Genomic DNA, 115343 nt, shown 5'->3' with positions numbered 1-115343 from the left:
TCCCTCCTGGCCGAGGACGGGCACTACAGCGCGCAGCTGGCTGCCTACCGGCACGGCACCAAGGTTGTTGACCTGACCGGCGGTCCCCTGATCGCCGCAGATTCCATCACCGGCGCCTACTCCTGTTCCAAGGGCGTGGCCGCGATGGTGATCGCCCTCTTGGTCCAGGACGGACTGTTGGACCTCGACCAGACTGTGGCGCACTACTGGCCGGACTTCGGTCAGCACGGCAAGGACCGGCTCCTCGTCCGTGAGGCCTTGTCCCACCAGGCCGGGGTGCTCGGAGTCGAGGGCGGCTTCGCTCTGGAGGAGTTCACCACGCCGGGGGCCGCCGCCCGGCTCGCGGCCACAGCGCCGGCGTGGCGTCCAGGCAGCTGCTTCGGTTACCACGCGATTACCATCGGCATCGTGATGGAGGAACTCTGCCGGCGCGTGGCCGGACAGACGCTGCAGTCCCTGTACGAGAACCGCATCCGGCGGCCCTTCGGCGTCGACTTCTTCCTGGGGCTGCCGGAAGCGCTTGATGGCCGCTACCGCGATGTCCTCTACGACGCCGACCCGCAGCAGCCATGGCTGGATCCCCTGAGCCTTGAAGGACTTAACGGCAATGCAGCCGTGAGCACCATCATGGAACTGCCCAACCGGCGGCCGGTGCGCGCGGCCGGCATGAGCGCGGCCGGCGGTGTCGGTTCGGCGGAAGGGCTTGCACGCCTGTACGCGGCGGCAACAACCGGCATCGGCGGCGGCCCGGCGCTGCTTTCGCCGGAGACGGTGGACGTGATGTCCCAGGAGCAGGTTTGGGGCCTGGACCGTTCCTCCGGGCTCGACAACGCCTTTGCCGTGGTGTTCATGAAGCCCCATCCGTCGCGGAATTTCGGCAGCCACCGCGCCTTCGGCCATGAAGGCGCCAACGCTGCGCTCGGCTTCGCGGACCCGTCCTACGGACTTGGTTTTGGCTACATTCCCCAGCGCGCCGAGGACGGCCGCACCCCGGGCAAAGCCCACCGGCTGGCCGCTGCGGTCCGGTGCGCCGCCGCCACCTTGTCGTAGCGGAACCCTGCCCCTAAGGTGGGGCGGATGGGTGATACTCAAAAGCCGCGTGCGGCCCGGCTGGCAAGGGGCACACAGTTCCTGCGCCAGGCGATCAAGGGCCTTGCGGTGGCGTTTACGCTGCAGCGCCTCCAGCTGGCTGCCAAGGCTGCGCTTGCCGCCGGGCTGGCCTTTTTCATTGCCCCCTACATGCCGGGAACTGCTGCGGAGTACCCGTATTACGCACCCCTGGGCGCCCTGGTATCGATGTACCACAACGTTGCCGGTTCCGTCCGGCAGGGCCTTCAGACACTCGTGGGCCTGGCCATAGGAATCGGACTCGCATTCCTGCTCGTCAACGTCACGGACCCGTCACCAGTGAGCGTCGCCGTCTTTATGGGCATTGGCGTCCTGCTCGCCGGGCTCCCCCGCCTGGGTTCCGGGCGGGACTGGATTCCGACGGCGGCCCTGCTGGTCCTTCTGGTGGGCGGCAGCAATCCGGACGGTTTTTCGTTCGGCTACCTGATCCAGATGGGTGTGGGTGTGGCTGTGGGAATTGCCGTGAATTTCCTGGTGTTTCCTCCGCTGCACTTCAACGCCGCGGCCGCCAGCCTGGACGAGCTCCGGCTGGCCCTTGGCACGCAGTTGGCCGACATGGGTGCGGCCCTCAAGGAAAAGTGGCCGCCGGAGCATGATGACTGGTCCCGCCGCTCGGATGAGCTCGCCACGGCGGCGCGTACTGTCCGGCACCTGGTCCAGGAAGCGGATGCCAGCCGCCGCGCCAACCCGCGGCGGCGGCTGCACCCCAGGGACGTGGATCTGGACTACCGCAACCTGCGAGAGCTCGAGCGGGTGACGTTCCACATCCAGGACATGACCGAGGTCCTCTCCGATGTCATCTGGCAGGACGAAGCCCCCTACACGGTTCCGTTCCAGGACAGCGGGCCGCTGGCGGACGCCATGAGCGCCACTGGAGAGCTGCTGCGTTCATTCCACACTGAAGACCCGGAATCCGAGCACAGGAAGTTCACCGCCGCGGAAACGGCCGTGGAAGCCTGTATGGCCGCCACGGCCGAACGCGACCCGGACGAAGGCACCGTGACCGCTTCCGAATCGATCCTGCTGAGCCTGCACCGGATCCTGCGCGCCGTGCGTCCGGCACCCTAGAGTGCGGCCACCGCACCGGCAAAATGCCGGCGCCCGGACCGGGGGTTCCAGGCCACAAATTCCGACTTTTGCCATGTTCCACCGGGAAGCTGCACCGTGCTGATGTCCAGGGCGACGCGTCCCGGCAGGAACACCGGTGCCTCGAAATCAACATGCCAGCTGAACGAATCGCCCTTTACCGCTCCGACGTCGGCCAGCGCCCTCGACGCCAGGTACATGCCATGGGCGATGGACCGCCGCATGCCCAGCGCTTTGGCGGACAGGACACTGAGGTGGATCGGGTTGAAGTCGCCGGATACGGCAGCGTAAGCCCGTCCGGTGTCAACGCCGAGCTGCCACAGCGCCGTCGGATCGGGAACTTTGAAGTCACTCCTGCTGGCCACTGGCGAGGGTTTGTCGATGCCCGGCAGGAATACGCCCTTGGCCAGGTAAGTGGAGACTCCGCGCCACCGGATCCTGGGCGATCCCGTGACCCGCACCTCGGCCACCACGTCCAGTTGCGTCCCTGAACGGTGGCCCCGCAGGTTCTCCACACGCGCCGTGATGTCCAGCCGTTCCGAGAACAGGACCGGCGACCGTTGTTCAACATGGTTGCTGAGGTGGATCATTCCCAGCAGGGGCAAGGGGAAATCGTCCCGGTTCATCACGCTGATGGCAAGCGGGAACGCGAGGGCGTGGATAAAGCCCGCCGGCAGGACATCGCTGGCCGTCTCGCCGATGAGGTGCTGGAATGCGGTGAGGTTGCCGACGTCGGGAGTCACTCCCCTGACTTCGTGGCTCGCCTCCGGAAGGTCGGATCCGTCGTGGGATCCCAGTACCCGGCGGCGGGCTGCCTGTGCCGCTGCGTTGACATAGAGCTTGGAGAGGGACGGCATCTCGCCGAGGATGACTGGCTGGACCGTGGTCATGCCCCCACCATGTTCTGTCCGCAGACCCGCAGCACTCCGCCGTTGATGCCGCCGGCGGCACCGCTCGCCAGGAAGGCGATGGCCTCGGCGACGTCGGTGGGCTGGCCGCCCTGCCGCAGCGAGTTGAGCCGGCGGCCGGCTTCCCTCAGCGCCACCGGGATCCTGGCCGTCATGTCGGTTTCGATGAACCCCGGTGCCACGGCATTAATGGTTCCGCCGCGTTCAGCGAGCAGGGGCGCCGAGGCGCGCACCATGCCCATCACCCCGCCCTTGGATGCGGCGTAATTTGTCTGGCCGCGGTTGCCGGCAATGCCGCTGGTGGAGGCCACCGAGACGATGCGCGGTGCGTTGCGGAAGTGCTCGGAGGCGAGGAGGGCCTCGTTGATGCGGAGCTGGGCGGCAATATTGACGTTGATGACGGAGGACCAGCGGGCGTGATCCATGTTGGCCAGGAGTTTATCCCTGGTGATGCCGGCGTTGTGGACCACGATGTCCAGGTGGCCGTGCCGCTGCAGTGCGTGTTCGATGATCCGTTGGCCCGCGTCCTCGCGGCCAATGTCCAGCTGGAGCGCTGTTCCATGGACCTCGTTGGCCACCGCTGCCAGGTGGTCTCCTGCTGCGGGGATGTCCACAAGCACCAGGGTGGCACCGTCGCGGTGGAGGGTCCTGGCGATCGCTGCGCCGATGCCACGGGCTGCGCCGGTGACAACAGCAACCTTGCCTGCCAGGGGTTTTGCGAAATCTGCCGGCAGGCGGCCTTCAGCGGAGCTGACCGTCAGGAACTGACCGTCCACGAAGGCTGAACGGCCCGAGAGCAGGAAACGCACTGCCGCCAGCGCGCTGGGGCTTGTTGCCGTAACCCCGTCGGCGAGCAGGATTCCGTTGCCCGTTGCGCCCGCGCGGAGCTCCTGGGCCAGCGACCTCAGGAAGCCGTCCACGCCCTGCCTGGCAGCGGCCTGCGAGGGGTTCTTACTGCTGCCGGCCGGTCGGGACACGGTAATGACACGGGCGCTGGGGGCAAGGTCCCGCAGGGAGGAGGCTGCCGCGAGCACCGGTCCCTCCAAGTCTCGGGGCCCGTCCAGTTCATCCAGGACCAGGACAATGGCGCCAAGCTTTTCGCGCGGCACGGCGTGCCGCCGGACATCCAGGTCCCAGGAAAGGAGGCTGGCCGCCAGTGCGTCCGCGCCGGCGGTGTTGCCCTGGACAAGGATTGGGCCGGTGATCAGTGGCTGGCCCGGCTGGTAGCGCCGAAGGATCGCCGGCTGCGGAAGGCCCAGCTTCTTTGCGACGTTCTTCCCCAGGCCCCGGTTCACGAACTGGGTGTATTTGTCGGTCATCCGGTCCCCCTACAGTGCTTCGAGAATTGCGACGACGCCCTGGCCGCCTGCGGCGCAGATGGAGACGAGGCCACGTGCCGGCCGTCCGTCCACGCTGCCCTTGGCGTGGAGCATCTTGGCCAGCGAGGCAACAATGCGGCCTCCAGTCGCGGCAAAGGGATGGCCTGCTGCCAGGGACGAGCCGTTGACGTTCAGCTTGGTGCGGTCGATCGTGCCGAAAGCTCCGTCGAGGCCCAGCCGGGTGCGGCCAAACTCCTCGTCCTCCCAGGCGGCGAGGGTGCTGAGGACTGTTCCCGCGAAGGCTTCGTGGATCTCGTAGAAGTCAAAGTCCGCCAGGGTGAGTCCGTTGCGGGCGAGGAGCCGCGGCACGGCGAATGCCGGAGCCATCAGGAGCCCGTCCTTGCCGTGGACGAAGTCGACGGCGGCCGCCTCACCATCCACAACGGCCGCAAGTTTGGGGAGGTCGTGGGCGTCAGCCCATTCCTCGGCGGCCAACAGGACGGTGGAGGCCCCATCTGTCAGCGGCGTGGAGTTGCCGGCGGTCATTGTGGCCTCTGCGCCAAGGCTCTTGCCGAAGACAGGCTTCAGCGTGGCCAATTTCTCCAGGGTGGTGTCGGCCCGCAGATTGGAATCCCGCGTCAGCCCCCGGTAAGGCGTCATCAGGTCGTCAAAGAACCCGGCGTCATAGGCAGCGGCGAGATTGCGGTGGCTGGCGAACGCCAGCTGGTCCTGCGCCTCGCGGGAAACATTCCACTGGGCGGTAGTCAGCGCCTGGTGCTCACCCATGGACAGACCTGTACGCGGCTCGCCCGTGTTGGGGGCATCGGGAGAAAGATCCTTGGGCCGCAACCGGCTCAGTACCTGTAGCCGCTGTGGAAGGGTCTTGGCCCGGTTGAGGTCCAGCAGCACCTGCCGCAGGCCTTCGCTCACGGCGATCGGGGCGTCGGATGCGGAGTCCACTCCCCCGGCAATGGCGGAGTCGATCTGGCCGAGCTTGATCTTGTTGGCAAGGCCGAGGACGGTTTCCAGCCCTGTGGCGCATGCCTGCTGCAGGTCGTAGGCCGGCGTCTCGGCGGACAGTGCCGATCCCAGGACTGCTTCACGCGTCAGGTTGAAATCGCGGGAGTGCTTGAGGACGGCGCCGGCAGCGACCTCGCCGATCCGTTCCTCCTGGAGACCGAACCTGGCAATGAGGCCGTCCAGTGCGGCGGTCAGCATGTCCTGGTTCGACGACTTGGTGTAGGCGCCGCCGGACCGTGCAAACGGGATCCTGTTTCCGCCCACAACCACGGCCCTGCGGGGCGTCGGAACGGCTGCGGTGGCAACCGGGGTGCTGGATTCCTGGGGTCCTGTGACGGACTGTCCCTCGACGGACATCGGTGTCTCCTCTGATTCTGGTCTGTTACCGATACCCAGCGTACCTGATACGCTGGGTATCGTGAACAATCCCCAGACACAGGCAAATGAGCGTGCGGTCAGTGCAGGTGCGGACGGCCGCTCCGCCCGCTGGCAAAGCCACCGCGAGGAACGCCGCCGGGAACTGATCAAGTCCGCGCGCCGGGCCGTACATGCCCTCGGCAGCGACGCTTCCATGGAAGAGATTGCCACCGCAGCCGCCACCTCAAAGTCGGTTTTCTACCGCTACTTTGGAGATAAGGCGGGTCTCCAGCAGGCCGTGGGCGAAGTGGTCCTCAGCCAGATGCAGCGCCGTATCCGGGAAGCCGCCCAGAGTGCCCAGACTCCCCGCGAGGGGCTGCTTGCGATGGTGTCCGCATACCTGCAGATGGCCGAAACCAGTCCCAGCGTCTACAGCTTCGTGACGCGGCACGCTGCCGGCGAGGCGGACGGCCCCCAAGGTTCAGCAGCCATCTCGGGGGCCCTCGGTCATTTTTTCGACTCCATCGCGGAGATGATCGCCACGCCAATGCGCGCGCATCTTGGCGACGGCAAGGAATCGGTGATTGGCTACTGGCCCACGGCCGCGATCGGCCTGGTCCGCAACGCCGGGGAGCAGTGGCTCAGCACACCGGACTCGCCGGCAAAGCCCGATCAGGAAACCATGGCACGCCAGATCACGGCCTGGCTGTGCGTGGGAATAGCCCCTGAGCTTTCCCCCGCAGAATCGCCGTAGCTCCGGCGAAACCATCTTCGAGAATTCCCCAACCCCACCTGTCAGAACCAACGAAGGACATTGACATGACTGAAGTAGTGGACCGCCCCGCCGGCCAGGCAAACCCAGCGACGCCCTTCCGCACCCGGCCCGCCCACGCCGATCCCGCCGTCGACGTCGCCGCCCTGGGTGAGCAGCTCCTGGGCAAATGGGCCGGCATCCGCAGGCAGGCACGCCGGCTTGCCGAGAGCCCTGTGCTGCACAAAACGGAAGGCCTGACGCACACTGACCACCGGGCGCGCACTTTCGGCCAGCTGAAGTACCTCGTGGACAACGAAGCCGTCCACCGCGCCTTCCCCGCCGCCCTGGGCGGCGCGGACGACCATGGCGGCAACATCGCCGGTTTTGAGGAACTGGTCACGGCGGACCCTTCGCTGCAGATCAAGGCGGGTGTCCAATGGGGACTGTTCGGGTCGGCCGTGATGCACCTCGGCACCGAAGAGCACCACGCCAAGTGGCTCCCGGGCATCATGAACCTGGACATACCCGGCTGCTTTGCGATGACCGAGACGGGCCACGGCTCGGATGTTGCCAGCATCGCCACCACCGCAACGTACGACGCGGAAACCCAGGAATTTGTGGTGCACACCCCGTTCCGTGCTGCGTGGAAGGACTACATCGGCAACGCCGCCATAGACGGGCTGGGCGCCGTGGTCTTCGCCCAGCTCGTGACTGGGGGCGTCAACCACGGTGTCCACGCCTTTTACGTCGACCTGCGTGATCCGGCCAGCAAAGAGTTCCTGCCGGGAATCGGCGGCGAGGACGACGGCGTCAAGGGCGGCCTGAACGGAATCGACAACGGACGCCTGCACTTCACGAACGTGCGCATCCCCCGCACGAACCTGCTGAACCGCTACGGCAACGTGGACGCCGATGGCACGTACACCTCATCGATCGCCAGCCCGGGGCGCCGGTTCTTCACCATGCTCGGCACCCTGGTCCAGGGAAGGGTTTCACTCGACGGGGCCGCCGTCGCTGCTTCGAAGATCGCGCTTAAGGCAGCCATCCAGTACGCCACCGAGCGCCGCCAGTTCAATGCCTCGTCCCACACCGACGAGGAAGTCCTCCTCGACTACCAGCGCCACCAGCGCCGTCTGTTCACCCGGCTGGCCACCACCTACGCGGCCGGCTTTGCCCACGAGCAGCTGCTGCAAAAGTTCGACGACGTCTTTTCCGGTGCCCACGACACAGACGAGGACCGCCAGGACCTGGAGACGCTCGCCGCCGCCCTCAAGCCGCTCAGCACCTGGCATGCGCTGGACACGCTGCAGGAATGCCGCGAGGCCTGCGGCGGCGCCGGCTTCCTGATCGAAAACCGTTTCGCGTCGCTCCGTGCCGATCTTGATGTCTACGCCACGTTTGAAGGCGATAACACGGTGCTGCTCCAGCTCGTGGCAAAACGGCTGCTGGCTGACTACGCCAAGGAGTTCCGGAACGTCGATTTTGGCGTGCTTGCCCGCTATGTCGTGGGCCAGGCGACGGGCGTGGCCATTCACCGCACGGGCCTGCGGCAGGTTGCCCAGTTCATGGCCGACACCGGATCCGTGCAGAAGGCGGCGATTGCCCTGCGGGACGAGGAGGGCCAGCGCGCGCTCCTGACCGACAGGGTGCAGACCATGGTGGCGGACGTGGGATCGGCGCTGAAGGGCGCCGGCCGGCTGCCCCAGGACAAGGGCGCCGCGCTGTTCAACCAGCACCAGAACGAATTGATCGAGGCCGCCCAGGCGCATGCCGAACTGCTGCAGTGGGAAGCGTTCACTGAAGCGCTCCGGGACGTCGCCGATCCCGGCACCAAGACCGTCCTGACGTGGCTGCGGGACCTCTTCGGCCTGTCGCTGATCGAGAAGAACCTGGCCTGGTACCTCATGAACGGCAGGCTCTCCATGCAGCGCGGACGAACCGTGGGCGAGTACATTAACCGCCTGCTGGTCAAGATCCGCCCGCACGCGGTGGACCTCGTAGACGCGTTCGGCTACGGCCCGGACCACATCCGGGCCGCGATCGCGACGGGCGCGGAAAAGGCGCGGCAGGACGAGGCCCGGGAATACCTTCGGGCCCAGCGCGCAAGCGGCCAGTCCCCCGTGGAAGAAAAAGTACTCCTCGCGCGCACCGCCGCGTCGGCACGTAAAGCCGGCGGCTGAGCCGGCTTCGCTGCCCTGTCCTGAAATAGCGACGGCGCCGCTCCCCTCACGTGGGGAGCGGCGCCGTCGTTATTTATCACCAGCCTCAGGCGAGGACTGAGCGGTAAACCTCGAGGGTTGTTTCGGTAATGGATTCCCAGGAGAAGTGCTCCTCGGCGCGGCGGCGGCCGGCCTGGCCCATGGCGCGGGCGCGCTCCGGGTCCGAGACGACTTCGGTCAGGGCTGCGGCGAATTCGGTGACGAACTTCTCCGGATCCAGCGGGGTTCCCGTGCCGTCGGTGACCTGTTCAAGATCCACCAGCAGGCCGGTTTCGCCGTGCTGGACAACTTCCGGTATGCCGCCGGTGGCACTGGCCACCACGGCAGCGCCGCACGCCATGGCTTCCAGGTTCACAATGCCGAGCGGTTCGTAGATTGAGGGGCAGGCGAACGCGGTTGCGTGGCTGAGGACCTGGATGAGTTCGTTCCGGGGCAGCATCCGTTCAATCAGGACCACACCCGTCCGCTGGCCCTGGAGTTGCTCGATGAGGCGGGCCGTCTCGGCGGCGAGCTCCGGGGTGTCCGCCGCTCCGAGGCAGAGGACCAGCTGGACGTCGGCCGGCAGTTTCGCTGCGGCGCGCAACAGGTACGGAACGCCCTTCTGGCGCGTGTTGCGTCCTACGAAGACCACGCTGGGCTTGTCCGGGTCAATCCCGAGCGCGCGGATGGCGTCGTCGCCTTCGTCGCGGTGCCACATCTCGACGTCAATGCCGTTGTGGACCACGCGGACCTTGGCCGGGTCCACGTCCGGGTAGCTGCGCAGGATGTCCTGGCGCATGCCTTCCGAAACGGCGATGATGGCGGCTGCGGCTTCGTAGGCGGTCTTTTCCACCCACGAGGACAGGGCGTAGCCGCCGCCGAGCTGCTCGGCCTTCCACGGCCGCAGCGGTTCAAGGCTGTGCGCGCTGAGCACGTGCGGGATGCCGTGCAGCAGGGACGCCAAGTGTCCGGCCATGTTGGCATACCAGGTGTGCGAGTGGACAAGGTCGGCGCCCTCGATGTCCGGCACGATCCGAAGATCCACCCCCAGCGTCTGGACAGCCGCATTCGCCGAGCCCAAGTCCTCGGGCACGGAATACGACGTCACCCCGGCACCGTGGTAGTCGGCGTCGCGGGGTGCCCCGAAAGCACGAACCTGCAGGTCAACGTGCTTACTAAGCACCCTGCTCAATTCGGCCACGTGGACTCCGGCGCCTCCATAGATCTCCGGCGGGAACTCTTTAGTCACAATGTCTATTCGCACGCTACCCAAGGTAGTCCTTCCGGCGTATCTGTTCTAGTGTGAAGGGGTCCGGGCATGCCGGACTGTTTTGGGGAGTTACGAAGGCGTACAGGAGCGACTAAATATGCCGTTGAACAAAAAAGTCCTGGCCATTGTCCTCGCAGGCGGCGAGGGAAACAGGCTGATGCCACTGACGGCAGATCGCGCTAAACCGGGTGTGCCCTTTGCCGGCAGTTACCGCCTCATCGACTTTGCGCTGTCCAACCTGGTGAATTCGCGTTACCTGCAGATCGTTGTACTGACCCAGTACAAGTCACACAGCCTTGACCGCCACATTTCCGAAACGTGGCGCATGTCCACCCAGCTCGGCAACTACGTGGCATCAGTCCCGGCGCAGCAGCGTGTGGGCAAGAGCTGGTTCCTGGGCAGCGCCAACGCCATCTACCAGTCCCTGAACCTGATCCACGACGCCAACCCGGACATCGTGGTGGTGGTCGGCGCCGACCACGTTTACCGCATGGACTTTGCCCAGATGGTGGAGCAGCACATCCTGAGCGGCGCCAAGGCCACTGTGGCAGCCGTACGCCAGCCCCTGAGCATGGCCAACCAGTTCGGCGTGATTGAAGTGGACCAGAACGACGCGCAGAAGATTGCCGCGTTTGTGGAGAAACCGGCAACTACGCCGGGACTGGCCGCTGACCCCACCCAGTTCCTCGCATCGATGGGCAACTACGTCTTCGACGCTGACGCCCTGGTAGAGGCACTCCACGTGGACGCGGAGCGCCTCGACACCAAGCACGACATGGGCGGCGACATCATTCCCTACTTCGTCAACCAGGGCCAGGCGGGCGTTTACGACTTCACCCTCAATGACATCCCCGGTTCCACCGAGCGTGACCGCACGTACTGGCGCGATGTCGGCACCATCGACTCGTTCTACGACGCGCACATGGACCTCATTTCGCCGTTGCCCGTGTTCAACCTGTACAACTCCGAGTGGCCCATGTACACCCGCCAGAGCATCTCCCCGCCGGCCAAGTTCGTCCGCGGCGAGAAGGACACGGTGGGTACCGCCCTGGACTCGATCGTCGCCAACGGCGTCGTGATCTCCGGCGGCGTGGTGGAGGGTTCGGTCCTGTCCAACGACGTTTTCGTGGGGACCGGCAGCAGGGTCATCGATTCGGTCCTGATGGACAAGGTCAACATCGGTGCAGGCGCGGTCGTGAAGCGGGCCATCATCGACAAGAACGTCAAGGTACCCGCAGGGGCAGCCATCGGGCTCGATGCGGACCTGGACCGCGCCCGCGGCTTCAAAGTCACCGAGTCCGGGATTACTGTCCTGTCCAAGGGACAGAACGTACCTGAGCCGGGCGAGGAGGAACGTGCCCTCGCCGCCAGGAACCTGCACTTGGTTCCCAACGCCGTCAAGGCGGCCACCGCCAACTACCCTGACCTCCGTGAATCGGTGGAGCAGGTGGCTGAGGTGCACGCGGGCGTGGCCAAGGCCTCTGAGGCAAGCCGCACCTAGAAGTACGCACTATTCCGTCCGGGCAGGCCGGATCTCCACAGGCTGTAAAATCGGTACAATGAGCTCCCCCGATCTGACGCCTGAGGAAATCCAGGCCTGCCTCAAGGTTTTAAACACCATCCACGCCTATGACGAGGAACACCCGGACTACGTCTCGGTCCGGCGCGCTACCGGGAAAATGTTCAAAGCCGTCAAACGGCACCGGCGTGTCACCAAGCGGGACCTCATCTCAGAAGCCGACCGCGCCGTCCTCGCCCAGACGGCCACAGCGGCGCCGGACCGCATCGATGACGAAACCCGGGGCAATAAGCTGGCGACATCGGCCACGGGAGACATCGCCGGGCACCTCATCCGTTCCCGCCCGTGCTATATCTGCAAGCAGCACTACACCCAGGTGGACGCCTTTTACCACCAGCTGTGCCCCGAATGTGCCGCCTTTAACCACGGCAAACGGGATGCCCGCACGGACCTCACCGGCCGCCGGGCGCTGCTCACCGGCGGGCGGGCGAAAATCGGCATGTACATTGCCCTGCGCCTCCTGCGCGATGGGGCGCACACCACCATCACCACCCGATTCCCCAAGGATGCGGCGCGCCGCTTCGCGGCCATGGAGGACAGCGGTGAGTGGCTGCACCGGCTCCAGATTGTGGGCATCGACCTCCGCGACCCGTCCCAGGTCATGGCATTGACGGATTCGCTGAGCGCAGCCGGTCCGCTCGACATCATCATCAATAACGCTGCGCAGACAGTCCGCCGCTCGGGCAATGCCTACAAGCCGCTGGTGGACGCAGAGGATGAACCGTTGCCCGCCGCGCTGGAGGCAGCCAACGGGGGTCCGGTGCTGCTGACGTTCGGCCATGCACACGACAAGCACCCGCTCGCCCTGGCGAGCAGCGTCACCGACCATCCCGTCCTTGCCGGGGATGCGATCACGTCGCTGGCGCTGTCCACAGGCTCTGCCTCGCTGGAGCGCATCGCCTCCGGGACAGCGATCGACGCCGGCGGGCTGGTCCCCGACCTGGCCACCATCAACAGCTGGACCCAGGTGGTGGACGAAGTGGATCCCCTGGAAATGCTTGAAGTGCAGCTCTGCAACGTGACGGCCCCGTTCCTGCTGGTGAGCCGGCTGCGCGATGCCATGAAGCGGTCCACGGCGCACCGGAAGTACATCGTCAACGTCTCCGCCATGGAAGGCCAGTTCTCCCGGGCCTACAAGGGCCCGGGGCACCCGCACACCAACATGGCCAAAGCGGCCCTGAACATGATGACCCGGACCAGTGCCCAGGAAATGCTGGACACGGACGGCATCCTGATGACCGCAGTGGACACCGGCTGGATCACCGATGAACGCCCGCACTTCACGAAGGTCCGGCTCATGGAGGAAGGCTTCCACGCTCCGCTGGACCTGGTGGATGGTGCCGCACGCGTGTACGACCCCATTGTGATGGGCGAGAAGGGCGAGGACCAGTACGGCGTCTTCCTGAAGGATTACAAGCCCAGCCCCTGGTAGTCCCTGTCCCGGGCCCCGGCACGGGCGTAAGCTCAGCGGCATGAGCAACGAACCATCTTCTTCAGAAGTCCAGAACCTGGAAAACCACGAATGCTGGGCACTGCTGCGGACCGTGTCCGTGGGCCGGCTGGCTGTCCTGGCGGACGGCCATCCGGACATCTTCCCGATCAACTACACCGTGGACGGCGGGACGCTGGTGTTCCGCACGGGCGAGGGAACCAAGCTTGCCGGTGCCACGGGCGGCGAACAGGTGGCACTCGAAGCGGACGGTGTGGACGCCGCGACAGGACTCGCCTGGAGCGTGGTGGTGAAGGGCGCCGCGGCCGCTGTGACAGGAACCGAGCAGATCCTGGATACGGCGGCGCTCTACCTGTTCCCGTGGCAGGCCGGCAGGAAAGACACGTTTGTCCGGGTGACGCCCGGGACCATCACCGGCCGGCGGTTCAAGGTGACCGCCCCGATGACCTGGTGGACCCAGCTGAGCGGCGCGGTCAAGGCGTCGCCGGAATAGGGCGGAAAGCAATCAGGCCGGGCCTGCCGGCCCGGCCTGATGCCAGTTATGCAAGCCGCGTGATCTCCACGCTGACGCTCAGCGCCGATCCGCCGCCGCCGGACAGGATGCCCTTCAGCGGCGGTACGTCGCGGTAGTCCCTGCCCCTGGCCACGGTGACGTGATAGTCGCCGGCCGGTTTGTGGTTGGTGGGATCCCAGCTCCGCCATTGGCCGTCCCACCACTCCAGCCACGCGTGGGACTGGCCGGCCACCGTCTCGCCGATGTCCGCCGTCGAACGCGGGTGAAGGTAACCGGACACGTAGCGGGCAGGGATTCCGCAGCTGCGGAGGGCCCCGATGGCCAGGTGCGCCAGGTCCTGGCAGACGCCCTGCCGCTGCCCCCACGCTTCTTCGGCGTTGGTGGTCACCGCGGTGGAGCCTGACATGTAGGTCATTTCGCCGCGCATCCATTCAAAGATGGCCATGGCCGCCTCATGCGGGTTCTTGCCCTCCACAACACCTGGAATGATTCCCAACACCTCGTCGCCCGGACCGCTGAGCAGGGACTGCGGCAGCCAATCACTGTAGGTGTTCAGGGTTTCGGCTGACGCCAGAACGTCCCAGCCGGCGATGTCGGTTTCCGCGGGGATTCTTTCCGCCCGGTGGACCTCCACGGTGATGTTGGAGATGACTTCGAGGTGGTCGTGGGGCATCTGCATGTCGAAGGCCGTCACGCGGGTGCCCCAGTAGTCGCGGTAGCTGCTCACGGCCGCCTGCGACGGCGAGACCTTGAGTACCGACTCGAGGACCACCTGCTGGGGGTCGGTGAGCGGGGTCATGCGGGCCTCGTTGTAGGACAGGGTGACGCGCTTGTTGTACTTGTAGGCGGTCTTGTGGATGATGCTCAGCCGGGTCATGAAACTTCTCCCACCCAGGCCAGTTCGTCCGCCTGATTGAAGTACTTACGGGAAATGGCGTCCGACGCCTGCGAAACGGCCTTCTGCACGCGCTCCATGTGCTCCGGGAGTTCGGACATGAGGTCGTCCGTCCGGTGGAACTCCAGGAAGGTGCGTGCCTGCCCCACGATCCTGCGGGCGTCGTTGATGAAGCCCACCCGCTGGGCGGAAGGATCAAGCTTGGCGAGGCACTCGTCGGCGTCACGCAGGGCGTACACGATGGAGCGCGGGAACAGCCTGTCCAGCAGCAAGAACTCGGCTGCGTGCTGGTCGCCGAAGGCCGCCCGCCGGGTCCGCAGGAAGGATTCGTAGGCTCCGGCACACCGGAGCATGTTCACCCAGGACATGCCTGCGGAGAGGACATCCCGGGTGGAGAGCATGCGGGCGGTCATGTCGGCGCGTTCGAGGGAACGGCCCAGCACCAGGAACAGCCAGCTTTCGTCATGGCTCACGGTGGTGTCGGCGAGGCCGCTGACCATGGCTGTACGTTCCAGCGTCCAGTTGCAGAAACGGTAGGTGCCCACCACGTCCTTGCGGTGCTGGCTCAGCCCATAATAGGTGGTGTTGAGGCTCTCCCAGAGGCCGGAGGACACGGTCTCCCGCGCTCGGCGGGCATTCTCCCGGGCGGCGCCCAATGATCCGGCAATCGAGGTGGCACTGGTTTTGTCGTACGCCAGGGCGTGGAGCAGTTCGGGCAGGCCGAAGTCCTCGCTCTGCGGCCGGGCGCCCATCACTGCCAGGAGTTCCTGTGCGACGCTGCGCCGCTCCTCCATGGGCAGGTGGTTCAGGCGCTCCAGGTGCACGTCCAGGATGCGGGCCGTGCCGTCTGCACGCTCCACATACCTGCCGATCCAAAAAAGGGACTCAGCAATACGGCTAAGCATTCGTGGCTACCTCCTGCGCGTCCGGAATCTGGTGGGTAATTACTGCCGGGAGAGATGCCCGGGTCACTGCTGCTGCTCCGACTGGCGGTCGCGCCAGTTGCTTTCCACTGGCCAGACCGAGACGCGTTCCCGGATGGCAATCGACGGCCGTGGAATGGTTTCCACCGGAACCTGGGGCGAGTCCGCGAGCACCCAGGTGTCCTTGGATCCGCCGCCCTGGCTGGAGTTCACGATCAGTGAACCCTCCTTGAGCGCCACCCTGGTGAGCCCGCCGGGGAGGACCCAGACGTCGTCGCCGTCGTTGACCGCGAACGGGCGCAGGTCCACGTGGCGCGGGCCGAACTTGTCGCCGCTCAGAGTTGGGACGGTCGACAGTTGCAGCACCGGCTGTGCGATCCAGCCGCGCGGATCCGCGATGACCCGCTTGCGGAGGGCATCGAGTTCGTCGTTGGACGCATCGGGCCCGATGACCAGGCCCTTGCCGCCGGAACCGTCCACGGGCTTCACCACGAGTTCGGCCAGGTTGTCCAGGACATACTCCCTGGCGTCCTTTTCCTCAAGCCGGAACGTATCCACGTTCGCAATGATCGGCTCCTCGCTGAGGTAGTAGCGGATCAGGTCCGGAACGTAGCTGTACACGAGCTTGTCGTCGGCGACGCCGTTGCCCACCGCGTTGGCGATGGTGACGCCGCCGGCCCGTGCCGCGTTGACCAGGCCCGGGCAGCCCAGCATGGAGTCTGCGCGGAACTGCAGCGGGTCCAGGAATTCGTCGTCGATGCGCTTGTAGATCACGTCCACGCGCTGCTCGCCGGCGGTGGTGCGCATGTACACGCGGTTGCCGCGGCAGATGAGGTCGCGGCCCTCCACCAGTTCAACACCCATCAGGCCGGCCAGCAGGGTGTGTTCGAAGTAGGCACTGTTGAAGACGCCGGGGGTCAGGACCACCACGGTGGGGTCGTCGACGCCGGACGGTGCGGTTTTGCGCAGCGCGGACAGCAGCCGCCGCGGGTACTCCTCGACGGGACGGATGAGCTGCTGGCCGAATGCCTCGGGCAGGCCCTTGGCCATGGCGCGGCGGTTCTCCAGGACGTAGCTCACGCCGGAGGGCACACGGACGTTGTCTTCCAAAACGCGGAAAGTGCCGGCCGCATCGCGGACAACATCGATGCCGGAGATGTGGACGCGGACGCCGCCTGCAGGCTCGAAGCCCTGCACCTGCCGGTGGAAGTGGGCGCTGGTGGTGACGAGCTGGCGCGGGATGACGCCATCGGTTACGACAGCCATTTTGTCGTAGACATCGTTGAGGAAGGCCTCCAGGGCCTTGACCCGCTGGGCCACGCCCCGTTCCAGCACCGTCCACTCATCCGCTGGGATGACGCGCGGAACGATGTCCAGGGGGAAGGGCCGCTCCTCCCCCGCGAAGTCAAACGTCACACCGCGGTCAAGGAACGTCCGCGCCATCGAGTCAGCCCGGGCGCTGACATCGGCCAGCGAGAGCTTGCGGAGGGCATCGGCCACCTGGCCGTACGACTCGCGTGCTTCCTGGCCGGGGGCGAACATCTCGTCGTAGGCGCCGGTACGCCCGGCGGCCTCGGAGTAATCCTGGAATAGGTCTGACATGTCCTTTAGCCAACCATCTTTTTGTTTCGAAATCATTACTGCCATCCATTGTGGCGTGTTGGACTGCTGCTGCCGGTTCGTGGAATCCGTGTCCTATCCGGCAAAGTAGGTGAGTGCCACTTGGAAAGGACCGACTCCTGCCGGGCCTGCTGACTGCCGCCCTGGCGCTGGCCGCTGCCTTCGGCATCCACCGCCTGGTGCCCGTCCTGCCCGCCATGACACTGGCCGTGGTCCTTGGCCTGCTCGCGGCGAACCTTCCCGGCACTGCTGTCTGGGTGGCCGGGCGTGCCAGGCCGGGACTCGATTTCGCCGGAAAGCACCTGATGCGGGGCGGGATTGTGCTTCTGGGGCTCAAGGTCAGCATCATGGACGTGCTGGGCCTGGGCTGGCTGGCCCTGCTGCTGATCGCCGGCGTGGTGGCGGCCAGTTTCGCCGGCACCTACGTGATCTCGCGGCTCTTCCGGCTGCCGGCGCAGACGTCCCTCCTGATTGCGACCGGCTTTTCCATCTGCGGCGCGTCGGCCATCGGCGCCATGGCCGCCGTCCGCCGGATCCGGCATGTGGACACGGTGCTGCCTGTGGCACTCGTGACGCTGTGCGGAACCCTGGCCATCGGGGTCCTGCCGTTGCTGGTCCAGCCGCTGCAGCTCACTCCCCTGGCATTCGGGGCCTGGACCGGGGCCTCCGTGCACGACGTCGGACAGGTAGTCGCCACAGCACAGACCGCCGGGACGGCGGCACTGGGGATCGCCGTCGTCGTCAAACTCACCCGGGTGCTGCTGCTGGCACCCGTCGTTGCTGCGGCGGGCCTCCACCAGCGCTTCAGCGCGGCGCGTGCAGCCGGGAAGGCGGCAGCCGCCGCCGCACCTGGGTCGCTGGCAACACCGGAACCGGGGCGCCTGCCTCCCGTGGTTCCGCTCTTTGTGCTCGGCTTTGTGGCCATGGTTGTCCTGCGGTCCAGCGGCTGGCTGGCGCCCGGGATCCTCGACGCCGGCGCCGCACTCCAGGACATCCTGCTGGGGGCCGCGCTGTTCGGGCTGGGGTCAGCCGTCCGGATCCGCACGCTCCTGCACACCGGAAGCCGTGCCCTGCTCGCTGCCTTGGCGGCCTGGCTGCTGATAGCACTGCTGGGCCTGGCGGCCGCGCTGCTCATGACCGCTTAGGCCAGCTGCAGGCCGCCGGCAGGGCGGCTTTCCTGCGGTGAACGGCAGGCAATTCCCGTGATTAGATAGCGGAGTGTCACATGAGAATCTGCAGCGCAAAGAAGCCGCGCAACGTTCAGCCCTGATCACCACCCACAGCTACGACGTCTCCCTGGACGTGCGGGAGGCAGCGGATCCGGACGTGGCAGGCTACACGAGCCGCAGTGTTATCAACTTCTCAGCCGCGGAGCCGGGCCAGTCAACGTTCCTGGATTTCATTGCCGCCGAAGTCCACAGCGTCTTCCTCAACGGAAAAGGCCTGCCCGTGGCCGACGTGGTGGAGGGTTCCCGGATCCGGCTGGACAACCTGCAGGCAGAAAACCAGGTGACGGTTACCGGCATCGCCCTCTACAGCCGTTCCGGCGAAGGCATGCACCGGTTTGTGGATCCGGCCGACGGCCAGTGCTACCTCTACACGCAGTACGAGCCCGCCGATGCCCGGCGTGTGTTTGCCAACTTTGAACAGCCGGACCTCAAGGCTGAATTCACGTTCCACGTTATGGCGCCGTCGGGGTGGGAAGTGGCTTCCAACGGGATTGAGGCCGCCCGGACCCGGCTGACCAGTGATCCGGACACCAGCCGCTGGGACTTCGCGCCGACCCGCCCCATGTCCACGTACATCACCACGGTGCTCGCCGGGCCCTACTTCAAGGCACAGGACCACTGGAGCGCCACCCTCGACGACGGCACGTCCTTGGAGGTGCCGCTGGCACTGTACTGCCGGGCTTCGATGGCGGAATCCTTCGATGCCGCTGAACTGTTCCGCCTCACCAAGAGTGGCCTGGACTTCTTCAACCGGCTGTTCGACTACCCCTACCCGTGGGGGAAATACGACCAGGCCTTTGTCCCGGAATACAACCTGGGCGCGATGGAGAACCCGGGCCTGGTCACCTTCACCGAAAGCTACGTGTTTACGTCCCGCGCCACCGACGCGCAGTACCAGGGACGTGCGAACACGCTGATGCACGAAATGGCGCACATGTGGTTCGGCGACCTCGTCACCATGCAGTGGTGGGACGACCTCTGGCTCAAGGAGTCGTTCGCGGACTACATGGGAACCCTCGGCGTGGACCAGGCCACCCACTGGGATACGGCCTGGGTGAATTTCGCGAACAAACGCAAGGCATGGGCATACGTCCAGGACCAGCTTCCCACCACGCACCCTGTCGTCGCCGACATTCCCGACCTCGAGGCCGCGAAGCAGAACTTCGACGGCATCACCTACGCCAAGGGCGCGTCCGTGCTCAAGCAGCTGGTGGCGTACGTGGGGTTCGACGCCTTCACCGCCGGCTCGAGGCAGTATTTCCGCGACCACGCCTACGGAAACACCACGCTCGCCGACCTCCTGAAGGCCCTCAGTGCTGCCTCCGGCCGGGACCTGGCCGGCTGGGCCGCGCACTGGCTGCAGACCTCCGGCATCTCCACCCTGTCCGTTGAAACCGGGACGCACGACGGCGGACTGGGCGCCGTGACCATCGTCCAGGACGCACTGGACCCCGTCACCGGACGCGAGGTACTGCGGCCGCACCGCCTGCGGGTGGGCTCCTACAACTTCGACGCTGCCGGCGCACTGGTCCGCACCGGGAGTGTCGAAACGGACGTCGCCGGGGCGCGGACGGAGGTCCCGGAACTCACCGGCCAGCAGCGGCCGGCGCTGCTGCTGGTGAACGACGACGATCTTACCTATGCCAAGGTCCGTCTGGACCCTGTTTCGGAAGCCACGGTGCTGGCCTCCCTGGACCGGATCTCCGACCCCATGGCCCGGGCCCTCTGCTGGACCGCGCTCTGGAACTCTGCACGCGACGGGGAAAGCCCGGCCGCCCGCTACGTGGACGCCGTGAAGGCGTTCGGGCCGTCCGAAACCGGGATAGGCGTGCTGTTGAACATCCTCGACAACGCCCAGGCCGCCGTCGAACGCTATACCCCTGCAGCCGTGCGCGACGCCGTGCGCCGGGACTTCCTGGCGGCTGCGGACAGCCAGCTGGGGCTGGCCGCCCCGGGTTCCGACCAGCAGCTTGCATGGGCACGCACCGTGGCCGCCGTCAGCCGCCACGATTTAACGGTTCTCCCCCGGGTCCGCGGGCTGCTGGACGGCACTGTCGAGGTGCATGGCCTCGCCGTGGACGCCGAGCTGCGCTGGAACATCTGGCACGCCCTGGCAGCCAACGGCCAGGCAGCCGTCGATGAGCTGGACGCCGAGCTGGCCAGGGACACCACGGCGTCAGGCCGGGCGGGCCACGCGACGGCCCTCGCCGCGCGTCCGGATCCTGAGGTCAAAGCGGCTGCCTGGAAGGCCGCCGTGGAGGGGACCGGACTCTCAAACCAGCTGCTGAGCGCCACCATCGCAGGCTTCACCACGGCGCCCGCTCCGCTCCTGGAGCAGTACGTGGAACCATACTTCGCAAGCCTCCGCGGCGTCTGGGAGAACCGGAGCATCGAAATCGCCACCCGGATTGTCCGCGGGCTGTACCCGCTGGCGCAGGACCTCCCGGCCGGGACCGTTCCGGAGCAGCACCCTGTGGTGCTCCGGACGGATGCCTGGCTGGAAGCCAATGCGGACGCGCCCCGCGCCCTGCGCAGGATCATCGTGGAGCAGCGCAGCCACCTGCTCCGGGCGCTCACCGCCCAGTCACGGACGTAAAAACGCCTTAGGGGACGCGGTTCAGCCACTCCTCGGTGCCGAACTTTGACGCCACCCGTTCCCGGGCGGCGCTGAGTTCGGCGTCCGTGAGTGCCGACGGGGTGGCGGCATAGCGTTCAGTGAAGACTTCGATCATTGCTGCGATGATTTCCGTGCGTGCCAGGCCCGTCTGCCGCCGGAGCGGGTCAACACGCTTCTTGGCGCTGCGCGTTCCCTTGTCCGAGAGCTTTTCCTTGCCGATGCGCAGCACGTCCACCATCTTGTCGGCGTCGATGTCGTAGCTCATGGTGACGTGGTGCAGCATCCCGCCGTTGGCCAGTCGTTTCTGCGCGGCGCCGCCGATCTTGCCCTGGTCCGTGGCGATGTCGTTCAGGGGCACGTAGAACGCCGTGACCCCGATCTTTTCCAGCGCGGCCATCACCCAGGCGTCCAGGAACGCATATGAGTCCGCAAAGCTGATCCCGTCCACGAGCGTCTGCGGCAAGTACAGGGAGTAAGTGATGCAGTTGCCGGCTTCCATGAACATCGCTCCCCCGCCGCTGATGCGGCGGACCACGCTGATTCCGTGCCGGGCCACGCCGTCGGGATCCAGTTCGTTGCGGACGGACTGGAAGCTGCCGATCACCACGGACGGCTCTTCCCAATCCCAGAACCGCAGGGTGGGATTGCGCCGGCCGGCGCCGACTTCCTCGGTCAGCACCTCGTCCAGGGCGACGTTGACGTGGGTGGGCAGCACTGTGGGCGCAATGACGTTCCAGTGATGATCCGACCAGGAGGTCGCTTTGGCAAGGGCACGGCGTACGGTGACCGCCACGGCGTCGGCCGAAAAGCCGAACAGGACTGCGCCGGGCGGCAGGGAGGCGGTCACGGCAGCGGAGAGCTCAGCCGCCGTCGTGGTTTCCGGAAGTCCGGTGATGGCACGGTTGATGTCCAGCAGCGTTTCGTCGGGTTCCAGGAAGAAGTCCCCGCTGACTGACACGCCGGTGAGGAGACCGTCCGCCACGTCGAGGTCCACCACCACGAGCTTCCCGTTGGGGACCTTGTACTCACCATGGAAGCGGGGGCGGTCTTCGGCAGGGAGCGCTGTGTCAGTCATGCCTTCCATCCTGCCCCACCCGGGGTGCCCGAAACGCAAAAAAAGCCCGCACCGTTGCCGGTGCGGGCTTTTCCAAAGAACGTTGGGGCGAAGTGAATTACTTCTTGCCGCCGAAGCCCTTGAAGCGAGCGTTGAAGCGCTCGACGCGGCCTGCAGAGTCCATGATGCGCTGCTTGCCCGTGTAGAACGGGTGGGACTCGGAGGAGATTTCGACGTCGATGACCGGGTAGGTGTTTCCGTCTTCCCACTCGATGGTCTTCTTGGAAGACACGGTGGACTTGGTCAGGAACTTGACGCCGGAAGCCAGGTCGTTGAAAACAACAGCTTCGTACTTCGGGTGGATATCAGACTTCATAATGGGACCTTTGTTCGCACAACTGGATTTGGCCAGTTGCCAGGTATGAATGGGATGGCCGCGCCCTGCACCAGCGAAAAGCAGTACAGCATTGCGGCCAGCTACCAATAATAGCGGATCGGCGCGGTCCCCGCGAACCGCTTGCCGGGCCTTAGGCCCGGGGCCTGAGCTCCCAGAACGCCACTGCCGACGCCGCGGCCACATTCAGTGAGTCCACGCCCGCCCGCATGGGGATTTTCACGGCAAGGTCGACGGCGGCGAGTGTCTCTGCGCTCATACCTGCCCCTTCCGTGCCCAGCACCAAAGCCAGCCGGTCCGGATTCCGGGCAGCGAGTTGATCGACGTCCACCGCGTCCTCGGTCAGCTCCAGGGCCGCCACCGTGAAGCCATGCCGCCTGAGCAGCGAAAGGTCCTGCGGCCAGGACTCAAGCCGGGCCCACGGAACCTGGAAAACAGTGCCCATGCTGACGCGGACGCTTCGCCGGTAAAGCGGGTCGCCGCACCGCGGCGACACCAGGACGGCATCGATGTCCAGGGCGGCCGCGGACCTGAAAATCGCCCCTACATTGGTGTGGTCCACAATGTCCTCCAGGACCGCAACGCGCCGGGCGCCGGCGAGCAGTTCGTCAAGGGGAACGGGCGCGGGCCGCTGCATGGCAGCCATCGCCCCGCGGTGCAGGTGGAAGCCGGTGATCTCCTCCAGCAACGAGGCATGGCCAATGAATGCCGGGACGTCCGGGTGGGCGTCCAGGACATCCTGCAGGTCCGCCAGCCATTTCTCGGCCAGGAAGAACGAACGGGGCTGGTGGCCGGCGGCCAGGGCACGGCGCAGTACGCGCGAGGATTCAGCGATGTACATGCCTTCCGCGGGTTCGCGGAGCTTGCGCAGGTGGACGTCTGTGAGTTGGGTGTAGTCGGATACCCGGGGATCCCGGGCCGACTCGAGGTAGTGGATTGGCACTGGCTGATTATTTCAGCAGATTGGCAATCATAAAGCCCAGGGCAACCAGCCCGAGGGCAAAGATCACACCACGGAGGACGGTGGGTGAGAGCCTTCGGCCCACTTTGGAGCCAAGGAGTCCGCCGATGGTGGAGCTGACAGCGATCAGGAGCACCACCAGCCAGTTGATGCGGTCAAAGGCGAAGACCAGGTAGGAGACGGCAGCCACCAGGTTCACGCCGAGCACCAGGATGTTCTTCATGGCGTTGGCGTTCTGGATGGTGCCGGTCAGGAAAACGCCCAGGATGCCTACGAGCAGGATGCCCTGGGCGGCCACGAAGTAGCCGCCGTAGACCCCCGCGAGATAGACGAGCACCACCAGCAGGACGCCGTGCCGTTTGTCCCGCACGGCGTGTTCCGGGTTCTCCTCGCGGTTGCGCACCCATGCCTGAAGGCGTGGCTGGAAGACCACCATCAGCAAGGCGAGCACCAGGAGGACCGGCGCCACGTAGTGGAATACCTTCTCCGGGAGGTGGAGGAGGAGCCAGGCTCCTGTGATGCCTCCAAGGAGCGACGCCGGCAGGAGCTTGAGGAGCTGAAGTCCCCTCCCCTTGAGCTCACGGCGGTAGCCCCACGCGCCGGCGGCTGTGCCGGCCACCAGGCCCATGGCGTTGCTCATGGATGCCACCACCGGGGTCACCCCGAGTGCGATCAGGACGGGAAAGGTGACGAGGGTGCCGGAGCCGACGACGGCGTTGATGGTGCCGGCCCACAGGCCGGCAATGAACACAAAAGTACTGCTAAGAAGATCCACGGTGGGCGGCGCCCTGGCCTAGCGGCGGGCTGTGGCGGTGTAGCGGCCGGCGTTCTCCGTCACGTCCAGGGCCAGGCCAAAGGTTGTGGTGAGGTGCTCGTCGGTGAGGACATCTCCGATCGGGCCTGCAGCGACGACCCCGCCGTCACGCAGCAGCATGGCGTGCGTGAAGCCGGGCGGGACTTCTTCAAGGTGGTGGGTGACCAGGACCATGGCCGGGGCCGCTTCGTCCCGCGCAAGTTCACTGAGCTTGTGCACGAGTTCCTCGCGGCCGCCCAGGTCCAGTCCGGCAGCGGGCTCATCCAGCAGGAGCAGCTCCGGATCCGTCATGAGGGCGCGGGCGATCTGGACGCGCTTGCGCTCACCTTCCGAAAGTGTGGCGAAGGTCCTGTTAAGGAGCGGCCCCATCCCCCACGCGTTAAGCAGACGGAAGGCGCGGCGCTCGTCGTCGCGCTCGTAACCCTCGCGCCAACGGCCGGTCACGCCATAGGCGGCGGTGACCACCACGTTCAGGACGATCTCGTGTTCCGGGATCTGCGCGGCGAGGGCGGCGGAGGAAAGGCCGATGCGGGGACGGAGCTCGAAAACGTCAACGCGGCCCAGGGTTTCGTCGAGGATCCCGGCCTTGCCGCTGCTCGGGTGCAGGCGGGCTGCGGCGATCTGGAGAAGCGTCGTTTTGCCTGCACCGTTGGGGCCAAGGATGACCCAGCGTTCGCCTTCGTTGACCTGCCAGTCAACCTTGTCCAGCAGGGTCTTCTTGCCTCGGACAACGCTGACGGAAGCCAATTCCAGAACATCACTCATAGGAGTAGACACTAGGACAAAACGGGGACCGACTGATAACTGATACAGGCCATGCGACATGCGTCACGGCCGGTGGCGTTGAACCTCCGCAATGAATTCGGGCCGTACCCCCGCGCTGGCTAAGATTGCAGCCATGACTCCGAACGTGACTGCGGTCAGCTATGGCCCGAAACTGACTGCCTCCGAGCTTGACCAGCTGCGCACCGTCCTGGCCGGCAGCGGCGCGACTTTCCAGTCCGAAACGCGGGGTGGGGACAGTCGGTTTGAGGTCCACACGGCCGAACTGGCCGTCGCTGACGGTACGGACTCGGGCATCGCCGCCCTCCGCCACGCAGTAGCCGAGGCGGCGCAGGACGGCCTGGACACTGCCATCGTTCCCTCCGGACTCCGCGCAGCCCAGCGGAAATTCCTGATCATGGACGTCGACTCGACGCTGATCCAGCAGGAAGTCATTGAACTCCTGGCCGCCTATGCCGGCAAACGCGAGGAAGTTGCCGCTGTCACCGAAGCCGCCATGCGCGGCGAACTGGACTTCGCGCAGAGCCTGCACGCACGCGTGGCCGTGCTCGCGGGACTGCCGGCCGCCGTCGTCGAATCCGTCCGCGCAGAAGTGAAACTGAGTGAAGGTGCCGCCGAGCTGGTGGCCGCGTTCAAGGCTGCCGGACACGTAGTGGCGGTGGTCTCCGGCGGTTTCAACCAGATCCTGCGTCCGATCGCTGAGGACCTCGGCCTGGACTACTGGATCGCCAACGAGCTCGAAATCGTGGACGGCGCCCTGACCGGCAAGGTTCTCGGTGCCGTGATTGACCGTGCTGCGAAGGAGAAATACCTGCGCGAGTGGTCGGCCGCCGAAGGAATCGCAATGGAACACACCATTGCCGTGGGCGACGGGGCCAACGATCTGGACATGCTGGGAGCCGCCGGGATCGGAGTGGCGTTCAACGCAAAGCCTGCCGTCCGTGCTGTGGCCGACTCCGCCGTCAATATGCCCTACCTGGATGCCGTGCGTCACATCGCCGGCGTCTGAGCCTCCGGCTCCCTCCGCGGGCCGGGTGGGATCAGCCTGGACCACTTAGCCCGACGGCGGCGTGAACTGGCTTGCGGTGAATTCAGCACCGCCGGGATCCCTGATCAGGACGGTGCGCGTCCAGGCGGTATCGTCCTGCCCGAGGATCACGGCGCCGAGGCGCTGTGCATCCCTGGCCGTCCGGTCGCGGTCCGCGACAGTAAACGTCACGTGCCACTGCGGCTGCTCACCGGGCGCCGCGGAGGCAAGCCAGGCGACGGCGTCCTCGAACCCGCGGGGCACGAGGTCACCGGACTGGCGGATCCTGATGTTGGGGTCGACGGTGGCTTCGAGGTGGTCCCCGTATCCGGGGCGGCGGATCATCGTGCCGAAGCCGATGTTGTCGAACTGCCAGCCGAAGGCATTCATGTAGAAGGCGGCTGCTGCCTCGGTGTCTGTGGTGTAGAGGTCACTGAAGTTCCAACCACCGGGGCCGTTGACCGCTTGGGCGCCGGGTCGCCGCCGGGCCTGCCAGATACGGAACTCGACTCCTTCGGAATCTGCCAGCACCGCCTGCACGCCGCCCCAGCCCGTATCGGCAGGAGCCGATTTCAGTGTTGCGCCGACGGCGAGCAGGTGGCGAACGGCAGCATCCGCGTCGTCGACGGAGACGTAGGTGTTCCACGCGGCCATAGCGGAGCCGGGGCCCGTGATCGCGGCGGCCTCCTGGCCGTTGAGCGTGGCTACGACGTACCTGCCACCGCCGGCCGGGGCAGTGTCCTCGAACTCCCACCCGAAGACTCCGCTGTAGAAGTGCATGGCGGCCTCCACGTCGGGCTGCTGGGTGTCCACCCAGCAGGGAACACCGGCCGGATAGGTACGGTGTGTCACCTCTGGTTGCTGTGCCATGCATAAAACCCTAGGCGGCCTTGCACTCCCGGACAACGACTCCCGGCAACGCCCCCGACAGAGGCGATGCCGCCGACAGGCAGGGTGGGCACAGTGACAGACAAAAGCTCCGGGCAGGAGTGCTGCCCGGAGCCTTTGGTGTGGTGGGGTTGCCGCGGAGACAAGCCGCAGGGGAGCCCGGAAATGCTAGTTGGCGCCCTTGCCGAAGTAATCGGCACCGCCGGCGTACTCCGTGTGGCCGGATTCGACGTCGGCGGTAGCCATGCCGGCCACCACTTCGGCGAACTCCTCCACTGAGTAGAGCTTGCCGGCCTCTGCACGGCGGGCCTCGATGGCACCGGGAGTGGAACGGTCAAGCAGAGTGGCCGTAACGGTGCCTTCGATCATGTCGCCCGAAACGACCACCAGCGAGATGCCCTTCTCGGCAAGGTTCGGGATCAGGGCACGGAGCGCGTCCTCACCGGCACGCTTGCTGCGGGCCACCGGCTCGTACGTCGGCATGGTGGGGACCGTGTTGATGAAGTGGGCCTGGTGGCTGGTCACGAAGACCACGCGGGAGCCCTCCTTCATCAGCGGCACTGCGGCGTTGAGCATGTTGACCTGCGCGTCCCGGTTCAGCTTCAGGGCGTAGTCGTCCTCCATGCCGGACTCCATGCCACCGGAAGCGTTGAGCACCAGGACGTCCAGCGAACCAAAGTTTTCCATGGCTGCACTGGCGAGGGCCTGTACGCCTTCCAGCGTGGTCAGGTCCGCACCGACGGCCGTTGCACGGCCGCCAGCGGCTTCGATTCCTGCGACCACCTTGTTGGCGCGGGGCGCCTTCTGGCGGTAGTTAACCACGACGGCGGCGCCCTCGCCGGCCAGGATCTTTGCCACTTCGGCGCCGATTCCGCGTGAGGATCCGGTTACGATGGCGGTCTTGTTGTCCAGCAGTCCCATATGGGCTCCTTTGTTCGAAACGTCTAAATCGCTAGAGGTCTGCAGTCCATCATGCCAGCGCAGGCCCCGTATTTGCTTGTTTGACCCCCACAAAGAAGCCTGCCCCGGCTAGTGGCGGGTGCCTGCTGCAGCCATGCCGCCCCGGCGTAAGCTCCCCCCATGAAGAAACCGCCGGAAACCGGAAAGGGACTGGCCATGACGGGCGCCGCAGGCACACCGTCGACGCCGGAAGGCGTCTTCGCCAAATCACCGGAAGGGCTGCGTCTCTGCCACTTTGTCCGTGACGCCATTCTCGGCGCGGTTCCGGCCACAATGCGCACCACCGCCAGCCAGGTGGCCTTTAGGAACCGGCGCGGGTTCGCCTATGTCTGGAATCCCCGGCAGCACCTCAAGACCGAGGTGCCTGCTGTTCTCTCCATTGCCCTGCCCCGTCGGGTGGAGTCATCGCGGTTCAAGGAGGTGGTCCACCCGTCCCCCGGCGTGTGGATGCACCACCTTGAAGTCAACGCCGCTGTCGACGTCGACGAAGAGGTAACCGCGTGGCTGATTGAAGCGTTCGGCGCCGCTGCCTGAGGAAGGGTTTCCCCGTTAGTGGCCCATCCCGAGTCCTCCGTCAACAGGGATGACTGCACCGGAAATGTAGGCTGCCTCGTCGCTGGAAATCCAGCGGACCACGTTCGCCACTTCCGACGCCTCGGCGAAACGGCCGGCAGGAATGCTGGAGAGATAGTCCTTCTGGGTGGCTTCGGGCAGTTCGGCCGTCATATCCGTGTTGATGAACCCCGGTGCCACAACGTTGGCCGTGATTCCGCGTGACCCCAGTTCCCGGGTCAGCGAACGGGCGATGCCCACCAGGCCGGCCTTGGAAGCGGAGTAGTTGATCTGGCCCGGCGCGCCGTAGAGGCCGGAAACGGAGGAGATCAGCACCACGCGGCCCTTGCGCATCCGGATCATGCCCTTCGAGGCGCGCTTGATGACCCGGAAGGCGCCGGTGAGGTTGGTGTCGATCACGGAGGTGAAATCGTCTTCGCTCATCCGCATCAGCAGCGTGTCCTTGGTGATGCCGGCGTTGGCCACCAGGACCTCCACCGGGCCGTGCGCAGCTTCCACCTCTGCGAATGCCGCATCCACTGAGGCTTCATCCGTCACGTCGGCCTTGACACCCAGGATCCCGGCAGGCAGCTCCGACTGGCTCCGGTAGGTCACTGCCACCTTGTCGCCGTTGGCCAGGAACGCCTCGGCGATGGCCAGGCCAATGCCCCGGTTTCCACCGGTGATGAGGACGCTGCGGGCCGCAGTAGCTGCTTCAGACATAAAACGCTCCGGGATTCTGCGGCACGCTGGGCCGCGGTAGGAAGGGGTGTGATTTTGCTGCCTCCGATCTTAGCCCGCGTTTGGGCGCCACTGCCGATGGTGAGAGAATTGAGGCAAGCCTTTGGAGCGTGATCAATCAGCCGTGACCCTTGAAAACCATGCCGGACAGCCCGTGTCCGGAGACCCTGAGCGGTTCTCCGGCGATTCCGGGGTCCACAGCATCACGGACGCTGCATCCGCCCATTCCGAGGACATGCGCCAGCGGATGATCAAGTACGCGCTGGCCATGGGAATCCGCATGGTCTGCCTCATCCTCATTTTTGTGGTGGACGGGTGGCTGAAGCTTGTGATGGTTGCGGGTGCCGTCTTCCTCCCCTGGATCGCGGTGGTCATCGCGAACGGAAGCGACAAAGCGGAGATCCACAGCGATTCCCTGCTTGACTCTGCGCCGCTGGCCGAACTCGAGGGACCCAGCTGGTCACCGGCTGAAGCCGGACCGGACAATGACGTCCTGCAGGGTGAGCTCATAGATGACGACGACGAACCAGACCACGGCGAGGAACGGCGCGCTTCATGAACATTTTTGACCTGGCCGCAGGGACCCCCGGTCCCCCGCCGGCCGCAGCTGCCATGTGCTCCCGGAAAGCCTGCCGCTCTGAGGCTTCATGGCAGCTCCTCTGGAACAACCCGAAAATCCACACGCCCGACCGGCGCAAGATCTGGCTGGCCTGCGGCGACCACCGCGACTGGCTGGAGGACTACCTCCAGACCCGCGGGCTCTGGAAGGAAACGGTGCCGCTGGAAACAGTTTCAGGGACCGGTTCCGCACAGCAGGGACAGGAAGGCTGAATGTACCGCTTCCTCTTTTCCAGCAAATGGCTGGGATATCTGCTGCTGGCCGCAATCTTTGCCACGGCATGTGTTTTCCTGGGCCGCTGGCAGATGGACCGCCGCGCCGAAACGCTCGCGGAAATCAACCGGGTCGTCACCAACTACTCGGCCACCCCGGTCCCGTTCGCTTTGGTCAAGGATGAGTTCAACAACCTTGAGCCTGAAAAGGAATGGACCCAGGTTGAACTCAAGGGCTCCTACGACGCCGCCGGCCAGCGGATTGTCCGCAACAGGCCGTTGAACGGGCAGCCCGGCTACGAAGTGGTGGTGCCATTCAAGCTGGAGTCCGGCGAGACGGTGGTGATCGACCGCGGATGGTTGCCCATCGGCAACAACAATCCGGGGCGCCCCGACTCGATCCCGGCCCCGCCCGTAGGTGACGTCACCGCCGTCGTCCGACTGAAGGCCGGCGAACCGACGCTGCAGCGCGGCGCCCCTGACGGCCAGCTGGCATCCATCGACCTGCCCGTCTACGCAGAGGAGCTCGGCTACCCCGTGCTGACGGGAGCATACGGCCAGCTCGCGTCAGAAACTCCTGGCGCAGCCGAGAAGCCCTTCCCGTTCCCCATGCCAGCCACGGAGGAAGGCACGCACCTGTCGTACTCCTTGCAGTGGTTTGCCTTCGGCGTGCTCATGTTCGTGGGCTTCGGCTACGCCGCCCGCCAGCAGGCCCGGAATGCCGCGATCGACGCCGAGGACGCAGCAGAGGGCGAAGGAGGCAGCGATTCGGGCAGCCCGGTTCACTCAGCGGCTGCGGCCGCCCGCCGTCGAACGCCGGCCCCGCGTAAACGCAAGCATCCGACCGCCGAAGAAGAAGAAGACGCCCTCCTCGACGCCCAGGGCTACTGACTGAGTCCGGTGGGTGCACACCTCGGTTGCGTCCCATTGTCGGTCGGTGGCCTTCGCTCCGCGACGTGGGTGATTTCCCGCGTGCTGGCTCGTTCCTCGCCTTTGACGCACGCTACATAAATCACCCACGCTGCTCCGCTGGTGCCTGGGTGCGGTCCGTGAGGAGACGACGGCGGGCCCGGCCACCACGGGCAGCTCGGCTTTCGCTCGCGGAGGGTTAGGAACAGGGATGACCCCCGAGCAGCTCCCGGTTGCGCGCAAAGGATTACGAACGCAAGGGAGCTGACGGTCTGCTGGCGACGGAACCGAGCTGGCCGGTGACCAACGCACGAGCGCAGCAGTGCGGGTGATTTATGTAGCGTGCGTCAAAGGCGAGGAACGAGCCAGCACGCGGGAAATCACGCGCGCTGCGGAGCGTATGCAACCACGGAACGAGCCAGCAAGCGGGAAATCACGCGCGCTGCGGAGCGTACGCAACCACGGAACGAGCCAGCAAGCGGGAAATCACGCGCGCTGCGGAGCGTACGCAACCACGGAACGAGCCAGCAAGCGGGAAATCACGCGCGCTGCGGAGCGTACGCAACCACAGCGCGCGGACCCGGAGCGACTAAGCCAGCGTAATAAGGTCCAGGTAGTCTTCGTTCCAGTGGTCTTCGATGCCGTCGGGCAGCAGCACAACCCGCTCAGGATTCAGTGCTTCGACTGCCCCTTCGTCGTGGCTGACCAGGACGACAGCGCCAGAGTAGTTCCGCAGGGCACCGAGGATTTCGGCGCGGCTGGCGGGGTCCAGGTTGTTGGTGGGCTCGTCGAGGAGAAGGACGTTGGCGCTGGAGGCGACGATGGTGGCCAGGGCAAGGCGGGTCTTTTCACCGCCGGAGAGCACACCGGCGGGCTTGTCGACGTCGTCGCCCGAGAAGAGGAACGAGCCGAGGATGCCGCGGACTTCGGCGTCCTTCATGTCCGGCGCGGAGGAGCGCATGTTCTCGAGGACGGTGCGGTCGACGTCGAGCGTTTCGTGTTCCTGGGCGTAGTAGCCAACCTTCAGGCCGTGCCCGGCAATGACGTCTCCGGTATCCGGCTTGTCCACGCCGGCGAGCATCCGCAGGAGCGTGGTCTTGCCGGCGCCGTTGAGCCCCAGGATGACCACCTTGGAGCCGCGGTCGATGGCCAGGTCCACGTCGGTGAAGATCTCCAGCGAGCCGTAGGACTTGCTGAGGCCTTCGGCGGTGAGCGGGGTCCTGCCGCAGGGCGACGGGTCGGGGAACCGGAGGGCTGCCACGCGGTCGTTTTCGCGGACGGCCTCCAGCCCGCTGAGCAGGCGTTCGGCGCGCTTGGCCATGTTCTGTGCGGCAACGGCCTTGGTAGCCTTGGCGCGCATCTTGTTGGCCTGGTCGAACAGGACCTGGGCCTTCTTTTCGGCGTTGGCGCGTTCGCGTTTGCGGGCGCGTTCGTCCGTCTCGCGCTGGGTGAGGTAGCGCTTCCAGTCCATGTTGTAGAAGTCGATCTGGGCGCGGTTGGCGTCCAGCAGGAAGACTTTGTTAACCGTGGCCTCGAGCAGTTCCGTGTCGTGGCTGATCACGATCAGGCCGCCCTGGTGGTTTTTCAGGAAGTCACGCAGCCAGGCGATGGAATCGGCGTCGAGGTGGTTGGTGGGCTCATCGAGGAGCATGGTCTCGGCATCCGAGTACAGGATGCGCGCCAACTCCACACGGCGGCGCTGGCCACCGGAGAGTGTCTTGAGCGGCTGGTTCAGCAGCCGGTCCGGCAGTGCGAGGTTGGAGCAGATCGCAGCGGCCTCGGCCTCTGCAGCGTAGCCGCCTGCGGCCAGGAATTCCGATTCCAGCCGGTCGTAGCGGTTCATTGCCTTGCGCTGGATGTTGGCGTCCTCGCTGGCCATCTCCTCGTGGGCCACGCGGAGCTTGCCGACGGCGATGTCCAGGCCACGGACGGACAGGATCCGGTCGCGCGCGAGCTGCTCCATGTCCGGGGTGCGCGGGTCCTGGGGCAGGTAACCGATCTCGCCGGTGCGGGTCACCTTGCCCGCGGCCGGCAGTCCCTCGCCGGCCAGGACACGTGTCAGGGTAGTCTTGCCTGCACCGTTCCGACCGACCAGGCCGATCTTGTCTCCCTTGTCGATGCGGAAGCTCACCTGGTCCATAAGGAGCCGGGCGCCGGCGCGCAGTTCAAGATCCTGGACAGTAATCACAGCAGGTAAGGCCTTTCACAACAGGGAACGCCACAGCCAACCGAATGAAGTCTGGCAGGAACCGGGCAGAGAGGCCGGAGAACGGCCTATACAAGTCTACCGGCCGCAGCTTCAGCCCATAACCGCGGCGATCGGCAGCTCTGCGGGCGCGCTGTGGCGGGCCCGGCGCGGACCGTTGTGCCCTGCCACCACAAACGCGGGCCTCCGTTTAGTGGATCCCCTACAAAATGGAGTCCGACGGCGGGCGGTAACGTCAGGGTTACCCCCATGCTTTGCTTGTACAACCCCGACAGGATTTTCCATGAGCCAACACGACATCGCCGTCAACGGCACCGACTCCCCCGCCCGCAACCGCTGGAACGCGACCGACCTTGGCCTGATTGCCGTCTTCGCCGCGCTCGTTGCCGGTTCCGCCCTTGTGCCCGGGATCGCGGCGAACGTCTTCGGCATCCCCATCACCTTCCAGACCCTTGCGGTGATGCTCACCGGACTGATGCTGGGCCCCGCGCGGGGCTTCGCCGCCGTCGGGCTTTACACCCTTCTGGGGCTGGCTGGCCTGCCGATCTTCAGCCAGGGCCGCAGCGGCCTGGGCATCCTGGCCGGACCGTCAGCTGGCTACATCATCGCCTTCCCCATCGCCGCGGCACTGGTCGGCTGGCTCGCCACCGTGGTCATCCGCCGCACCACACGTGCCCGGGCGCTGTGGTTCTTCGTTGCCGCCATGGTGACCAGCGTCCTGGTGGTCCACGGCCTCGGCATTGCCGGCATCGCCATCAACACCAAGACCGGGCTGGGCCAGGCCTTCATGGCCGACCTGATCTTCTACCCCGGAGACGTGATCAAGAACATCCTGGCCGCCGGGATTGCAGTGGCCCTGCACCGGGCCTTCCCCGACGTACTGGTCCGCCGCGTGAAGCGGATCAACCGCTAACCGCCATGGCAATTTCCTTCCGCAAGGCCACCGTCGCAGTCGACGTTGACAACCATCCGGAGCCCAAGACGCTGCTCCACGGCGTCACCCTGGAGCTGACGGAACGGCGCATCGGCGTGATCGGGGCCAACGGATCCGGCAAGTCAACGCTGCTGCGCCTGGTCAACGGCCTGGTCCAGCCCAGCGCCGGCGCCGTGGCGGTGGACGGCGACGACACCGTCCGGGCCGTTCGGGCGGTCCGGCGGAACGTCGGCTTTGTGTTCACCGACCCGCTGTCCCAGCTTGTCATGCCAACAGGACGCGAAGATGTTGAACTCTCGCTCCGCCGCTCCATCCGCAATGGAGCGGAGCGGCGGCGCCTGGCGGAAGCCGCGCTGGAGCGGTTCGGGCTGCTGGGCCTCGCTGACCAGAGCATCTATGAACTCTCGGGCGGGGAACGTCAGCTGATGGCGCTGGCCGCGGTCCTGGCCGTGAACCCCTCCGTGCTGGTGCTCGACGAACCGTCCACCCTGCTGGACCTGCGGAACCGCGAACTCCTGCGCCGCACACTGGCTGGCCTGGAACAGCAGATCCTGATGTCCACCCACGACCTTGAACTGGCGCTCGACATGGACCGTGTCCTGGTGATTGAGGCCGGACGCGTGGTCTTCGACGGCGGCCCTGCCGCAGCTGTGGACAGGTACCGGACTCTCTGCGCCGAAGGCCTGGCGGCACCGTGAGGGGGCACGGCTTCCTCCTGGCGAACTATGTCCCCGGCGATTCGCTCATCCACCGCTGCCCGCTGGTCCTGAAGTTCCTGCTGGTGTTTGGCTGCGGACTGGCGTCCTTCCTGATCGTGGACTGGCTGGTGTCCGCCGCGGTTCTCGCCGTGATGTGCGGGCTGTACCTCCTCACCGGGGCCGGACCGCGCAGGCTTTTCGGTGCCATCCGTCCGCTGCTGCTCGTCCTGCCCGTGATCGGGCTGTTCCAGTGGTGGCAGCTCGGAGGGCCCACCGCGGCCCGGATCGTCCTGAACATCCTCGTCTGCATCGTGGCGGCGTCCCTGTTGACGGCAACCACGCCCATGCAGCGGCTGCTGGACGGCGTGGTGTCTTTGGCCACGCCTTTCCGGCGTTTCGGCGCCGATCCGGAGCGCTTCGCACTGACCATCGCCGTGATGCTGCGCAGCATCCCGTACATTGCCGGCGCCTTCTCGGACGTCCGCGATTCGGCCCGGGCACGGGGACTGGAACGGAACCCGCGCGCGCTGGTGCTGCCGGTTTTCATCACCACTGTGGCATTTGCCCGCCAGACCGGTGAGGCACTGGCCGCCCGCGGACTCGGCGACGCCGACGACTGACCGTACGTATACGGCTGTTCAGTTGCTGATGGTTTCGTACCGCAGCAGCGCCGCGGTTCCCATCCCGCCCGCGATGCTGATCAGGGCCAGCGCCAGCTGGCCCTCTTCGCCTGAGGCGCGGGCCTGGGCCAGCAGGCGTGCCACCAGAACGGCCCCGGACGCCCCGTAGGCGTGGCCCAATGCCAGGGCGCCGCCGTCGGCATTCGCCCGGAACGGGTCTATGCCCAGGTGGTCCAGGCACGCCAGGGCCTGGGCTGCGAAGGCCTCGTTGAATTCCACGAGCCCCACGCTGCCCGCAGTGATGCCCGCGCCGGCCAGCAGTCTCTCAGCCGCTACGGCAGCGCCGATCCCCAGCAGTTCCGGATCCACGCCGGCGGTGTCAGTCGCCAGGACCAGGAGCCCGTCGGCTGCCCCCAGTTCGCGGGCGCGCTGCAGGGAAGTCATCACGACGGCGGACGCTGCGTCGGCGTCGAAGCATGAGTTACCGGCGGTGACCGTTCCCCCTTGAACAAAGGCAGGCGGGAAGCGCTTCAGGACGGCTGTGTTGAGTCCCGGGCGCGGGCCGTCATCTTTGCTGACGGTTCCGGCGGCTGTCTCCAGCGCAGTGATTTCGCCTTCGAAGCGTCCGGCCCGGGCAGCCGCGACGGCGCGCTGGTGGCTGGCCAAGGCAAAGGCATCCTGCCGGTCCCGGCCGACGGCGAACCGCGCGGCAACGTTTTCGGCGGCCACCCCCATGTCCGGGTCCCCGAAGCTGGGCGGCACAAACCGGGCCCGCGAGAAGAAGTCCGGTTCGCCGTCGTCGTTCCGGTAGGCCCGGAGCGGCGCGGTGCTGATGCTCTCCACACCCCCGGCCAGATAGACAGGATTCCCGCCGGCAGCCACCAGCCTGGCGGCCAGGACAATGGCGTCCAGGCCGGAACCGCATTGGCGGTCCACTGTCAGGCCTGGCACGCTGACCGGGAGGCCGGCCTCCAGCAGGGCAAAACGGGCCACGTTGCCGCCTCCGCCCACGGCGTTGCCGATCACCACATCTGCCACGTCGTCCGCGGGCACGTTGCTCTCGGCGAGAAGCTGCTTCAGGACGGGGGCGAGCAGCTGGTGGGAACGCAGGTCCTTCAGCGCCCCGTTGGAGCGGCACACCGGGGTCCGCCGGGCGGCGATGATCACGGGCTGCCGGTCGGCCGGGAGCAGCCCCTGGGTGGGGGTCTCAGTATCCACGGGTTTCAGTGTCCCAGGGGGCGGACCCGCTGGTCATGGGAACTGATCCATTCAAGGAGCATGTTCCGGCTCACCTTGCCGCGGTCGGTGGTGGGCAGTTCGGACAGGGCGAAGTACTGCAGCGGGCGTTTGTCGCGCGCCAGGATGTTTTCGAGGCCGGCTTTGAGCTGGTTGGCCGAAATTCCGCCGTGCGCCGGGACCACGCCTGCAACGACGCGCTGGCCCCGGAGATCGTCAGGCATCCCGGCTGCGATGGCCGCCGCGACGCCCGGAACGGACGCCAGCGCGAGTTCCACTTCATGCGGATAGACGTTCTTCCCGGACGTGAGGATCATGTCAGCCCGCCGGCCCAGGATGTGCAGCCCATCCTCTGCCAGGTAGCCCTGGTCCCCCACCGTGAACCAGCCGTCGAACGAACGAAGTGCCTCTCCGTCGTCGCCCCACAGGTAGCCGTTGCTGACCATGCCGCTGCGGACGCAGATATTTCCGGCCTCGCCGTCCGGAAGGCGGGTTCCGCCGTCGTCCAGGATCCTGACCTCCACGCCTGGAAAGGCGCGGCCGATGCCGGTGCCGCCGGCGTCGAGTTCCCCGGCCGGGAGGCCGGCGCCCGAGACGAAGCTCAGTTCGGAGGCGCCGTAGTACTCGAAAATCGTGGCGTTGGGCGCCCAGCGGCGGGCGGCTTCAAGAGTGCGGGCATCGAGTTTTGAGCCGGCGCAGATGATCGTCCGCACCCCGGCCGCGTCCACGCAGCCGGTGAGGCCGCGCTCACTGAGCAGCCGCAACATGGTGGGCACCAGGACCAGGCGCGTCACGCCGTCGTGCGTGATGGCAGCGTGGACGTCGCCGACGTCGAACATTTCCAGCGTCTGGAACTCGGAACCTGCGTAGAGGCACTCCGCCAGGGCATAGAGGTTCAGGCTCGCAGCGAGGGGGCCAGGTGCCAGGGTCACGTCGTCCTGCCGGAGCCCAAAGAATTCGATGGACGCGTCAAAGGACTTCCGCCACGACTGCCTCGAGCGGGTGAACGCCTTGGGTACCGATGTGGTGCCGGAGGTCAGGCCGACGAGGAACGTGGCTTCGGGCGGACCGTCGGCGAGGGCGTCGTCCGGGGCCACGTCCCCGGGTCGGGCCGACCCGTCCAGCCGCTGGCGGATTTCCTGCTGCAGCTGTGCCGGCCACGTCGGGTCCAGGACGGCGCACTGCCGCTCACCGGCCACTGCCGCGGCAAACCGGACAGCGAAGTCAACGGAGTTGCTTTCCGCCAGGACAGTGACAGCTTTGGCGCCGGACACGGCGGCAGTTGCGGAGTCGCGGAGTTCAGCCCAGCTCAGGCGCCGGCCGGCCACAACGACAGCGGTGTCGTGCGGGCGGTCATCGGCCCAGCGCTGGATTCGATCGAGAAAAGGCATCGACCCAACTTTACCGGCAGGCACTCGTTGCCCCTGCGTGCGGGGTCTATTGTGACTCTATGAGCTTCAATGACAACGTCCAGCTGGATCCCTCCCAGGTTCAGGACCGCCGTGGCGGAGGCCGCGGCGGCCTTATTGGGGGTGGGATTGGCGGCGCCGTGATCCTGCTGATTGCCACCTTGCTGGGCGTCAACCCCCAGCTGCTCGAGGGCCTCACCGGCGCGGGTCAGGAGCCGCAAAGCCAGGGCACCGCGCCTGCCTGCGAGACAGGCGCCGACGCGGACGCGAGGCTGGACTGCCGGATTACCGGCACGGTGAACAGCCTCAACGCGTTCTGGCCGGCGTACCTGAAGGACTACAGCGTCCAGTATCCCCAGCCGGAGACAGTTATCTTCAGTGACGCCGTCAGCACCGGTTGCGGGAATGCCTCCAGCGCGGTGGGCCCCTTCTACTGCCCCACCGACACCACTGCCTACTTCGATCCCGGCTTCTTCCAGGAGCTCGTGGACCGGTTCGGATCCTCCGGCGGTCCGCTGGCGCAGGAATACGTGGTGGCGCACGAATTCGGTCACCACATCCAGAACGTGCTGGGGTATCTGGACCGTGCCCAGCAGGATCCGCAGGGACCGGAGTCCGGTGCCGTCCGCGTGGAGCTGCAGGCTGACTGCTACGCCGGCCTCTGGGTAAAGCACGCCTCAACCCAGCCTGGCCCCGACGGCCAGCCCTTCCTTGAACCGATCACCCAGCAGGACCTGAACGACGCGCTCTCCGCCGCCTCGGCGGTGGGAGATGACCGGATCCAGGAAGCCGCCACCGGCCAGGTCTCGCCGGAAGCGTGGACGCACGGGTCCAGCGAACAGCGGCAGAAGTGGTTCTACACCGGCTACCAGACCGGCGACATCAACCAGTGCGACACGTTCGCGGCAGCCACCCTCTAACCCAATCGATTGCTCCGTACCGGCCGTTTTGAGGCCCAGAAGGGCCGTTGCGGAGCAATCGATGAGTGGGCCCACGTCGGCAGGGTTCCCTGGCCGAGCTTGCGAGGCTAGGGGGCCGGCGGGGAACGACGACGGCCGGTTACCTTCGCGATGAAGGTAACCGGCCGTCGTCGTACTTTTAACTGCTAGATGTTGAAGCCGAGGGCCCGCATCTGGTCCTTGCCGTCGTCGGTGATCCGCTCCGGACCCCATGGCGGCATCCAGACCCAGTTCAGGCGCCAGTCATCAACGATGCCGTCCAGGGCCTTGCCCACCTGCTCCTCGATGACATCGGTGAGCGGGCAGGCGGCCGTGGTGAGCGTCATGTCGATCAGCAGCGCGCCGTCGTCGTCGGAGTACTTCAGGCCATACAGCAGCCCGAGGTCAACGATGTTCACGCCGAGCTCCGGGTCGATGACGTCCTTGAGTGCCTCTTCGACATCCTCAAGGGCCGTGCGGGCCGTATTGGTTTCGGTCATGGCAAGTCCTTACTAGGCCTGTGCTGCGGCGGCGATGGTGGCTGCCCCGGCGCCCGTGGCGTAGCGGTCGTAGCCTTCTTCTTCGAGGCGGTCGGCCAGCTCCGGGCCGCCCTCTTCAACAACCTGGCCGTCAACGAACACGTGGACGAAGTCAGGCTTGATGTAGCGCAGGATGCGGGTGTAGTGCGTGATGAGCAGCGTGCCCATGTTGCCTTCGGCGTGGGCGCGGTTGACGCCCTCGGAGACAACCTTCAGGGCGTCGACGTCCAGGCCGGAGTCTGTCTCGTCCAGGATGGCGAACTTCGGCTTGAAGAGTTCCAGCTGGAGGATCTCCACGCGCTTCTTCTCGCCGCCCGAGAAGCCTTCGTTGACGTTGCGCTGGGCGAAGTCGGCGTCGATGCGCAGCTTCTGCATGGCGTCCTTGACTTCCTTGGTCCAGGTGCGCAGCTTGGGCGCTTCGCCGTCGATGGCGGTCTTGGCGGTCCGCAGGAAGTTGGTCATGGAGACACCGGGGACCTCCACGGGGTACTGCATGGCCAGGAAAACGCCGGCGCGGGCGCGCTGGTCAACGCTCATGGCCAGGACATCTTCGCCGTCGAGCGTGATGGAGCCGGACGTGACGTTGTAGCGCGGGTGCCCGGCGATGGTGGAAGCAAGGGTGGACTTGCCGGATCCGTTGGGGCCCATGATGGCGTGGGTCTGGCCAGTCTTGATGGTCAGGCTGACGCCCTTCAGGATCTCCTTGGTGCCCTGCTCCGTGTCAATGCTGACGTGCAGGTCCTTGATCTCAAGAGTAGACATAGGTCTTGTTCTCCTCTGCACCGTGCCCTCCGGCGGCGGTGCGGTCTTTGTCTGGAAGTTTTTAGGTTCTGTTGATTGGTCCGGCCGGCGCCGGGGCGATGCTGCTAGCTGAAGTTCGGGGCTTCCGCGCCGTTGAGGACGTTTGTGAAGTCCACGTAGACCTCGTCACCGAGGATCTCGACGGCGAACACCGGAACAGGATCGTAGGCGGGCAGCTGGAGCGGCTCGCCGCTGCGCAGGTCGAACTGGGAGCCGTGGCCCCAGCATTCGATCATGCACCCCTCCACTTCACCCTCGGACAGTGAGATGTCCGCGTGTGAGCAGGTGTCGCCGATGGCGTGGATTTCGCCCATGGAATCCTTCACGATGGCTACCGGGTAGTCATCGATCAGGATCCGGAGCGCCTGCTTGAGCTGGATTTCATCCGTCTTGCAGACAAGCTCGCCCTTTGGCTGTTCAGTCATCTGTGCTTTTCCCGTGCAGTCTCAGTTGTCCGTCAGCGCGAGTTCGCGCTCAACAGCGTCGGTGAGGCGCTCTTCGATTGCCGGGACGTTGATCTGCTGGATGATCTCGTGCAGGAAGCCGCGGACCACCAGGCGGCGGGCAACGTTCTCGGGGATGCCGCGGGCCATCAGGTAGAACAGGTGCTCGTCGTCCAGGCGGCCGGTGGCGCTGGCGTGGCCGGCACCCTCGATCAGTCCGGTTTCGATTTCCAGGTTCGGCACCGAGTCGGCGCGGGCGCCGTCCGTGAGGAGCAGGTTGCGGTTGGCTTCGTAGGTGTCGGTGCCTTCTGCTTCCTTGCGGATCAGGACGTCACCAACCCAGACAGCGTGGGCATTGCGGCCCTGCAGCGCACCCTTGTACAGCACGTTGGACTTGCAGTTGGCCACAGCGTGGTCAACGAACAGGCGCTGTTCCAGGTGCTGGCCGGCGTCGGCGAAGTACAGCCCAAACAGCTCGGCCTCGCCACCGGGAGCGGTGAAGCGTGCAGACGGGGTAACGCGCACCAGGTCACCGCCGAGGCTGACCATCACGTGCTTGAACTTTGCGTCGCGGCCGATCTTTGCCTGCTGGGAGGAGGCGTGCACGGCGTCGTCGTTCCATTCCTGGAGCGTGACAACAGTGAGGTTGGCGCCGTCTTCGACGACGATCTCGACGTTCTCAGACACCACGGCGGAACCCTGGTGGTCCAGGACCACAACGGCCTTGGAGAACTTCTCCGCGACGATCACGATGTGCTGGGCCGCGGCCTCGGTCGACGTGCCTTCGATCAGGACGGCGATCTCGGTGTCGGCTTCGAACTCAGCCGGAACCGTGATGACGGTGGCTTCGCTGAAGTTCTCCCAGGCATTGGCCGACACGCGGTCCTCCGGGATGCCGGCAGAACCGATGCGCACGTCGCCGCGGGCCACGGTTTCCACCGTGACCCGTTCCGGGCCGCTGACGGTGACGGTGGGAGCCGCACCGGAGAGGACCTCGCTGTGCAGGCCGCGCAGGCGCTTGAGCGGCGTGAACCGCCAGTCTTCCTCCAGGCCGGTCAGCGGCTTGAAGTCCGCCAGCGTGTAGGAGGTCAGGCGTCCCGCGCGTGAGCTGTCCGGGATGCCCACGCCGCCGCCGTGCGAGTGGCGCTTGACCGCTTCGCCGGCCAGCGGAGCCTTCGACGCGTTGGCATTGATCGGAGACAGGCTTTCGCCCTCTTCCGTGAAACCGTCAATAAACGGCTGGGCTGAGGGCGCGCCGATGCGGGCCTTTTCAGTAGTGATTTCAGTCATCGTTATCCGACGGACCCTTCCATCTGCAGTTCAATCAGGCGGTTCAGCTCAAGTGCGTACTCCATCGGGAGTTCGCGGGCGATGGGCTCGATGAAGCCGCGGACGATCATCGCCATGGCCTCGTCTTCGCGCATGCCGCGGGACATCAGGTAGAAGAGCTGCTCTTCGCTGACCCTGGAAACAGTTGCCTCATGGCCCATCACCACGTCATCCTCGCGGATGTCGATGTACGGGTAGGTGTCCGAACGGCTGATGGTGTCCACCAGCAGCGCGTCGCAGCGGACGGTGTTGGCCGAGTGCTTGGCACCTTCACGGACCTGGACCAGGCCACGGTAGGCAGCACGGCCGCCGCCGCGGGCCACGGACTTGGAGATGATGGAGCTCTTGGTGTTCGGCGCGATGTGCACCATCTTCGAACCGGTGTCCTGGTGCTGGCCGGCGCCGGCGAAGGCGATGGACAGGGTCTCGCCCTTGGCGTACTCGCCCACGAGGTAGACGGCCGGGTACTTCATGGTGACCTTGGAGCCGATGTTGCCGTCAACCCATTCCATGGTGGCGCCTTCTTCGCAGATGGCACGCTTGGTCACCAGGTTGTACACGTTGGTGGACCAGTTCTGGATGGTGGTGTAGCGGACGCGGGCGCCCTTCTTGACGATGATTTCCACCACGGCGGAGTGCAGCGAGTCCGAGGTGTAGATCGGCGCGGTGCAGCCTTCGATGTAGTGGACGTAGGAGTCCTCGTCGGCGATGATCAGGGTCCGCTCGAACTGGCCCATGTTTTCCGTGTTGATGCGGAAGTATGCCTGCAGCGGGATATCCACGTGGACGCCCTTGGGGACGTACACGAAGGATCCGCCGGACCAGACGGCAGTGTTCAGCGACGCGAACTTGTTGTCGCCCACGGGAATGACGGTGCCGAAGTACTCCTGGAAGATCTCCGGGTGCTCGCGCAGCGCCGTGTCGGTGTCCAGGAAGATGACGCCCTGGGCTTCGAGGTCCTCGCGGATCTGGTGGTACACCACCTCGGACTCGTACTGTGCGGCCACGCCGGAGACGAGGCGGCTGCGCTCAGCTTCCGGGATGCCCAGTTTCTCGTACGTGTTCCGGATGTCCTCGGGCAGGTCTTCCCAGGTGGCGGCCTGCTTCTCGGTGGAGCGGACAAAGTACTTGATGTTGTCGAAGTCGATGCCGGAGAGGTCTGCACCCCAGGTGGGCATGGGCTTGCGGTCGAAGTACTTCAGGCCCTTCAGGCGAAGGTCCAGCATCCACTGCGGTTCGCTCTTTTTGTCCGAAATATCACGGACTACTTCGTCGTTGATACCGCGACGGGCGTTGGCGCCGACATCGTTCTTGTCGGACCAGCCGTACTCGTACGTGCCGATGCCGTGGAGCTCGGGATTCTTTTCCAGAATCTCCGAGATCACAGTGTCTTCGGCTACCGCTTTCTCTGATAGTTGGTCCGTCATCACGGCCTTTCTTGCTGATGGTTGGTTACTTCATCCAGGCTGGCGGGGGCTGTGTGAGGGACGTTCGGTCCCCCGGCAGCCAGCCGGCCTGTGGGTATGTGGGTGGTGCAGACGTGTCCGCCGCGTGCGAGCGTGGACAGGCGGCGCACGTCAACGCCTACCAGCCGGGAGAACAATTCCGTCTCCACGTCGCAGAACACGGGGAACTCGGCGGCGAGCTGCTGGATGGGGCAATGGCCCTGGCACAGCTGGACGCTGGACAGCGCTGCCGGCAGCGGGGCCTTGGCCTCGATCGACGCGGCAGAGGCCACAAAGCCGTCGCGGCTGAGCGCTTCGGCGAGGACGCGCGCACGCGCAGTGATATCCGGTCCGGCCTGCTCGATCTCCGGTGCGTAGCGGCGTTCCATCTCGGCGAAGCGTTCGACGGCGAATTGGCGCACTGCTTCTTCGCCCGCCACGGCCTGGAGCTGCTTGAGCGCGAGGGTGGCGATGTCGAGGTAATCGTTGCCCAGCGACGACTGGCCCTGGGAGCTCAGGACGTAGCGGCGGGCGGGCCGGCCTGCGCCGGCTCCGGCCTTCGCAACGCGTTTGACCTCAATGACGCCGCTGCGGGAGAGATGGTCCAGGTGGCGGCGGACCGCCGCGGGCGTAAAGCCGAGCAGGTCACCGAGTTCGGCGGCGCTGACCGGACCGTGCTCCAGAACTGCGCCGAGGACCCGGTCCCGGGTACGCTCGTCTGCATCAGCCACCGGAACGGCGGCGATGTGGCCGCGCTCAGCGGAGGCGCGCGGCGCCCCGTGCCCGGCGAAAGGCACAGCAGTAGCATTGGTCATGGAATACACAACACAATCATGTCGTAATTTACTCCCCTGTTCCAGTAAGGCGAGGCTGACCTTCGCCGGCATCAGGATCATCGGGCCAAGTACTACATCGCGTAGAATGCTGGGGTGCGTTCCCCCGAATCCCCGGTTCTGTCCATCAGCGGGTTAATTAAGGATGTTGGTCCGCTGGCCACCCTGGACGGAAAGATGCTCCGGGTGGTGAGCGGCGTCTCCCTCGTCGCCGAACGCGGCCAGGTCACCGCCCTCCTCGGCGCCAACGGGGCCGGCAAAACCACCACCATCGAGTGCGCCCAAGGCCTGCAGACCCGCAGCGGCGGAACGATCTCCCTGCTGGGCCAGGATCCCGCCACGGCAGGCGCTGACCTTCGCGCCCGCGTCGGTGTGATGCTGCAGGACGGCGGCCTCCCGCCGTCGGCCCGTCCCATCCCGCTGCTGCGGCACATCGCAGGGATGTACGCGAGCCCCCGGCCGGTGGACGAGCTCGTGGGGCGGCTGGGCATTGACACGTTCAGCAGGACCTCGGTCCGCCGGCTCTCAGGCGGGCAAAAGCAGCGGCTGGCGCTGGCCGCAGCGCTGATCGGCAACCCCGAGGTGCTTTTCCTCGACGAGCCCAGCGCAGGCCTCGATCCGCAGTCGCGGCAGCTGGTCTTTGAACTGATCGGCGAACTCCGGGACTCGGGGATGGGCATCATCCTCACCACGCACCTCATGGACGACGCACAGCGGCTGGCGGACTACGTGTACATCATCGACGCCGGGCGGAACGTCGCCGAAGGGACCGTCGCCCAGCTGCTGCAGCGGGACCCCGCCGTCGAGTCCGGCACCGAGCACATCCGGACCCTGTTCTTTGAGGCTCCCGCCGGGCTGGACCTCACCGGCGTCCTCCCCGAAGCGATCGCCGTCAGTGAAACACGCGCCGGCAGTTACGTTGCCACGGGCCCGCTGACGCCACAGGACCTCGCGTCGCTCGCCGCATGGTGGGCCGCCCACGGCGTGATGCCCGGCTCGCTGAGCCTGGAAGCGCGCAGCCTCGAAGACGTCTTCCTGGACATTTCAGGAAAGGACATCCGATGACAGTTCCCCCCATTTCCCCTCCGGGCCAGGCTCCCGCACCCCTGCTGCGGCGCATCCTGCTGCAGGGCAGGTACGAATCGCTCACGATGCTCCGCAACGGCGAGCAGCTCATCCTGGCGGTGGTCCTTCCGCTGCTGGCCCTGGTGGGCCTGACGGTGACTCCCCTCCTGGACGGACTCGGCGGAAGCCGCGTCAACGTCGCCGTCCCCGGGATCCTGGCGCTGTGTGCGATGTCCACGGCCTTCACCGGACAAGGCATCGCGACCGGCTTCGACCGACGTTATGGGGTGCTGCGTTTCCTCTCCACCACGCCGCTGGGCCGCACCGGACTCATTGCCGGCAAGGTGCTGGCAGTGCTGGCGGTGCTCGCCCTCCAGGTAGTGGTGATCACGGCCGTGGCCCTGCCCCTTGGCTGGAACCCGCCCGCCGCAGGCTGGCTGCCCGGCCTTGGACTGCTGGTCCTGGGCGCCGCAGCGTTCACCGCATTGGGGCTCCTGGTGGCAGGAACCGTGCGGCCCGAGGCGACGCTCGCCATCACCAACCTGCTGTGGATCCTGCTCGGCGCGCTGGGCGGAATCGTCATTCCAGCCGAGCGGTTGCCCGCCGCCGCGCAGGGAATCGTTCACTACCTGCCTTCGGGCGCACTCGGGGAGGCCCTCCGCGAGGCCTTCCTGCTCGGCACCATTGACGTTGGTGCCGCCTTTATCCTGCTGGTCTGGACGGCACTTGCCGGAGCAGCAGCCATCCGTTGGTTCAAGTGGAATTGAGATATCCGTGAGCACGGCTTCACGCCTCCCCCAGCTCGCCGGACGCCTGGCGGCCCGGCTTCCCCATACTGTTGATGCCCGCGTCCGGCGCCTGGCAGTGGCGTCCCTCATCGGACAGACGCTGCTGGTTGTCACCGGCGGCGCCGTCCGGCTGACGGCCTCAGGCCTGGGCTGCCCGACCTGGCCGCGCTGCACGGATACGTCCCTCGTGAACACCCCGGAGATGGGGATCCACGGTTTCATCGAATTCGGCAACCGGCTCCTGACCTTCGCCCTTGCCGCCGTCGCCGTCCTGATGCTGGTCTACTTGTGGAACCTGCGCAAGGAACGCCGGGACCTCTTCCTCCTGGCGCTGGGCCTGCTTGCCAGCATCCCCGCCCAGGCCGTCATCGGCGGCATCACGGTGCTGACCAACCTCAACCCGTGGGTGGTGGGACTGCACTTCCTGGTGTCCATGGCACTGGTGGTTATTGCCACCCTGCTGGTTAACCGGGCCTATGGGCGGACCGGCCGCGTTGCCTCTCTCGCACTCCCCGCGTTGCCGGGCGTGCTGCGCCCGGTGAGTGCCGCCGTCGCGCTTTTCTCCGCTGTGGCAGTGATGCTCGGCGTGGTGGTCACGGGAGCCGGCCCGCACGCCGGCGATGCCGATGCGCCCCGCAACGGCCTCGACTGGGACCTGTTCTCCCACATCCATGCCGTGCCCGCGTACCTGATCACTGCCGGAACGCTGTTCGCGCTGGTGCTGGTGTTTGCCCGCCGGATTCCCGGACCGTACCGGACCTCCGTGATCCTGCTCCTGGTGGTGACGCTGCTGCAGGCTGTCATTGGCTTCACCCAGTACTACAACGGCATCCCGGCTCTGCTGGTGGGGGCGCACATGCTGGGGGCGGCCCTGCTGATGAGCGCGGCTACCAATGCCGCCGACGTCGCCCGTTCCAGCCCTCTGAAGTAGCGGCGGGGCGCGGGCCGGCCACGCAAGAGGGCCGCACAAACCCCGCGACACCCAGCAAGGCGCCCCGGTTCCCCCGAACCGGGGCGCCTCCCGTTGACAGGACGCTCTATCAGATCCTGTCGGTTTTCCGTCGTTGCTCTATCAGCTGTGGTCCCTAAAAGGCAGTAATGGCAGCCAGAGGTGACAGAGCATCGTTGGATCTAATGGCGGATGCTCTGTCAGTTCCTGCATCAACGCAAAACCCTCCTCCACCGGGGCGGTGGAAGAGGGTTTGGGAACTTCCCGCACGTTAAGTGGGAGAGCGTCCGGGGTTAGCTGCCCATGACTGCCGGGCCCACGAACGGGTCGACCGCGAGGGCGATGAAAAGCAGGGTCAGGTAGCTGATCGAGCCGTGGAAGACCTTCATGGCGCGCTTGTCCGAGATGTCCTCGCGCTGCGCCCGGTTGTACAGCGCGTGCGACTCGTACAGGAACCAGGCGCCGGCAAGGACAGCCGTGGCCGTGTAGACCCAGCCCGCGCCGCCGGCCGGAACCATCAGCAATGAGCAGACCACCATGGCCCACGCGTAGAGCACCACCTGGACGGAGACCACCTTGGCACCGGCGATGGCGCCGAGCATGGGCACGTTGGCGTTGCGGTAGTCCTCGCCGTAGCGCATGGACAGCGGCCAGTAGTGCGGCGGGGTCCAGAGGAAGATCACCATAAACAGGATGACGGCCGGCCACTCCACGGAGTTGGTCACCGCGGCCCAGGCAATCAGCACCGGGAAGCAGCCCGCAGCGCCGCCCCACACAATGTTCTGTGCCGTGCGGCGCTTGAGGATGATGGTGTAGATGACCACGTAGAAGAAGATGGCGCCCAGGCCCAGCCAGGCGGACAGCGGGTTGGCGCCGAACCAGAGGATCGCGATGGCGGCGGCGCCGAGGACCCAGGAGAAAATGAGGGCTTCACGCGGCGTGACCTCGCCGGTGACGAGCGGCCGGTTTTCCGTCCGGTGCATCAGTTTGTCGATGTCGCGGTCGATGTAGCAGTTAAAGGCTCCGGCGCTGCCGGCCGCGAACGCACCGCCGACGAGCGTGGCCAGGATCAGGCCGATGGAGGGGAACCCGCGTTCGGCATAGATCATGGTGGGCAGCGTGCTGACCAGCAGCAGCTCGATGACGCGGGGTTTGGTGAGGGCGAGATACGCCTTGGCTTTGCGGGCCAGCCCGGCTCCCCCTCGGGCGCGGGAAGCGTTCAGCGGCGTATCGGTTGTGCTCACGGTGGCGGTCACCCGTTCTGTTTGGCAAGTCTGTCTGTCGGTGCAGCTGTCAGTAGCGGCCGTTACCCGGGCAGCCCGCCGATGGTCATCAGAAGTAGGTCCCGGCAACACCCGTTGGTCCCCCGTGAACCCCTTGAGGAGCACGGCTACCCGGCGTCAGCCTCCAAATATCATACCGTGCGCATTTGTAACAGAAGCCCCGCCAATAGGCCCTGGTGATCGCTCGCGGGCCGATTCGAGCAGATTAACTCAACCTCACGGAATGCCCATTCACATAAGGGGAAATTGCGTCCAAAACGTGAGATTTGGGCCTCCCAAGGGATGTAATGGAGCTAAGCTGTCACCAGATCAGCACGCAGCGAAGAAGCGGTGGAAACCGCATTCCCACTTTCGGCTTGTGGCTGAGTGATAGATCAACGTTTCGATGGTGAACGGCTGGTACACACCAAAGCGGGCACCCCAGCGTGCCTCCATGCGGATCCCGTGTACCGCCTGCCGTCAGCACAGAGAGGGGCCCGGTTTTCGTGCCACATTTGGAAGAGCAAGAACTGTCATGGACCAGCTTGGACCAGCGCGCGGTGGACACCGTCCGCGTTTTGGCCGCAGACGCCGTGGAGAAGGTTGGCAACGGCCACCCCGGCACCGCCATGAGCCTCGCGCCCGCCGCATACCTTCTCTTTCAGAAGCTCATGCGCCACGACCCGCGGAATCCTGACTGGATCGGCCGCGACCGTTTCATCCTGTCCCCGGGCCACACGTCCCTGACGCTGTACATCCAGCTGTTCCTCTCCGGCTACGGCCTGGAGCTGAAGGACCTTGAGGCACTGCGCACGTGGGGCTCCCTGACCCCGGGCCACCCCGAGTACAAGCACACCGCCGGCGTCGAAATCACCACCGGCCCGCTGGGCCAGGGCCTGGCGTCCTCGGTCGGCTTCGCCTACTCGCAGCGCCGGATGCGCGGCCTGTTCGACGCCGATGCTGCCGCCGGCGAGAGCCCGTTTGACCACACCATCTGGGTGATCGCGTCCGACGGCGACCTCCAGGAAGGCGTCACGGCTGAGGCTTCCTCGCTGGCCGGCCACCAGGAACTTGGCAACCTCGTCGTTGTCTACGATGAGAACCACATCTCCATCGAGGACGACACCGACATTTCCTTCACCGAGGATGTCCTCAAGCGCTACGAAGCCTACGGCTGGCACACCCAGCGCGTCGACTGGACCAAGACCGGCGAATACGTCGAAGACGTGCAGGAGCTTTACTCCGCACTGCTCGCCGCCAAGGCGGAGACGAACAAGCCGTCCATCATTTCGCTGCGCACCATCATCGGCTACCCGGCGCCCAAGAAGCAGAACACGGGCAAAATCCACGGTTCCGCACTGGGCGCCGAGGAAGTCGCAGGCCTCAAGGAGGTCCTGGGCTTCGATCCCGCCAAGTCCTTCGAGGTCGACCAGGAAGTCCTGGCCCACGCCCGCTCGGTCGTGGACCGCGGTGCCGCTGCCAAGAAGGAATGGGAAGAGTCCTTCAACGCCTGGCAGGCAGCCAACCCGGAAGCCGCAGCACTCCTGCAGCGCGTCGAAGCCCGCGAACTGCCCGAAGGCCTGGACGCTGCGCTGCCGGTCTTCCCGGCCGGCAAGGACGTCTCCACCCGCGCCGCCTCAGGCAAGGTGCTGAACGCACTGGGCCCGGTCATGCCGGAACTCTGGGGCGGCTCCGCCGACCTCGCCGAGTCCAACAACACCACCATCGAGGGTTCGCCGTCGTTCGTGCCTGCCTCCAAGCAGACCGACGCCTGGTCCGGAAACCCGTACGGCCGGGTGCTGCACTTCGGTATCCGTGAGCACGCCGCGGCCTCCATCGTGAACGGCATCGCCCTGCACGGCAACACCCGTGCGTTCTCCGGCACGTTCCTGATCTTCTCCGACTACCAGCGCCCAGCGATCCGGCTCGGTGCCCTCATGGGTGTCCCGTCGCTGTACGTGTGGACGCACGACTCCATCGGCCTGGGCGAAGACGGCCCCACCCACCAGCCGGTGGAACAGCTGGCCTCCCTGCGCGCCATCGTGGGACTGGACGTAGTCCGCCCCGGCGACGCCAACGAGGTCGCTGCGGCATGGAAGACCATGCTGGAGAACCACGAAAACCCGGCCGGCATTGTGCTGACCCGCCAGAACATCCCCACCTACGCCCGCGGCGAAGGAGCAGCCGACGGCGACACGTTCGGTTCCGTTGCCGGCGTCGCGAAGGGCGGCTACGTCCTGGCCGAAGCGTCCAAGGACGGCGTCACCGTGCCCGCCGACGTGATCCTCATCGGCACCGGCTCCGAGGTCCAGCTGGCCGTCCAGGCCCGCGAAGCCCTCCAGGCTGAAGGCATCGCCGCCCGCGTTGTCTCCATTCCGTGCGTCGAGTGGTTCAACAAGCAGGACGCCGCCTACCGCGAGTCCGTGCTCCCCGCCGCCGTCAAGGCCCGGGTATCCGTCGAAGCCGGTCTGGCCCTGGGCTGGAGGGAATTCGTCGGCGACGCCGGCCGTTCCATCAGCCTTGAGCACTACGGCGCTTCCGCTGACTACAAGCGCCTTTTCCAGGAGTTCGGCATCACCGCGGAGGCTGTCGCCGCCGCCGCCAAGGACTCCCTCGCTGGCCTGCAGGCCTGAAACAAGATTCCAGGAGATATCACCATGACTACCCCCACTCAGCAGCTCTCCGACGCCGGAGTTTCCATCTGGCTCGATGACCTTTCCCGCAGCCGCCTCGAAACCGGCACCCTGCGCAAGCTCATCGAAGAGAAGAACGTTGTTGGTGTCACCACCAACCCGTCCATCTTCCACGCCGCCATCACCTCCGGCACGGACTACGACGCCACCATCGCGGCCCAGGCCGCGGCAGGCGCCAGCGTTGAAGACACCATCTTCGAAATCACCACCACCGACGTCGCCGACGCCTGCGACCTGTTCGCACCGGTCGCCGCCGCGACCAAGGGTGTTGACGGCCGCGTGTCCATCGAAGTTGACCCGCGCCTTGCCTGGGACACCGCCGGCACCATCGCCGAAGCGAAGCACCTGTACAAGAAGGTCAACAAGGACAACGTCCACATCAAGATCCCGGCAACCCTTGAAGGCCTGGAAGCGATCACCGCAACCCTGGCCGAGGGCATCAGCGTCAACGTGACCCTGATCTTCTCCCTGGAGCGCTACCGTGCGGTCATCAACGCGTTCCAGTCCGGCCTGGAGCAGGCCAAGGAAAACGGCCACGACCTGTCCAAGATCCACTCGGTCGCCTCGTTCTTCGTTTCCCGCGTGGACTCCGAAATCGACAAGCGCCTTGACGGCATCGGCACCGACGAGGCCAAGGCACTCAAGGGCAAGGCCGGCGTCGCCAACGCCCGCCTGGCCTACCAGGTCTACGAAGAGCTCTTCGCCACCGAGCGCTGGGCCCTGCTGGCCGAAGCCGGCGCCCTGCCGCAGCGCCCGCTGTGGGCCTCCACCGGCGTGAAGGACCCGGCCTACCCGGACACCCTCTACGTCACCGAACTCGTCGCCCCCGGCGTGGTCAACACCATGCCGGAGAAGACCCTCGACGCCACGTTCGACCACGGCGTCGTTACCGGCGACACCGTTTCCGGCACCTACGCCGAGGCCAACGCCACGCTGGACGCACTGGACGGGCTGGGCATCTCCTACAACGAGGTCGTCGCGATCCTCGAATCCGAAGGCCTGGACAAGTTCGTGGCCAGCTGGAAGGAACTGCTGGCCGACGTCGAAGGCGCCCTCGCTTCTGCACGGAAGGCTTCCTAACCCACATGAGCACACTCAGCTACGACGCCACCGGTGCCGCACAGCAGGCACTCGAGCAGCACATCCCCACCCTCGTGGAGGACCGTATTGCCACCCGGATCTTCGCCAAGGACCACACACTGTGGGGTCCCGACGCCGAAGCCGAGTCGGCTGTCCGCCTCGGCTGGGTTGAGGCGGCCACCGTCTCCCAGCCCCTGGTTGCGGACATTCTGGAACTCCGCGATGCCCTGAGGGCCGAAGGCGTGACCCGGATCGTGCTTTGCGGCATGGGCGGCTCCTCGCTCGCTCCCGAGGTCATCGCCGGCACCGCTGGCGTCGAGCTGACTGTGCTGGACAGCACGGACCCGGACCAGGTCCGTGTTGCCCTGGCGGACCGGCTGGCCGAGACCGCGATTGTGGTTTCGTCCAAGTCCGGTTCCACCCTGGAAACCGATTCGCAGCGCCGGATCTTCGAGCACGCCTTCACCGAGGCCGGGCTTGACGCCAAGAGCAGGATCATCATCGTCACCGATCCCGGTTCGCCGCTGGACAAGGCCTCCCGCGAAGCCGGCTACCGTGCCGTCTTCAACGCGGACCCCAACGTCGGCGGACGCTACTCGGCCCTCACCGCGTTCGGCCTGGTCCCCTCGGGCCTGGCCGGCGTGGACATCCAGGCCTTCCTGGATGAGGCTGAGGAAGCCGCCGAAATCCTCAACGACGACGCCGCCGAGAACATCGGACTGGCCCTCGCAACCGCCCTCGGCGGAACCAGCCCGCTGCGGAACAAGATTGTCATCGCGGAGGACGGCTCCGGCATCGTGGGCTTCGCTGACTGGGCCGAACAGCTCATCGCGGAATCCACCGGCAAGCTCGGCACCGGCGTCCTGCCGGTCGTCGCCGGACCTGCCTCACCGGAGGTCACCTCCGGTGCGGCTGACGTCCTGGTGGTGCGGCTGGTAGCTGCCGATGCCGACGTCGAGCTCGGTGAAAACGAAGTTGCCATCGCCGGTGGCCTGGCCACCCAGATGATGGTGTGGGAGTTCGCCACCGCTGTGGCCGGACGCCTGCTGGGCATCAACCCGTTCGACCAGCCGGATGTGGAGGCCGCCAAGGTCGCCGCCCGCGGCCTGCTCGACGCGCAGCCCGAGCCGACGCCGGCTGCTTTTGTGGACGGCGCCATCGAGGTCCGCGGCGGAGACTGGCTCGGCGAAGCGGCCACGGCTGAAGAAGCCATCCGTGCGCTGCTGGGTACGCTCGAGGCCGACAGCTACCTCAGCGTCCAGGCATACTTCGACCGCCTCGCGTTTGCGCAGCTCGAGGGCATCCGGGACGAGCTCGCGGGAGTGAGCGGCCGTCCGGTCACCTTCGGCTGGGGTCCGCGCTTCCTGCACTCCACCGGCCAGTTCCACAAGGGTGGCCCCGCGATCGGAGTGTTCCTCCAGGTCACGGCGGCTCCCGCGGAAGACCTGTCCATCCCGGACCGTCCGTTCACCTTCGGGGAACTGATTTCCGCCCAGGCCGCCGGCGATGCCCAGGTCCTGGCCGGGCACGGACGGCCCGTCCTGCGTCTGCACCTGACCGAGCGCGCCACCGGCGTGGCACAGCTGCAGGAGATCATTGCAGCGCTTGCCGCCCGGTCAGCGTCCGTCACTGAAAGCTAAGGCACAACAGCAACCATGCCAGAAACCGAATACGGCAGGGCCTCCGGGACGCGTTCCGGAAAATCAGGGCGCAATCCGCTCCGTGACCCGCGTGACCGCCGTTTGAACCGGATTGCCGGTCCGTCGTCGCTGGTGCTCTTCGGAGTGACCGGGGATCTTGCCCGTAAGAAGCTCATGCCGGCTGTGTATGACCTTGCCAACCGAGGCCTGCTGCCGCCGAGTTTCGCGCTGGTGGGCTTCGGGCGGCGGGCCTGGAGCGATGAGGACTTCGCCGCTGAGGTGAAGTCCTCGGTGCAGGCCTACGCACGCACGCCTTTTGATGAGGCGGTGTGGAACCAGTTGTCCGAGGGCGTCCGGTTTGTTCAGGGCGAGTTCGACGACGATGACGCTTTTGAGCGTCTGGGTGACACGATTGCGGCCCTGGATGAGGAGCGCGGAACGCGGGGTAATCACGCGTTCTACCTCTCGATTCCGCCGAAGGCGTTTGAGCAGGTCTGCCGGCAGCTGTCCAAGCACGGCCTGGCGCAGGCTGACGGGGAGAAGTGGCGGCGGGTGGTGATCGAGAAGCCGTTCGGGCATGACCTGGAGTCGGCCCGGGCGTTGAATGACATTGTGGAGTCGGTGTTCCCGCCGGACGCTGTGTTCCGGATTGATCATTACCTGGGCAAGGAGACGGTGCAGAACATCCTGGCGCTGCGTTTCGCGAACCAGCTGTTCGAGCCGTTGTGGAACGCGAACTATGTGGACCATGTCCAGATCACCATGGCCGAGGACATCGGCACCGGCGGCCGGGCGGGGTATTACGACGGTGTGGGTGCTGCGCGCGACGTCATCCAGAACCACCTGCTGCAGCTGCTGGCGCTGACCGCGATGGAGGAACCCATTTCCTTCAACGCCGATGACCTGCGCGCCGAGAAGGAAAAGGTCCTGGCCGCGGTCAAGCTCCCGGATGATCTGTCCACGCATTCAGCGCGCGGGCAGTTCGCCGGCGGCTGGCAGGGCGGGGAACAGGTCCAGGGCTACCTGGAGGAAGACGGCATCCCGGCCGATTCGACCACGGAGACGTTCGCCGCGATCCGGGTGGACATCCACACCCGGCGCTGGGCCGGGGTTCCGTTCTACCTGCGCGCGGGCAAGCGGCTGGGCCGCCGTGTGACCGAAATCGCCGTGGTGTTCAAGCGCGCACCAAACCTGCTGTTCCGTGATCACGGCGAGGATGACTTCGGCCAGAACGCTGTGGTGATCCGGGTCCAGCCTGATGAGGGCGCGACGATCCGGTTCGGGTCCAAGGTCCCGGGCACGCAGATGGAAGTCCGCGACGTGACCATGGACTTCGGCTACGGGCACTCCTTCACCGAGTCCAGCCCCGAAGCCTACGAGCGGCTGATCCTGGACGTCCTGCTCGGCGAGCCGCCGTTGTTCCCGCGGCACGAGGAAGTGGAACTGTCCTGGAAGATCCTGGACCCGTTCGAGGACTACTGGGCCGAACTGAACGAACAGCCCGAACCCTACGCGCCGGGGTCCTGGGGCCCCGCCAGCGCGGATGAGCTGCTGGCCCGTGACGGACGAACCTGGAGAAGGCCATGATTGTAGACCTGCCGGACACCACCACCTCGAAGATCTCCAAGAAGATCATGTCGCTGCGCGAACAGGGCGGCGTGATCGCGCTGGGCCGGGTCCTGACCCTGGTGGTCGTGACCAAGTCCGGGCTGGAGGAAGAAGCGATCGAGGCCGCGAACGAGGCCAGCCGCGAACACCCGTGCCGGATCATCGTCCTCGCCGACGCCGGGGCGCAGGCCCCGGACCGGCTCGACGCGCAGATCCGGGTGGGCGGTGACGCAGGCGCCTCGGAGGTCATCGTGCTCCGCGGCTACGGCGAGCTCGCGCACGAGTCCGAGTCGCTCGTCGCGGCGCTGCTGCTGCCGGACGCCCCGATCGTGGCCTGGTGGCCGCACGGGGCACCGGAGAACGCGTGCGAAACTTCCATCGGCCGGATCGCGCACCGCCGGATCACGGATTCGGCGAACGAGTCCGACCCGCAGGCCGCGCTGGAGAACATCCGGTCCACGTACAAGGCCGGCGACACCGACCTCGCCTGGACCCGGCTGACGAACTGGCGGATCCAGCTCGCAGCGGTCCTGGACCAGGTCGATTCCTCCCCGGTGACCGCGGTCGCCGTCGAGGGCGCCTCCGACTCCCCCTCCACGATCCTGCTCGCGGCCTGGCTCACGCTGTCCCTGGACGCGCCCGTCACGATCGTGGCGGACCCCGCCGGGACCGGCATCCGCCGCGTCCGGCTGTCCCGCCCCGGCGGCGACGTGCAGCTCTTCCGCCCGGGACTGTCCGTCGCGGAACTGACCCAGCCGGGCCAGCCCGCCCAGCGCATCTCCCTGCCCCGGCGCAGCCTCAAAGACTGCCTCGCCGAAGAACTCCGCCGGCTCGACCCCGACGAGGTTTTCGGAGAAGTGATTACTATTGGACTGCCACGAACCAATCTAAGGAGCGTCCGACCCAGTGAGCGTTGAGCCAAGAGTAAGCATTCATCCTGATTCGTCCGTCCTGATGGCTGCCATCGCGGCCCGCCTGATCACCAAACTGGTGGATGTGCAGGACAAGTACGGTGAGGCCACGGTGGTGCTGACCGGCGGCACGGTAGGCATCGGTACGCTGAAGGCTGTTGCTGACTCTCCGGCTGCACCGGCGGTCAACTGGTCGAAGGTGAACTTCTGGTGGGGTGACGAACGCTTCATCGGCGCCAACGACGCCGATAGGAACACCAAGCAGGCGTTTGATGCCCTGCTCTCGCACATTCCCGTTGATCCGGCCAGGATCAACCAGCCGGGGTCCTCGGACGACTTCGAGACCCCGGAGGAGGCCGCAGAGGACTATGCGCGCCGTCTCCGGGAAGCAGCCGAGGCCGAACACGCCGCCGACATGTCGGACGACCGCCCGGACGAAGCGGGCATCCTTCCGCGGCTCGATGTTGTCCTGCTGGGGGTTGGCCCCGATGCCCATGTGGCGTCGCTGTTTCCGGAGCAGGGCGGCATCCGGGAGAAGTCACTGACCGTCGTTGGTGTGCACAACTCCCCCAAGCCTCCGCCGCTGCGTGTCTCGCTGACGCTGCCGGCCATCAACACCGCGGCCGAAGTCTGGATGGTGGTGGCAGGTGAGGACAAGGCCGGCGCCGTGGGCCTTGCGCTTGCGGGCGCCAACCCGGTCCAGGTTCCTGCAGCCGGTCCGCGGGGCACCTCCCGCACGTTGTGGCTTATCGACGAGAACGCGGCCTCACGGGTCCCGCAGCAGCTCGTCCGCAAGGACGCCGCGGGCGCGTAGCTTTTCCAGCGCTCCGGCCAGGACGTCTTCAGCGTCCTGGTCGGAGCGCCTCTCTTTAACGTATTCCAGATGGCTTTTGTAGCCCTCGTCCGGGGCGTCGAGTCCCGCCGCTTCCCTGCCGTCCCTGGACGCCGGGGCGCCGCACCTGCGGCAATCCCACAGCACCGGGATCTGGTCCTCCGGCAGCTTGATGAACACCGGGCTTGTCTCGTGTCCTTTGGCGCACCAGTAGGTGACGCGGATGCGCGGCAGACTCTCGCCGTGAAGGTCTTCGGACTGGTGCCTGGGGCCGGCTCCCTCCGTGACACCCACACGGGTGCCGCGGAAGCCTGACGCACTATGTACCATCGGGGACTCCTGACCGGTTAAAAAGGAAACTGTGGCTGTTGGGAGCCAACAGCCACAGTTTAGTTCGGAGTTTCCCCTGGCGGCAGTGCCGGGCGGGGATCAGTTCTGCAGGGTCAGGAGTCGCCCGAACCGCTGAACCGCATGATGAGGCCCAGGGCGATGATCACAACGCCCCACGTCACGCCCAGGATCACCGTGAACCTGTTCAGGTTGCGCTCAGCAACGCCGGAGGAGCTCAGTCCGGAGCTCATGCCGCCACCGAACATGTCCGACAGGCCGCCGCCCCGTCCCTTGTGCAGGAGGATAAGCAGCGTCAGCAGAAGGCTGGTGATGCCCAGGAGGATCTGCAGAATGACATGAAGAACGTCCACGACGGCCTTTCAGAAGATTGGAATGCGGGAGCCTTGCGCTGCGTGGCGGACTAGTCCGTCAGCAGGTGACTCTCGAACCTGACAATATTAGCAAACTCCGCGGGGTCGAGGCTTGCGCCGCCGACCAACACGCCGTCGACGTCACGTTCCTTGAGGATGGCGGCCACGTTGCTGGCCTTGACGGAGCCGCCGTAGAGCAGCCGGGTCTTGGCTGCGACGTCGTCACCGAAGATGGTGGCCAGTTCGGTCCGGATGGCAGCGCACAGTTCCTGGGCGTCTTCCGGACCCGCGACCTCGCCGGTGCCGATGGCCCAGACGGGCTCGTACGCCACAACAAGCTCACCGGCCTGCTCGGGTGTCAGGCCGGCAACGCCCGCGCGGAGCTGCACCAGGGTGTGCTCGACGTGGGTCCCGGCCTGGCGGATTTCGAGGCCTTCTCCGACGCAGAGCACGGGAACGATACCGTGCTTGTAGGCCGCCTTGACCTTGGCGTTGAGGACCTCGTCGGACTCGTTGTGGATGGTCCGGCGTTCGCTGTGGCCCACCAGCACGTACTTGCAGCCCAGCTTGCCGAGGAACTGGCCCGAGATGTCGCCCGTGTAGGCGCCGGAATCGAACTGGGACAGGTCCTGGCCGCCGTAGGCAACGTCGAGCTCATCGCCCTGCACGAGCGTCTGCACGCCGCGGAGGTCCGTGAACGGAGGGAAGACAGCAACCTCGACCCGGCTGTAGTCGTGCTTGGCGTCAGACAGGGTCCAGGCCAGTTTCTGCAGGAGGGTGATGCCCTGGACATGGTCCATGTTCATCTTCCAGTTGCCTGCGATGAAGGGCGTACGGTCAAAAGTGCCGTTCGTTGACGTAGTCACGTATTCTCCAAAAGTTCTGAGGATGTATTCGGCCGGCAGGGAGCCCGCGGGCTCCCTGCCGGCCGGAGGACTTGGCAGTCCAGGTGCTTGGCTGTCGGTGTGCCTAGCGGTCCAGGACAGTCAGTCCGGGAAGGTCCTTGCCTTCGAGGTATTCCAGGCTGGCGCCGCCGCCGGTGGAAATGTGACCGAACTGGTCGTCGGAGAAACCGAGCGTCCGCACGGCGGCAGCTGAGTCCCCGCCGCCCACCACGGTGAACGCGTCGGCTTCGGTCAGGGCCTGTGCAACTGCCCGGGTACCGCCGGAGAAAGCCTCGAATTCGAAAACGCCCATGGGGCCGTTCCAGAACACGGTTTTGGCGCCCTTGATCCGGTCCGCAAATGCTGCGGCTGAATCGGGCCCGATGTCGAGGCCGATGCCCTGGGCGCCGAAGCTGCTGCCCTCGATGCCGTCCGCGGGGACGGTTTCGGCGTCAGCGTCAGCGGCGAACTTGCTGGCCACCACGATGTCGGTGGGCACCACGAACTCGGTACCGGCGTCGGCAGCGCGCTTCAGGTAATCCTGGACAACGGGGATCTGGTCGTCCTCGAGGAGGCTGCCGGCCACTTTGTGGCCAACCGCCGCGAGGAACGTGAACAGCATGCCGCCGCCCACCAGGATGGTGTCTGCCTTGCCGATGAGGTTGTCGATGACAGCCAGTTTGTCGGAGACCTTGGATCCGCCGAGCACCACAACGTAGGGACGCTGGGTGTCAGCCGTCAGCTTGCGCAGCACCTCAACCTCTGTGTGCACGAGGTCGCCCTGGTAGGACGGCAGCCGGGTGGCGACGTCGTACACGCTGGCGTGCTTGCGGTGCACGGCACCGAAGGCATCGTCAACAAAGGCGCCGTTGTCCCCGGTGAGGGCCACCAGCTCGTCGGCGAAGGCGCCGCGTTCGGCGTCGTCCTTGCTGGTCTCGCGGGCGTCAAAGCGGACGTTCTCCAGGACAAGTGCCTGGCCGTCCTGCAGCGAGGCAGCGAGTTCCTTGGCGGAACTGCCCACAGTGTCCCCGGCAAGGGTGACACTGAACGGGGCGAGCTCCGCCAGCCGGCCAGCGGCAGGCTTGAGGGAGTATTTCTCCTCCGGAGCGCCCTTGGGCCGTCCGAGGTGGGCTGTTACCAGCACGCGGGCACCGGCGTCCGTGAGCTTCGTCAGGACTGGAAGTGAGGCCTTGATCCGGCCGTCGTCAGTCACTGTAGAGCCGTCGAGCGGCACATTCAGGTCACTTCTGACAAGAATGTACCGCCCGCGGACACCTTCAGCGATCAGTTCGTTGAGGGTGTGAAATGTCATGTGTCTAACCCTAGCCCAGCTTGGATGCGACGAGCTCCGTCAGGTCCACAAGGCGGTTGGAGTAGCCCCACTCGTTGTCATACCAGGAAACAACCTTGACCTGGTTGCCGATGACCTTGGTCAGGCCGGAGTCGAAGATGGACGACGCGGGGTCGCCAACGATGTCCGAGGAAACGATCGGGGCGTCCGTGTAGGTGAGGATGCCCTGGAAGGCGTCGGAGTCGGCAGCCTTCTTCAGTGCTGCGTTGACTTCCTCGACGGTGGTTTCGCGGCCGACGGTGACGGTGAGGTCGGTGGCGGAGCCGGTGGGGACCGGTACGCGGATGGCGTAGCCGTCAAGCTTGCCCTTGAGCTCCGGCAGGACCAGGCCAATTGCCTTGGCCGCACCGGTGGAGGTGGGGACCATGTTGATGGCTGCGGCGCGTGCACGGCGGAGGTCGTTGTGCGGGCCGTCCTGCAGGTTCTGGTCAGCAGTGTAAGCGTGGACCGTGGTCATCAGTCCGCGTTCGATGCCGAACTCGTCGTTGATGACCTTGGCCAGCGGGCCGAGGCAGTTGGTGGTGCAGGACGCGTTGGAAATGATGTGGTGCGCTGCGGAGTCGTAGAGCTCGTGGTTGACACCCATGACGATGGTGATGTCCTCGTCGGATGCCGGTGCGGAGATCAGGACTTTCTTGGCGCCGGCGTCGATGTGCTTCTGCGCGGCTGCAGCCTTGGTGAAGAAGCCAGTGGACTCGATGACGATGTCCACGCCCAGCTCGCCCCACGGCAGGTTGGCCGGATCGCGCTCGGCGAGGACCTTGATGACGTTGCCGTTGACAACGATGTTTCCGTCCTTGACCTCAACGGTTTCCTTCAGGCGGCCGCCGACGGAGTCGTACTTGAGCAGGTGGGCGAGGGCCTCCGGGCTGGTGAGGTCGTTGACTGCAACGATCTCAAGGTCCGCACCCTGTGCGAGTGCTGCGCGGAAGTAGTTGCGGCCGATACGGCCAAAGCCGTTGATACCAATACGGGTCGTCACTTTTTCAGTCTCCTTGGTGCTTGCTTAAGCACAACTAGTTGAGCGGGCGTTCAAGCCAACTAACAGATCCCGCACGCCATTGGGCAGAGATGATTAACAGATTGGAGGGCGACCAGCCACGTTGCTGAAGGCTAACCGCCTTCCGTGACCCATCTTACGTTTAAGTAGGTCCGCCCCCGCAAGTGCGGGGGCGGACCTTCCACATTCCGGCCCTAAAGCGCCGAAATGTGAAGTTTGTTACAGGCACATGTTGCGCCGGTCACTACGGGAGGGTGATGAGTCCCGTGGCGTTGGTGCGTGCTGCTTCGAACCGCTTGGCGACGTCGGCCCAGTTGACGATGTTCCAGAACGCCTTGACGTAGTCGGCCTTGACGTTGACGTAGTCCAGGTAGAAGGCGTGCTCCCACATGTCCAGCATCAGCAGCGGGGTGGTGCCCAGCGCGACGTTGCCCTGCTGGTCGTAGAGCTGCTCGATGACCAGGTTCCCGCCGATGGGCTCGTAGGCCAGGAAACCCCAGCCGGAGCCCTGCAGGCCGAGGGCAGCGGCGCTGAACTGTGCACGGAAAGCGTCAAACGAACCGAAGGCGTCGTCGATGGCCGCGGCCAGCTCGCCCTCGGGCTTGTCGCCGCCGTCCGGAGAAAGGTTGTTCCAGAACACCGAGTGGTTGACGTGGCCCCCGGTGTGGAACGCGAGGTCCTTGGAAAGGCGGTTGATGTTGGCGAAGTCGCCCTTGTCGCGCGCCTCGGCCAGCTGGGCCAGGGCGTTGTTGGCACCTGCAACATAGGCAGCGTGGTGCTTGCTGTGGTGCAGCTCCATGATCCGCGCAGAAATGTGCGGCTCAAGGGCGGCGTAGTCGTAGCTGAGTTCAGGCAATACGTACTCGGTCACAAAATCCTCCATTGTCGTGGACTGTCTGTCCGGTTGGTAACTCTGTCGATTGCGCATCCGGATGGCTGGCACCCGGAAGATTGCTGCGGCGGAGATGGAGCATTTCCGTCACATGGTCTTGATTCTAGGGGGCTGTTACTCGTCCAGCATTTCCGGCGTCACATTGGCGTCGGTACCGGGGATGCCCAGGTCAAGGGCGCGTTTGTCGGCCATGGCCAGCAGCCGGCGGATCCGGCCGGCGATGGCGTCCTTGGTCATGACCGGGTCAGCCAGCCGGCCAAGTTCATCCAGGCTGGCCTGCTTGTGCGCGACGCGGAGTTCGCCCGCGTATTTGAGGTGGTCCGGGACGTCGTCCCCGAGGATCTCCAGGGCACGGTCCACCCGTGCGCCGGCGGCCACGGCGGCCTGCGCGGAGCGCCTGAGGTTGGCGTCATCGAAGTTGGCCAGCCGGTTGGCGGTGGCCCGGACTTCCTTGCGCATCCGGCGTTCCTCCCACACCATCAAGGCGTCGTGGGCACCCATCCGGGTGAGGAGGGCGGCGATGGTGTCGCCGTCGCGGATCACCACGCGGTCGACTCCCCGGACTTCGCGGGCCTTGGCCTGGATGCCGAGCCGCCGGGCCGCCCCAACCAGCGCCAGCGCCGATTCGGGCCCGGGGCACGTCACTTCCAGGGAGGAGGACCTGCCGGGCTCGGTCAGGGATCCGTGCGAGAGGAAGGCGCCCCGCCACACAGCTTCGGCGTCCGCTGCGGAGCCGTTCACGACGGCGGATGGCAGCCCCCGGACGGGACGGCCGCGGCCGTCCAGGAGCCCGGTCTGCCGGGCCAGGGCTTCGCCGTCGCGCACCACGCGGACTACGTAGCGGCTGCCCTTGCGGAGCCCGCCGCCGGAGACAACGATGATTTCGCTCTGGTGTCCGTAGACTTCCGCGATGGCAGCCCGGAGGCGCCGCGCGGTGGACGCCAGGTCCACTTCGGCTTCGATCACGATCCGGCCGGAGATGATGTGCAGGCCGCCGGCGAACCGGAGCATCGCAGAGACTTCGGCCTTGCGGACCGATGATTTCTTGATGTCCAGACGGGACAGTTCTTCCTTGACTGATGCTGTCAGTGCCATGGCACCTTCCTAACTGTTCCCAAAAATGTCGTGGTACGCCGTTGCCAGACGCAAGGGGTCATGGACGGGTCGGCGGCCCGACGCCCCTACTTTACCCAAGACAACCTCGGCCCCGAGCATCCCCGCGGCCTTTTCGAATTCTTGCCGGTCGGGGACGGAGGCCGGATCGGCGAGCACAACGTCGACGCTGAAGTCCGGAGCGTATTTTCGCAGTGCATGGAGGTGGTCGGCGGCGCTCATGCCGGACGTCTCCTTGGTGTCAGTTGCCAGGTTCATGGTCAGGCAGCGTTTGGCGGCCGTATCGCACAGGGCCTGCCTCATTTCGGGCAGCAGCAGGTGCGGCAGCACTGAGGTGTACCAGGATCCGGGCCCGAGGATGACCCAGTCGGCCAGTTCTATGGCGGTGAGGGCTTCAATGCAGGCGGGCGCAGCTTCGGGCAGCAGCCGGACGTGTTCCAGCGAGCCGGCCACGGCACAGCGGGCCTGGCCGCGGATGGTCTGCAGGGCAGAGGTGCCGTCCGGGGCGGTGACGCGGATGTCGCCTTCAATGGTGAGGGGCACGGTGGACATCGGCAGGACCTGGCCGCGTGCACCCAGCAGCGCACCGGCCCATTTCAGGCCGGCGACGGCGTCGCCCAGCAGTTCCCACAGCGTGACGATGAGCAGGTTCCCCATGGCGTGTTCGTCCAGTGACCCGCCGCGGCCCTTGCCGGGCTGGAAGCGGTGCTGCATCACGTCGCGCCACGTGCGGCCCCAGTCGGTGTCGTCGCACAGGGCTGACAGTGCCATGCGCAAATCCCCCGGCGGCAACACGCCGTACTCCTCGCGCAGGCGCCCGGAAGAGCCGCCGTCGTCCGCCACTGTGACGATGGCGGTGAGTTCAGAGGTCAGCAGCCGCAGGGCAGACAGCGAAGCGGACAGGCCGTGGCCGCCCCCGAGAGCCACGACGGACGGGCCCTTGTCCTGCTGGCCGGCTCCCGTTCCGGCCGACGGCGGAACCAGCGGCAGCGGGCCGGTAAGCAATCCCATTACTCGCGGCCCAGGTCCCGGTGGGTGGTTGTCACAGTGACCCTGGGATATTGGGCCAGTTTCTTGGAAAGCTCGACGGCGACGGCCACCGACCGGTGTTTCCCGCCGGTGCAGCCCACGGCGATCGTGGCGTAGTGCTTGTTTTCGCGGCGGTAGCCGTCAAGGACAGGTTCCAGGGCCAGGACGTAGCGGTCCACGAAATTCTTGACTCCTTCGGCCTCCAGCACGTAGTCGCTGACGTCCTTGTCCAGGCCGGTATGCGGGCGCAGCTGGGGCACCCAGTGCGGGTTCGGGATGAAGCGGACGTCGGCCACGTAGTTGGAATCGACGGGAAGGCCGTATTTGAAGCCGAAGCTCATGACATTGAGCCGCAGCGCCACCGGGCCGGTTTCGCTGAAGAGTTCGGTGATGGCCGTCGCCAGGCCATGGACGTTGTAGGTGGACGTGTCCAGGACGACGTCGGCGCTTTCCCGCAGTTCCTTCAGCAGTTCACGCTCGGCTGCTATGCCGTCAAGGATCCGGCCGCCCTCCTGCAGGGGGTGCGGCCGGCGGCCCTGCTCGAAGCGGCGGACCAGGACGTCGTCGTTTGCATCCAGGAACAGCACCCGGAACGTCACTCCGCTGGCGGCCAGCGCGCCCAGGGCGGCGCGGATGTCGGCGAAGAGCCCCTTGCTGCGGACGTCCATCACCACGGCCAGCCGGGGAATGGACTGCGGCGCGTGCGACACCAGTTCCGCGAGCGTGCCCAGCATCTGCGGCGGGAGGTTCTCCACGACGTACCAGCCGTGGTCCTCCAGTGCGTCCGAAGCCGTGCTGCGCCCCGCCCCGGACATTCCGGTGACCACCAGCAGCTCCGCTTCGAGGGGCTTGACCGGCGTCAGCCCGTCCTGCTCCGTCCCGGATCCCGCCGTCGAGTCTGCCATTGATTCCGCCCCGTTCCTGTCCTCAAGTTGGCGGGGAGCCGCAACCGCGGAATCCCCGACCTTTACCCTAGCTAAGTTTCGAGGATTTCGCCGGTAGTCATGTTCACCGCGGGGACCAGTTCCGCGGTCTCGGCGTCGGAGCTGAAGTGGGCCACGATGGCGGCGGCCAGCGCGGGACCGATGCCCTTGGCTTCCGCGAGCTGCTCCACCGAGGCCGCCCTGATCCCCTTGAGGGTTCCGAAATGGTCCAGCAGGGCCTTGCGCTTGGACTCCCCCAGCCCGGGCACGCCGTCCAGGACGGAGACGGTCATGGCTTTCCCGCGCTTCTGGCGGTGGAAGGTGATGGCAAAGCGGTGCGCCTCATCGCGGATGCGCTGCAGCAGGTAGAGTCCCGCGGATGTCCTGGGCAGGATCACCGGGAAATCGCTGTCCGGCAGCCAGACCTCCTCCAGGCGTTTGGCGAGGCCCACAACGTAGACGTCGTCGATGCCGAGGTCGGCGAGGGCGCGGGCGGCCGCATTGACCTGGGGCTTGCCGCCGTCGACCACCACCAGGTTGGGCGGATACGCGAACTTAGCCCGCGGAGCGGGGGTGGTGGTGTCAAGTACTGCCGCTTCAGCCGCCGCGTTCAGGGCAGCCTGGTGCCCGGCAAGGGCGGATGCTTCCACCTGGGCTGTTTTGTCCGTCAGGTAGTGCCGGAAGCGCCTGGTCAGGACGTCGTGCATGGCCGCTGTGTCGTCGGTGGCTGCGGCGCCGGTGACGGAAAACTTGCGGTAGTCGGACTTCTTGGGCAGGCCGTCCTCCACCACCACCATGGAAGCCACGACGTTGGTGCCCTGCACGTGGGAGACGTCGTAGCATTCGATGCGCATGAGCGCCACGGGCAGATCCAGTGCTTCCTGGAGTTCCTGGAGGGCTTGGGAGCGGACGGTGAGGTCACCGGCGCGGCGGGTCTTGTGCAGTTTGAGTGCCTGCTCGGCGTTTTCGCGGACGGTTGACATCAGTGCCGCCTTGTCGCCGCGCTGCGGGACCCTGATGTCGACTTTCGCGCCCCGCAGGCCGCCCAGCCATTGCGTCAGTTCGGTGTGGTTGCTGGGGACGACGGGGACCAGCACTTCCCGCGGGAGCCGGCCGTGGCTGTCGCCGTCCTCGCCATAGACCTGCTGGAGCAGGTGTTCCACGAGGTCCGGAGGGGTGGAATCCTCGACCTTTTCGACCACCCAGCCACGCTGGCCGCGGACCCGTCCGCCCCTGACGTGGAAGACCTGGACGGCGGCTTCGAGTTCGTCCTCGTGGAGGGCGAAGACGTCGGCGTCCGTGTCCTCGGCAAGCACCACGGCGTTCCGTTCGAAGACCTTGCGCAGGGCGGCGATGTCATCACGCAGGCGTGCGGCGCGCTCGTAGTCGAGCTCGGCCACTGCCCCCGACATTTCCTTTTCCAGCCGGGAGATGAAGCGTTTGGCTTCGCCGCCCATAAAGGCGCAGAAATCCTCGGCCAGGGCGCGGTGGTCCTCCGGGGAGATCCGGCCCACGCAAGGCGCCGAGCATTTGTCGATGTATCCCAGGAGGCAGGGCCGGCCGCTGGCCTGGGCCCTCTTGAGGACACCGGACGAGCAGCTGCGCACGGGAAAAACGCGCAGCAGCGTATCCATCGTTTCCCGGATCGCGCCGGCGGTATAGGGGCCGAAGTAGCGTGTGCCCTTGCGCCTGTCGCCGCGCATCACCTGGACCCTGGGCAGCTTTTCGCTCATGGTGAGGGCCAGGTACGGGTACGTCTTGTCGTCACGGAAGACCACGTTGAAGCGCGGCTTGAATTCCTTGATCCAGGTGTATTCAAGCTGCAGCGACTCCAGCTCGCTGCCCACCACGGTCCACTCGACGCTGGAGGCCGCGTGCACCATGGCGTAGGTCTTGGGCAGCAGGCCGGCCGGGTTCGCGAAATACGAGTTCAGCCGGGAACGGAGGCTCTTGGCCTTGCCGACGTAGATGACCCGGCCGTGGGGGTCTCGGAACCTGTAGACCCCGGGGTTGGTGGGAATTTCTCCCGTTTGGGGCCGGTAACTTGCTGGATTTGCCACCTATCCATTCTACTGAGGCGGCGCGGCGGCTTGTGCCACCCGCCGCCTGTGACTGGCTACTCGGTTGCTTTGCTCTGGTTGTAGCTGGTGGAGCGTTCCTGCCCGCTGAGTTCGGCGATGGCATCCATGATGCGGTCTGTCACCTGGCGGCGGGCAGGCAGGGAGTGATCCGGCCCGGTCTTGTCGAAGTAGAGCGGCTCGCCCACCTTCATGGTGAAGTGATGGGGCTTGAAGCCCTTCTCCCCCGCCGGCTGCAGGTTTTCCGTACCGATCAGGCCGACAGGGACCACGGGGGCTCCGGTTGCCAGGGCAAGCCAGCCCACGCCGGTGCGGCCGCGGTAGAGGATGCCGTCCCGCGACCGTGTGCCTTCAGGGTAAATGCCGATGCCCTTGCCGGCCTCCAGGATGTCCATGAGGGTTTTGAGCGCCTGGACGCTTGCTGCCTGCTCGCCGCGCTCCACCGGAATGGAGCCCACGGACTCGAAGAAGGATTTCATGACCTTTCCCTTGACGCCGCCCGTGGTGAAGTACTCGGCTTTGGCGAAGAAGGCCACGGGCCGCGGCATCAGTGCCTGGACAATGACGCTGTCGAAGAAGGAGAGGTGGTTTGGCGCCACAATGAAGGGCCCCTCTTTGGGGACGTTTTCAAGGCCGACGACGGTGGGCCGGCAGGAGCCCGCGACGAGCCCGCGAAAGGTCCAGCGGACTGCCTCAAACAGTGCCATCGTTGTGCACCTCGCTCATTGCCGCGGCGTGGATGGCTTCCAGCCGTTCGATCGCCGCCACCAGGTCCGGGGCGGTGTCCACGACGGCGACTGCCCCCGCATCGTCAAGCTCGCCGTCGGGAGCGAATCCCCAGCTCACGCCGATGCAGTCGAGGCCGTTGGCGATGGCACCTGCCACGTCCTGGGCCCGGTCTCCCACCATAACGGCGTGCTGGGTTGCCAGGTCGCCGAGCGCGGCAGCGATGATTCCGGTTTTTCCCACGGGACCCGCAGCGGCCGCCGACTCGTCGTCGGCCGAACCCCTGATGAAGCTGAACTTGCCGGCAATGCCATGGTGCTCAAGGACAATCCGGGCCAGGCCCTGCGGCTTCTGGGTGGCTACAGCCACGGGCCGGCCTGCGGCGGCGAAGCTGTCCAGCACATCCAGGATTCCCGGGTAGAGCCGGCCCTGGGCGATGCCCTGGGCCAGGTAGTACCGCCGGTAGATGGCGATGACCTCGTCGATCCGCCCGGCCGGAACCTGCGCAACGGTCAGGAGCGCATCGCTCAGCTTCGGACCGATCATCGCGTCCAGGAGCTCCTGGCTGGGAACCGGGAGCTCCAGCTCCCGGAGGGCCGAAGCGATTCCGTCTGTTATCCCACCGGCCGGATCGACAAGAGTGCCGTCCAGGTCGAAGATCACGGGCACTGTTGTTTGAGTCACCGGCTTAGTTTCTCACGACACCTGTCCAGCCCGAAACTCGCATGCCTGTCAGGGAATACTTCAGGAAGACTTCCGGAATGCTTCGGGCCGGTGCCGCCGCCGCTAGCTGAGAATTTCAGCCAGGAAGGCCGCCGTGTGGCTTTCGGTCGATTTTGCCACCTGTTCCGGCGTTCCGGTGGCCACGATCTGGCCGCCGCCCGAGCCGCCGTTCGGTCCCAGGTCCACGATCCAGTCGGCACTCTTGATGACGTCCAGGTTGTGCTCAATGGTGATGACTGTGTTGCCTTTGTCCACGAGGCCCTGCAGCACCATCAGGAGCTTGCGGATGTCCTCGAAGTGCAGGCCGGTGGTGGGCTCGTCCAGGACGTAGACGCTGCGGCCGTTTGAGCGCTTCTGCAGTTCCGCCGCCAGCTTGACGCGCTGGGCCTCGCCGCCGGACAGCGTGGTTGCCGGCTGCCCCAGCCGGACATAGCCCAGGCCGACGTCCACGAGGGTGTTCAGGTGCCGTGCGATGGGTGAGAAGGCGGCAAAGAACTCCGCGCCCTCCTCGATGGGCATGTTCAGGACATCGGCGATGGTCTTGCCCTTGTAGTGGACCTCCAGCGTTTCCCGGTTATACCGGGCACCGTGGCACACCTCGCAGGGCACGTAGACGTCCGGCAGGAAGTTCATTTCGATCTTCAGCGTGCCGTCGCCGGAGCAGGCTTCGCAGCGTCCGCCCTTGACGTTGAAGGAGAACCTGCCCGGGAGGTAACCGCGGACCTTCGCTTCGGTTGTCTCCGCGAAGAGCTTGCGGATGTTGTCGAAGACGCCGGTGTAGGTGGCCGGGTTGGACCGCGGTGTGCGGCCGATGGGGCTCTGGTCCACGTGGACCACCTTGTCCAGGTGCTCGAGTCCCTGGACGAGCTTGTGCCGGCCGGCTACCTGCTTGGCGCCGTTGAGCTTGTTGGCCAGCACCTTGTAGAGGATTTCGTTGACCAGGGTGGACTTTCCTGATCCGCTGACGCCGGTGACCGCCGTGAACAGTCCCAGCGGGAAGGCGGCATCCACGTTTACCAGGTTGTTTTCGCGGGCGCCCACGACCTTCAGCTCGCGCTTCTTGTCGTACTTGCGCCGCTTCTTGGGGATCTCGATCTGCTTGCGGCCTGAGAGGTAGTCTCCGGTCAGGGATGCGGTGTTCTTGAGCAGGTCCTGGTAGGAACCGGAGTGCACCACCTGGCCACCGTGCTCGCCGGCGCCGGGACCAATGTCAACGATCCAGTCCGCCACGTGGATGGTGTCCTCGTCGTGTTCAACCACGATGAGGGTGTTGCCCATGTCCCGCAGCCGGGTGAGGGTATCGATCAGGCGGCGGTTGTCCCGCTGGTGCAGCCCGATGGAGGGCTCGTCAAGCACGTACAGGACACCGACGAGGCCGGACCCGATCTGGGTGGCCAGCCGGATGCGCTGCGCTTCGCCGCCGGACAGGGTGGCGGACGGGCGCTCCAGGTTGAGGTACTCCAGGCCGACGTCCAGCAGGAAGGTCAGCCGGGCCTGGATTTCCTTGAGAACCTGGTGGGCGATCTGTGCCTCACGGCCAGTCAGCACGAGGTTGTTCAGGAAGTCGGCGCAGTCGCGCATCGGCAGGGCGGCGACGTCGGCGATGGACTTGCCGTTGATGAGGACGGAGAGGGAGGCAGGGTTGAGCCGGGCTCCGTTGCAGGCGGGGCAGGGGATCTGCCGCATGTACTCTTCGTAGCGGTCGCGGGCCCAGTCGGAGTCTGTTTCGCCGTGCTTCCGGTGGACGTACTGGATGGCGCCTTCGAAGCCGGTGCTGTATTTGCGTTCCCGCCCGAAGCGGTTCTTGTACTGGACCACCACTTTGTGGTCCTTGCCGTGCAGGACCGTCTGGCGGACGTCGTTGCCCAGCTTCTCCCATGGCGTTGTCATGGAGAAGCCGAGTTCCTTGGCGAGGCCTTCCAGCAGCCTGTTCCAGTACTCGGTAGTGGCCGTACCCAGAGACCACGGGGCAATGGCACCTTCGGAAAGGGAAAGCTCCGGGTTGGGGACGATCAGTTCCTCGTCCACTTCCAGCCGGGTGCCGATGCCGCTGCAGGCCGCGCAGGCCCCAAAGGGATTGTTGAAGGAGAAGGAACGGGGTTCGATCTCGTCGATGGCGAGCGGGTGCTCGTTGGGGCAGGCGAGGTTTTCGGAGAAGGCCCGCAGCCGGCCGGGATCGTCGGCGTCGAGGTCCACCAACTCTGCGAGCACGCGGCCTTCGGCGAGTCCCAGGGCTGTTTCGATCGAATCGGTCAGGCGCTGGCTGATGCCTTCCTTGACCACCAGCCGGTCCACCACCACCTCGATGGTGTGCTTGTACTGCTTGCCCAGCTTGGGGGCTTCGCTGAGCTGGACCAGCTCACCGTCCACCCGCGCCCGCGAGTAGCCCTTGGCCGTCAGTTCCTTGAAGAGGTCCACGAATTCGCCCTTGCGGCCGCGGACCACCGGGGCGAGCACCTGGAACCGGGTGCCTTCGTCGAGTTCCAGCAACTGGTCCACGATCTGCTGTGGTGTCTGCTTGGCTACCGGCTCGCCGCAGACCGGGCAGTGGGGACGCCCGACCCTGGCCCACAGGAGGCGCATGTAGTCATAGATTTCGGTGATGGTGCCCACGGTGGACCGCGGGTTCTTGCTGGTGGATTTCTGGTCGATGGAGACAGCCGGTGACAGTCCCTCGATGAAGTCCACATCGGGTTTGTCCACCTGCCCCAGGAACTGCCGGGCGTAGGCAGACAGCGATTCAACATAGCGGCGCTGGCCTTCGGCGAAGATGGTGTCAAAGGCGAGGGATGACTTGCCCGATCCTGACAGGCCCGTGAACACGATCATGGCGTCGCGGGGAAGATCGAGGTCCACGTTGCGCAGGTTGTGTTCGCGGGCGCCCTTCACCACCAGCCGGGAGAGGTCCGGACGCGCAGGCTTTGCGGGGGACTTTTCGGGAGCGGCGGGAACGGACACGACTGCTGATTCTTCAGCTACGGCTTTAGGCACCCACTAATGCTAATCGAAAACTTCTTCGAATATCCACGCGCAGCGGCTACTCGGCGTCGTAGGCTGCCGCGAGGAGCTGCACGGCCTCGGCAAAGGTGGCCCCCTGCGCCCGGGCGGCCGACGCGTAGCTGGCCGCTGCGGCGGACAGCGTTCCCCAGCGTTCGTCGCGGGCGCAGACCACAGTCCCGTTCCTCCCCCGGGTTGAGACCACCCCGGCGGCCTCGAGTTCCTTGTAGGCGCGTGCGACAGTATGCGGGGCCACGTCCAGCTGCCCGGCGAGGTTCCTGACGGCCGGAAGCCTGGTGCCGGGCAGCAAAGCCCCGCTGTCTGCGAGCTGGATGACCTGGAGGCGAAGCTGCTCGAAGAGCGCCACCGTGCTGGCCTGGTTCGGTTTCCATGTCCCGGGAAAAGGCGGTGCCGTGCTCAAATGCCCGCCTCCAACGCTGCCCCCATGGCGTCGGCCTCCAGTGCGCCTGCTTCCTTGGGCCTGGCTTCCAAGGGCCGGCGGCCCCCGGCCTGGTCCGGGACCTCACCGGGTATCCGGGCCTCCGGGTGACCGGCAAACTGGGCCGCGTACAGCCGGGCGTAGTAGCTGTTGGCGGCCAGCAGGCTGCCGTGGGTGCCTTGTTCGGCAATGCGTCCGTGGTCCATGACAAGAATTAGATCAGCGTCGCGGACAGTGGACAAACGGTGGGCGATCACAAAGCTGGTCTTTCCGCGCCGGAGCCGCCGCATGGCCTGCCGAATCAGTACCTCGGTGCGCGAATCCACTGAACTTGTGGCTTCGTCCAGGATCAGCACGCTGCTGCCGGCCAGCTGGGCGCGGGCAATGGTGATCAGTTGGCGCTGGCCCTGGCTGAGGGGGTCGCCGCCATTGTGCAGCAGGGTGTCGTAGCCTGCAGGCAGGGACCGGACGAAGTGGTCCACGTGGCCCGCCTCCGCGGCGGCAACGATTTCCGGGTCCGTGGCTTCCGGCCGCCCGTAGGCGATGTTCTCCCGGATGGTCCCGCCGAAGAGCCACGCGTCCTGAAGCACCACGCCGAAGCCGGACCGCAGGGCATCCCGTGGCATTTCCGCGATGTCGGTTCCGCCAATGGTGATGCGACCGGACCCTACCTCGTAGAACCGCATCAGGAGGTTCACCACCGTGGTCTTTCCCGCTCCGGTGTGGCCGACGATCGCTACGGTCTGGCCCGGTTCGACCGTGAAGGACAGGCCGCGCACGGCGGGGATCCGCTCGTTGTAGCCGAATGTGACATCGTCGAAGACAATGCGGCCTGAAGGTTCAGCGGCGGACGTCGCGCCGCGGGGTTCCGGGGGGAGCTCCGCGGCGTCGAGGAGGTCAAATACACGCCCTGACGAAGCCACGCAGGACTGGATGACGTTCAGCAGGCCGCCGATCTGGCCAACAGGCTGGGTGAAGAGCCGGCTGAACTGGATGAAGGCCTGGATCCCGCCGATGGTCATGGCTCCGGCTGTGACCTGCAGGGCTCCCACCACCGCCACGGCGATGTAGTTGATGTTGGCTATCAGGATCATCAGGGGCTGGACCAGGCCGGACGAGTACTGGGCCCTGGTTGCGGCCCTGGCCAGGCGGTCGTTGCTGGCAGCGAATACGGCCGCTGCCTGTTCCTGGTAGCCAAATGCCTTGATGACCTCATGTCCGGTGATGAACTCCTCGACGTGGGCGTTCAGCTCTCCGGTCTCGGTCCATTGCCGGGCAAAATGGGCCTGCGACCGGCGCGTCACCAGCACCGTGATGAGCGTGGACAGCGGCACGGACAGCAGGGCGATGCATGCGAGCAGCGGCGAGATCCAGAGCATCATGGCCAATGCTCCGCAAAGCATCAGGACCGACATGATCAGTTGGGTGAGGGCCTGGCTGAGGGCCTGGGCGATGTTGTCGATATCGTTCGTGGCGCGGCTGAGGACATCGCCCCTGGACTGTTCCTGGAAGTAGGTGGCCGGCAGCCGGTGCAGCTTGTCCTCCACGGAGGCTCGAAGGCGGTACATCACGCCCTGGACGGAGCGGGCCGTGAGTGAACCCTGGATCCAGTTGAAGAGCGAGGCGCCGACATACATCAAAGAGACCGCCGCCAGCAGGCGGCCCAGTCCGCGCCAGTCGAGAGTTCCGGCGAGGACACCGTCCACCACGATGTCCGTGGCATCGCCCAGGTATTTGGGCGCGGCGACATTCAGTCCGGCGAAAATGCAGGTGGCGGCAACGGCGCCTGCCATGGCCCAGCGGAACGGACGCAGCAGCCCGAGCAGCCTGCGGGCAGTGGGCCAAAACCGATGCCCGGCGTCCCCTTCCTGCGACGGCCCGGTCATGGCATGTCCTCGAAGGCCATTTGGGATTCTGCGATCTCGCGGTAGGTGGAGGACGTCTCCAGCAGCTCGCTGTGCGTGCCTTCGGCCACGAGTAGGCCGTCGTCGAACACCAGGATCTGGCCCGCGCCCGCGACAGTTGATATCCGCTCGGCCACGATAATAACGACGGCGTGGCCCAGGGCGGTTTCGAGGCGCTGGCGGAGCCGGGCTTCGGTCTCAAAGTCCAGCGCCGAGAAGCTGTCATCAAAAAGGTACAGGGGCGCCCGGCGAAGCAGGGCGCGGGCAATGCATAACCGTTGGCGCTGGCCGCCGGAAAGGGTGGTGCCGCCCTGCCCCACCGGAGCCTGGAGCTGCAGCGGCAGCTCCCGTACGAACTCCGCCGCTTCCGCTGTTTCCAGGGCTGCCCACAGCTCAGCGTCCGTGGCTTCCCTGGAGGCGATCCTCAGGTTGTCGGCGATGGTTCCGGTGAAAAGGTGGGACCGTTGCGGGGCAATGGCCATGTTCGCGCGGAGGACGTCCAGGGGCATGGACCGGATGTCCCGTCCTGCCAGCGTGACATGCCCGGAGGTGGCGTCGAGGAAGCGCGGCAGCAGGTTGATGAGTGTTGATTTCCCGCTGCCGGTCGAGCCCACGATTGCCGTGACGATGCCCGGCCGGGCCGTGAACGAGACGGAGTCCAGGACCGGGTTCTCGGCGCCGGGGTAAGTGAAAGTGACATCACGGAAGGTGACGTCGGCGCCGTCGAAATCCGGCCAGCCGGTGGCTGCCTGGACCTCCGGTGCGCTGCGGTCGGCGACGGACGGCGGCTTCTCAAGGACTGCCAGCAGCCGCTCGGCGCACACAGCGGCCCGGGGGCCTGTCATCAGCACGTACATGGCCATCATGATGGCCAGCAGAATCTGCAGGATGTACGCGATGAAGGCAGTCAGGGCACCGAGCTTCATCTCACCGGCCTGGACGCGGTGGCCGCCGAACCAGACAACGGCCACAGAGGAAAGATTCACCACGATCATGATCAGCGGCAGCATTCCGGCCACCAGCAGGGCGGACTGCAGGTTGTTCCGCGTCAGCCTGGCATTGGCCTGTCCAAAGCGGCGGATTTCGTGGTCCTGCCTGACGAAGGCCCTGATGATGCTGGCGCCGATGATCTGTTCCCGCAGCACTTCCCCGGTGCGGTCCAGGAGCTCCTGCCCGTCCCGGTAGAGCGGCACCAGGCGGCGGACGATGAGGTACATGATGGCCAGCAGCACAGGCACAATGACAATGACCACAGAGGAGAGCGCCACGTCCTGCTGCAGCGCCAGGGCAATGCCGCCGGCACCCATGACCGGGGCGGCGACCAGCATGGTGAAGACGAGCACGGCGAAGGACTGGATCTGCAGGGTGTCGTTGGTGGTCCGGGTCACGAGGCTCTGCGCCCCGAACCCGGCGACTTCCTGGGATGACAGCGACTGGATCTTTCCAAAAACCTCTTGGCGCAGCTGGCGGCCCAGCTTCATGGCCACCACAGCCCCGAGGTATCCGGCCACCAAGGCTGCGGCTGCCTGCACGGCGGCTATGCCGGCCATGACCGCACCAAGCCTCAGGATCACCGTTGTGTCGCCGGGGACGATGCCGTCGTCAATGATGGCTGCGTTAACGGTGGGCAACAGGAGGTTGCCCACGGTCTGGACCAGCTGCAGGAAAACGACCGCCGCGACAGGAAACTTGTGGGCGGCAAGCAGCCGGATCATCAAACCGAAAAGCACTGCACCTCCGCACGTCGTCGGGAGGCCAGTCAGGAGTCGGATTAGCCCGCCCCTAACAGCCGCTCCGTCATTGTAAGCCACATCACATTCGATCCGTTGTCACACGGCGTGACGCGTGGCGTCAGCAAACTACATCGAATGGAGTTCGAAGCCTAGGGGTTTTTGCGGGCCACAGCGAAGATTCTTCTGAACGGGAACACGGTCCCGTGGCCACTTCCGGGATATGCCGCCCGCAGCCCCGCCGCGTAGTCGGATTCGAAGGCAGCTCCGTCCTCGGCGGAAAGCACCGCCAGGACCGGCCGCAGGGCGGTACCCCGGACCCACTCAAGAACCGGATCAGTCCCGGGCAGGACCTGCTGGTAATTGGTCTCCCAGGCGTCGGCAGTGCAGCCGGCGTCCAGCATGATGCCCAGGTAGTCGGCAGGCTCCCCCACGGACTCCCCTCCGCGCAGAACGCCTGCCAGCTTCGCCGCCCAGGCAGCCGACGCGGCCAGTTCCCGCATCAGCGTGTGCGACGGTGCGTTGAAATTCCCCGGCACCTGCATGGCGAACCAGGCACCTGGCTGCAGGGCTTCCAGCCAGCGCGCCAGCATCTCCTGGTGGCCCGGCACCCACTGCAGCGCGGCGTTGGTGACCACAACGTCCGTTTCGGCGGAGGGCATCCAGCCGGCTATGTCTGCCTGCTCGAAGCTCAGGCGTTCGTGTTCCGCGGCCTGGACGGCAGCCTTGGCCAGCATCTGGCTGGACGAGTCGAGCCCCACGACCTTCGCTTCGGGCCACCTGCGGGCAAGGGTTGCCGTGAGGTTCCCGGGGCCGCACCCCAGGTCCGCGACGTTGCGCGGGGCCTCGGCCTGGATCCGGCCGGTGAGGTCAAAAAACGGCCGGTCGCGGTAGTCGCCGAACTGGACGTACTTTATTGGGTCCCACTTCACATTTTTCTCCACGGTCTGTTGTCGGCTCCGGTAACGCGAGCCTAACCCGCCCATGCCAGGATCTCCGGCAGCTGCCGGGCACTAAGCTGGAAAACAATGAAACTCGTTGACCAGCTGCCCGTCCTGCCCGCCTCAAACCCCTCGGGCGCGGGGATCGACCCGGACGCCCTCTACACACAATTCCTTGAGTGGACCGAAAGCCGGGGGCTCGAACTGTACGCCGCCCAGGACGAGGCCATCATGGAGTTCGCCACCGGTGCCAACGTTATCCTCGCCACGCCGACCGGCTCCGGAAAGTCACTCGTGGCCATCGCCGCACATTTCCAGGCCATGGCGCGTGGGCAGCGCAGCTACTACACGGCCCCGATCAAGGCACTGGTTTCCGAGAAGTTCTTCGCTCTGTGCGACATTTTCGGCGCCGAAAACGTGGGCATGATCACCGGCGATTCGGGCGTCAACCAGGACGCGCCCATCATTTGCTGCACGGCCGAGATCCTGGCGAACATCGCGCTCCGCGAAGGCGCCGCAGCGGAGCTTGGCGCCGTGATCATGGACGAGTTCCACTTCTACTCGGATCCGCAGCGCGGCTGGGCCTGGCAGGTGCCGCTGCTGGAGCTGCCGCAGGCGCAGTTCCTCCTGATGTCCGCCACGCTGGGTGATGTCAGCCGGTTCGAGGACGGCATCACCGAACTGACCGGCCGGCCCACCACCACCGTCAGCTCGGCCGAGCGGCCCATCCCGCTGCACTACTACTACCACCAGACGCCGGTCCACGAGACCCTCGAGGAACTGCTCTCCACCAAACAGGTGCCGGTCTACGTGGTGCACTTCAGCCAGATCGAGGCGATCGACCGGGCCCAGACCCTGATGAGCATCAACGTGTGCACCCGCGAGGAAAAGGACAAGATCGCCGAGCTGATCGCCAATTTCCGGTTCGCCGCGGGATTCGGCAAAACCCTCAACCGGCTGGTCCGGCACGGCATCGGCGTCCACCACGCCGGCATGCTGCCGAAGTACCGCCGGCTGGTGGAGCAGCTCGCCCAGGCCGGTTTGCTCAAGGTGATCTGCGGAACCGACACCCTGGGCGTGGGCATCAACGTGCCCATCCGCACCGTCCTGCTCACGGCTTTGAGCAAGTACGACGGCGTACGCACCCGGCTGCTTAACTCACGGGAGTTCCACCAGATTGCCGGCCGGGCAGGACGCGCGGGCTATGACACCGCCGGCACGGTGGTGGTCCAGGCACCGGAGCATGTAACGGAAAACGTGAAGGCGATGGCCAAGGCCACTGCAAAGTTCGGCGACGACCAGAAGAAACTTCGCCAGGTGGTCAAGAAGAAACCGCCGGAAGGGTTTGTCTCCTGGGGCGAGCCGACGTTCAAGCGCCTGGTGGAATCCGTCCCCGACCCCCTGAACTCCAGCTTCAGCGTGACGCACGCGATGCTGATGAACCTGATGGAGCGGCCGGGCGACCCGTTCCACGCCGCCCGCCGGCTCCTGACAGAGAACCACGAGTCACGGTCCTCGCAGCTGCGGCTGATGAAAAGGGCCCTGGGTATCTACCGCGAGCTCCTCGCTGCCGAAGTCGTGGAGCGCATTCCGGCCGAGGAGCAGGGTGCGGACGGCAGGACCGTCAGGCTCACAGTCCACCTGCAGGCCAACTTTGCGCTGAACCAGCCACTCTCACCGTTCGCCCTTGCTGCGCTGGAACTGCTGGATCCGGAGTCGCCGGCGTACGCCCTGGACGTCGTGTCCGTGATCGAGGCGACGCTGGAGAAGCCCCGCCAGATCCTGTCCGCCCAGCAGAAGAAGGCCCGCGGCGAAGCCATCGCGGCGATGAAAGCCGATGGCATCGAGTACGACCAGCGCATGGCGATGCTGGAGGAGGTGACCTATCCGCAGCCGCTCGCGGAGCTCCTGGGTGAAGCGTTCGAGGTTTACCGGAAGGCCGCGCCGTGGGTGGGCGACTTCGAGCTGGCCCCGAAGTCGGTGGTCAGGGACATGTACGAACGGGCCATGAACTTCGGCGAATTCGTCCAGTTCTACGGGCTGGCCCGCTCCGAGGGCATTGTGCTGCGCTACCTCGCCGACTGTTTCAAGGCGCTGCGCCAGACCGTGCCCCAGGACCTGCTCCGCGACGACCTCGAAGACCTCATCGCCTGGCTGGGCGAGCTCGTCCGGCAGGTCGATTCCAGCCTGCTGGATGAGTGGGAGGAACTGACGTCCGGCGCCGCGCCGACCCCGCACGACGCGCCGCCTCCCCCGCCGCCGTCGTTGACGTCCAACATCCGGGCCTTCCGTGTGATGGTTCGCAACGAGATGTTCCGCCGCGTGGAACTGTTCGCCGATGAGGATGCGGCAGCCCTGGGAGAGCTCGACGGCGGCGCCGGCTGGGATGCCGAGCGCTGGGAAGACGTCCTGGACGACTACTTCGACGAGCACAATGACATCGGCACCGGACCGGACGCGCGCGGACCCGGGCTGTTGATCATCACCGAGGAGCCCGCGCTGTGGAAGGTCCGGCAGATCTTCGACGATCCGGCACGCAACCACGACTGGGGAATCTCCGCCGAGGTGGACCTGGCCGCCTCCGACGAAACCGGCACTGCGATGGTCCGCGTGACCGACGTCAACCGGCTCTAAGGCCCTAGTAAACTCGGACCATGAGTGTAATCCGCCCCGCAAACCGGCACGACGTCCCCGCAATCCTGCAGATGATCCACGAACTGGCCATCTACGAAAAGGAACCGGACGCCGTCCGCAACACCCCGGAAATGCTCGCCGAAGTCCTGTTCGGGGCCAACCCCCGCGTGTTCGCGACGATGGCTGAGAACGCGGCGGGCGAGGTCCAGGGATTCGCGCTGTGGTTCCTGAACTACTCCACCTGGGAAGGCGTCCACGGCATCTACCTGGAGGACCTCTACGTCAGCCCGCACGCCCGGGGCGAGGGACACGGCAAGGCGCTCCTGAAGCATCTCGCGGCCACCGCCGTCGAGAACGGCTACGCCAGGGTTGAGTGGAGCGTCCTGGATTGGAACGAGCCCTCGATCAACTTCTACCGGGGCCTCGGTGCCCGCCCCATGGACGGCTGGTCCACGTTCCGGCTGGCCGGTGACGCCCTGGAGCACTTTGGCAGCAGCAACGTCGCGGCCCTTCGTGGCTGAGCAGTCCGCCACAGTCCCGAGGACCAAAACGCCGGTACGGCACACGGTCAAAGCACGCCATGAATTCCGTGGCATGCGGACCACCGAGCACTATTTCACTGTGCCGCTGGACCATTTTGGTACCGGGGCCGGCGCCGAAACGGCGCCTGGGACCGGGGACGCTGCGGAGACCATCACGGTGTTCGCCCGCGAGTACGTTTCCACGGCCCACACCGAGGCGGAAGCGGAGGAACTGCCCTGGCTGCTGTTCCTCCAGGGCGGTCCCGGCGGACGCGGCAACCGGTTCGCGTCGCTGGGCGGCTGGAGCAAAGCGGCTGCCCGGGATTTCCGGATCCTCATGCTGGACCAGCGCGGAACCGGCCTTTCCTCCCCTGCCGACCGGAACACCCTGCCCCTGCGCGGCACGGCTGAAGAACAGGCCGCCTACCTTGAGCACTTCAGGGCCGATTCGATCGTGGCCGATGCGGAACTCATCCGCGAAGTCCTCGGCTCCGGCCCCTGGAGCATCTACGGGCAAAGCTACGGCGGGTTCTGCGCCCTCACCTATCTTTCCGTCGCGCCGGACGGGCTCAAGGAAGCACTGATCACCGGCGGGCTGGCCCCGCTGTCCTGCCCGGCGGACGATATCTACCGTGCCACGTTCCAGCGCGTCGCGGAGCGGAACACCGAATACTTCAGCTGGTACCCGGAGGACCGGCGGACGGTGGAACGGATTGCCGGCCATCTTCGCCGGAACGAGGAATTCCTGCCCGACGGCGGCCGCCTGACCGTCGAGCGGTTCCAGATGGTGGGGGCTTTCCTGGGCGGCAACACCAGGGTGGACGGCCTGCACTACCTGCTGGAGGACGCGTTCACCGAGTCGCTGCACGGCAGCCGGCTGTCCGATGCCTTCCTCGAACAGGTCCAGGGGATTGTGTCCCGGCTGGCCAATCCCCTGTATGCGCTGATGCACGAGTCCATTTACGGTCAGGGGCAGGCCAGCGACTGGGCGGCCTGGCGGGTGCTTCAGGAACATCCCGAGTTCCATCCTGATGCCACGCCGCTGCTGCTCACCGGGGAGATGGTGTACCCGTGGTATTTCGAGCAGGATGCCGCGTTGGAGCCGCTGCGGCAGGTCGCCCATCTGCTGGCCGGCAAGGCGGACTGGAAGCCGCTCTACGACTGTGACCAGCTGGCCAACAACACTGTGCCGGTTGCCGCTGCGGTCTACCGGGACGATATCTACGTGGACCGGGCACTCTCCCTGGAAACTGCGGCGGCAGTCCGCGGGCTCCAAGTGTGGGAGACCCCCGATTTCCACCACGACGGAATAGCTGACGACGGCGAGTCCATCTTCGGCCGGCTGCTGGGAATGGTGCGCTCAGCCCGCCACTGACCTGGGCGCTGGCCTGCGGCGCCGCGCCACCAGCGTCACGGAGGCGGCCGCCAGGACAATTGCCCCCACCACGGCGCCCACCATGTTCAGCCCCAGGTAGCCGGCGCTGCTGAGCACCAGGCCCGACGTCGCCCCGCCCACCGCACCGGCAACGCCCATCAGCATGTCCGACACGCCCTGGACCACAACCCGGGACTCCTGGCCGACACTTTCGGCCAGGAGGGTGGAGCCGGAAATGGTGGACGCGGACCAGCCCACGCCCAGCAGGACCAGCCCCACGGCCACGGCCACCGTGGACGACTGGCCGAACCCTGCCACCGCCACTGCGGCGATCAGCGTGGTGAAGCCGATCATGATCGTCTCCGTCCGGCCGGCCTTGTCCGTCAGCCAGCCCATGAGCGGTGACAGCGCAAACATGCCCGCGATATGCAGCGAAATCGTGAACCCGATGATCACCAGCACATCGCCGGTGGCGGCGTGGCCTGCATGCCCGGGACCCGCCACAAGCTCCTGCAGGTGCAGCGGCGTCATGGACATCACGCCCACCATCACCGCATGCGCTCCGACGACGGCGGCCAGCGCCAGCCACGCTGCCCTGGACTGCCGGATCGCCCGCATTCCGCGGACCAGTGAACCGCCGGGACGGCTGCCCGGAGCGGCGGCCGGGACCAGCGGTCCGTCCGCCCCGAATCCCGGCCGTGAGGCGAGCTCCCGTGCGAGCAGGAGGGGGTCCGGCCTGAGGCCGGCAAAAAGCAGGAGAGTGGCCAGGAGGAGTCCGGCCGCGGAAATGACGAAGGGGCCGGCCACCGGCGGCAGGCCGAGGGCCTGCCCCACCACGGCACCCGGCTGGATCAGGTTCGGCCCGGCAACAGCTCCAACGGTCACAGCCCACACCACCGTGGAAAGCGCCCGGCCGCGGTGGTCGGCATCCGCGAGGTCGACGGCGGCGAAGCGCGCCTGGAGGCTGGCGGCGGTCCCTATGCCAATGCCTGCAGCGCCCAGCACGAGCAGGATAAAGACGCCGGATACAACTGACAGGATGATGAGTACGGTGCCGAGCATGGCGGCGGACAGGCCCGTGACCTGTCCGATCCGGCGTCCCCGGCGGTCAGCGAGTGAGGCAAGCGGCAGCGCGGCCAGTGCGGCACCGAGCGTCATGACGGTGGCCACGGAGCCGGCCCAGGCCGTGGAGCCCGAGAGTTCCACGGCAAGGATTGAGCCGATGGAAACGGTTGCTCCCGTGCCGATGCCGGCGAAAACCTGGGCCACGCTCAGCAGCGCCACGGTGCGCCGCTGCACCTGGCGCACTCCGCTTTCGGTCATCACAGTGCCGGCCATGGTCCGAGCATAGTCCCCGGCGGCCACCTGCTACAGGGGCAGTTTTAAGCCAATGATCCCGGCCGCGCTGCGGCCGGGATCATGAGGGACATGCGGTACGCGGAGTGAACCCGCGCGGAAAGCCTACTCGACGTCGCTGAGGCTCTTCTTGGCGTCTTCCTCGAGGCGCGGGTCCAGGTGGGCCGTCTTCGCCTTGGAGCTCAGGAGGCTGGCAACCACGGCAACGATGATGGTGCCCACGATGACGGCCAGGGACACGAACGTCGGAATCTCCGGTGCCCATTCGATGTGGTGCCCACCGTTGATGAACGGCAGTTCGTTCACATGCATTGCGTGCAGCACCAGCTTCACGCCGATGAACGCCAGGATGAAGGACAGCGCGTGCTTGAGGTAGATCAGGCGGTTCATCAGGCCACCCAGCAGGAAGTACAGCTGGCGCAGGCCCATCAGGGCGAACAGGTTGGCGGTGAACACGATGAAGGGGCTCTGGGTCAGGCCGAAGATCGCCGGGATGGAGTCAACAGCGAAGAGGAGGTCGGTCAGGCCAATCGTAATGAAAACGATCAGCATCGGGGTGAAGACCTTCTTGCCGTTCACCTCGGTGCGCAGCTTGCCGCCGTCGAACTTCTCCGACATGGGGATGACCTTGCGGATCCGGGCGATGAGGGGGTTTTCCTTGTCCTCTTCGTCCTCGCCTTCATCCTGGGCCTGCTTCCACGCGGTCCAGAGCAGGAACGCACCGAAGATGTAGAACACCCAGCTGAACTGCTCGATCACGATGGCGCCGAGGAGGATGAAGATGCCACGCAGGATCAGCGCGATGATGATGCCCACCATCAGCACCTCCTGCTGGTATTTCCGCGGCACGGAGAAGCGGGCCATGATGATGATGAAGACAAACAGGTTGTCGATGCTGAGGCTGTATTCCGTGACCCAGCCGGCCACGAACTGGCCGCCGAACTCGGCACCGGTAAAGGCGAACATGGCGCCGGCGAACACGAGGGCGAGCGATACGTAGAACGCCACCCACAGCCCGGCTTCCTTCATGGAAGGTTCATGGGGACGCCGGACAACCAGCAAAAGATCGATCAGGAGGATCAGGCCAAGGACGACAAGTGAGCCGACCTCGAACCACACGGGCAAATCGAGCACAGGGTAGCCTTTCGCAGGGTACAGAGAAGCGGTGTAAGTCTCTCCGGCCAGCCTGTGCACTTGGTGCTGATGTGGCGGCCCGCTACGCCCGGCCAGGCAACCATGCCTGGCGTGTTGACGATCGTAGCGCTCGGGATACTCCCCTACGTGACGTTAACTGTACAGCAGGCAGCACCCCACGTTCGAACGTGTTTCGGCCGTACATGCCCAAGTGGGGCGTAACCCCGCCGCCGTGCTAGGCGTGGCCGGCCGCCTGCATCTGCCGGAGCTCCTTCTTGAGTTCGCTGACTTCGTCGCGGATCCGGGCCGCAACCTCGAACTGGAGTTCGGCGGCGGCGCCGTGCATCTGTTCGGTCAGCTGCTCGATCAGGCCAACGAGGTCCTCCGCCGGAGCAGCGGCCAGGCCGTCTGCGCGGACCTGGGCCGCGCCCTTGGCGGCGGACTTGCCACGCTTGGCACCCTTCGCCAGGCGGTTGTTGTTCAGCAGCTCCTGGGTGTCGGCGTCTTCCTTGGCCAGCTGGTCGGTAATGTCGGCAATCTTCTTCCGCAGCGGCTGCGGATCGATGCCCTTTTCCTTGTTGTAGGCCACCTGGATGGCACGGCGCCGGTTGGTCTCGTCGATGGCGTGGGCCATGGAGTCGGTGATGCGGTCGGCGTACATGTGGACCTGGCCGGACACGTTGCGGGCGGCACGGCCGATGGTCTGGATGAGCGAGGTGGAAGACCGCAGGAAGCCTTCCTTGTCCGCATCCAGGATGCTGACCAGCGAAACCTCGGGCAGGTCAAGGCCTTCGCGGAGCAGGTTGATGCCCACCAGGACGTCGAAGACGCCCATCCGCAGTTCCCGGAGCAGTTCCACCCGTCGCAGGGTGTCGACGTCCGAGTGCAGGTATTCGACCTTGATGCCGTGGCCCAGCAGGTAGTCGGTGAGGTCCTCGGCCATGCGTTTGGTCAGTGTGGTGACCAGGACGCGTTCGTTCTTCGCCGTGCGCGTCTTGATCTCGCCCAGCAGGTCATCGATCTGGCCCTTGGTGGGTTTGACCACCACCTCGGGGTCGATCAGTCCGGTGGGCCGGATGATCTGCTGGACGAAGCCGTCAGCCTTCCCGAGTTCGTACTTGCCGGGGGTGGCGGACAGGTAGACGGTCTGGCCCACGCGTTCGAGGAACTCGTCCCATTTCAGTGGGCGGTTGTCCATGGCTGACGGCAGGCGGAAGCCGAAGTCCACGAGGTTCCGCTTGCGGGACATGTCGCCTTCGTACATGGCGCCGATCTGTGGCACGGTGACGTGGGATTCGTCGATCACCAGCAGGAAGTCGTCCGGGAAGTAGTCGATGAGGCAGTGCGGCGCGGTCCCGCGGGCCCGGCCGTCGATGTGCGACGAGTAGTTCTCGATGCCGTTGCAGAAACCCATCTGCTGCATCATTTCGAGGTCGTAGGTGGTGCGCATCCGGAGCCGCTGGGCTTCCACCAGCTTGTTCTGGCTTTCCAGGACCTGCAGCCGCTCGGCGAGTTCGTCCTCGATCCGCTTGATGGCCCGGGCCATCCGCTCGGGACCGGCCACATAGTGCGAGGCCGGGAAGACGTACATTTCCTCCTCGTCCCGGATCATCTCGCCGGTCAGCGGATGGAGCGTATGGATGTTCTCAATTTCGTCGCCGAAGAACTCGATCCGGATGGCCAGTTCCTCGTACATCGGGATGATTTCCACGGTGTCGCCGCGGACCCGGAACGTGCCGCGGTGGAAGTCCATGTCGTTACGGGCGTACTGCATGGCGACGAACTTCCGGAGCAGGTCGTCGCGGTTCATCTGCGCGCCCTTGCGGAGCGTGACCATACCCGCGATGTACTCTTCCGGGGTGCCCAGGCCGTAGATGCAGGACACCGTGGCAACAACAATCACGTCGCGGCGGGTCAGCAAGGCGTTGGTGGCTGAGTGGCGGAGCCGTTCCACTTCCTCGTTGATGGAGGAGTCCTTCTCGATGAAGGTGTCCGTCTGGGCTACGTACGCCTCAGGCTGGTAGTAGTCGTAGTAGGAGACGAAGTACTCCACCGCGTTGTTGGGCAGCAGTTCACGGAATTCGTTGGCCAGCTGGGCGGCCAGGGTCTTGTTCTGCACCATGACCAGGGTGGGCCGCTGGACCTGTTCGATCAGCCAGGCGGTGGTGGCGCTCTTGCCGGTACCGGTGGCGCCGAGCAGGACAACGTCCTTTTCGCCGTTCTTGATGCGCTCTGTCAGCTCGGTGATGGCTGCGGGCTGGTCGCCGGCAGGCTGGAACTCGCTGATGACCTCGAAGGGCGCGACAACTCGGTTGATTTCCTGGGCAAGGCTCATGAATCTAATCTACAACCGGGGACCGACAGGAACAGCCGGATCAGTTACCGGCGAACAGGGTACGACGGCGGCACCCACCCCGCGCGGCGGGCCCACTCATCCATCAGCGGCCACGCAACGTCAGTGAACCAAGGTTCCTTCGCGTCGGCGTACCTGGCCGTGCCGGTATCGCCGGAATGCCGCCCGGACAGTTCGCGCTTGTGGGCTTCGTACATCACGACGGCGGCGCGGTCGCTGCGCAGCCAGTCCCGGAACAGCAGCGCATACCGCCAGCCCGGCGAGCCGGCCGCCCGGACGTGGAGGTTCACGGCCCTGCCTGGGTCGGCGTTTGCATGAAACCGCTTCTGCCACAGCTCCGGATCGGGCTGTTCCGGCTTGGGCGTGTCAGCCTGGACGCCTGGGACGGACGGGAACCCGGCAGCGGCCAGGGCAGGGCCGATCCGGTCGGCGACCGCCAGATCGGAAACGGTGACCTGGAGGTCCAGGACGTCCTTGGCCGCCAGCCCGGACACTGCCGTGGAGCCGATGTGGTCAACCGCCAGGAGGTCGTCCGGGGCGGCGGTCAGGATCCGTGCACCGATGCGTGCCGCCTGGTGAGCCCAGTCATCCTGGTGCGCCCGCAGCGTCGGCCCGTCAATGCGGCGTGCGCGGATCCCGCGCCGGAGGTTGTCCGCGAAGGGCAGGAGCCTGTCAGCCCACAGTGAATCCACGGTGGCAAGCAGCTGGTCCCGGCTTCCCGCGTTCTCCAGCACCACGTCAGCAGCGGCGTTGCGCTCCTCCCGGCTGGCCTGGGCGGCCATGCGGGATGCGGCCTCGCCGGGGCTCATGCCGCGGTGTTCCGCCATGCGCCGGATCCGGATGTCGTCCGGGGCGTCGACCACTAGAACGAGGTGGAAACTGCTGCCCTGGCCGGTTTCGACGAGGAGGGGAATGTCCTGGACCACGATGTCGCCGTCGCCCGCTGTGGCAACGATGCCGGCAGCCGCTTCCCGGACCAGTGGATGGATGATGCCGTTGAGCACGTCCCTGCGTGACGGGTCCTGGAACACAATCGCGCCGAGGGCAGGGCGGTCGAGCCGGCCCGCCGCGTCCAGGATCCCCGGGCCGAAGGCCTCCACGACGCGCGCCAGTCCAGGCGTTCCCGGTTCCACCACGTCCCGGGCCAGGGCGTCGGCGTCCACCAGCACGGCACCCAATGCCGCCAGGCGTGAGGCCACCACTGACTTCCCCGAGGCGATGCCGCCCGTCAACCCGATCTTCAGCACCCCACCAGCCTAGTCCCCACCGCCCGGGTTCCCTGGCCGAGCGCAGCGAGGTGAGGACGGCGGTGGATGGGCCCACGCCGCCGGGGTTCCCTGGCCGAGCGCAGCGAGGTGAGGGAGGCGGTGGGGATTAGACTTGTGCGGTGCAAGACGAAGAGAGCCGCGCCACGTCCTACACCACGCTGGCGGCGGGCCCGGACTTCCGGCACGAGATCGAAATCAAACGGTCCAGGTTCATCACGGTCCTGCGGCGCGCCGGCAACGAGGAATCCGCCCGCGACCTGGTGGCTGGCCTGCGCCGGGAATTCCACGACGCCCGCCACCACTGTTCAGCGTTTGTCCTCGGACCGGACCGGGACATCCAGCGTTCCAATGACGACGGCGAGCCGTCCGGCACGGCCGGTATCCCGATGCTGGAAGCACTCATCAAACGGGAAACCACGCCGGGTCAGGCGGACCTCAGTGACGTCAGTGCCGTCGTCGTGCGCTATTTTGGCGGCGTGCTGCTGGGCGCCGGCGGGCTGGTGCGTGCCTATTCAGAGTCGGTGTCCGCCGCGCTGGAACTCACCCCGTTGGTCCGGCGCCGCCGGCTGCGGATCTGCGAGGCGTCGGTTCCCCACGCAGCTGCGGGCCGCCTGGAGAACGACCTGCGGACAGCCGGGTTCGTGATGTCTGAAACCAGCTACGGTGCCCAGGACACCATCCTGCGCCTGGCCATCCCCGATGAACAGGCCGACATCGCCGCGGCGTCAGACCGGGTCCTGTCCCTCACCGGCGGGAAGGCCGCGCTGACGCCCGGCGGAACGGAGTGGATCGATGTCCCGCTCCCCTGACGTCCGGCTGGCTGACGTCGATGAGACCACGCTGGAGCGGCTCCTGGCCCTCGCCATGGACGATGCGTCGCCGGACGAAGTCACTCCCCCGGTTGGCGACGGGACCGGTTGGAACGCCGCACGGATTGACTGGTTCCGCGCCTACCACCGGTCTGCGGCGGCGGGCCTGGACGGGCCTGCCAGGGAAAAGAGTTGGGCCATTCTGTGCGATGGCAGCCCCGCCGGTTCCGTCAGGCTGAAGCGTACCGGACCTGATTCAGTGGAAACCGGCATCTGGCTGGGCCGAAGCTTTCGCGGCCGCGGGGTCGGCTCCGCTGCCCTGGACCTGGTCCTGGTGGAAGCCCGCCATTCAGGACTGCGGCAGGTCGTCGCCCGGACGACGGCGGGCAACATCGGCGCCCAGCGCCTCCTGGCTGCGGCGGGCGCCCAGCTGACGCACGACGACGGCGGCGCGGTGAGTGCCGCCGTCGTGCTCTGAACTGACTCGCAGCAGACGCACCGAAACGCGCGTTGGGGAGCGTTAGGTGCCAGTCAGTTGAGCTGTTGAACGTCGCGGGTTAAACACAGCGGGCCCCTGCATTTCGCAGGGGCCCGTTGTGTCAGCCCGGGAAGCCCCGGGCCGGTGGCAATTAGTTGCCGGTCAGCTTCTCGCGCAGAGCGGCAAGAGCCTCGTCCGAAGCAAGCGTGCCTGCACCGGTCTCGGCTGCAGCAGGCTCGGAGGAGTAGCTGGTGGTGCCGGAATCGCTGTCACCGGACGTTGCAGCTGCAGCGTCGTCGGCAGCGTGCTGGGCAACCTGCTTCTTGTGTGCTTCCCAGCGGGTCTGGGCGTCAGCGTACTGCTGCTCCCAGGCGGCGCGCTGGTTCTCGTAGCCTTCAAGCCACTCGTTGGACTCCGGGTCGAAGCCCTCCGGGTACTTGTAGTTGCCCTCTTCGTCGTACTCAGCGGCCATGCCGTAGAGAGCCGGATCGAATTCGGTGCTGTCGGCGTCAACGCCCTCGTTAGCCTGCTTGAGGGAGAGGGAGATGCGGCGGCGCTCGAGGTCGATGTCGATGACCTTGACGAACAGCTCGTCGCCAACGGAGACAACCTGCTCAGCCAGCTCCACGTGGCGGACAGCCAGCTCGGAGATGTGCACGAGGCCTTCGATGCCGTCTTCGACGCGAACGAACGCACCGAACGGAACGAGCTTGGTGACCTTACCCGGAACAACCTGCCCGAGGGCGTGGGTGCGGGCGAAGGTCTGCCACGGATCTTCCTGCGTAGCCTTGAGCGACAGGGAAACACGCTCGCGGTCCAGGTCGACCTCGAGAACCTCGACGGTGACTTCCTGGCCAACTTCGACAACCTCGGACGGGTGGTCGATGTGCTTCCAGGACAGCTCGGAAACGTGAACGAGGCCGTCTACGCCGCCCAGGTCCACGAATGCACCGAAGTTGACGATGGAGGAAACGACGCCGGGACGGACCTGGCCCTTTTCCAGCTTGTTGAGGAACGTGGAGCGGACCTCGGACTGGGTCTGCTCGAGCCATGCACGGCGGGACAGCACAACGTTGTTGCGGTTCTTGTCCAGCTCGATGATCTTGGCTTCGATCTGCTGACCGATGTACGGAGCAAGGTCGCGCACACGGCGCATCTCGACGAGGGATGCGGGCAGGAAGCCGCGCAGACCGATGTCGAGGATAAGACCACCCTTGACAACCTCGATGACGGTACCGGTGACAACACCGTCTTCTTCCTTGACCTTCTCGATGTCGCCCCAGGCGCGCTCGTACTGAGCGCGCTTCTTGGAGAGGATCAGGCGGCCTTCTTTGTCTTCCTTGGTGAGCACCAGGGCTTCGACGAGATCGCCTACGGAGACAACGTCTCCGGGATCAACGTCGTGCTTGATGGACAGCTCGCGGGAGGGGATGACACCTTCGGTCTTGTAACCGATGTCGAGCAGAACTTCATCGCGGTCGACCTTGACGACGGTACCTTCGACGAGGTCTCCGTCGTTGAAGTACTTGATGGTGGCGTCGACTGCTGCGAGGAAGTCCTCAGCGGTACCGATGTCGTTAATGGCGACTACGGGGGTACCGGGCTTCTCGGTGGAGGTGATGGTCATGTAGTAGGGGCTCCGTTGTGGATAGTTAGTCGGTCAGGCGAACCACCGCGCCCGCGTTAATGGAACGCAGGCGCAGGTCTCGGCAGCTCACAAGGATCTGCCGGGTCATCCTGATTTTGTGGATTGTAGATACGTGCACGTAGTACACGCCCGTTTATTCTAGTCGCTGCGGCCAACGGGGGTCAAAGCGCGGGCAGCACGTCGACGAGCCGGGCAAAGGTGGTGCCGCCGCCCTGCAGCCGCGGCAGCGCCTGCCGGAAGCCGGCCGCGGTGCCGCTGCCTGGTTTGTTGAAGTGCGCAATGACAATGTCTCCAGGTCCTGCAGCAGACAACGCGGACGCGACCGCTGCCGGCGGCAGCGTGGCGCCGGCGTCGGCGTTGATGCTGAAGTTCACCGGCAGCATGCCCAGGCGACGGGTCATCGCGGCGGCCACGTCGTCGTAGTAGGCCGTGCCTGCCCGGAAAAAGCGCGACGGCCGCCCTGCTGCTTCCTGGAGCACGTCCTGGCACTTCGTCAGCTCGTCATAAGCGTCGGCGACGCCCGCGGTGCCGGCGATGCCGTAGGCGGATTTACCGGAGACCGACAGCGGCCGGTGAAGCCAGCCATGGTTGGCCAGTTCAAAGAGCGGGTCTGCCCCCAGCTCGGCGGCGAGGGTGCGGTTCGCCTGCATCCACCGCGCGTTCACAAAAAGGGTGGCCGGAATGCCCAGCCGCCGAAGCACGGCAAGCAACTCCTGGTCAACGCCGGATCCGCCGGCGCCGCCGCAGGCATCCAGGGTAATGACGGCCGGGCGTGCCGGTGACCTGGTGACCACGCCCGTGACCGCCAGACCCCATTCTGTGGGCCGCTTGCCGGCAAACTCCGCCACAAGCTGGGCCTTCGTCGGCGGGTGAACTGCTGCCGGCGTCGCCGGGAGGGGCTGGGGTGGGTCCGGAACTTCCTGCACCGGCGAGACCGCCGCGGCCAGGTCCTGTTGTTCATCCGGTACGGCCGCCCCGCCGGTCCCGGGTACTGCCGGTGCAGTACACGCCGACACAGCAGCGAGAACTCCCGATGTAAGGCCAAACACTATTGCCCGGCGGCTGGTCAGCCCCGGCGCGGCAATATCCCCCATGGATTTGTCCTTGGATGAGGCAGGAGCCCCTAGAAGTGGGTCAGGCAGTGCGTGGCACGTTCAACCGCAAACATGCCACGGGCCTGGAGCGCCGCGCCCTGCTTGTGTTCGCGGATCCGCCCAGCTGCCGCCAGCGTAACCGCGCAGACCGCACCGAGATAAATTGATGACAGGGCTGAGACATCCAGGGACAGGTCAGGCTGTTCCTCCGCTTCAAGGCGTACGACGGCGGCCTCGCCGCCGCTGGCCTCAAGGGCGTACGTCCCGGCCGTGAGCCCCAGCGGGTCATGCACCTCCAGGACCAGCCGCCCGTCCACGGGATAGCGCCGGGCTTCCAGTGCCTTGGGGACGTCCAGGATGCGGAGCCAGAGCATGTCCCTGCCGTCCGAGGAGTCGATGCACCGCGGATCGGTAAGCGCCCAGGCCAGCGGATCGTCCACCGGCGCCTCGGCCCACGTGACCCGTTCCACCAGGTCGATGGCGCCCAGGAACTGCCAGAGCTCCAGGTACGCCTCGCTGGTGGCGGCCACGAGGTCCACCACTTCGACGGTGTAGGGCTCGATGTCCCAGCCCAGGAATTTGTAGGAGACGTAGCCGTCCACGGTGTTGCCGGGTCCGTAGTGCAGTGCCACCTTGACGGCCGGATCCTCCTTGCCGTCCCGGCCCAGGGATCCCGAGGCCAGCTGGCGGTACCACTCCTGGCGGCCGATCGATCCCGGTGTTATGCGGTGGACTCGTTCAAAGATTTCCGGCGCAACGTCCAGCAGCACCTTGGGATCAGCAACCTCCACTGTGCCCACAGCCTGGTGGTTCAACTGGAACCGGGCGGTGGTATCCACTTTCACGGTACGTTCGAAGCTGGCCACCCCATAGCCGAACCTTCCGTAAATTGACCCTTCGGACGCGGTCAGTGCGGCTATCGCCAAGCCGTCGCGCCGGGCCATGTCCAGGTCCTCGGACATCATGCGGCGCAGCAGGCCGCGGCGCCGGTGCGAGGTCCGCACCGTCACGGCGGTGACCATCTGGGTTTCCAGGAGCCGGCCGAAGCCAATGTTGAGGGTCTTGCGGAGCGTGCCGAACGTTGCTACCGGAACGTCGGCCGGGAGGGACCCGGGAGCCACCTCACCGGTTTGGTACGCGCCGGTCAGGACACGGCGGTCAGCCCGGTACGTCGCCAGGGATTTCGCCACATGCTCGGGACTCCGGGTGGACTCGTGAAAGCCGAAAGCTACTGCCCTGACCCACTTCTCCGCTTCGGCGTATCCCGGTTCGTCCTTGGATACGGCGTCGAAGCGCCTGATTTCATAGTCCCCACTCAGTTCAGCCACACTGCCGAGCCTAACCAATCCATCCGGCCGGTGGCCACAGCAACACGCCAGTGCCGTCTGTAGGTGGGTCAGAGCCTCCGCACGGGCTGGCGCAGGATGGTCTTCAGCTTGTCCGGCGCCACCCTGCGGGCGTCGCTGAGGTAGATCTCGTGGTGCGGGCCGGCGAAGCCGAAGCCGTTGGCCGGCATGAACTCAGTGTGCAGCCGGTGCAGCGTGGGAGCCTCATCGGCGTAGCTGCCGATGTGCAGGATCTGCAGCGAAAGGCCTTCATCGAGGGCCTCCAGACGGAGCAGGTCCAGCGCCGGAGCGTTCTTCGCCACGGCCTTGGCGATGCCGTCCTGCACCTCCGCGGCCCCGATCCAGTCCGGCTGCGGGATCATCATGGTCCACTTCCAGCTGTCTTTGTCGCCCCGGGTGAAGGCGTCAGGATCGTCTGCTGTCCACAGGCCTTCCAGCGGCCCGACGGCGTAGTCCCGGCCAGCGTGCTTGCTGGCGAACTTGACGGCGTAGGACACCGAGTACAGGGCCTCGAGCGCGGCGGCGTAGGCCGGGGCCGTCCCGGGGTTCCCCTGCCCGTCCAGCATCAGGTACTCCATGGGCGGGACGGTGACCAGCTCGAAATCCCGGGCGCGGGGCGCATACAGTTCCTTGAACTGTTTCCTGACGTCGTACTTGTCCATTGCGCCCCGCCCGCCTTCCTGGTCACCGCCGTCCAGTAACCCGTCCGTTCCTAGTGGCCGGCGTCGTACCAGCTCGGCCCCACACCGATCTGGACGTCGAGCGGGACGCTGAGGTCCGCGGCGCCCGCCATCTGCTCGGTCACGAGCTTCTCCACCGCTTCCCGTTCGCCGGTGGCCACTTCCAGTACCAGTTCGTCATGGACCTGCAGCAGCATGCGTGACTTCAGGCCCTGGGCCGCGAGTTCGGCGTGCACGCCCAGCATGGCGCGCTTGATGATGTCCGCCGCCGAGCCTTGGATGGGCGAGTTCAGTGCGATGCGCTCCGCGTTCTCGCGCAGCTGGCGGTCTGTGCTGGTGAGGTCCGGGAGGTAGCGGCGGCGCCCCTCGATGGTGGCGGTGTAGCCGTCAATCCGGGCCTGGTCCACCACGCCGCGGAGGTAGTCGCGGACGGCACCGAACCGGTCAAAGTAGTCCTTCATCAGGGTCCGTGCCTCGTCGACGGAAATTTCCAGCTGTTTGGAGAGGCCAAACGAGGTCAGTCCGTAGGCGAGGCCGTAGGACATCGCCTTGACCTTGGACCGCATGGCGCTGGTGACCTGGTCGGTGGGGACGTGGAAAATGTTGGAGCCCACAAAGCGGTGCAGGTCCTCGCCTTCCAGATACGCCTGGATCAGGCCTTCGTCACCCGAAAGGTGGGCCATGATGCGCATCTCGATCTGCGAGTAGTCCGCGGACAGCAGGCACTCGTAGCCGTCGCTGACCACAAAGATGCCCCGGACGCGCCGGCCCTCCTCGCTGCGGATGGGGATGTTCTGCAGGTTGGGGTTATTGGAAGAGATCCGGCCCGTCGCGGCCACGTTCTGCGCGTACGTGGTGTGGATCCGGCCGTCGTCCGTGACCGACTTCTTGAGTGATTCCAGCATCTGGCGCAGCTTCGAGGATTCCCGGTGGGCCATCAGCTGGACCAGGAATTCGTGCCCGGTCTTTTCCAGCAGGTTCTTCAGCGAGGCCGCATCCGTGGTGTAGCCGGACTTGATCTTTTTGGTCTTGGGCAGCTGGAGTTCTTCGAAGAGGACAGTCTGCAGTTGCTTCGGCGACCCGAGGTTGACCTCGTGGCCGATCGCGGCGAACGCGAGTTCCTGGGCGTTGTCGATCACCTTGGCGAGATCCGCCACCTGCTCGTCCATGCGCGGCATGTCGATGGCGATGCCCGCGAGTTCCATGTCGGCCAGGACCCGGCTGACGGGCAGCTCCAGGGTGGCCAGCAGGTCCGCGGCCTTGCGTTCGGTCAATTCGGAACCGAAGAAACGGCTGAGGGCCTGGACCACCGCGGCCACGTGGACCAGGGCGCCGGCAGCGGCGGCGTCGTCGCCGTCGAACGACAGCTCAAGCTGGCCCGCCTTCGCGGTCTCGGACGTAATGCTGATGTTGAGGTGGTGCTGGGCGAGTTCAGCGAGTTCGTAGGTGCGGCGGTCCGGCTCGATCAGGTAACCGGAAATGGAAGTGTCATCCACCACGCCCTCCAGACCCAGGCCGCGGCTGGACAGGGCCTTCAGCGCGGCCTTGTAGCCGTGCATGACCTTGGGAGCTTCCACGTCCCGCAGCCAGCCCGCCAGGACGTTTTCGGCGGCAGCGTCCTGGGCAGCGAGGTCGATGTAGGCGGCGGCGTCGTCACGGACAATGGCCAGCGCGGCGGCGTCTTCGCCGATCCGGCCCGGCACCAGGTCCACGGCAACGGCCGAGCGCTTGCCGGCGCCCGCTGCCAGGAAGGCCTCCAGTTCCGCTGCATCGGCCGGCGTCACGTAGTCCGGGACATCGATACTCTCGCGCTCTGCCGGTTCCACGGCGTCGCTGCCATAGAGGGCAAAGAGCCGGGTACGGATGGTTTTGAATTCCAGTTCGTCGAAGAGCTGCTCCAGGGCGGCCTCGTCCGGGCGGGGTTCGGCAAGTTCGTCCAGGGTCACCGGAAGCTCGAGATCGGTGTGGAGCCGGTTCAGCCGCCGGTTGCGCTTGACGTCCTCGACGTTTTCGCGCAGGGCATCCCCCACCTTGCCTCCAATCGAGTCCAGGTGCTCCAGGACCCCTTCGAGTCCGCCGTAGAGGTTGATCCACTTGGCGGCGGTCTTCGGGCCGACGCCGGGGACGCCCGGGAGGTTGTCCGCGGTCTCCCCCACGAGAGCTGCGAGGTCCGAGTACTGCGGCGGGGTGACAAAGTATTTCTCCTGGATGGCGGCTGCGTCGAGCCTTGGAATGTCGCTGACGCCCTTCCGGGGGTAGAGCACAAAGACGTTGTCAGTGATGAGCTGGAACGCGTCGCGGTCGCCGGTGACCAGGAGGACCTCGAAACCGGCTTTCTCTCCCATGGCGGCGAGCGTTGCCAGGACGTCGTCCGCCTCATAACCCGGCATCTTGATGGTCTTGATGCCCCACGCCTGCATGACCTTGTCGATCAGGTCGATCTGGCCGCTCATCTCGCGGGGAGTTTCGTTGCGGCCGCCCTTGTACTCGCTGTACTCGGCCTTGCGGTGGGTGGTCTCATCCGAGACGTCGAACGCGACGGCGACGTGGGTGGGCTGCTGGTCCTTGATGAGGTTGATCAGCATGGATGTGAACCCGTGGATCGCGTTGGTGTGCTGCCCGTTGGCCGTGGAGAACTTATCCGCCGGGAGTGCAAAGAAGGCCCGGAACGCCATCGAATGCCCGTCCAGCACCAGCAGGCGCGGCTGGCCGGTGCCGGCAACGACGGGGGCTGCGGTAGCGGAAACCCGGCCCCCGGCCGGCGGCGGGACCTTGATGTCCTGCAGGGCGGCGTCAGCCTCAAGGGCGACGGTTTCGGAAGGGAAGGGGGCCGGTTTGGTAGTTTCACTCACAGGTGCCAGCCTAGTTCCCATGATGGACAATTTCACGCCCGGCCCCTTTACTGAGGAGTTGGTCACAGCAGGCATCCCCGAACAGCTCCACGAATGGCTCAGCGGATACGGAATCGGCGCCCTGGTGGCCAAGATGGGCATCCACTTCCTGGAGATGAGCCCCGAGCGGACGGTGGCCACCATGCCTGTGGAAGGCAACACCCAGGTGGCAGGCATCCTGCACGGCGGGGCCCACGTGGTCCTGGCCGAAACGCTGGGATCCTTCGCCGCGGGAATGCACGCCGGCGCCGGCCGGCATGCGGTGGGCATTGAGGTCAACGCGACCCATCACCGGTCCGTCGCGGCCGGGACCGTTACCGGAACCTGCACGGCCATCCACCTGGGCGGGACGCTGACAACCCACGAAGTCGTCATGACCGACGACAAGGGCAGGCGGTTGTCCACGGCCCGCATCACCAACATGATCCGGGACAACGGGCCCGCCAGGAAGGCTGACTAGGCCAAGAACGGATTGTTACCCGGCCGCGCCGCCGGGCGTGAGGGTGTAGCGCAGCTCCACGATCCCCCGGCCCAGGGTGCGCGAGGCTGTCAGTTCCAGCGGCGCCGTCGGGCCTTCCAGCGGCAGCAGCCGCTTGCCGTCGCCCAGCACCACGGGGATGACCGACAGGATCAGTTCATCCAGGTGTCCGGCCGCGGCGAACTGGGCGGCGAGGTTCCCGCCGCCCACCACCCAGACGTTCTTCCCGCCCGCGTCGTCGGTGAAATCCTGGATGAATTCCTGGACCGGGCCGCGCACAAACGTGATGTCGGACCCTGCGGGCGCCGTGTGCTCGTGCCGGGTGAACACGTAGCAGGGTGTGGAAGGGTAGGGCCACTTGCCGGGTTCGTGCTCCATCAGCCAGGCGTAGGTTTCCCCGCCCATCACGATGCAGCCCACCCCGTCCATAAAGGCGTTGTAGCTTTCCTCACCGCCTTCGAAGCCATCGAATTGCAGCAACCAGGCAAGATCGTCTTTGGTTGTGGCGATGAAGCCGTCCAAGGATGCAGCCACAAAATACTGGAAGCGGGACATGGCTCCAGCGTACTCATTTGGACTCGGGGTTCCCATACTCCACCCGCAGCCCGGGCTCGTCGCGGAGCACCACCACCTTTCCGCTGCGGATGGTCCAGCCTTCGTTAAGCAGGAAGATCCGCCCGCCGCTGACCACGAGGAGCCGCAGGCCGTTGTACCTGTACGAAGGATGCTCTGCCGTGCCGCTGGACTCCTCGCTAACGTTGGGTGCGCTGATGGCCAGGCGTTCGGTGCTGTAGACAACAGCCGTTGGCAGGAGCGCGGACTGTTCCTCGTAGCTCACGGCCAGTCCCCTGCCGAGTGCCTGCGCGAAGTCAGATGTGCCCCAGAACAGCAGGAGGGTGACCAGGCAGAGAACCAGCGTCCGCTCCGTTCCCCGGGACACCGCAGTCACCGTGTAGCCGCCGTCGTCCCTGGACCGGCGCCGGAGGCTCAACCCCCAGGCCGCCAGGAGTACGCCGCCCGCCATGATGTACGGGACGTAGAGCAAAGTCCGCCCCGCCTGCAGGATCACCGCCAGCCACATGGCGGCGGCGCATGCCACCCCGCCGAACAGGAGCATCCAGCCCAGCCTGCCGACCCCAACGCGGTGGCCAGCATTCAGCTGCCTGGCGAGGATCCTGTCGAGGGTTAGCCACAGGACTGCCGCAATCAGCAGCCACACCAGTGGAATGAAGAGGGACGGGATGCTCCTGAGGACGAAGTCCTGCACGGTATAGCCGAAAAGGCTGACGTCCAGCCCCATGGTCTTGGACTGGGCGTCTGTCCGTGCCCAGCCGAAGTAGACCAGCAGGGCCGTGGCGATGGTGAGCGGCGGTCCGATGGCCGCCAGCAGGTCAGCAGCGCGCTTCCAGCGGGGATCAGTTTCCTGCCCTTCGCTCATGGCTGGGCGCCCCTCACGGTTGCAGACCGGCCGACGGCGTGGGGCCGGTTGCGGGTGCTTCCGTTCCGGACGGCGTCGGGCCGGGTGTGGAAGGCGTCGACGGCGTCGGAACGGGCGTGGATGGGACGGCGTAGTGCAGCGTGGCCTCGCCCGACACGGCGGGGGTCGCCTGGACGGTCACCTGGGCAGCCGTGCCGGCGGCGCCCGGCGGTGCGTAGAACACAAACGGTCCGAACTGCGGCCCCTCAAACTCCGACGCCGTCCCGCCCACAAAGACGGCGTCCACGTTCACGAAGAATCCCTCTAGCCGTACGGGCGTTCCGCCGCCCGCGGGAACCGTCGGTACGGCCGCACCGGCATGCGGGCCGTCCAGGACGGTCAGCCCGGTCAGCTGCCGCCGGCAGTCATCACCGGCCTGCGGGTCTACGCGCAGCTGGACGCCAGGGTACTCGCCACGCACAACGATGGCCTGGCGCAGGGACTCGCTGACTTTGATCTCCCAGCACCTTTCCGGCGGGAGTTCCGGGATGACCGCCAGGAGTTCACGGGCACGCTGCCAGTCAGGGGGGCTGTCGGAGGCCAGGGCCACGCACGTGGCGCCGGCTGCCGCCCACACCGCGGGGAAGGAGGGGTTGAGGGTGGAATCCTGGAGGCCGGTGCAGTCCCGGCTGCGGAGCAGTTCGTAGAGCGCGCCCTCCGGCGGGTCGGTCGGCGCGGCCGGTCCGAGCGGAACCCAGCGGATCACGGGGGCGTCCGGGACAGCCGGCCCAACAACGGGTCCGGGCAGCGGCCTGACGGTTGGCAGGTCAGGCGGGGCAGGTGGTGGTGAAGGTGACGGGCTCGTCGTGGTCGCGGCCGCCGTCGTACTTTCCCGGGAAGCCGGTACGTCCGGGGATGCGAAGCATCCACTGGCGAGGACCAGCAGGCACAGGGAAGCCGCAGCGGCCGCTGTTCTTGCTCCTGCGGCGGTTTGGCTGTGCATGACAGGCCCACCTGCTTCCGGCAAACCCGGACTGGCTGGTGCCGGCCGGGCGGACATGCTGAAACAGTGTTAACTATTCCCCTGCAGCAGGTTATCCGCCAGACAAAACTACTTGCTGAAGTACGGGATGATCAGGTACAGGCCAAACAGCACGGCGATGCCGCAGAGTCCAAAGCAGATGTACGCGAGGGAGCGCTTCGCGCGCGGTGAGGCCTGCTCGGCGTCACCGGCGATGGCGGTCAGCCGGACGCCGAGTGAGTAAAGGACCACCACGGTCACGGCAGCCACCAGGGTGGTGCCGGCTACGGTCAGGAGTTCCAACCACTTCATCGCTGACTATCCTTCTGCTCATTCGCCTCGACTGGGGCTTCGACTGCATCTTCGGTGGGGGCTTCGGCATTGGACCTGGCCGCCCTGGCCTTGGCGCGGGCACGGGCAAGGGCTTTCTTCTTGGCGAAGCGGACTGCCTGTCCGGCTTCTTCGACCTCAACGGCGTTGTGGTGGCCCACCTGGGATTTGCGGGAGTAGAAGAACATAAACAGCACCGCGGCTGTGCCTGCGACGGCTGCAATCAGCACGCCCACCACTCCGGTCTTGACGAGCAGCGCGGTCAGGGCCCCTACGATGCCTGCGGCCGGGAGTGTGAACAGCCAGCCCAGCGCGATCTTGCCCACCATGTTCCAGCGGACGGTGGTGCCTTTGCGGCCCATGCCGGAGCCGATGACGGAGCCGGACGCCACTTGGGTGGTGGAAAGGGCGAAGCCCAGGTGCGAGGAGGCCAGGATGGCCGACGCCGTGCTGCTCTCGGCTGCGAAACCCTGGGCGGGTTTGACCTCGGTGAGGCCGGATCCCATCGTCCGGATGATCCGCCAGCCGCCGGCATACGTGCCCACGGCAATGGCAATGGCGCACGCGGCGATGACCCAGAACTGCGGTCCGGAGCCTGGCGCCTGGGTGCCGGCGGCAATCAGGACAAGGGTAATGATGCCCATGGTCTTCTGCGCGTCATTGGTGCCGTGCGCCAGTGCCACCAGGCTCGAGGTAAAGATCTGGCCGGTGCGGAATCCGCCGCGCTTCTGGGTCAGTTTGCTGCCGGTATCGGGATCGTGGCGGGCGGTCAGCGCATATGCCAGCCGGGTGCAGATGTAGGCCACAATGCCGGCGATAAGCGGGGCAAAGATGGCCGGGAGGATGACCTTCTGCAGGAGGGTTTCCAGGTTCACGGAGTTGAAGCCGATCCCCGCGATGGCCGCGCCAATGAGGCCGCCGAAAAGGGCATGGGATGAGCTGGAGGGCAGGCCTTTGAGCCACGTGATCATGTTCCAGAGGATGGCGCCCATCAGTCCTGCGAAGATGATGTCCGGGGTGATCTGGACGCCGTCGGATCCTTCGCGGATGATGCCGCCGGAAACGGTCTTGGCGACCTCCGTTGACAGGAAGGCACCCACCAGGTTCAGGACGGCGGCGAGTGTTACTGCAGTCTTCGGCTTGATGGCACCTGTGGCGATGGGCGTGGCCATCGCGTTCGCAGTGTCATGGAAGCCGTTCGTGAAGTCGAAAAATAGTGCCAGTGCGATGACCAGCGCCACCATGAAGGTGATATCCACCTGTTGCCCAATCTGCAGAGTCGACGTTCAGCAGTTTCTTTCCCCCGGCTGCCTTGCACAGCATAATTCACCAGCTGTTCGCGTGGAATGACCTGCGGCGTTAACAGGACCGGCGTGAAACCTTATCGATCGTACGCGTACCGGGCATCAGGTCAAAACAGCGGCGGCCTGAGGAAGGAGCTGACCGAATCCAGTTCAGCAGGCGAGATTCCGTGCCGCGGATCAGGTGACACCAGCAGGATCCGGGCGCCGAGGAACCGGGCCCACTGCTGGGCTTCCCGTTCAAACCGGAGCTGGTCGTCGATCCACACGATCCGCTCCGGGTTGCTCTGTTCCAGATCCGCCTGCAGCGCCGAGAGTTTCCACCACCCCTCCCCTGTGTTGCCGCCGTCCGCGGTCAGGCAGGGCCACCGGCCGCCGCTTAGGCCGATCGCGGGACACAGGAATTCCGCTGCCATGTCCTCCCAGCTGGTCAGCCAGATACACCTGACGTGCGGCGCCCCTGCCAGGCCGTTGAGCCCGTCCACCAGTTCCTGCGCGTAGGCAACCTGCAGCAGGCCGGCGTTCGCGCGGCGCCATTGGGAGCCCCATTCGCTTCGTCCAACGGGGCCGAACGGGCAGATGACGCCGTCCACGTCCAGGTACAGGGTGACACTCCCCACAGCCGCGGGTGCCTCAGCGTTGGGGGAAGTCCGACGGTTTGCCGGAGTCCAGCATGGGCGCCACTTTCTCTTCCAGAGCGGCCACCGTGGCGTCGGGAAGGACGATGAGGCCGTCCAGTTCCCGGCGGGCCCGTTTATAGGCTGCCTGGCGTTCGGCCGGTGTTGCTGCGCTGTCTTCTGCGAGCCGCAGCAGTTTCCTGGCAGTGGCGAGCCGCTCCCGTTCCGGGCCGGAGAAGTTGGTGTCCCTGATGCGCCTGGCTTCCCGCTCCGCCACCGAGAACGCAACCTCGTAGCCGTTGACTGCCGTGCGGTAGGCCTCAAGCCGGGACGCCGCTGTCAGCTCCTTGGCCGAGTCGGGCCGGAGGCCGTCAGCATCCCGCTTTGCGCGCAGGAACGCCACGGTCAATGGTTCTCGGACGTCGGTCATCAGCGGAAAATCGATCAGCTTCCCCACGTCCAGCTCATAGTCCAGCCATCGCCTGTTGACGGCATCGTGTGTGGCCATCAGCGACGCCACTTCGGCTTCAGCGACCTGCTCCGCCTGGAGTGACTGGTTCCTGAGTTTGTACAGTTCCACCCGCCGCTGGTGCCTGCGCTCGGTGGACTTCTGCCATGAACGGGCCCAGCCGCCCATCACACCGCTGAGGGGAAAGACCAACCACCAGTTATGGGCCAGGAAATCGAGGATGGGCTGCACGCCTCCATCGTCGCACTGCGTGCAGCCGCTCCTCAAGGACTGGAGGCGGGGACCTGGCTAGGAAGCGGGCGCCGCCTGCGGGTTGTTGACGTTGACCAGCCACGCTGTCCCAAACCGGTCCGTGCACATGCCGAAGATGTCGCCCCAGGGCGCAGGTTCCAGCGGAACGGTCACGCTGCCGCCGTCGCCGCTCAGCTTCTCCCAGTAACCGCGCAGCTCGGCTTCGTCGTCGCCGCTGAGCGAAACGGAAATGGAGCTGCCGGAGGCGAGGTCCATGCCGTTGGGCGTATCGGCCCCCATCAGGACCAGGCCGTTGGATGCGGTCAGCATGCCGTGCATGATCTTGTCGGCTTCCGCCAGATCCTCGCTGGCCTGGAACTCACCGAACGTGCTCAGGGCCAGCTCGCCGCCGAACACTGACTGGTAAAAGGTCATCGCCTCACGGGCGTTGTCGCGGAAGCCAAGGTATGGGTTGAGCGTCGTCGGCATGGCCGGTTCTCCTTGCGGTACGTAACGGAATCGGAACGGAACAGTCAACATCCTGCCGCAATTCCATCCCGGTTCATAGGGTTCCCGGCCGCCGGTTTCCCCGCAGGATTCAAGGCCGGATTCAGGGCCAGATTCAGCGCCTGACTCAGCCCTGGTTCAGGGCATAAAACGGTACCCTACGCCCGGCTCGGTGATCAGGTGGCGCGGGTTTCCGGGGTCGGCCTCAAGCTTCCGGCGCAGCTGCGCCATGTACACGCGCAGGTAGTTGGCTTCCTTCTGGTACGCCGGTCCCCAGACGTCCAGGAGCAGCTGCTGCTGGGTCACGAGCCGGGCCGGGTTCCGGACCAGCAGTTCCAGGATGTTCCATTCGGTGGGTGTCAGCCGGACCGCGTCACCTTCCTTCGTAACGCGCCGCCGGGCAAGGTCCACGGTGAAGGAGGACGCCGCCACGGTGGGCGCCGATTCGGGCTCCGGAACGCGGCGGAGCAGCGCACGCAGCCGGGCAAGGAGCTCGTCCAGGCCGAAGGGTTTGGTGATGTAGTCGTCCGCGCCCGCGTCCAGGGCGTCCACTTTGTCGGATGAACCGTGCCGCGCGGAGAGCACCAGGACGGGAAGGCTGCTCCAGCGGCGGAGTTCCTGCAGGACCTCCGCCCCGTCCAGGTCCGGCAGTCCCAGATCCAGGATCATCACGTCCGGCGGATGGTGGGATGCGGCACGCAGGGCCGTGCCGCCGTCGGCCGCTGTTTCCACGGCGTAGCCGTGTGCCTGGAGCGTGATCCGGAGCGCCTTCAGCAGGTGGGGGTCGTCGTCGACCACCAGGACGCTGGTCCGGTGGCCACCCTGCAGGCCGGCGTGGGCCGGGTCCGTGTTCACGTGGCCTCCTGACGCGGCTGGCCGGCCGCGTGGCGCGCACCCGTTGAGCCGGTGGAAAGGGCCAGCCGGATCACCATGGTCAGTCCGCCGCCCGGAGTTTCCTGTGCCGTCAGCGTGCCGCCCATGGCTTTGACGAAACCGTCGGCGACGGCGAGGCCCAGTCCCACGCCGGTGGCCTGGGGCCGGTCGTGGAGCCGCTGGAACGGCTGGAACATGTCCAGGACCTTCCGTGCCGGGACGCCGGCGCCGTGGTCGATGATCCGCAGCTCGCCGGACGGATAGCCGTCGAGGGTGGCCGAGCCCAACCCGTCGGAGGCGCCGGTGACTGTGATCCCCGAGCCGGGTGCGTACTTGACGGCGTTCTCCACGATGTTGGCAACGACGCGCTCCAGCAGGACCGGATCGGCTTCCACGGTGGGCATGTTGGCCGGCAACTCCACCCTCACCGTGCCGTCCGGAAGACCGCGGAGCGCGGGCGCAACAACATCGCTCCAGCGCACCGGTCCAAGCATCGGCCGCACTGAATCGGCGGTGATCCTGGACATGTCCAGCAGGTTCCCCACCAGCTGGTCCAGCCGGTCCGTGCACTCGTCAATGGTTTCCAACAGCTCCCTTTGCTCCTCAGGGGTGTAAGTGACGGACCGCTGCAGCAGGCCGCCGGTGGCGAGTTTGATGCCGGCCAACGGCGTCCGCAGGTCGTGGGACACCGCCCGCAGAATTGCGGTGCGCATGGTGTTCCCTTCGGCCAGCCGCAGCACCTCGCGCCGGCTCACGGCCAGCTGGCGTCGTTCCAGCTGGGCTTTCACGTGGACCGCAAACGCACCCAGCAGCCGGCTTTCCGAGGCCGGCACCTCCCGGCCGAACAGCACCAGCCGGGTGCCGGCGTCGACCGCTTCCGCGGTGCTGCCAGCCGGCGCCGGGACGCCAGGCGCCCACGCCGGGGTGTCCCCGGCGCCGGCAAGCAGCCTCCAGACCTCTCGGCCGGAGTCCGTTCCAGGCACACCGGCGGATTTCGACGGCGGTTCCCCACCCGCCGTCGGGCCTTCCCGGCTGGTGAACACGCCGGCCCCGGTGGCGCCGAAAACGTCCAGTGCTTCCGACAGGATCCCCTCCAGGGAGTCCTCCGAACGGGACGCACCCAGTGCGAGGTCTCCAAGCGTTGCAGACTCCGCCTGGGCGCGGGCGGCCTCCTTGGAACGGCGGGCGGACCTGTCCACCACGCCGGCGACGGCCACGGAAACGCCCACAAAAACACCCAGCGAGAGGAAGTCCTGCGGATCGCTGATCGCCAGGTCACCCAGCGGCGGGGTGGAGAAGTAGTTCACCAGGACGCTGCTCCAGAGCGCACCGACCACGGCCGGCCACAGCCCGCCCACCAGAGCCACCGCCACGGCGCCCGCCAGCTGGACCAGGACCGCAGTGGCAACACTGTGGTCGAAGGCTGCCAACAGCAGCTGCAGCAGGACGGGAAGGGAAGCTGCCAGGGCAAAGCCGACGGCCACCCTGGCCCGGCCAAGGTCCGGCCGCCGGCGTGGCTGGGCTGGCTGCGGCTCAAAGCGGGGAACCACCTGGACATCAATGTCGCCCGCGCCGCGGACCACCCGGGTCTCCACGGTGCCGCCGGAGAGCAGCCCGGACAGCAGTCCGGCCAGAGGCCTGCGCCGCGACTGTCCCACCACGATGTGGGTGGCGGCGGACTTTCGGGCGTAGTCGAGCAGGGCCCGGGAGGGGTCGGACGCGGAGACCGTGTGGTACGTCCCGCCCAGGTCAACCACCAGCCTGCGCTGTGCCTCCAGGGCCTGCGGCGACTCCCCCGGGGCGCCCTCAGCGGTGCGGACATGGACGGCCACCAGGTCACCGCCGTCGCTCCGTTCCAGGATCCGGGCGGCGCGGCGGATGAGCAGCTCTGCGTCGCCGCTGCCGTTGAGTCCGATGACTATCCGTTCCCGTGCCATGCGGCCATTCTCCCACCAGGATCCGTCGCCGTTTTTGCCGCCCCGCCCGGGCCGCTGTGTGGTCCGTCATAGCGGCGTTAAGGATCCGTCAAGATCCCCCGGAATCCGGTTCCGCCGCACGCGGGCGGTACTAGATTCGGCTGTGCCCGTGGCGCCGTGCCGCGGACTGAAAGGTTTTGATGACCACCATGAGCAGGCCGCCGGCGGACCCGTCGGCCCTCCGTCCCACGCGGAAGGCGGCCCTCGCCGGCTGGCTGCTGTTCGGGCTGCAGGACACCAAGGGTTCCCATCAGGGGCCCGGCGGCGTGGCGGCGGACGAGGAGAAGAAGCACCACTGGTGGCAGGTGATGTGCCTGACGGGCGTGGACTACTTCTCCACGCTTGGCTACCAGCCGGCCATCGCGGCACTCGCCGCCGGCGCCATCTCGCCGGTGGCCACGCTGGTGTTGGTGGCTGTGACGCTGCTGGGTGCCCTCCCGGTGTACCGCAGGGTAGCCGGCGAGAGCCACCGCGGCGAGGGTTCCATCGCCATGCTGGAGCGGCTGCTCCCCCGCTGGGGCGGGAAACTGCTGGTGCTGGTGCTGCTGGGCTTTGCGGCGACGGACTTCATGATCACCATGACGCTGTCCGCCGCCGACGCCACCGCCCACCTGATCGAAAACCCGTTCGCACCGGACTTCCTGCACGGCCAGGAGGTGGCGGTGACGCTGGTCCTGCTTGCCTTGCTCGCGGCGGTCTTCCTGCGCGGGTTCAAGGAGGCCATCGGCGTCGCCGTCGTCCTGGTGGTGGTGTACCTGGGGCTCAACGTGGTGGTCATTGCCCGGTCGCTCGGGGAGTCCTTCGCCCATCCGGTCGCCGTCGGCGACTGGTGGCAGACCCTCACTACCTCGCATGGGAATCCGCTGATGGCGGTGGCGGTCGCCCTGCTGGTCTTCCCCAAGCTGGCGCTCGGGCTGTCCGGCTTCGAAACCGGTGTGGCGGTGATGCCGCAGGTCCGGGGCGCCGCAGGCGACACCGAGGAGAACCCGGCCGGGCGGATCCAGGGGACGCGGAAGATGCTGACCACCGCCGCCGTGATCATGAGCTCCTTCCTGGTCACGAGCAGTTTCACCACCGTGGTCCTGATTCCCGAGGACCAGTTCCTGCCGGGCGGGCAGGCGAACGGCAGGGCGCTGGCGTTCCTGGCCCACGAATACCTGGGGGCCGGCTTCGGAACCGTCTATGACCTGAGCACCATCGCCATTCTCTGGTTCGCCGGTGCGTCCGCGATGGCCGGCCTGCTGAACCTTGTCCCCCGGTACCTGCCGCGGTATGGGATGGCCCCGGAATGGGCCAAGGCAGTCCGCCCGCTCGTGCTGGTGTTTACGCTGACCGGGTTCCTGGTCACCTGGCTGTTTGAAGCCGACGTCGACGCCCAGGGCGGTGCGTACGCCACCGGCGTGCTGGTACTGATGACCTCGGCGGCGGTGGCCGTGACGCTCTCCGCCCGCAGGCTGCAGCAGCGGAAGCGGACCATCGGTTTCGGTGTGATCGCGGTGCTTTTTGTCTACACCACAGTCACCAACATGTTTGAGCGCCCGGAAGGGATCCGGATCGCGGGGTTCTTCATCCTGGGGATCGTCAGCATCTCGCTGCTGTCCAGGGTGCTGCGTTCCTTCGAACTGCATGCCACACACGTCCGGCTGGACACCCAGGCCCTGGAGTTCATGGCGGAGAACCTGTCCGGCCCCATCGGCATCATCGCCCATGAACCCGTCCGCCAGACCGCGGAGGCGTACCGGCATAAGCTCGCATCCGCCGTGGAGGCCAGCCACTTCCCCGCCGACTACCAGGCGCTGTTCCTCGAAGTCATCGTGGACGATTCCTCAGACTTCGAGACGGCGCTGGAGGTCCGGGGTGTTATGCGGCACGGGTTTGCCGTGCTGGAGGTGCACGGACCGGTTGTGCCGAACACCATCGCCTCGGTGCTACTGCACATCCGCGACGTGACCGGGCTGATGCCGCATGTCTATTTCCGTTGGACCGAAGGAAATCCCGCGGTGAACCTCCTGAAGTTCCTGGTGCTGGGCGAGGGCGAGATCGCCCCGGTGACGCGGGAGATCCTGCGGGAGGCTGAGCCGGATGTCACCAGACGGCCCTGGGTGCACGTGGGGTGAGCCGTTCCGACGGCGGGGCTTCGGACCGCAGTGTGGCTGTGCTTTTCGGTCCGGCGCTGCTTGGCCGTTGCTGGCACTGCTAAGTGGCGTGCGGGCAGGTGCGCTCAGGAGGCCGCATCGAGCTTCCCGGGGGATGCCCTTCTCAGCGTTCCCTGGATGTCATCCAGGGAGAGCGCCAGTTCTTCCGCAAGGGCGGCCACGATCATAAAGGACGGCGTGGCGATCCGACCGGTCTCGATCTTCCTGAGCGTCTCAGGGGATATGCCGGCCCCGAGGGCCACCTGGACGAGGGTCCGCTCTCCCCGCGCGGCACGGAGCATCTCGCCGAGCAGTTTCCCTGCGCGGACATCTTCTGGGCTTAGGGGGACTCTGACCATCTTTCCAGCGTAGTACCGTTATAACAATAACGCTAACTATGCTGGAGGATTCATTGATTGAACTGCTCACGCCCCGGGAAATTGGCCAGGCCCGCCTGTCCGGACAATTCGTGGCAAAGACCCTGTCGGACTTGCGGGACCGAATCGAGCCCGGAACGAATCTCCTGGAAATAAACGATTGGGCGGCGTCGATGATCCGGACCGCGGGAGCCCGCTCGTGTTACGTCGACTACGCCCCGTCGTTTGGGCGGGGCCCCTTCGGGAAAGTCATCTGCACGTCCGTCAACGATGCGGTCCTGCATGGCCTGCCTTATGACTATGTCCTGATGGATGGAGATCTGCTCACGCTTGATTTCGCGGCAAGCGTTAACGGGTGGGTCACTGATTCCGCAATCAGCTTTGTTGTTGGGGATTCTGTTGCCTCTGGTGACCGGCACATGATCGAAACCACGGAGAAAGCGCTCCTGGCCGGTATCAGTGCGGCCCAGTCCGGTGCGCGCATTGGAGACATTTCGTATGCAATTGGTTCTGTGCTCGAATCAGCACGCTTCCAGGTCAATACAGAATTCGGCGGACACGGTGTTGGAAGCACCATGCACCAGGACCCGCATATTCCGAACATCGGTAAACCGGGACGCGGATATGTCCTTCGCCCTGGACTGCTTTTGGCAATAGAACCCTGGGTCATGGACGGCACCAGGAAACTCGTAACAGCCCCTGATGGGTGGACCCTGTGCAGTTCCAATGGCCGCAGGACTGCGCACTCCGAGCACACGGTTGCGATTACCGAATCCGGACCGGTCATTCTCACGCAATTGGCCTAAACCGCCTGTTGCCGGCGCACCATCTCGGCGATCCATATGGGGGCGAAGGGGGACGTGCAGTTCGGAGGCGTCGGATAGTCCTTGAGGACTTCCAAACGCTCTCCGATGTCGATTGCACGGGCGCGGTGCTCTTCATTCTCGATCCCGATCTGGGCAAGGCAGTGGTTCATCGCCCACTGCAGTCGATCCGGGGCCTCCTGCATTTCGGCTTCGATGGTGTCGAGGAGCAGGGCGAGATCGAGGCCCGCAGGCTTCCTCACCACACGTTCAACGGTCAGCGCCCACCCGGCACTCGCGACAACAGGATCCGCATCGGCGAACCAGGCCACGCGAAGGTCCTCAGCGTGGGTGCTCTTCTTCACCACGTAGTTCACGAGCCAGTCGTGCACCTTGGGCGTGCGGGCCTGGCGCAGCATATCGTCCAGCTCGTCACGCTCGAACGCCTTCGGGCGACAGATCAGGACGGCAAGAAGTCTCGCCACTGTGCCACCCGTTTCCCACAGTTCCTTCGCGAGTTGCTGCTGCGTCTTCAGCCGCTTCGCTACCGCGCGCAACTGGCTCAGGTTCACGCCGTGGTCGTCACCGCGTTTCTCATTCACCTCACGCACCCTGGGGTCCTCGAGCGCGGCCAGTTCGGCCATCACCTCGGCCAACGTCGTTCCAACCACCGTCGTCGCAGCCACTGCAGCCTCCTGTCATCGCCTTCCGGATTCAGCCTATGACGGATGTCGTTGCGCACCGCTTCGCGGCGTGATAATTTTCCGGTGATCGTGATCTATCGGCAGGAGGTGAGTCCCATGAACGCAGTATCCGCAATGGGTGCTCCCCTGCAGTCCACGATCGCGCGACAGAGCTAGTCGCCACCGGGAGCGCCCCAACAGGCAATTCGCGAAAGGCGACTCCCATGAACACCACAACTTCTTCACCTCTGCCTTCCATGTCGACGACGGCCTCCGACCTGCCGGGGTCCGTCCAGGATCAGCCCCAGGTCGACGCCACAAAGGGGGCGCGTGCCGCCGGCGAGAGGGCGTTGGTCCTCGGTGGCGGCGGATCGACAGGCAACGCGTGGCTGATCGGCGTTATCGCCGGCCTGTCCGATGCCGGACTGGACGTGACCACGGCGGACCTCACCATCGGGACGTCAGCGGGCTCGACGGCGGCGGCCCAGATAGCCGGCGCGGCCCCTGGCGAGCTGTTTGCCGCCATCCTTGCCGCCACGCCTCAGCCACGGTCCGGTCCGGTCGGATCCGAACAAGGACGCGTACCAGTCAGGCCGGTGGCGGACCACCTGGAGAGTATAAGTAAAATCATCGCCGCCGCCGAGGATGCGGCTGACATGCGCCGCAGAATGGGCGCGGCGGCACTCGACATGGCTTCGGCGTCGGACGGCTCCTGGCAAACGCAGTGGCGCGCCACCGTCGCCTCGCGGCTGCCCAGCCTGCACTGGCCGCAACGAAAGGTGCTCATTACGGCGGTCGATGCCCATACCGGTGAACCGGTTGTGTTCGACCGGCACAGCGGGATCGACCTGGCGGACGCCGTCGCCGCCAGCTGTTCCAGTGGCCTGCCCTACGGGATCGGGGACAACCGGTACATCGACGGCGGCTACCGATCCAACGCAGAGAATGCAGATCTGGCAGCCGGATATGGGCGGGTGCTGGTGCTGTCGCCGTTCGGCGGCAGATCGCTGGCGCCGCTGGAGTGGGGCGTGCACCTCGCAACACAGGTCGACGAGTTGCGCGCACGCGGCAGCAGAGTGGAGACGGTCTTCCCGGACAGCAGCTCCGAGCACCTGTTCGGCGCCAATGCGATGGATCTGTCGATGCGGCCGGCCGCGGCCCGCGCCGGACACGGCCAAGGCAAAGCCCTCGCTGAGCAGCTCACGGCATTCTGGCGCTAGGCCCGAACCCACTCCCGCACCAGCGCAACGAATTCCGCCTGCCGCGCAGTCGCTGCTTCCGCGCTGGGAAAGATCACCTGGCCGCGGTCCTGGCCGATCATTTCCAGGAGGTCACTCCACTTGGCAGCATCAAAATTAAAGTTAGCCGCGTTGGCCTTTGCACCGCGGTGGAAAATCAGCTGAACCTGGTGAAGTGGGCGCAGGTTGAACGTGACCCGGTCAATCGAATCGAAGCAAAAGCTCGGCGCCTTCCACTTGATCTGCTCCGTTATTGCATCATCGGCCTCCAGGACCGCCAACCGCAGGGACTCGATGACCGGCTTCAACGGGTGATCCAGCGACTCCAGGAAGGAATCCACCACCGGGTTTCGATTTGGTGTCATAACGGACAGTCAAACACTTTCTGTCACCTGTCTATGCTTGGAATCGTCCGAACTGGACATCAAGTTTCTTGGGGGAAGAACATATGGACGCCGCTCCGCTGAATTCTTTTGTGCTGTTTGTCGTGTGCGCAGCCGTCTTCTTTTACATCCTGTACGGCGTGGTCCGGGCCGCGACCCGCGACGGAATAATCGCCGCCAGGCGGGAGCTCGAACGGACGAATGCGGCTGAGAATGGATCGGGCCGGTAAGCGTGGACAATGCGATGACGAGCCCTGAGCTCCTCCGGTGGCCGCCCAGCGACCGGAAGTACCGCCGGTCGGAAGTTTCGGCCGTCGTGGGCAGTGGCGATGCAGTGTGGGCCCGTGTCGCCGGCGAGGTGCTCCTTTGGAAGGTGAAAACCGCGAGTGGGTTTGTCGTGGACTCAACCGGACCGGCGTCGCCGGGAGACCTGCTAAATGTCACGGCCCGTATTTTCGGCGCCACAGTCGTTGAACAGTCGAAGTGGTAGCCGTTGTACAGGAGCCCGGCCGCGTAGGGTTCGCTTACCGGACAAATGCCAGGACATCCCGTCTCCGGTGAGGAGGCCTTCATCGTCCACCGTCACGGCGACGAAGTGCATCTCACGATCCGGTCGCTGACACGGGCAGCATCACACCAACCCTGGCGCGTGCTCTACCCGCTACTTCTGGTCGCGCAGCGGCTTGTCCGACGGCGGTACTTGCGCGCGCTCAGCTGACTGCCTCAGGCGTCCCACCAGGCGAGCACGCGCGTGCCGAAGAAAGTCAGCCACTTGGACGGCTCACCCGGGGCCACGTCGACGTCGAACCATACCCGTCCCGGGTGACGGCGCTCCTGCACCCACGTGCCGTCGGGGCGGCGGGCCCCTCGAATCACCTCTACCGCGTCCGCGATCCTGGGATCGGGCGCAATGCGGTCGTGCAGCGCCGCCGCCCGGAAATACTCCGCGGCATTCAGGGCGCTGTAAAACCAGCGGAACGGGTAGGCGAACCGTGTCACCCACGGTCCGACGAGTTCCCCCGTGGACAGTGTGTGAAGGAGCCGGCGCTGCAGCAGGTATTCCTCTCCGGCGCGGCGGGCAGCCCGCAGTCCATCGTTTCCGCCGGTCACGGACTCGTAGTACAGGAGACCCTTCAGGGAGTTGAGCGTGGAGTGGAAGGACGAGCGGGTGGAGCCGTCAACCCACTCGCAGTTCCACCCGCCGTCGGCCAGGCGATGGTCCAGGAACCACTGGGCGATGCCGGAGACATCGGTGCCCAGCCACGCGCCATTGGCGAGCGTGAAGGCGTTGATGCAGGCGTCAACTTCCCCTTCCCAATAGGGCAGGTTGTTGTACTCCCAACGGCTGTTCGCGGCGAGCAGGTCGGCGGTTCCAGCGAGGGCAGTTCCGTTGACGCCCCAGTCGCGGAGTGTATTGAGCGTCCACGTCGTTGCCAACCATGGCTGCCCGGCATCTTCGGCTGCTTCGGGACCTTTGAAGTCGAAGTCGTGGGGAAAGTACGCTCCGCCGGCCCACTGGCCGTCCGGATCCTGCAGCGCGAGCAGCCGCGCCGCTAGGCCTTCCGTCGTTATGCGGGCCCGGGTGGCTTCCCAGACCTCAGGCGGGGCGCCGGCAAGGTCGCACTGGACCTGCCACCGGAGCGCGGGGTCAGAGTCAAGCAACCAGTCGAGCAGATCGGGTTCCAAGGCCATCTTCGGCAGGCTACCACCGCCACGCCTACATTGGCCCACGGCCACGGAGATATTCGTTGCGGAAAATGGCTGCTGCTGGCCGGCCTCTATTCCCGGATTTCCTCCCGCCGCGGTTTGAGGTGCCCGGGGATTCCTCTATCGGACAGGGCCGGGAAGGTGCACTCGAATTCGCCGCGGTATCCAAAAAGGAATCCGACGACGGGGTTGCGCACCTGCAGCTGAATGGTGAATACCCCGCGGGCATCGTCAAAGCCCTCATACAGGTCTGCCGTCCCGGTGAGTAGCGCAGGAAAGGTGAATCCCACGACGCCTTCGTAGAACCTCTGGGCTCCGGATTGCAGGTGAAGGGATCCATCGGCAGTGACCTCCAGGACAAGGTCAGTGGCAAGGTGCTGGTGCGTCCCCAGGTAGTCAACGATGCCGCCGCTTTGTGCGCTGTGCACCATGGTGGCATCGAAGCGCCGTTTCTTGCGCGGCAGCTCCAGAGTCCTGACAAACGTAACTGTCGGGCGGCCGAATCCGTCGACATAGGGATAGTTCTCGATCGTGAACGGGATGTTGTTGCCCTGGTCAGGGAAGAGGATGTTGCGGTAAGCCCCGAGGCGCAGAAAGGGAACGGTCCACCAGGCCCCGCGGCGGACTTCTGCGAAAATTCCGCGTCCAACGCATGCGTAACCGGCTTCGGTGTCGACGCCGAAGCGTTTTTGCAGCATTGGGTGCAGGCTGTGGAAGTCGCTGCCCAAAGCCTGTTCAAAAATCGATGCCATGGTTACTCCTGACTGAGGGTTTTGTCGCCTGCAGGACGTGCGGAGGGTGACGGAAGTCCGGCAAGGGCGGACGGGACATGCGCCGAGCGCGGGTCAGGAGGCCGCCGCAGACACCGCCCGGCCCTGGGTACAGGCCAATGGGACGGCAGGATGCATGAAGCCAGCCCTGTAGCAACGCCCACAGCGGCGATGGCCGCGTTTCGTCCTGTCAGGGCGTGGCGGACCAGGAAACCGGCGGTCAGCAGCCCACCCGCCCTGGCCGCGGCGTCGATGAACCACCGGTTGCGGGACTCCGCGGGGTCGAGGTCCGACTCCGCCCACATTCTCAGGCGGTCAAAGCTTGTGGCCGTCGCCCAGCCCAGGGCCGGCCGGATCACACTGGAATCCAGGATTCGTCCGAGGATGCCCATTCCCGGCCGGTAGTTGTAGCCGGTGATGAACCGAAGACCGTCCTCCGTTGGAATGTACCGCCAGTATCCGGAACCTGGCCCAATGGGAGAAAGCACGTCAGCGGTGTCGAACTTCAGCACCGATGTGGCCTGGCCGTCGGGCCGATACCGGTGTCCCAGCGATGTCCCGACCCCTTGAATGCTGTGGAACGGGAGCCGGAACTCGTAGCGAAAACGGACAGGATCCTGGCCATCGCCAGGTTCAGGAACGATCCGTGAAAACCGCAGATCCCACCGGGGGTGCAATGCCGGGTCCTGGCTCAGGGTCCACACCCGCTCCAAGGAGGCCCGAATGCGGATCTCCACGTAGATCGGCCTGTGCGCCGCTGGTTCTTTCCCACCCAAAATTTCCCCCATCCCAGCATCCTAAAGTCCCGTTGGAGCCCGACGGGAATCTTCAGCTGTTCATCAGCTGCGTCGACGCCAGCGGCACGCCGCGGATGCACTATTCCGCCCCGGGCCGTAGGCTCAGGAGCATGGCCAGATACTTCGATGTTCATCCCCAGGATCCCCAGCCCCGCGCCATCACGCAGGCCGTGCGCATAGTGCTCGACGGCGGCCTGATCGCCTACCCGACGGACTCCTGCTACGCCCTGGGCGCGCAGTTGGGCAACAAGGACGCGCTCGACCGCATCCGCACCATCCGCAAGCTGGACGACAAGCACCACTTCACCCTTGTCTGCAAGGATTTCGCCCAGCTGGGCCAGTTCGTGAACATCGGCAACGACGTCTTCCGCAGCATCAAGTCAGTGACCCCCGGCCGTTATACGTTCATCCTGCCGGCCACCAAGGAAGTCCCCCGCCGGCTGCTGCACCCGAAGAAGAAAACAGTTGGCGTCCGGATCCCGGATAACCGGGTGGTGCAGGCGCTGCTCGCGGAGCTCGGCGAGCCCCTGCTCTCCAGCACGCTGCTCCTCCCGGACGAGGAGGATCCGCTGACGCAGGGCTGGGAAATCAAGGAGCGGCTCGACCATGAGGTGGATGCCGTCATTGATTCGGGCGACTGCGGGTCCGAGCCCACCACCGTGGTTGACTTCTCCAGCGGCGTGGCCGAAGTGGTACGCCGCGGCACCGGGGACCCTTCCCGCTTCGAATAGGCCTTTGGGCGTATGCCCTGGCCAGGATTGCGGGATGAGGGCACACCTGATCAGGCGTGGGCGTGGAGGAACCGCTCCAGGCCGTCTTCTCCCAGGGAGAGCCCGATGTGGGCGATGTCCGGGTGGCTGTAGAACGTGTCCGGCGGGGCTTGGGGTGGGCCGTGTTCGGTTGCTGCCACGTCGGATGTCAGCGTGGATGCCGCTGCCGGTTGCAGTTCTTTGGGTAAATGTGGAGGTTCCCAGTCCTGGTGTTCGCTGGTGTAGTGGCGGCCGCTGGGTGCTGTCCAGCCGGGTGGTTCGTTCTTGGTGGCCGCGGTAGGTCTCCACCCGCTGGTGTGTCTGAGCCGGTGGTGACGGGGACATGGATTTCCCAGGTTCGACACGCCGGTGGTTCCGCCCTGGTGCCAAGGGCGGAGGTGGTCCGCTTCGTTGTCCAGGGAT

General features: G+C 66.0%; 106 protein-coding genes (1 of these 106 running past the window's edge). 38 read left to right on the top strand and 68 right to left on the bottom strand.

Annotation, left to right across the window (positions count from 1 at the left end):
• Both EYS21_RS09585 and EYS21_RS09580 read left to right on the top strand, forming a co-directional pair.
• Positions 1-1050, top strand: partial view of a serine hydrolase domain-containing protein gene (locus EYS21_RS09585; RefSeq protein ID WP_131132982.1) — the 3' portion only. 60 nt of this gene lie to the left of the window's left edge; the window shows 1050 of its 1110 coding nt (coding positions 61-1110); its start codon lies beyond the left edge, outside the window; its stop codon occupies positions 1048-1050.
• A 93-nt stretch (positions 1051-1143) separates the two neighbouring features.
• Positions 1144-2196 carry an FUSC family protein gene (locus EYS21_RS09580; RefSeq protein ID WP_242633378.1) on the top strand — a complete coding sequence of 351 codons (1053 nt, stop codon included), beginning with the start codon at positions 1144-1146 and terminating at the stop codon, positions 2194-2196.
• On the opposite strand, the gene EYS21_RS09575 is transcribed toward EYS21_RS09580, so the two are convergent.
• Genes EYS21_RS09575 through EYS21_RS09565 form a run of 3 tightly spaced genes read right to left on the bottom strand, consistent with a single transcriptional unit; the run spans position 2193 to position 5818 of the window.
• Positions 2193-3104, bottom strand: coding sequence for a MaoC/PaaZ C-terminal domain-containing protein (locus EYS21_RS09575; RefSeq protein ID WP_131132980.1), 912 nt, complete (start codon positions 3102-3104; stop codon positions 2193-2195). The genes EYS21_RS09580 and EYS21_RS09575 overlap by 4 nt on opposite strands.
• Positions 3101-4441 (bottom strand): 3-oxoacyl-ACP reductase, encoded by a 1341-nt coding sequence (locus EYS21_RS09570; RefSeq protein WP_131132979.1) that lies wholly within the window; start codon positions 4439-4441, stop codon positions 3101-3103. Before EYS21_RS09570 ends, EYS21_RS09575 begins: the two co-directional genes overlap by 4 nt.
• Before the next feature lie 9 nt (positions 4442-4450).
• Positions 4451-5818, bottom strand: a complete 1368-nt coding sequence (locus EYS21_RS09565) for an acetyl-CoA C-acetyltransferase (protein ID WP_131132978.1) — start codon at positions 5816-5818, stop codon at positions 4451-4453.
• A 61-nt stretch (positions 5819-5879) separates the two neighbouring features.
• Between EYS21_RS09565 and EYS21_RS09560 the strand changes: the two genes are divergently transcribed.
• Complete coding sequence (locus tag EYS21_RS09560; protein WP_242633364.1) at positions 5880-6572, top strand: TetR/AcrR family transcriptional regulator; 693 nt, start codon at positions 5880-5882, stop codon at positions 6570-6572.
• A 65-nt stretch (positions 6573-6637) separates the two neighbouring features.
• Positions 6638-8752: an acyl-CoA dehydrogenase gene (locus EYS21_RS09555; protein WP_131132977.1), complete on the top strand. Its 2115-nt coding sequence runs from the start codon at positions 6638-6640 to the stop codon at positions 8750-8752.
• Between the two features lie 85 nt (positions 8753-8837).
• Here the strand turns inward: EYS21_RS09555 and glgA are convergent, their stop codons facing one another.
• Complete coding sequence (glgA, locus tag EYS21_RS09550) at positions 8838-10034, bottom strand: glycogen synthase (protein ID WP_131132976.1); 1197 nt, start codon at positions 10032-10034, stop codon at positions 8838-8840.
• Positions 10035-10137: 103 nt separating this feature from the next.
• Between glgA and glgC the strand changes: the two genes are divergently transcribed.
• The 3 genes from glgC to EYS21_RS09535 are packed head-to-tail and all read left to right on the top strand — an operon-like array spanning position 10138 to position 13562.
• On the top strand, positions 10138-11541 hold the full coding sequence (gene glgC / locus EYS21_RS09545; protein ID WP_131132975.1) for a glucose-1-phosphate adenylyltransferase: 1404 nt from the start codon (positions 10138-10140) through the stop codon (positions 11539-11541).
• A 58-nt stretch (positions 11542-11599) separates the two neighbouring features.
• Positions 11600-13051: an SDR family NAD(P)-dependent oxidoreductase gene (locus tag EYS21_RS09540; protein WP_131132974.1), complete on the top strand. Its 1452-nt coding sequence runs from the start codon at positions 11600-11602 to the stop codon at positions 13049-13051.
• Between the two features lie 40 nt (positions 13052-13091).
• Positions 13092-13562: a pyridoxamine 5'-phosphate oxidase family protein gene (locus EYS21_RS09535; protein WP_131132973.1), complete on the top strand. Its 471-nt coding sequence runs from the start codon at positions 13092-13094 to the stop codon at positions 13560-13562.
• Between the two features lie 46 nt (positions 13563-13608).
• Here the strand turns inward: EYS21_RS09535 and EYS21_RS09530 are convergent, their stop codons facing one another.
• The 3 genes from EYS21_RS09530 to EYS21_RS09520 form a co-directional block, all read right to left on the bottom strand.
• On the bottom strand, positions 13609-14460 hold the full coding sequence (locus EYS21_RS09530) for a transglutaminase family protein (RefSeq protein WP_131132972.1): 852 nt from the start codon (positions 14458-14460) through the stop codon (positions 13609-13611).
• On the bottom strand, positions 14457-15383 hold the full coding sequence (locus EYS21_RS09525) for an alpha-E domain-containing protein (RefSeq protein WP_018761308.1): 927 nt from the start codon (positions 15381-15383) through the stop codon (positions 14457-14459). The genes EYS21_RS09530 and EYS21_RS09525 overlap by 4 nt, the downstream gene beginning before the upstream one ends.
• A 63-nt stretch (positions 15384-15446) precedes the next feature.
• Positions 15447-17003, bottom strand: a complete 1557-nt coding sequence (locus tag EYS21_RS09520) for a circularly permuted type 2 ATP-grasp protein (RefSeq protein WP_131132971.1) — start codon at positions 17001-17003, stop codon at positions 15447-15449.
• A gap of 113 nt (positions 17004-17116) precedes the next feature.
• Between EYS21_RS09520 and EYS21_RS09515 the strand changes: the two genes are divergently transcribed.
• On the top strand, positions 17117-18166 hold the full coding sequence (locus EYS21_RS09515; protein ID WP_131132970.1) for a putative sulfate exporter family transporter: 1050 nt from the start codon (positions 17117-17119) through the stop codon (positions 18164-18166).
• A gap of 73 nt (positions 18167-18239) precedes the next feature.
• The gene (gene pepN, locus EYS21_RS09510; RefSeq protein WP_131132969.1) at positions 18240-20846 is read left to right on the top strand and encodes an aminopeptidase N; all 2607 of its coding nucleotides are present in this window, start codon (positions 18240-18242) and stop codon (positions 20844-20846) included.
• Positions 20847-20853: 7 nt separating this feature from the next.
• Here the strand turns inward: pepN and EYS21_RS09505 are convergent, their stop codons facing one another.
• The 5 genes from EYS21_RS09505 to EYS21_RS09485 form a co-directional block, all read right to left on the bottom strand.
• The gene (locus tag EYS21_RS09505) at positions 20854-21942 is read right to left on the bottom strand and encodes a biotin/lipoate A/B protein ligase family protein (RefSeq protein ID WP_131132968.1); all 1089 of its coding nucleotides are present in this window, start codon (positions 21940-21942) and stop codon (positions 20854-20856) included.
• A gap of 97 nt (positions 21943-22039) precedes the next feature.
• Positions 22040-22297, bottom strand: coding sequence for a type B 50S ribosomal protein L31 (locus EYS21_RS09500; protein WP_028267311.1), 258 nt, complete (start codon positions 22295-22297; stop codon positions 22040-22042).
• A 151-nt stretch (positions 22298-22448) separates the two neighbouring features.
• Positions 22449-23258: an RNA methyltransferase gene (locus EYS21_RS09495; protein WP_131132967.1), complete on the bottom strand. Its 810-nt coding sequence runs from the start codon at positions 23256-23258 to the stop codon at positions 22449-22451.
• A gap of 7 nt (positions 23259-23265) precedes the next feature.
• Positions 23266-24051 carry a sulfite exporter TauE/SafE family protein gene (locus EYS21_RS09490; protein ID WP_131132966.1) on the bottom strand — a complete coding sequence of 262 codons (786 nt, stop codon included), beginning with the start codon at positions 24049-24051 and terminating at the stop codon, positions 23266-23268.
• Positions 24052-24069: 18 nt separating this feature from the next.
• A complete protein-coding gene (locus EYS21_RS09485) occupies positions 24070-24855 on the bottom strand; it encodes an ABC transporter ATP-binding protein (RefSeq protein WP_131132965.1) in 786 nt (261 codons plus the stop codon).
• Between the two features lie 133 nt (positions 24856-24988).
• Between EYS21_RS09485 and serB the strand changes: the two genes are divergently transcribed.
• Positions 24989-25882 carry a phosphoserine phosphatase SerB gene (gene serB / locus EYS21_RS09480; protein WP_131132964.1) on the top strand — a complete coding sequence of 298 codons (894 nt, stop codon included), beginning with the start codon at positions 24989-24991 and terminating at the stop codon, positions 25880-25882.
• A gap of 45 nt (positions 25883-25927) precedes the next feature.
• On the opposite strand, the gene EYS21_RS09475 is transcribed toward serB, so the two are convergent.
• Both EYS21_RS09475 and EYS21_RS09470 read right to left on the bottom strand, forming a co-directional pair.
• A complete protein-coding gene (locus tag EYS21_RS09475) occupies positions 25928-26770 on the bottom strand; it encodes a VOC family protein (RefSeq protein ID WP_242633363.1) in 843 nt (280 codons plus the stop codon).
• A 186-nt stretch (positions 26771-26956) separates the two neighbouring features.
• Positions 26957-27709, bottom strand: coding sequence for an SDR family oxidoreductase (locus EYS21_RS09470; RefSeq protein WP_131132963.1), 753 nt, complete (start codon positions 27707-27709; stop codon positions 26957-26959).
• Positions 27710-27868: 159 nt separating this feature from the next.
• Between EYS21_RS09470 and EYS21_RS23710 the strand changes: the two genes are divergently transcribed.
• Positions 27869-28282 (top strand): DUF5655 domain-containing protein, encoded by a 414-nt coding sequence (locus EYS21_RS23710; RefSeq protein WP_242633362.1) that lies wholly within the window; start codon positions 27869-27871, stop codon positions 28280-28282.
• Positions 28283-28297: 15 nt separating this feature from the next.
• On the opposite strand, the gene EYS21_RS09460 is transcribed toward EYS21_RS23710, so the two are convergent.
• Positions 28298-29023, bottom strand: coding sequence for a beta-ketoacyl-ACP reductase (locus EYS21_RS09460; RefSeq protein WP_131132962.1), 726 nt, complete (start codon positions 29021-29023; stop codon positions 28298-28300).
• Between the two features lie 142 nt (positions 29024-29165).
• Here EYS21_RS09460 and EYS21_RS09455 point away from each other — a divergent pair, with 142 nt between their 5' ends.
• Genes EYS21_RS09455 through EYS21_RS09445 form a run of 3 tightly spaced genes read left to right on the top strand, consistent with a single transcriptional unit; the run spans position 29166 to position 30763 of the window.
• A complete protein-coding gene (locus tag EYS21_RS09455; RefSeq protein ID WP_207307731.1) occupies positions 29166-29600 on the top strand; it encodes a DUF3099 domain-containing protein in 435 nt (144 codons plus the stop codon).
• Positions 29597-29872: a hypothetical protein gene (locus EYS21_RS09450; protein WP_131132960.1), complete on the top strand. Its 276-nt coding sequence runs from the start codon at positions 29597-29599 to the stop codon at positions 29870-29872. The genes EYS21_RS09455 and EYS21_RS09450 overlap by 4 nt, the downstream gene beginning before the upstream one ends.
• A complete protein-coding gene (locus EYS21_RS09445) occupies positions 29873-30763 on the top strand; it encodes an SURF1 family protein (protein ID WP_131132959.1) in 891 nt (296 codons plus the stop codon). It abuts the gene before it with no gap.
• 607 nt (positions 30764-31370) lie between these two features.
• On the opposite strand, the gene EYS21_RS09440 is transcribed toward EYS21_RS09445, so the two are convergent.
• Positions 31371-32969 carry an ABC-F family ATP-binding cassette domain-containing protein gene (locus EYS21_RS09440; protein WP_131132958.1) on the bottom strand — a complete coding sequence of 533 codons (1599 nt, stop codon included), beginning with the start codon at positions 32967-32969 and terminating at the stop codon, positions 31371-31373.
• A gap of 301 nt (positions 32970-33270) precedes the next feature.
• On the opposite strand from EYS21_RS09440, the gene EYS21_RS09435 reads away from it, so the two are divergent.
• The 3 genes from EYS21_RS09435 to EYS21_RS09425 are packed head-to-tail and all read left to right on the top strand — an operon-like array spanning position 33271 to position 35239.
• Entirely contained in the window at positions 33271-33900 is a 630-nt protein-coding gene (locus tag EYS21_RS09435) for a biotin transporter BioY (RefSeq protein ID WP_131132957.1), read from the top strand.
• 5 nt (positions 33901-33905) lie between these two features.
• Positions 33906-34619, top strand: a complete 714-nt coding sequence (locus tag EYS21_RS09430; protein WP_131132956.1) for an ABC transporter ATP-binding protein — start codon at positions 33906-33908, stop codon at positions 34617-34619.
• Entirely contained in the window at positions 34616-35239 is a 624-nt protein-coding gene (locus EYS21_RS09425) for an energy-coupling factor transporter transmembrane protein EcfT (protein ID WP_131132955.1), read from the top strand. The genes EYS21_RS09430 and EYS21_RS09425 overlap by 4 nt, the downstream gene beginning before the upstream one ends.
• 18 nt (positions 35240-35257) lie before the next feature.
• Here the strand turns inward: EYS21_RS09425 and EYS21_RS09420 are convergent, their stop codons facing one another.
• Complete coding sequence (locus EYS21_RS09420) at positions 35258-36457, bottom strand: thiolase family protein (protein WP_242633361.1); 1200 nt, start codon at positions 36455-36457, stop codon at positions 35258-35260.
• 5 nt (positions 36458-36462) lie between these two features.
• On the bottom strand, positions 36463-37866 hold the full coding sequence (locus EYS21_RS09415) for an AMP-binding protein (RefSeq protein ID WP_131132954.1): 1404 nt from the start codon (positions 37864-37866) through the stop codon (positions 36463-36465).
• Positions 37867-37925: 59 nt separating this feature from the next.
• Between EYS21_RS09415 and EYS21_RS09410 the strand changes: the two genes are divergently transcribed.
• On the top strand, positions 37926-38804 hold the full coding sequence (locus EYS21_RS09410) for a neutral zinc metallopeptidase (RefSeq protein ID WP_131132953.1): 879 nt from the start codon (positions 37926-37928) through the stop codon (positions 38802-38804).
• A gap of 185 nt (positions 38805-38989) precedes the next feature.
• On the opposite strand, the gene EYS21_RS09405 is transcribed toward EYS21_RS09410, so the two are convergent.
• The 6 genes from EYS21_RS09405 to EYS21_RS09380 all read right to left on the bottom strand — a co-directional run bounded on the left by EYS21_RS09405 (position 38990) and on the right by EYS21_RS09380 (position 44194).
• Positions 38990-39322: a metal-sulfur cluster assembly factor gene (locus tag EYS21_RS09405; RefSeq protein ID WP_131132952.1), complete on the bottom strand. Its 333-nt coding sequence runs from the start codon at positions 39320-39322 to the stop codon at positions 38990-38992.
• A gap of 12 nt (positions 39323-39334) precedes the next feature.
• Positions 39335-40123, bottom strand: coding sequence for a Fe-S cluster assembly ATPase SufC (sufC, locus tag EYS21_RS09400; protein WP_131132951.1), 789 nt, complete (start codon positions 40121-40123; stop codon positions 39335-39337).
• A gap of 104 nt (positions 40124-40227) precedes the next feature.
• A complete protein-coding gene (locus EYS21_RS09395; RefSeq protein ID WP_131132950.1) occupies positions 40228-40587 on the bottom strand; it encodes a non-heme iron oxygenase ferredoxin subunit in 360 nt (119 codons plus the stop codon).
• Between the two features lie 21 nt (positions 40588-40608).
• Positions 40609-41895, bottom strand: coding sequence for a Fe-S cluster assembly protein SufD (gene sufD, locus EYS21_RS09390; RefSeq protein WP_131132949.1), 1287 nt, complete (start codon positions 41893-41895; stop codon positions 40609-40611).
• 2 nt (positions 41896-41897) lie between these two features.
• Positions 41898-43361 (bottom strand): Fe-S cluster assembly protein SufB, encoded by a 1464-nt coding sequence (gene sufB, locus EYS21_RS09385; RefSeq protein ID WP_131132948.1) that lies wholly within the window; start codon positions 43359-43361, stop codon positions 41898-41900.
• Positions 43361-44194, bottom strand: a complete 834-nt coding sequence (locus tag EYS21_RS09380) for a helix-turn-helix domain-containing protein (RefSeq protein WP_131132947.1) — start codon at positions 44192-44194, stop codon at positions 43361-43363. The genes sufB and EYS21_RS09380 overlap by 1 nt, the downstream gene beginning before the upstream one ends.
• A gap of 114 nt (positions 44195-44308) precedes the next feature.
• Here EYS21_RS09380 and EYS21_RS09375 point away from each other — a divergent pair, with 114 nt between their 5' ends.
• The 3 genes from EYS21_RS09375 to EYS21_RS09365 are packed head-to-tail and all read left to right on the top strand — an operon-like array spanning position 44309 to position 46996.
• The gene (locus EYS21_RS09375) at positions 44309-45277 is read left to right on the top strand and encodes an ABC transporter ATP-binding protein (protein ID WP_131132946.1); all 969 of its coding nucleotides are present in this window, start codon (positions 44309-44311) and stop codon (positions 45275-45277) included.
• Entirely contained in the window at positions 45274-46044 is a 771-nt protein-coding gene (locus EYS21_RS09370) for an ABC transporter permease (protein WP_131132945.1), read from the top strand. The genes EYS21_RS09375 and EYS21_RS09370 overlap by 4 nt, the downstream gene beginning before the upstream one ends.
• Positions 46045-46051: 7 nt before the next feature.
• A complete protein-coding gene (locus tag EYS21_RS09365; RefSeq protein WP_131132944.1) occupies positions 46052-46996 on the top strand; it encodes a COX15/CtaA family protein in 945 nt (314 codons plus the stop codon).
• A 311-nt stretch (positions 46997-47307) separates the two neighbouring features.
• On the opposite strand, the gene EYS21_RS09360 is transcribed toward EYS21_RS09365, so the two are convergent.
• Positions 47308-48270, bottom strand: a complete 963-nt coding sequence (locus EYS21_RS09360; RefSeq protein WP_131132943.1) for a heme o synthase — start codon at positions 48268-48270, stop codon at positions 47308-47310.
• A 521-nt stretch (positions 48271-48791) separates the two neighbouring features.
• Here EYS21_RS09360 and tkt point away from each other — a divergent pair.
• The 6 genes from tkt to pgl are packed head-to-tail and all read left to right on the top strand — an operon-like array spanning position 48792 to position 57022.
• Positions 48792-50909: a transketolase gene (tkt, locus tag EYS21_RS09355; RefSeq protein WP_131133257.1), complete on the top strand. Its 2118-nt coding sequence runs from the start codon at positions 48792-48794 to the stop codon at positions 50907-50909.
• 24 nt (positions 50910-50933) lie between these two features.
• Positions 50934-52049: a transaldolase gene (gene tal, locus EYS21_RS09350; RefSeq protein WP_131132942.1), complete on the top strand. Its 1116-nt coding sequence runs from the start codon at positions 50934-50936 to the stop codon at positions 52047-52049.
• Between the two features lie 5 nt (positions 52050-52054).
• A complete protein-coding gene (locus EYS21_RS09345; RefSeq protein ID WP_131132941.1) occupies positions 52055-53689 on the top strand; it encodes a glucose-6-phosphate isomerase in 1635 nt (544 codons plus the stop codon).
• 15 nt (positions 53690-53704) lie between these two features.
• Positions 53705-55276, top strand: a complete 1572-nt coding sequence (zwf, locus tag EYS21_RS09340; protein ID WP_131132940.1) for a glucose-6-phosphate dehydrogenase — start codon at positions 53705-53707, stop codon at positions 55274-55276.
• A complete protein-coding gene (locus EYS21_RS09335; protein WP_131132939.1) occupies positions 55273-56214 on the top strand; it encodes a glucose-6-phosphate dehydrogenase assembly protein OpcA in 942 nt (313 codons plus the stop codon). The genes zwf and EYS21_RS09335 overlap by 4 nt, the downstream gene beginning before the upstream one ends.
• On the top strand, positions 56204-57022 hold the full coding sequence (pgl, locus tag EYS21_RS09330; RefSeq protein ID WP_131132938.1) for a 6-phosphogluconolactonase: 819 nt from the start codon (positions 56204-56206) through the stop codon (positions 57020-57022). Before EYS21_RS09335 ends, pgl begins: the two co-directional genes overlap by 11 nt.
• On the opposite strand, the gene EYS21_RS09325 is transcribed toward pgl, so the two are convergent.
• The 17 genes from EYS21_RS09325 to EYS21_RS09245 all read right to left on the bottom strand — a co-directional run bounded on the left by EYS21_RS09325 (position 56975) and on the right by EYS21_RS09245 (position 76462).
• Positions 56975-57370 (bottom strand): RNA polymerase-binding protein RbpA, encoded by a 396-nt coding sequence (locus EYS21_RS09325; protein ID WP_131132937.1) that lies wholly within the window; start codon positions 57368-57370, stop codon positions 56975-56977. The genes pgl and EYS21_RS09325 overlap by 48 nt on opposite strands.
• Before the next feature lie 113 nt (positions 57371-57483).
• Complete coding sequence (gene secG, locus EYS21_RS09320) at positions 57484-57741, bottom strand: preprotein translocase subunit SecG (RefSeq protein ID WP_131132936.1); 258 nt, start codon at positions 57739-57741, stop codon at positions 57484-57486.
• Between the two features lie 50 nt (positions 57742-57791).
• Positions 57792-58607 carry a triose-phosphate isomerase gene (tpiA, locus tag EYS21_RS09315; protein ID WP_131132935.1) on the bottom strand — a complete coding sequence of 272 codons (816 nt, stop codon included), beginning with the start codon at positions 58605-58607 and terminating at the stop codon, positions 57792-57794.
• Between the two features lie 103 nt (positions 58608-58710).
• Positions 58711-59937, bottom strand: a complete 1227-nt coding sequence (locus EYS21_RS09310; protein ID WP_131132934.1) for a phosphoglycerate kinase — start codon at positions 59935-59937, stop codon at positions 58711-58713.
• A gap of 10 nt (positions 59938-59947) precedes the next feature.
• The gene (gene gap / locus EYS21_RS09305; RefSeq protein ID WP_131132933.1) at positions 59948-60958 is read right to left on the bottom strand and encodes a type I glyceraldehyde-3-phosphate dehydrogenase; all 1011 of its coding nucleotides are present in this window, start codon (positions 60956-60958) and stop codon (positions 59948-59950) included.
• 262 nt (positions 60959-61220) lie between these two features.
• Positions 61221-61847 carry a superoxide dismutase gene (locus tag EYS21_RS09300; RefSeq protein WP_131132932.1) on the bottom strand — a complete coding sequence of 209 codons (627 nt, stop codon included), beginning with the start codon at positions 61845-61847 and terminating at the stop codon, positions 61221-61223.
• Positions 61848-61982: 135 nt separating this feature from the next.
• Positions 61983-62963 (bottom strand): DNA-binding protein WhiA, encoded by a 981-nt coding sequence (gene whiA / locus EYS21_RS09295; RefSeq protein WP_066284919.1) that lies wholly within the window; start codon positions 62961-62963, stop codon positions 61983-61985.
• 9 nt (positions 62964-62972) lie between these two features.
• A complete protein-coding gene (yvcK, locus tag EYS21_RS09290) occupies positions 62973-63992 on the bottom strand; it encodes a uridine diphosphate-N-acetylglucosamine-binding protein YvcK (protein ID WP_131132931.1) in 1020 nt (339 codons plus the stop codon).
• A complete protein-coding gene (gene rapZ / locus EYS21_RS09285) occupies positions 63992-64915 on the bottom strand; it encodes an RNase adapter RapZ (RefSeq protein ID WP_131132930.1) in 924 nt (307 codons plus the stop codon). The genes yvcK and rapZ overlap by 1 nt, the downstream gene beginning before the upstream one ends.
• A gap of 71 nt (positions 64916-64986) precedes the next feature.
• Complete coding sequence (gene uvrC, locus EYS21_RS09280; protein WP_131132929.1) at positions 64987-66993, bottom strand: excinuclease ABC subunit UvrC; 2007 nt, start codon at positions 66991-66993, stop codon at positions 64987-64989.
• 56 nt (positions 66994-67049) lie between these two features.
• Positions 67050-67718, bottom strand: a complete 669-nt coding sequence (locus EYS21_RS09275; protein WP_131132928.1) for a lysophospholipid acyltransferase family protein — start codon at positions 67716-67718, stop codon at positions 67050-67052.
• The gene (locus EYS21_RS09270; RefSeq protein ID WP_131132927.1) at positions 67705-68421 is read right to left on the bottom strand and encodes an HAD hydrolase-like protein; all 717 of its coding nucleotides are present in this window, start codon (positions 68419-68421) and stop codon (positions 67705-67707) included. Before EYS21_RS09270 ends, EYS21_RS09275 begins: the two co-directional genes overlap by 14 nt.
• Positions 68422-68523: 102 nt before the next feature.
• On the bottom strand, positions 68524-71451 hold the full coding sequence (gene uvrA, locus EYS21_RS09265) for an excinuclease ABC subunit UvrA (RefSeq protein WP_131132926.1): 2928 nt from the start codon (positions 71449-71451) through the stop codon (positions 68524-68526).
• 46 nt (positions 71452-71497) lie between these two features.
• Entirely contained in the window at positions 71498-71878 is a 381-nt protein-coding gene (locus EYS21_RS09260; RefSeq protein WP_131132925.1) for a GntR family transcriptional regulator, read from the bottom strand.
• Positions 71875-73782 carry an ABC transporter ATP-binding protein gene (locus EYS21_RS09255; protein ID WP_131132924.1) on the bottom strand — a complete coding sequence of 636 codons (1908 nt, stop codon included), beginning with the start codon at positions 73780-73782 and terminating at the stop codon, positions 71875-71877. Before EYS21_RS09255 ends, EYS21_RS09260 begins: the two co-directional genes overlap by 4 nt.
• Positions 73779-75515 (bottom strand): ABC transporter ATP-binding protein, encoded by a 1737-nt coding sequence (locus tag EYS21_RS09250; protein WP_131133256.1) that lies wholly within the window; start codon positions 75513-75515, stop codon positions 73779-73781. The genes EYS21_RS09255 and EYS21_RS09250 overlap by 4 nt, the downstream gene beginning before the upstream one ends.
• Positions 75516-75682: 167 nt before the next feature.
• Positions 75683-76462: a trans-aconitate 2-methyltransferase gene (locus tag EYS21_RS09245; RefSeq protein WP_131132923.1), complete on the bottom strand. Its 780-nt coding sequence runs from the start codon at positions 76460-76462 to the stop codon at positions 75683-75685.
• Between the two features lie 96 nt (positions 76463-76558).
• Between EYS21_RS09245 and EYS21_RS09240 the strand changes: the two genes are divergently transcribed.
• The 3 genes from EYS21_RS09240 to EYS21_RS09230 all read left to right on the top strand — a co-directional run bounded on the left by EYS21_RS09240 (position 76559) and on the right by EYS21_RS09230 (position 81001).
• Complete coding sequence (locus EYS21_RS09240) at positions 76559-79105, top strand: DEAD/DEAH box helicase (RefSeq protein WP_131132922.1); 2547 nt, start codon at positions 76559-76561, stop codon at positions 79103-79105.
• A gap of 20 nt (positions 79106-79125) precedes the next feature.
• A complete protein-coding gene (locus EYS21_RS09235; RefSeq protein WP_131132921.1) occupies positions 79126-79626 on the top strand; it encodes a GNAT family N-acetyltransferase in 501 nt (166 codons plus the stop codon).
• Positions 79627-79699: 73 nt separating this feature from the next.
• Complete coding sequence (locus tag EYS21_RS09230; RefSeq protein WP_131133255.1) at positions 79700-81001, top strand: alpha/beta fold hydrolase; 1302 nt, start codon at positions 79700-79702, stop codon at positions 80999-81001.
• Here the strand turns inward: EYS21_RS09230 and EYS21_RS09225 are convergent.
• From EYS21_RS09225 to coaE, 4 genes are all read right to left on the bottom strand, one after another.
• Positions 80987-82339: an MFS transporter gene (locus EYS21_RS09225; RefSeq protein ID WP_131132920.1), complete on the bottom strand. Its 1353-nt coding sequence runs from the start codon at positions 82337-82339 to the stop codon at positions 80987-80989. The two genes, EYS21_RS09230 and EYS21_RS09225, sit on opposite strands and share 15 nt — an antisense overlap.
• Positions 82340-82462: 123 nt before the next feature.
• Positions 82463-83491 (bottom strand): TerC family protein, encoded by a 1029-nt coding sequence (locus EYS21_RS09220; protein ID WP_131132919.1) that lies wholly within the window; start codon positions 83489-83491, stop codon positions 82463-82465.
• Positions 83492-83726: 235 nt separating this feature from the next.
• On the bottom strand, positions 83727-85826 hold the full coding sequence (gene uvrB, locus EYS21_RS09215) for an excinuclease ABC subunit UvrB (RefSeq protein ID WP_131132918.1): 2100 nt from the start codon (positions 85824-85826) through the stop codon (positions 83727-83729).
• Positions 85827-85870: 44 nt separating this feature from the next.
• Positions 85871-87091, bottom strand: a complete 1221-nt coding sequence (gene coaE, locus EYS21_RS09210; protein WP_131132917.1) for a dephospho-CoA kinase — start codon at positions 87089-87091, stop codon at positions 85871-85873.
• A gap of 140 nt (positions 87092-87231) precedes the next feature.
• Between coaE and EYS21_RS09205 the strand changes: the two genes are divergently transcribed.
• Positions 87232-87921 carry a YigZ family protein gene (locus tag EYS21_RS09205; RefSeq protein ID WP_131132916.1) on the top strand — a complete coding sequence of 230 codons (690 nt, stop codon included), beginning with the start codon at positions 87232-87234 and terminating at the stop codon, positions 87919-87921.
• Entirely contained in the window at positions 87905-88399 is a 495-nt protein-coding gene (locus EYS21_RS09200; protein ID WP_131132915.1) for a GNAT family protein, read from the top strand. The genes EYS21_RS09205 and EYS21_RS09200 overlap by 17 nt, the downstream gene beginning before the upstream one ends.
• Before the next feature lie 151 nt (positions 88400-88550).
• Here EYS21_RS09200 and rpsA read toward each other — a convergent pair whose 3' ends face one another.
• The 5 genes from rpsA to polA form a co-directional block, all read right to left on the bottom strand.
• Positions 88551-90026: a 30S ribosomal protein S1 gene (rpsA, locus tag EYS21_RS09195; RefSeq protein ID WP_131132914.1), complete on the bottom strand. Its 1476-nt coding sequence runs from the start codon at positions 90024-90026 to the stop codon at positions 88551-88553.
• A gap of 182 nt (positions 90027-90208) precedes the next feature.
• Entirely contained in the window at positions 90209-91141 is a 933-nt protein-coding gene (locus EYS21_RS09190; RefSeq protein ID WP_131132913.1) for a polysaccharide deacetylase family protein, read from the bottom strand.
• Between the two features lie 29 nt (positions 91142-91170).
• Positions 91171-92469 carry a GNAT family N-acetyltransferase gene (locus tag EYS21_RS09185; protein ID WP_242633360.1) on the bottom strand — a complete coding sequence of 433 codons (1299 nt, stop codon included), beginning with the start codon at positions 92467-92469 and terminating at the stop codon, positions 91171-91173.
• Positions 92470-92537: 68 nt separating this feature from the next.
• Positions 92538-93149: a GyrI-like domain-containing protein gene (locus tag EYS21_RS09180; RefSeq protein WP_131132912.1), complete on the bottom strand. Its 612-nt coding sequence runs from the start codon at positions 93147-93149 to the stop codon at positions 92538-92540.
• Between the two features lie 50 nt (positions 93150-93199).
• A complete protein-coding gene (gene polA, locus EYS21_RS09175) occupies positions 93200-95842 on the bottom strand; it encodes a DNA polymerase I (protein WP_242633376.1) in 2643 nt (880 codons plus the stop codon).
• A 196-nt stretch (positions 95843-96038) separates the two neighbouring features.
• Between polA and EYS21_RS09170 the strand changes: the two genes are divergently transcribed.
• On the top strand, positions 96039-96518 hold the full coding sequence (locus EYS21_RS09170) for a hotdog fold thioesterase (protein ID WP_131132910.1): 480 nt from the start codon (positions 96039-96041) through the stop codon (positions 96516-96518).
• A 15-nt stretch (positions 96519-96533) separates the two neighbouring features.
• Here the strand turns inward: EYS21_RS09170 and EYS21_RS09165 are convergent, their stop codons facing one another.
• The 10 genes from EYS21_RS09165 to EYS21_RS09120 all read right to left on the bottom strand — a co-directional run bounded on the left by EYS21_RS09165 (position 96534) and on the right by EYS21_RS09120 (position 105239).
• The gene (locus EYS21_RS09165) at positions 96534-97091 is read right to left on the bottom strand and encodes a dihydrofolate reductase family protein (protein WP_131132909.1); all 558 of its coding nucleotides are present in this window, start codon (positions 97089-97091) and stop codon (positions 96534-96536) included.
• A 13-nt stretch (positions 97092-97104) separates the two neighbouring features.
• Positions 97105-97974 carry a hypothetical protein gene (locus EYS21_RS09160; RefSeq protein WP_131132908.1) on the bottom strand — a complete coding sequence of 290 codons (870 nt, stop codon included), beginning with the start codon at positions 97972-97974 and terminating at the stop codon, positions 97105-97107.
• A gap of 13 nt (positions 97975-97987) precedes the next feature.
• Positions 97988-98956 carry a hypothetical protein gene (locus EYS21_RS09155; RefSeq protein ID WP_131132907.1) on the bottom strand — a complete coding sequence of 323 codons (969 nt, stop codon included), beginning with the start codon at positions 98954-98956 and terminating at the stop codon, positions 97988-97990.
• Between the two features lie 108 nt (positions 98957-99064).
• Positions 99065-99286 (bottom strand): hypothetical protein, encoded by a 222-nt coding sequence (locus EYS21_RS09150; RefSeq protein WP_131132906.1) that lies wholly within the window; start codon positions 99284-99286, stop codon positions 99065-99067.
• Complete coding sequence (locus EYS21_RS09145) at positions 99283-100563, bottom strand: inorganic phosphate transporter (RefSeq protein WP_131132905.1); 1281 nt, start codon at positions 100561-100563, stop codon at positions 99283-99285. The genes EYS21_RS09150 and EYS21_RS09145 overlap by 4 nt, the downstream gene beginning before the upstream one ends.
• Before the next feature lie 152 nt (positions 100564-100715).
• The gene (locus tag EYS21_RS09140) at positions 100716-101225 is read right to left on the bottom strand and encodes an HAD domain-containing protein (protein ID WP_131132904.1); all 510 of its coding nucleotides are present in this window, start codon (positions 101223-101225) and stop codon (positions 100716-100718) included.
• A gap of 13 nt (positions 101226-101238) precedes the next feature.
• The gene (locus EYS21_RS09135; RefSeq protein WP_131132903.1) at positions 101239-101922 is read right to left on the bottom strand and encodes a hypothetical protein; all 684 of its coding nucleotides are present in this window, start codon (positions 101920-101922) and stop codon (positions 101239-101241) included.
• Positions 101923-101979: 57 nt separating this feature from the next.
• Positions 101980-102411 carry a VOC family protein gene (locus EYS21_RS09130; RefSeq protein WP_131132902.1) on the bottom strand — a complete coding sequence of 144 codons (432 nt, stop codon included), beginning with the start codon at positions 102409-102411 and terminating at the stop codon, positions 101980-101982.
• Positions 102412-102567: 156 nt separating this feature from the next.
• Positions 102568-103284: a response regulator gene (locus EYS21_RS09125; RefSeq protein ID WP_242633359.1), complete on the bottom strand. Its 717-nt coding sequence runs from the start codon at positions 103282-103284 to the stop codon at positions 102568-102570.
• Positions 103281-105239 (bottom strand): DUF4118 domain-containing protein, encoded by a 1959-nt coding sequence (locus tag EYS21_RS09120; protein WP_131132901.1) that lies wholly within the window; start codon positions 105237-105239, stop codon positions 103281-103283. The genes EYS21_RS09125 and EYS21_RS09120 overlap by 4 nt, the downstream gene beginning before the upstream one ends.
• Positions 105240-105418: 179 nt before the next feature.
• On the opposite strand from EYS21_RS09120, the gene EYS21_RS09115 reads away from it, so the two are divergent.
• The gene (locus EYS21_RS09115) at positions 105419-107395 is read left to right on the top strand and encodes an amino acid transporter (protein WP_131132900.1); all 1977 of its coding nucleotides are present in this window, start codon (positions 105419-105421) and stop codon (positions 107393-107395) included.
• Between the two features lie 104 nt (positions 107396-107499).
• Here EYS21_RS09115 and EYS21_RS09110 read toward each other — a convergent pair whose 3' ends face one another.
• Positions 107500-107772, bottom strand: a complete 273-nt coding sequence (locus tag EYS21_RS09110) for a helix-turn-helix transcriptional regulator (RefSeq protein WP_131132899.1) — start codon at positions 107770-107772, stop codon at positions 107500-107502.
• A 53-nt stretch (positions 107773-107825) separates the two neighbouring features.
• Here EYS21_RS09110 and map point away from each other — a divergent pair, with 53 nt between their 5' ends.
• Entirely contained in the window at positions 107826-108596 is a 771-nt protein-coding gene (gene map, locus EYS21_RS09105; protein WP_131133252.1) for a type I methionyl aminopeptidase, read from the top strand.
• On the opposite strand, the gene EYS21_RS09100 is transcribed toward map, so the two are convergent.
• Positions 108593-109237, bottom strand: a complete 645-nt coding sequence (locus EYS21_RS09100; RefSeq protein WP_131133251.1) for a DNA alkylation repair protein — start codon at positions 109235-109237, stop codon at positions 108593-108595. The genes map and EYS21_RS09100 overlap by 4 nt on opposite strands.
• 263 nt (positions 109238-109500) lie before the next feature.
• On the opposite strand from EYS21_RS09100, the gene EYS21_RS09095 reads away from it, so the two are divergent.
• Positions 109501-110496 (top strand): patatin-like phospholipase family protein, encoded by a 996-nt coding sequence (locus tag EYS21_RS09095; protein WP_131132898.1) that lies wholly within the window; start codon positions 109501-109503, stop codon positions 110494-110496.
• On the opposite strand, the gene EYS21_RS09090 is transcribed toward EYS21_RS09095, so the two are convergent.
• Positions 110493-110879, bottom strand: a complete 387-nt coding sequence (locus EYS21_RS09090; protein WP_131132897.1) for a DUF1801 domain-containing protein — start codon at positions 110877-110879, stop codon at positions 110493-110495. The two genes, EYS21_RS09095 and EYS21_RS09090, sit on opposite strands and share 4 nt — an antisense overlap.
• Before the next feature lie 83 nt (positions 110880-110962).
• Here EYS21_RS09090 and EYS21_RS23375 point away from each other — a divergent pair, with 83 nt between their 5' ends.
• Positions 110963-111127, top strand: coding sequence for a hypothetical protein (locus EYS21_RS23375; RefSeq protein WP_165478289.1), 165 nt, complete (start codon positions 110963-110965; stop codon positions 111125-111127).
• Positions 111128-111620: 493 nt separating this feature from the next.
• Here EYS21_RS23375 and EYS21_RS09075 read toward each other — a convergent pair whose 3' ends face one another.
• The 3 genes from EYS21_RS09075 to EYS21_RS09065 form a co-directional block, all read right to left on the bottom strand.
• Positions 111621-112589 carry a squalene cyclase gene (locus tag EYS21_RS09075; RefSeq protein WP_131132894.1) on the bottom strand — a complete coding sequence of 323 codons (969 nt, stop codon included), beginning with the start codon at positions 112587-112589 and terminating at the stop codon, positions 111621-111623.
• 86 nt (positions 112590-112675) lie between these two features.
• On the bottom strand, positions 112676-113356 hold the full coding sequence (locus EYS21_RS09070; RefSeq protein WP_131132893.1) for a DUF4166 domain-containing protein: 681 nt from the start codon (positions 113354-113356) through the stop codon (positions 112676-112678).
• Positions 113357-113358: 2 nt separating this feature from the next.
• On the bottom strand, positions 113359-114111 hold the full coding sequence (locus EYS21_RS09065) for a hypothetical protein (protein WP_207307730.1): 753 nt from the start codon (positions 114109-114111) through the stop codon (positions 113359-113361).
• Between the two features lie 170 nt (positions 114112-114281).
• On the opposite strand from EYS21_RS09065, the gene EYS21_RS09060 reads away from it, so the two are divergent.
• Positions 114282-114902 (top strand): L-threonylcarbamoyladenylate synthase, encoded by a 621-nt coding sequence (locus EYS21_RS09060; protein WP_131132892.1) that lies wholly within the window; start codon positions 114282-114284, stop codon positions 114900-114902.
• A 50-nt stretch (positions 114903-114952) separates the two neighbouring features.
• Here the strand turns inward: EYS21_RS09060 and EYS21_RS23705 are convergent.
• On the bottom strand, positions 114953-115343 hold a 391-nt coding region (locus EYS21_RS23705), incomplete at its 5' end, for an HNH endonuclease signature motif containing protein (RefSeq protein ID WP_242633358.1).

The organism is Arthrobacter sp. S39 (assembly GCF_004320525.1).
Taxonomy (GTDB): Bacteria; Actinomycetota; Actinomycetes; order Actinomycetales; family Micrococcaceae; genus Arthrobacter.
The sequence above is the reverse complement of the archived record's forward strand: the minus strand, read 5'-3'. Positions and strand labels throughout refer to the sequence as shown.

Excerpts from the sequence above, each read along its gene's own strand:
- EYS21_RS09500 (WP_028267311.1), bottom strand. The coding sequence starts at position 22,297 with ATGAAGTCTGATATCCACCCGAAGTACGAAGCTGTTGTTTTCAACGAC.
- EYS21_RS09120 (WP_131132901.1), bottom strand. The coding sequence starts at position 105,239 with ATGGCACGGGAACGGATAGTCATCGGACTCAACGGCAGCGGCGACGCA.
- EYS21_RS09565 (WP_131132978.1), bottom strand. The coding sequence starts at position 5,818 with ATGTCCGTCGAGGGACAGTCCGTCACAGGACCCCAGGAATCCAGCACC.
- EYS21_RS09430 (WP_131132956.1), top strand. The coding sequence starts at position 33,906 with ATGGCAATTTCCTTCCGCAAGGCCACCGTCGCAGTCGACGTTGACAAC.
- EYS21_RS09520 (WP_131132971.1), bottom strand. The coding sequence starts at position 17,003 with ATGTCAGACCTATTCCAGGATTACTCCGAGGCCGCCGGGCGTACCGGC.
- EYS21_RS09255 (WP_131132924.1), bottom strand. The coding sequence starts at position 73,782 with ATGACCGGGCCGTCGCAGGAAGGGGACGCCGGGCATCGGTTTTGGCCC.
- EYS21_RS09525 (WP_018761308.1), bottom strand. The coding sequence starts at position 15,383 with ATGCTTAGCCGTATTGCTGAGTCCCTTTTTTGGATCGGCAGGTATGTG.
- EYS21_RS09380 (WP_131132947.1), bottom strand. The coding sequence starts at position 44,194 with ATGACCAATGCTACTGCTGTGCCTTTCGCCGGGCACGGGGCGCCGCGC.
- EYS21_RS09160 (WP_131132908.1), bottom strand. The coding sequence starts at position 97,974 with ATGAGCGAAGGGCAGGAAACTGATCCCCGCTGGAAGCGCGCTGCTGAC.
- EYS21_RS09075 (WP_131132894.1), bottom strand. The coding sequence starts at position 112,589 with ATGGCCTTGGAACCCGATCTGCTCGACTGGTTGCTTGACTCTGACCCC.
- rapZ (WP_131132930.1), bottom strand. The coding sequence starts at position 64,915 with ATGGCAGACTCGACGGCGGGATCCGGGACGGAGCAGGACGGGCTGACG.
- EYS21_RS09485 (WP_131132965.1), bottom strand. The coding sequence starts at position 24,855 with ATGAGTGATGTTCTGGAATTGGCTTCCGTCAGCGTTGTCCGAGGCAAG.
- EYS21_RS09575 (WP_131132980.1), bottom strand. The coding sequence starts at position 3,104 with ATGACCACGGTCCAGCCAGTCATCCTCGGCGAGATGCCGTCCCTCTCC.
- serB (WP_131132964.1), top strand. The coding sequence starts at position 24,989 with ATGACTCCGAACGTGACTGCGGTCAGCTATGGCCCGAAACTGACTGCC.
- EYS21_RS09335 (WP_131132939.1), top strand. The coding sequence starts at position 55,273 with ATGATTGTAGACCTGCCGGACACCACCACCTCGAAGATCTCCAAGAAG.
- EYS21_RS09310 (WP_131132934.1), bottom strand. The coding sequence starts at position 59,937 with ATGACATTTCACACCCTCAACGAACTGATCGCTGAAGGTGTCCGCGGG.
- EYS21_RS09180 (WP_131132912.1), bottom strand. The coding sequence starts at position 93,149 with ATGGACAAGTACGACGTCAGGAAACAGTTCAAGGAACTGTATGCGCCC.
- EYS21_RS23375 (WP_165478289.1), top strand. The coding sequence starts at position 110,963 with ATGGACGCCGCTCCGCTGAATTCTTTTGTGCTGTTTGTCGTGTGCGCA.
- EYS21_RS09155 (WP_131132907.1), bottom strand. The coding sequence starts at position 98,956 with ATGCACAGCCAAACCGCCGCAGGAGCAAGAACAGCGGCCGCTGCGGCT.
- EYS21_RS09555 (WP_131132977.1), top strand. The coding sequence starts at position 6,638 with ATGACTGAAGTAGTGGACCGCCCCGCCGGCCAGGCAAACCCAGCGACG.
- EYS21_RS09115 (WP_131132900.1), top strand. The coding sequence starts at position 105,419 with ATGACCACCATGAGCAGGCCGCCGGCGGACCCGTCGGCCCTCCGTCCC.
- yvcK (WP_131132931.1), bottom strand. The coding sequence starts at position 63,992 with ATGGGATTGCTTACCGGCCCGCTGCCGCTGGTTCCGCCGTCGGCCGGA.
- EYS21_RS09370 (WP_131132945.1), top strand. The coding sequence starts at position 45,274 with ATGACAGTTCCCCCCATTTCCCCTCCGGGCCAGGCTCCCGCACCCCTG.
- EYS21_RS09410 (WP_131132953.1), top strand. The coding sequence starts at position 37,926 with ATGAGCTTCAATGACAACGTCCAGCTGGATCCCTCCCAGGTTCAGGAC.
- EYS21_RS09165 (WP_131132909.1), bottom strand. The coding sequence starts at position 97,091 with ATGTCCCGCTTCCAGTATTTTGTGGCTGCATCCTTGGACGGCTTCATC.
- EYS21_RS09405 (WP_131132952.1), bottom strand. The coding sequence starts at position 39,322 with ATGACCGAAACCAATACGGCCCGCACGGCCCTTGAGGATGTCGAAGAG.
- EYS21_RS09450 (WP_131132960.1), top strand. The coding sequence starts at position 29,597 with ATGAACATTTTTGACCTGGCCGCAGGGACCCCCGGTCCCCCGCCGGCC.
- EYS21_RS09345 (WP_131132941.1), top strand. The coding sequence starts at position 52,055 with ATGAGCACACTCAGCTACGACGCCACCGGTGCCGCACAGCAGGCACTC.
- EYS21_RS09130 (WP_131132902.1), bottom strand. The coding sequence starts at position 102,411 with ATGCCGACGACGCTCAACCCATACCTTGGCTTCCGCGACAACGCCCGT.
- EYS21_RS09150 (WP_131132906.1), bottom strand. The coding sequence starts at position 99,286 with ATGAAGTGGTTGGAACTCCTGACCGTAGCCGGCACCACCCTGGTGGCT.
- EYS21_RS09170 (WP_131132910.1), top strand. The coding sequence starts at position 96,039 with ATGATGGACAATTTCACGCCCGGCCCCTTTACTGAGGAGTTGGTCACA.
- EYS21_RS09110 (WP_131132899.1), bottom strand. The coding sequence starts at position 107,772 with ATGGTCAGAGTCCCCCTAAGCCCAGAAGATGTCCGCGCAGGGAAACTG.
- EYS21_RS09250 (WP_131133256.1), bottom strand. The coding sequence starts at position 75,515 with ATGATCCGGCTGCTTGCCGCCCACAAGTTTCCTGTCGCGGCGGTCGTT.
- EYS21_RS09325 (WP_131132937.1), bottom strand. The coding sequence starts at position 57,370 with ATGGTACATAGTGCGTCAGGCTTCCGCGGCACCCGTGTGGGTGTCACG.
- zwf (WP_131132940.1), top strand. The coding sequence starts at position 53,705 with ATGCCAGAAACCGAATACGGCAGGGCCTCCGGGACGCGTTCCGGAAAA.
- EYS21_RS09235 (WP_131132921.1), top strand. The coding sequence starts at position 79,126 with ATGAGTGTAATCCGCCCCGCAAACCGGCACGACGTCCCCGCAATCCTG.
- sufB (WP_131132948.1), bottom strand. The coding sequence starts at position 43,361 with ATGACGGACCAACTATCAGAGAAAGCGGTAGCCGAAGACACTGTGATC.
- EYS21_RS09540 (WP_131132974.1), top strand. The coding sequence starts at position 11,600 with ATGAGCTCCCCCGATCTGACGCCTGAGGAAATCCAGGCCTGCCTCAAG.
- EYS21_RS09275 (WP_131132928.1), bottom strand. The coding sequence starts at position 67,718 with ATGGCACTGTTTGAGGCAGTCCGCTGGACCTTTCGCGGGCTCGTCGCG.
- EYS21_RS09230 (WP_131133255.1), top strand. The coding sequence starts at position 79,700 with ATGCGGACCACCGAGCACTATTTCACTGTGCCGCTGGACCATTTTGGT.
- EYS21_RS09095 (WP_131132898.1), top strand. The coding sequence starts at position 109,501 with ATGAACACCACAACTTCTTCACCTCTGCCTTCCATGTCGACGACGGCC.
- sufC (WP_131132951.1), bottom strand. The coding sequence starts at position 40,123 with ATGTCTACTCTTGAGATCAAGGACCTGCACGTCAGCATTGACACGGAG.
- EYS21_RS09470 (WP_131132963.1), bottom strand. The coding sequence starts at position 27,709 with ATGGGACTGCTGGACAACAAGACCGCCATCGTAACCGGATCCTCACGC.
- EYS21_RS09475 (WP_242633363.1), bottom strand. The coding sequence starts at position 26,770 with ATGGCACAGCAACCAGAGGTGACACACCGTACCTATCCGGCCGGTGTT.
- EYS21_RS23710 (WP_242633362.1), top strand. The coding sequence starts at position 27,869 with ATGAAGAAACCGCCGGAAACCGGAAAGGGACTGGCCATGACGGGCGCC.
- EYS21_RS09225 (WP_131132920.1), bottom strand. The coding sequence starts at position 82,339 with ATGGCCGGCACTGTGATGACCGAAAGCGGAGTGCGCCAGGTGCAGCGG.
- EYS21_RS09395 (WP_131132950.1), bottom strand. The coding sequence starts at position 40,587 with ATGACTGAACAGCCAAAGGGCGAGCTTGTCTGCAAGACGGATGAAATC.
- EYS21_RS09570 (WP_131132979.1), bottom strand. The coding sequence starts at position 4,441 with ATGACCGACAAATACACCCAGTTCGTGAACCGGGGCCTGGGGAAGAAC.
- uvrB (WP_131132918.1), bottom strand. The coding sequence starts at position 85,826 with ATGAGCCTTGCCCAGGAAATCAACCGAGTTGTCGCGCCCTTCGAGGTC.
- EYS21_RS09200 (WP_131132915.1), top strand. The coding sequence starts at position 87,905 with ATGTCCCGCTCCCCTGACGTCCGGCTGGCTGACGTCGATGAGACCACG.
- EYS21_RS09060 (WP_131132892.1), top strand. The coding sequence starts at position 114,282 with ATGGCCAGATACTTCGATGTTCATCCCCAGGATCCCCAGCCCCGCGCC.
- sufD (WP_131132949.1), bottom strand. The coding sequence starts at position 41,895 with ATGACTGAAATCACTACTGAAAAGGCCCGCATCGGCGCGCCCTCAGCC.
- EYS21_RS09505 (WP_131132968.1), bottom strand. The coding sequence starts at position 21,942 with ATGACTGACACAGCGCTCCCTGCCGAAGACCGCCCCCGCTTCCATGGT.
- EYS21_RS09240 (WP_131132922.1), top strand. The coding sequence starts at position 76,559 with ATGAAACTCGTTGACCAGCTGCCCGTCCTGCCCGCCTCAAACCCCTCG.
- EYS21_RS09090 (WP_131132897.1), bottom strand. The coding sequence starts at position 110,879 with ATGACACCAAATCGAAACCCGGTGGTGGATTCCTTCCTGGAGTCGCTG.
- EYS21_RS09415 (WP_131132954.1), bottom strand. The coding sequence starts at position 37,866 with ATGCCTTTTCTCGATCGAATCCAGCGCTGGGCCGATGACCGCCCGCAC.
- glgC (WP_131132975.1), top strand. The coding sequence starts at position 10,138 with ATGCCGTTGAACAAAAAAGTCCTGGCCATTGTCCTCGCAGGCGGCGAG.
- EYS21_RS09435 (WP_131132957.1), top strand. The coding sequence starts at position 33,271 with ATGAGCCAACACGACATCGCCGTCAACGGCACCGACTCCCCCGCCCGC.
- EYS21_RS09535 (WP_131132973.1), top strand. The coding sequence starts at position 13,092 with ATGAGCAACGAACCATCTTCTTCAGAAGTCCAGAACCTGGAAAACCAC.
- rpsA (WP_131132914.1), bottom strand. The coding sequence starts at position 90,026 with ATGACCATCACCTCCACCGAGAAGCCCGGTACCCCCGTAGTCGCCATT.
- EYS21_RS09100 (WP_131133251.1), bottom strand. The coding sequence starts at position 109,237 with ATGGCCGAACTGGCCGCGCTCGAGGACCCCAGGGTGCGTGAGGTGAAT.
- EYS21_RS09190 (WP_131132913.1), bottom strand. The coding sequence starts at position 91,141 with ATGGGGGATATTGCCGCGCCGGGGCTGACCAGCCGCCGGGCAATAGTG.
- whiA (WP_066284919.1), bottom strand. The coding sequence starts at position 62,963 with ATGGCACTGACAGCATCAGTCAAGGAAGAACTGTCCCGTCTGGACATC.
- EYS21_RS09070 (WP_131132893.1), bottom strand. The coding sequence starts at position 113,356 with ATGGCATCGATTTTTGAACAGGCTTTGGGCAGCGACTTCCACAGCCTG.
- EYS21_RS09460 (WP_131132962.1), bottom strand. The coding sequence starts at position 29,023 with ATGTCTGAAGCAGCTACTGCGGCCCGCAGCGTCCTCATCACCGGTGGA.
- polA (WP_242633376.1), bottom strand. The coding sequence starts at position 95,842 with ATGGCGTTCCGGGCCTTCTTTGCACTCCCGGCGGATAAGTTCTCCACG.
- EYS21_RS09530 (WP_131132972.1), bottom strand. The coding sequence starts at position 14,460 with ATGACCCGGCTGAGCATCATCCACAAGACCGCCTACAAGTACAACAAG.
- tal (WP_131132942.1), top strand. The coding sequence starts at position 50,934 with ATGACTACCCCCACTCAGCAGCTCTCCGACGCCGGAGTTTCCATCTGG.
- EYS21_RS09445 (WP_131132959.1), top strand. The coding sequence starts at position 29,873 with ATGTACCGCTTCCTCTTTTCCAGCAAATGGCTGGGATATCTGCTGCTG.